Here is a 115,343-nt window from a genome sequence, read left to right as displayed (position 1 = left end):
AAAACATCATATCAGAAGGAAACACCATTACAATGACAGGCTATCCGACTCCGGTGGGTGGAGATAAGCGTGTGGGCGATCATTGGAAAAATGGATTGAGATATGCACAGCAAGTAATGGTCAGAAATGATGGAGGTAAGATTTCAGCAGTAGACGGTATGATTAAAGTAGCGGGAGCGAAAGAAATTGTTATCCTTATGTCGGCAGCCACTAACTATGTTCAATGTATGGATGATAGTTACAACTTCTTTTCTAAGGAAGATCCTTTGGATAAGGTGAAAGCTATTCTGAAGAAGGCGTCTGCAAAAAGCTATAAGAAACTGTTGATTGCCCATCAAAAAGACTATCGCAGTTTGTACGACCGTATGAAAATTAATCTGGGTAATGTGAAGGAAGCGCCTGTCATGACTACCGATAAGTTACTGAAAGGGATGGACGAACGTACTAATTCGCAAGCTGATAACCTCTATCTGGAAATGTTGTACTATCAGTTCGGGCGTTACCTGCTCATCTCCAGTTCGCGTGAAGGTTCATTGCCTGCCAACCTGCAAGGGGTTTGGGCTGACAGACTCCAAAATGCATGGAATTCAGATTATCATACTAACATCAATGTACAGATGAACTATTGGCCGGCACAGCCGACCAACTTGAGTCCGTGTCATTTGCCGATGGTGGAATATGTGAAAAGTCTTGTTCCTCGTGGCAGATATACTGCTCAGCATTATTATTGCCGTCCGGATGGAAAACCTGTACGGGGTTGGGTGACGCATCACGAGAATAATATCTGGGGCAATACTGCTCCCGCCAAAAAGGATACACCTCATCATTTTCCGGCAGGTGCTATTTGGATGTGTCAGGATATTTGGGAATATTATCAGTTCAATCAAGACAGGAAATTCCTGGAAGAATACTATGACACTATGTTGCAGGCTGCTCTCTTTTGGGTAGATAACTTATGGACAGACAAACGTGACGGAATGCTGGTTGCTAACCCTTCTCACTCTCCCGAACACGGTGAATATTCGTTGGGATGTTCTACCTCGCAGGCGATGATTTGGGAGATATTCAATATCATGATTAAAGCGAGCAAGGAGCTGGGCAGGGAAAATGATCCGGAGATTAAGGAAATCAGCGCATCACTAGCCAAGCTTTCCGGTCCGAAAATTGGATTGGGCGGGCAGTTCATGGAGTGGAAAGATGAAGTGACGAAAGATATCAATGGAGACGGTGGACATCGGCATACCAATCATTTATTCTGGCTGCATCCGGGATCTGCCATCGTTGCGGGCAGAAGTGAATGGGATAATAAATATGCGGAAGCCATGAAAGTGACATTGAATACGCGTGGAGATGCGGGTACCGGATGGAGCAAGGCATGGAAACTGAACTTCTGGGCACGTTTACATGACGGTAACCGTTCGCATAAGCTATTGGAAAGCGCCTTGAAACTAACAAAACCCGGTGCTAATTTTGGGGGAGTATATACTAACTTGTTCGATGCACATCCGCCTTTCCAGATTGACGGTAACTTCGGGGTGACGGCAGGTGTGGCGGAAATGCTGATGCAGAGTCACGGAGGTTACATAGAACTGCTCCCGTCATTGCCTGACGTATGGAAAGAAGGTTCTTTCAAAGGTATGAAAGCCAGAGGTAATTTTCAAGTGGATGCAGAATGGAGCAATGGAAAAATAACGTCTGTTATTATTACCTCTTATTCGGGTAAGGAATGTATTGTCAAGTGCCCGGATGCAAAGAATTTAAAAGTTTCCGGTACTTCTGCGAAGGTCATAGCAGATGATATGATCTCATTCCCTACTTCCTCAGGAAAGGCATATAGGATAATAGAATAGAAATGGAACCTCTTTGGTTGTTTGGTCTCTTATATTAACTTATGTTGTTTATAGCTTATTCTTGCTTATTCATATGGTAGCATTCATAATTTCTTCTGCATAGATTAATAACTTCTCCCCATCAGTTAATCAATTCTTCTATATGTATTCGTTGAATGCACTTGAGCAGCTTCCTTGTTGCACTTATGTAACAAGGAGGCTGCTCAAGTCTGTTCGGGAGAATGCACAAGTGCAAACAAAGATATAAATATGGGGAGCAATATGCCAGTAAATAACATATTGCAAAAAATGCAGTTTTCTCATGGAAAAAAGCAAAAACAACCTATTGTTTTCTGTAAACTTTTCTTAAAATAAGGGCCTTTTTAGGGTTAAGTAATTGATTATTAGTTCTGTGACATTTTTGTTTTTCCCCCTATAATACTTAAAATAAGAACAAAAATGTGGCGGATGGTTTATCCTCCTTGTTTCACATAACTTTTCTGTTCTTTATTTCACATCATCCCATGTATCTGTTCTGAATGGGAAAGCATTCAATCCGAAAGTATTCCGTAAGGTAATATTGCCTACATAATTGCGGAAAGCATATCGTACGGCTACCGGTTGAGGGACCTGTTCGCTTTGTACTTCTACCTTGTTGCTACGTCCTACAACCTTAGCTTTTGCCGGATAGAATTTTTTGTCAGCTTCTGCTATTTCGAATCCTTCCAGTTGTTCGAACGTGGGGAATAGTCCGGCACGAGCGTTGTCGAATGCTACTATTGCTTTGCCGTCAGTATATTCCACATTAGTCATCATAGGTCCGGTGGATGGCAGTTTGCGTACTCCGTAAGTTTGAGTTAATGCAAGAGTAGCAAGGCGGAGACCTACCGGTTCTTTAGGGGAAGGATGGATACAGAACTCATTGCCGATATGTTGTTTCCAGTGAAGATACTTTCCATTTTTTTCCTTCGAAATCTGTCCGCTTTTAAATGTCTTTAATTCTTGGTACGGTGATAAAGCGGATACGATCACGATAGTTACCATGTTATTATTTATTAGATAAGATTATTACTCTACAATTTCTTTCGCTCTGTCCAATGCTACATTGATATTCGGACAGATATTTTCCTCTCCCAATAGTTCATAGAATCCGGATTTCTCCAATACTTTATGAACTTTCTCGTTGACTCCGGAAAGGATAACGGTAATCTTCTCCTTCTGCGACATTTCACAAAGAGTGGTCAGGTTATGGATACCCGTAGAGTCGATAAACGGAACTTTACGCATACGGATGATACGTACTTTCGGACGGTCACCCAATTGCGCCATTGTCTCTTCGAACTTTGTGGCGATGCCAAAGAAGTAAGGACCGTTGATTTCATATACTTCCACTCCTTTGGGGATTATCAGATTCTCTTCGTGTACGGCGATATCGAGTTCCGAGTTCGGATCAATCTCGTCCGTGATAACAGAAATCTCGGTAGTCTCCATAACACGTTTCATAAAGAGTATACAAGCGATGATAAGTCCGATTTCGATGGCAACTGTCAAGTCGAAGATAACAGTGAGGAAGAATGTGATCAGAAGTACCGTTACATCCGATTTTGGATTTCTCAGTAAAGCCTTGAATACGCGCCATCCGCTCATATTATAGGAAACGATGACCAATACTCCGGCAAGGCATGCCATCGGGATATATTGAGCAAGCGGCATTAGGAAGAGAAGAATCAGCAACAGGACGACTGCATGGATGATTCCGGCTATCGGTGTCTTACCCCCGTTGTTGATATTTGTCATAGTACGGGCAATGGCTCCGGTAGCGGGGATACCGCCAAACAAAGGAGCTACGATATTTGCTGCACCTTGTGCAATCAGTTCTGTGTTGGAATCGTGGCGGTCGCCTATCACACCATCGGCAACGGTGGCGGACAACAGTGATTCGATAGCTCCCAACACGGCAATCGTGATGGCAACCGGGAATAAGTTTTTAATGGCTTCCCAGTTCAATGTGGGTACAACGGCATCGGGTAGCTCGGAATTGATTGTAAAGCGGTCGCCAATGGTTGGGATGCAGTCAATTCCGCCGTACATCTTCATCAGGTAAACGGCAACTGTCACCACGACAATAGCAATCAGTGAGCCGGGAATTTTCTTGGAAAATTTGGGTGAGATGGCGATGATAATGATACTGATAATGCTTACGATGGTATTCCACCAGTTCACCGTGTCGAAATGGCGGAAATAAATCAACCATTTTCCAATAAAGTCACCCGGAACTTTCTCGTCTCCAAACGACAGGCCGAAGATATCGGCTATCTGTGTGGTGAAGATGGTCACAGCGATACCACTGGTGAAACCTACGATAATCGGGTAAGGAATGAACTTGATAACGGCTCCTAGCTTGAATACTCCTAATAATATAAGGAGAACGCCTGCCATGAGCGTTGCTACAATCAGCCCGGCCTCTCCATATTGTTGGATGATTCCGTAGATGATGACGATAAAAGCACCTGTCGGTCCGCCGATCTGGACTTTGCTTCCGCCCAGCAATGAGACGATAAATCCGGCAATAATAGCGGTAATGATACCCTTTTCGGGTGATACGCCTGAAGCAATACCAAAGGCAATGGCTAACGGCAACGCAACGATACCAACGATGATACCTGCCATCAAGTCTGCCATGAATGTTTCTTTTGAATAATTTTTTAGGCAAGAAACCAATTTAGGTTTGAATTCAAATAGTTTCATTTTCTATGAGTTGTTACGTGATCGTTTGTCTTTTGTAAAGTAGAGGTTGCAAAATTATATAAAATAATCGAAAGAAGTATGTTTCTCGACATACAATTTGGATTCTGATAGGTTTTATCAATGAAGACATAGATTTTATTAATGAGGAAAATAGGATGTTTTATAAACAAATAGCTTATATTTGTGTTGTGAATGATACGACAAGTTACGTGTGGTAATCAACCAATTTAAAATATAATAAGAATTATGGCTAAGAGTATTAAAGGAACTCAGACAGAGAAAAATCTGCTGACTTCATTCGCAGGAGAATCACAGGCAAGAATGCGTTACACCTATTTTGCAAGTGTGGCTAAAAAAGAAGGTTACGAACAAATTTCGGCTATTTTTACTGAAACGGCCGATCAGGAAAAGGAACATGCGAAACGTATGTTTAAGTTCCTGGAAGGTGGTATGGTAGAAATCACTGCCAGCTATCCGGCAGGTGTAATCGGTACTACACTCGAAAATCTTCGCGCTGCCGCTGCCGGTGAACACGAAGAATGGTCGTTGGATTATCCTCATTTCGCAGATGTGGCAGAACAGGAGGGTTTCCCGATGATTGCCGCTATGTATCGTAATATTTCTATTGCTGAGAAAGGTCACGAAGAAAGATATCTTGCTTTCGTGAACAATATCGAGAATATGACTGTATTCGCTAAAGAAGGTGAAGTAGTATGGCAATGCCGTAACTGCGGTTACATCACTGTAGGTAAAGAAGCTCCGGAAGTTTGCCCGGCTTGTTTGCACCCGCAGGCTTACTTCGAAGTAAAGAAGGAAAACTATTAAAAGAGGATTTCTGATTAGAAGATAGTTGGTTCCACGTCGGGAAGTTTTTCGTTTCCGGACGTGGAACTTTTTTTATTGTGTGGATCTAGTACTTTATTCTACTTTGCTAAAGTGAATACGAAGAGGAGCATCTTCCATAGAGTTCATAAATTCATAAATCATGGCTCCAAAATCTTCTCCTTGCGGTTCATAATCATCCAATGTGCATTCCAATACTTCTTTGCTATCCACTGTGATTAGTCGGAAACCGACAAGAGCCGGGCGAATGTCTTTGTGGGTAGTAGAGAATTTGACGTTTATGTCAGGTATTTCCAGTATGGATACTTTTACGTTTGCGCCACTATTCTCTTGGAACGATTTATCTCCTTCTTCTTTAAAAGTGATTTTACGGGGAGATGTCCCGAAATAATTCTTCAGGTCTCCGGATAGATCGGGAGTGAATGTATATTCTAAGTAAGAGTCACCTTCAAATGTTATTCGGTCTGAAGGTGTCCCTTTGGGTGCTTTGCTGATATCTTCTCCATACATCTCGAACAAATCAAGATTTGTTATTTTATCAAATGCCCAAGTTCCGGTAAATATATCCGGTCCGCTTATAGTGACAGTAAGTGTGCCGTTGCTGCCTATGGCATACCCGTCTTTATTGGCCAGACGGAGGATAAGTTTATCTTTCCCTTCTTCTTTCTTCAGGTACTTGATAGAGAAACTCCCTTTATTTTTGTTGATAGGAACAACAACTTGGGCTCCATTTACGAATTCATAATGTACCCCTTCTATTGCGGTAGAACTTTCATCTACTTCAATATCGAAGGTTGTCGCTACTTTTACCTTATATACTCCTCCTTTCATATTAGTCAGTTTGATAGAGAAGTCAGCGCTGAATCCAACTTTTCCTGTACTGTTCTCAAAGGACATTATGATTCCATTATTATTTAATAAGTTTACAGAAGCATAATTCATCAATCCCAACGAGAAACCTTCCGGAGCTTTTTGTAAATTAACATATAATTCTTTATTTTCATCACCGATATTTTCTTCAATACGGGTTAATGTAAAAGTAGTTTCTGTCTCACCTGCTTTTAATAAGATGGATGGTTCTGATACGGTGAAATCTACGCCTTCCACAGCTGTTCCACCAAATAGAACGGGAATAAAGACATCCGTTAGAGGAGCTTGGTCAGCTTTTATTTTCAATTCTATACTTCCTTTTGCCAATGTATAGAATGGCTGGTCGATATAGATTTGAGGCAGGCGCTGGTTATCATCAGATGAACAGGAAGCAAGAATAAATGTCATGCTCATCAATATACATAGATAATGCCCTAATTTCTTCATAACATTTCTTGGATTTTATGTGGTTATTGCTGTTGATTTATACTGCTTTCATATTCTGCTTTTATCGCATTATATTCCGCTACTTCTTCAGTAGTCAACACAGTAGGATTGGGTAATTTATAAGTTTTATTTATGAAATTAGTATCTGATTGCGGTGGCAATTCATCTATATCTTCGCAAGCTGCGTAAATTGCTCCGGATAATGCGAGGGAGATCATAAATATCCCGCTATATATTTTCTTTTTCATATTTAAATCCTCCATTTTATTTATTTTGTATCTCTTTATATCCAGGATTTTGTATCAATCCGTTCTCTAAATCCAAATCGTGCAAAGGAATTGGAAAGGTATACATATATTTCTCTGTCACATACTTCAGGCCATTGAGTGCTGTCCAATATTCCGGTGAGCCATTTCGTTTTTGTTCAAAGAAACGGTCTCCTTCCAGAAATAACTCTTTTCTGCGTTCTTGCAGAATGAATCCCATTAATGGGGTTAGAGCATTACCCTCTACATCCGTTTTTATGACTTCTTTATCTGAAAGAGTTGGTAGTTTGTCAACTGTCAGGTCGGTATAATTACTGATACGATGTGCTCGTAATTCGTTAATAGATTTCAAGGCTTTGTCTTCTTGCTTCATGTGATAATAACATTCCGCTTCTATCAGTTTGAATTCGGCTGCTCTCATACCACAAAAGAAAATCTTTTTTGCTTGCCGTTGGGTGTTTACCCAAAGTGCATAGCGGATATCGCTTGTTTTTTCTTCTTCAGAGAAAGTACTTAAAAAACGCAGACTAACGGGACGGTATTGAAGGGTGGTATTTACTCCGGAGAGATCGTCACTACCGGTGGCTGTGACAGCAAGATATGATTTTAAAAGCTGGTTGCCCGTCAATTCGTATGCATTAGTCATCATAGCTTTGTATGCCTCACCTTCCAATAAGGGATATTTGTTCAATAAGTCTTGGGCTATCGGAAGTGCTTTGCTCCATTGCCGTGTCCAGAAATACATACGAGCCTGATATCCTTTTATGACATCTTCCGTGAAACGGTAGATATTATCATTGATATGATAGCTGGCAGCCTTTTGCAAATCAGACTCTATCTGATTGATAGTGGCCTGCATGGTACTGCGGAGTGGCTTTTCTTCCATGTCAAATGTTGTTACAAGCGGTAGGCCAAGCTGAGTGTCGAATTCTCTAGTGCGGGGTACTTCGCAGAATATTCGTAATAATTGATAATATGCCACACCTCGTATAGCATATGCTGTACCTCGAATATTATTAGCTCCTTCCGTATCGCTTTCTTCCATTTCGTTCAATACAATATTACAGTCACGGATAAATTCATAAAGAGATTGGTAGTAATTGGGATATTGATTTTGACGAATAATATCGCCTACGTATGTTGCCAAAGAACGTGCGCCTGAGCTTGTCAGACAGGTTTCAAAATCGTCACCACATACTGCATCCCACGTCATCCATTGGTTGGCGTTTCCAACTAAATAACTGTCTGACCCGGCATCAATACTGTTAAGTCGTGTATGAATAAGTGCAGAGAATTCTTCTGCTGTTTTAGGAATAGTACGTCCATAAGGCTTTATATCTAAATAATTGTTACACGATATGCATAATAATGCAATTAGTCCGATACTTATTATATTCTTTTTTTTCATAATGTTTTGTTTTTAAAATCCGATAGAAACTCCCATAGAAAAAGTACGTGGAGTAGGATAAACTGCTCCTGGGGTTTCGGGGTCAATACCGGAATAATTGGTTATTATGAATAAATTGCTGACACTGAATGATAGTGCCAATGAACTGATATGTGCCCTTTTGAGCCATTCATTTTCAAAGTTATAACCCAATAGTAATGATCCGAGTTTGAAGTAAGATACTTTTTCCAACATAGAGGCACGAGTGATCTGGCTGCTGGTTATCATATAATTATCCAATCCCAAATATTCTCCATACGCATCAATGATACGTGGGTATCCATTGGTTATCGGGTTATCTTTTGTCCAACGATTCACACGGTCTTTTGTTACGTTCAGGAAGTTAGTATACAGGTCATTTTCTTGCGTAGGAATGCTTTCGACTGCTGCAGATGATTCATTTAGCATGGTGTAAGATACCGGACAAGTGATATTGTTCAGTATTTTTCCTCCTAAAGAATAAGAACCTCCTAAACTCAGGTTTATTTTCTTGTATGATAAAGAGATGGAATATCCTCCGTTGGTAGGTGCGTTACTGGTTCCCAAATAGAAAGCATAGTTTTTAGCTTCACCACGATCTGCTTCCGTAGACATTGTAACGTCCGGACGGGTAGCATAAGCATAAATTCCTAATTTCTCATCAATGCCTATTACTTTTCCACTGACAATAGAACTTAATGGGTAGCCTACGTAGTTAGAATTGAAAATGCTTCCATTAGGTGAGGAATATTTTAGCAACTTATTACGGTTGTAGGCAATATTGGCAGTTAATGAAAGATTCCAGTCTTTAGTTTTCAATACATTGGCACTTATTGTTACTTCCGCTCCTTGATTCAGTAATTCTGAGGTATTATAACTTTGATATGAGAATCCTGTGGTGTAAACAACCGGAACACTGGTTACGGCATCTCGTGTGCGTCTGTCATAAAGTTCACCTTGTAAGCGTAGACGGTCATTCAGAAAACCTATATCCATTGAGATTTTCATATCGCGTGTTTTTTCCCAGCGTAATTTGGCGTTCGGGGCATTCCGTAATGTTCCCATGCGGTAATAATCATTGTCGGCTTTGCGGAATGAGTTTTCATAATCCATTACCAATTGTGGATAAACAGACTTATTAATGTTTCCTGTATATCCGAATGCAGCTCGTAAAGATAAAGTGCTGATAATAGGTTTTAAAGGTTTCATGAACTCTTCCTGATCAACATTCCAAGATAGACCGACAGAGCCGGTAGGGTTGAATTGTTCATTGCTACCGAAATTATTCGAGCCATCGGTACGTCCTGTCAAACTGAGAATATAACGTTGCTTGAATACATAGTCTAATGAAAGGTAAAAAGAAGCGAAGGCGTCTTCTACAATACTTTGACCGGATAGCTGATCGACGATGGCTGCATACGAAATCAGGTTGTTATAGCCTATATCCATACTTTCCGGATATATGGGGATAGAAGAATTACCGGATATGGGATCATATCCATATCGTTTTTCGTAGATGCTTTTGGAATATTGTCCTCGTATCTCCGAGCCTAACAATGCGCTTATATAATGGTCGCGACCGAAGGTGTTGAAATAATGGAGCTGGCCGCGTAAATTGTAATTGGTGTTATAAGCATTGGTCTGAGTAATGGAACCGTATGTACGTTTAGATATACTACTTGCACTACCTTCAAATGGGCGGTCCTGCCAAGCGGCGTATGTGTTTTTGCCATTGATATTATCGGAGGCATTTGTCACATATCCGTAAGAAGCCAATCCTTCGAAACTTAAATTGTCTAAGATGTTAACGCTTAGATTAGCGATTAATGATGCGGACATATTTTTGGTTTCGTTGGATGTTTCATTGATTTCTCGGAAAATATTGTATCCACCATCCGGTAATAATTTGTCATAAGCACCATTGGCATGAGTTATACTGTAATATGTATTGTCTGCTGCATATGATCCGTCTTCGTTGTATATTCTTTCGTATGGATTGGCAAAATAGGCATACTTGAAAGGGTCAACATTCAGTGATGGTGAAGTGGATTCCTGTATAGCCATATCAGCAGAGATGCCAAGTTTCACCCGTTTGTTGGGCTTCATATCAAGTTTGGCACTTACATTGTAGCGTTCATAATCGGTCTTTTTTACCAGTCCATTGTTTTTCGCATATCCTAAAGAAACGTAATAAGAGTTTTTTTCCGATCCTCCGGAGAGAGAAAGATAATGGCTGTTTGAAACTGAATTTTGAAATAATTCGTCAAACCAATCAGTTGTTTGTTCGCCAAGACGGGCTATTTCCGCATTTTGCTGTTCTAAGGTCATATTGGCGTATTTCCCGTATCCGGATCGAATCATGCCGACCGCGCCAATAACCGGATAGTGAGTACCATCGGCAAAACCTTTGGCAGAGAATTCATTCCACAGCTCTTGCTCCCAGGCCAGTTTCTCACTGGAGTTCATTAGATTAGCATTTCCCGGAGGTCTTGTGACGATGGAAACATTGGCTGAATAATTAATACTCATTTTCCCTTCTTTTCCTCGTTTGGTTGTTACCACGATAACGCCTCCTGCTGCACGCGAGCCATAAATGGCTGTTGCTGAAGCATCCTTCAATACTGTGATAGATTCAATGTCGTTTGGGTTAATTCCGGAGATACCATTTGCAAAGATATCATTGAAATCACCTGCACGGATTTGGCTGCTTGATATGCTTGGAATATCTTTCTGCAAAGGTACCCCGTCTACCACCCACAATGGTTCTGCATTACCTGTAATTGTGTTTGTGCCACGAATACGTATTTTGGCCGATTCTCCCGGGCGACCGGAAACAGCTTTCACGTCCATTCCGGCAACTTTTCCTTGCATCAACATATCCAAATTGGCTGTAGGGGCTCCTTTCAGGTCTTTGGCTGTCAGTGTTGTCAATGAACCGGTAGTACGGCGTTTGGTCGTACGTTGGTATCCGGTGACTACTACCTGATCCAGTTCGGAGGTTTCATCTTCTAATGTGATATAGCCGGACAGTGGCTTGGTTACCCGCATGAATAGCGGTTTCATACCCACGTACTTAAATTCAATCTGGGTGTTCCGATCTACCCACAGAGAAACTTCTCCTTGGTCGTTAGCCACTACTCCCTGTGCCTTACCGGTAACTTTTACTGTTGCACCGGGCAAGGGATTCTTGTCTACGTCTACAATGGCTACTTTCACTAGAATGGTCGCATCGCCTTGCGGCTTTTGAGCGAACAGGATTGTAGCCATGCAACAGAGACAGACAAACACGAATGCTTTGAATGTTTTCTGATACTTCATAAGCTTTTTGAGTTAGGGTTAATTATGATTGATGATATCAATATGTTGCTTTACCGGTTGAATGAGATTCTCCACAAAATAGTAGCGGATCAAATTCTGATAATAGGGACACATTACTCCATGATCTTTTCCCGGCAGGATAAACATATCGAAACGTTTGTTGGCTTTTATCAGAGCGTCTGCCAGACGATAGGTAGATGAAGGCGGGACATTCTTATCTACATCACCGGTGATAAGCATCAGATGGCCTTTTAAGTTCTTTGCCAGTTCCATATTGGTCGGAATCTTGGTGGAAAATACCGTTTTTCCAGTCTTTGGATCAGTCTTCTCGGTCAGTCCGTGAAATGCTTCTCCCCACCATTGGATATAGATATTGTTGTCATGGTTGCCCGAAGCAGCTACCGCTACTTTATAAAAGTCGGGATAAGTGAGGATGGCGGCTACTGTCTGGAATGCTCCTCCGGAGTGTCCATAAATACCCACACGGTTAAGATCGATGAACGGGTAGTTCTTTGCTAACTGCTCAATTACGCTTTTATCATCAGCCAACGGATAATCACGCAGATTACCGTAGCCGAAGTTATAGAAATCGTGTCCACGCAAAGGAGAACTTCCACGTGGAGCCACATTGATGACTATAAAGCCAAGCTCAGCCAGTGACTGGTTACCATTATCGTCAAGTGTGAATGATTGCGGAATCTGGTCGTCTTGGGGACCGGGATACACATTGCTGATAATAGGATATTTTTTGTTTTTATCCAGTTGAGACGGTAGATACATGAGTCCGTAAAGATCTGTTTTCCCATCGGCCGCTTTCAACTTTAACAGTAAAGGCGGTTGCCATCCTGCTTTTCGCAACAGGCTGTCGTCCATGCGATTTACCTCAAAATATTGTGTGGGACGGTCGATAGACAATACATTCATTACAGGCGCCAAGTCCATACGTGAATATGTATCGATGGCATATCGTTGGTCGTCGGATAGGGTTAATTCGTGGTTACCGTTTCCCGGAGTAAGCAGCGTTTGTTTTTTTCCGTCAAAATCGGCCTTATAATAAAAGGTATAATAAGGGTTAGTATCAGGTTCGTTACCATATCCGGCAAAAATGATATTTCTTCGTAAGGTATCTATATGTACGATACTGCCTGCTACGAGGTTATCACCATGTGTGATGCGGTTTAGTAATCGTCCGTCACTATTGTACAGATAATAGTTACCTTTTCCTGTACGTTCCGACCACCAAATGAAATATTTTCCTTTCTCTATAATGCGATAGCCCGATAGGGTCAAGTTGATGTGCGGAGCACATTCTTCCGAGATAAGCTCAGTGACTGTGCCATCTGTCACGTTGATACGGCAAAGGTCTATTTTATCACCCTTACGGCTTCTGCGCGTGAAAAAAAGAGCTTCGGGAGAACGGAAATAGTCTAAAGTTACTACTTGGTCAGGATATTTCCCAATCGGTAACATCTTCCCTTGTTCATGGTCGGCATCATACCAAAACATACGGTATTGCCGCACTCCGGCATCACCGGGCATAGGCATCTTGAAGGTATTTGTCGTCGGACGTTGCCGTGCAAGGGAGTTGATAAGGCTGATTTCTTTTACTTCACTCATATCCTGCATCAGGCAGACATAACGGTGTCCCAGCCAGAATCCTTTGGTATTAGACTCTATTGTGTCTTTAGAGCAACGGTAAGTATAGGACGCATCCTCTTTACCGTCTTTTGTCAGACGGTGTATGATTCCTGTACGGTTGTTACGTATATAGAGGTCATATCCGCATCCCAACATAGTGAAGAGTGAGTCAGAGCTATGGTACGATGGTTTGAGAACAGGACGTTCCTTCTTTTTGTTTTCTGCCTTTATCTGTGTCAGTATTCCGGTGCGCATATCATACACCATAGACTTTCCTTTCTTATCAAGATAAAAGCGGTTGAAGTCATTCTTCTTAAATCGATACCCGTAAAGCTGTATATTCCTTGCGTCGAGTGTGTCACCCGTGATTCTTGCATATTGTTGTACGAATTGCAGGTTATCCTTTATCATATTGCGTTTTTTACCATTCTTGGCATTAACCAGATAGTAAGAAACTCCATTATCTTCTTTTACATTGTAGTAAAAATAAGAACTACCTTCAATCCAGTTGGGATAAGGTCTTTTGCCTTTTATATATTGCTCCAGTGCATCAGAGGAAAATTTTTCAGCACGTGCCCAGTCCACATCGTTTACAGTACTGTTTACCGATGTGGATGTTCCTTGTGCTTGTATGCATAAGCAGAACAGCAGGCCTATAAAACTTATGACAGTATTTTTTCTCATCTCTTTTTATATTCGGTTGCTAATTTGACTGCTTGTAGTGCGTCAATGATTCCTCCGCTTGTACAACGATCTTTTAAATTGTCAGCCGGACGAACGCTCTTTATTAATATCTCTTTGATTTGTGTGGCCGTCAGCTTTGGGAAATGGGCACGTAACATTGCTGCTACACCACTTACTATGGGGGTGGCTATACTGGTTCCTTGTGATACCATGTATTTGTTGCCGACCGTTACCGAGGTAATTTCTTCTCCAGGGGCGAATACATCTACTTCTTTTGCTCCATAGTTGGAAAACTGACTTAGTTGCCCTTTTTTGTCAGAAGAACCGACTCTCAAGTAATTAGGGAATATTTTTCCTTGCGCATCCTTTGCTGAAGGAAAATAGGTGATGAGATCGATATTCCGTTTGTTATTGCCTGCCGCTTGGATGATAAGTACGTCTTTTTTGAGAGCATATTCAATAGCCTCATTTACCATGTCGGCATCGGGTGAGGTGTATTTTCCTAAACTCATGTTTATAACCTTAGCGCCATTATCCACTGCATAACGGATAGCGGTTGAAATGTCTTTGTCGTATTCGTCACCGTCAGGAACGGCACGTATGATCATCAACCGCGCTTGAGGCCAGACACCGGTGATGGCAGCATTATTGATTCCTTGTCCGGCAATCACTCCTGCAACGAAAGTACCATGGTCGCATCCTTTTGCTTGTAATAACGAATTTCCGTAAAAACGATCTGAAGGATTTTTTAAATCGTCGCCCATTAATAACCTTTTGTCAGCATCATGCTCGATACCATATAATCTTTTCTGCATCAAGGCAAATGTGTTGCGGTGTTGCTTATGAACATCTTTCCATAATGATTTTTTCCCACTCTTGAACATATCGACAAAAAGTGTTTGGTAGGCGTTGCCCCATGCCGGATCTTCAATAGGAAGATGAGTTAATCCATTGACTGTAAGTGTGTCTATATTTATTCCGGGAATAGTAGTCAGCACAGAATCTATCAGCTGATATGCTTGGTCTTTTGCGGCCGTATAACCCACATATTTTATATAACTCATGATACCCGCCTTCTTTTTCATCTTTTCGTAGTAGGCATATTCAGTAGTATCTTGTATATCTGCCGGATCGATATTTTTATATTTAGGATATAACCGTTTGAATTCGCGGTACTCTTCAGTTCCGGCACTGGTCATGTTGAATGTCCCGTCTTTAGTTCCGAGAAAGTTCCATCCGTGCAAATCGTCCGCGTATCCGTTTTTATCATTGTCTTTTCCATCGATTTTTTCTTTTGGATTACACCAAAGTGCGGGTGCTAGATCGATAGAGGTCGTATCTATACCCGAATCGATGATACCCACGATGATTTGCCGATGGGGTTTTAGCTTTTTTTCTTGTAGAAAGTGTAAGGCTTTTTCCATATTTATGCCCTGCAATGTATCATTATACACTTTGTACCAGTTTGAATACGCTGTTGTTTGTCCTTTGAGATTGTTTACGGATATCCCTAGAAGGATGAGCAAAAAGATTGGTAGTTTGAATTTTCCCATGCTTTCATGTTTTTATATTTGCCATATCTGTGGCAAATAGGATGATGGCACAAAAATACAATATAATAATTAAAAGACAATAAATCCAGTCTGTAATTTAATAAAAAGAATAAATATTCGGAAATAGCTGTGAAATCCTGTATTTATAGACTTGTATGTTAGGAATGTGATATAAGATAGGTATAGAAGACTAAAAACGCGTAAAAAGAACAAGGTAATCGTTCTTTTTACGCGTTTTTATAATATTCTACTTACACTTTGTAAGTTGTGGAATGTTCCTGTTAATCTTTCTTATGCGGATAATCAATCGTGTAATGCAAGCCTCGACTCTCTTTACGTTCCATAGCCTGTTTTGTGATGAGATAACCCACATTGATCATGTTGCGCAATTCGCACAGCTCGCGGGTAGCCTTGCTACTCTTGAACAACCGTTCGGCTTCTTCATAGAGGATGTCCAGCCGGTTCCATGCACGTATCAACCGGGTATTACTGCGGACAATGCCAACGTATGCTTCCATGATCTGGTTAACTTCCTTCATACTTTGGGTAATCAGTACACGTTCTTCATTGGAGATGGTTCCTTCGTCGTTCCATTCGGGGATATCTTCGTTAAAGTCATAACGTTCCAATACACTGAGCGCATGTTTGGCGGCAGCGTCGGCATAGACAATCGCTTCTATCAGCGAGTTGGAAGCCAGACGGTTGCCTCCGTGCAGACCTGTGCAGGAGCATTCTCCTAATGCATATAGGCGACGGATACTGGATTGTCCGTCCAGATCGACCGTGATACCGCCACAGAGATAGTGTGCTGCGGGTGCCACGGGGATGTAATCTTTGGTAATATCAATGCCGAGACTGAGGCATTTCTTATAGATATTGGGGAAGTGCTTTTTTGTCTCTTCCGGGTCTTTGTGTGTCACGTCGAGGAATACATGGTCTTCCCCACGTTGTTTCATTTCATTGTCAATGGCGCGGGCCACGATATCACGTGGAGCCAGTGAAAGCCGTGAGTCATATTTTTGCATGAACTCTTTGCCGTCTTGTGTACGCAGTACGGCACCATATCCACGCATCGCTTCCGTGATAAGAAAAGCGGGGCGGTCTCCCGGATTGAAGAGGGCTGTAGGATGGAATTGGATAAACTCCATGTCTTTCACTGCACCTTTGGCACGATAAACCATAGCAATCCCGTCTCCCGTAGCTACCAAAGGATTGGTCGTATTACGGTAAACAGCTTCACAACCACCTGTTGCCATCACGGTTACTTTGGAAAGGAAAGTATCCACTTCGCCTGTTGCTTCATTCAGCACGTATGCGCCGTAGCATTTGATACCCGGTGTATAACGGGTGACGATAATTCCCAAATGATGTTGCGTGATGATCTCTACGGCAAAGAAGTTCTCGAATACTGTGATATTAGGGTGCTTTTTTACTGTTTCTATCAGACTCTCCTGAATCTCGGCGCCCGTATTATCTTTGTGATGAAGGATACGGAATTCCGAGTGTCCGCCTTCTTTATGTAAATCAAACTCTCCGTCTTCTTTCTTATCGAAATTTACTCCCCAATGAATAAGTTCGTTGATCTGTTCGGGAGCATTGCGGACTACTTTCTCCACAGCATTTCGGTCGCTGATCCAATCTCCGGCAATCATTGTGTCTTCAATGTGCTTCTCGAAATTATCTACTGCAAGATTGGTTACGGAAGCTATACCGCCTTGTGCAAAAAAAGTGTTGGCCTCTTCCAATCCGGCTTTACAGATAAGCGCAACTTTACCTTTGTGCGCTACTTTCAGTGCAAAACTCATACCGGCAATTCCGGAGCCGATGACGAGGAAATCGAATTTTCTTACCATAGTTTTGTTATTTCTCACCGCAAAGCTACAAAATAAGTTACTTCGTTGTACTTTTCGTTGTCACTAATTCATAAAATTGCTACCTTGCGGGCAAAAATCTGACAAAATGAATCGAATTTTCCATGCACGTATTGCTTGGTACCAATATTTCTTGTTGGTAGTACTTACTGTGAACGTTGTCGGTGCATTGTGGTGTAAGTATATCTTGCCGGCAGTGTTGCTGATACTTATGCTGATTGTTGTGATCGAGCAGATTATCCATACTGTTTATACAGTTACTCCTGACGGGATTCTGGAGATATCTACCGGGCGTTTTATCCGTAAAAAAGTAATTCCGATCTCTGAGATTACTGCCATAAGGAAATGCCACTCTATGAAGTTCGGACGTTTTTCGGTGACGGAGTATGTGTTGATAGAATATGGAAAGGGTAAGTTCGTCTCTGTGATGCCTGTCAAGGAACGGGAATTTGTCGAATTGCTTGAAAAAAGATTAACTGATTATATACTATGAAGTATCAACTAATTATTATTGGTGGCGGTCCTGCCGGATATACAGCTGCCGAAGCTGCCGGTAAGGCCGGTTTGAGCGTATTGCTTATCGAGAAAAATAATCTGGGTGGTGTTTGTCTGAATGAAGGATGTATTCCGACCAAGACATTATTGTATTCGGCAAAGACGTATGATGGTGCCCGCCATGCGTCAAAGTATGCGGTGAATGTCTCCGAAGTATCTTTTGACTTGGCAAAAATCATTGCCCGTAAAAGTAAAGTAGTGCGTAAACTGGTATTGGGAGTAAAATCCAAACTGACTTCCAACAATGTTACGATAGTGGCGGGAGAAGCACAGATCATTGATAAAAATACGGTTCGTTGTGGTGAAGAAACCTATGAAGGGGATAATCTGATACTTTGTACAGGATCTGAAACCTTTATCCCTCCTATTCCGGGAGTCGATTCCGTAGATTATTGGACGCATAGGGAAGCATTGGACAATAAGGAGCTGCCCGCTTCACTTGTCATCGTTGGCGGTGGAGTGATCGGAATGGAATTTGCCTCGTTCTTCAACAGTCTTGGAGTACAGGTGACGGTTATAGAGATGATGGATGAGATTTTGGGCGGTATGGATAAAGAACTCTCCGCTTTGTTGCGTGCTGACTATATGAAACGGGGAATTAAGTTTTTACTTAGTACGAAGGTCGTTGCTTTGTCACAGACAGAGGAAGGCGTCGTTGTCTCATACGAGAATGCAGAGGAGAGCGGAACAGTTGTTGCGGAGAAATTACTGATGAGCGTCGGCCGTCGTCCTGTGACGAAAGGTTTCGGACTTGAAAACCTGACTCTGGAAAAGACAGAGCGTGGTGCCGTCAAAGTAAATGAGAGAATGCAGACATCCCTTTCTAATGTCTACGTTTGCGGTGATTTGACCGGATTCTCTTTGCTGGCGCATACGGCTGTCCGTGAAGCGGAAGTTGCCGTACATTCTATTTTGGGAAAAGAGGATACTATGAGCTACCGCGCTGTTCCGGGAGTTGTCTATACCAATCCGGAGATTGCCGGAGTGGGCGAAACGGAAGAATCGGCTTCTGCAAAAGGTATTCAGTATAAAGTAGTAAAACTTCCTATGGCCTATTCCGGTCGTTTTGTAGCAGAAAATGAAGGCGTGAACGGAGTTTGCAAAGTATTGTTGGATGAACAGCAGCGGGTGATTGGCGCTCACGTATTGGGAAATCCCGCTTCGGAGATTATCACTCTTGCGGGGACTGCCATTGAACTCGGACTGACGGCAGCGCAATGGAAAAAGATTGTTTTCCCACATCCCACGGTAGGAGAAATTTTCCGGGAAACGTTGTAGTACGAATTAATAAGATTGAGGTGCGTGACTGGACAGGTAAAGAATATGTGATAAATGTAAGATAGTATAAACAGTGTAGTATGAAGAATATTATTTTATCAGTTCTTTTTTCTTTCTGTTTTCTTCCCCTATGGGGACAAAAGGACTTCTCCCAAATAGATTCGCTTATCAAGCAACTGCTTCCTGAATCATCCGAAGTCGGCATATCCGTTTACGACTTGACGGCTAAGAAACCGCTTTATGACTATCATGCGGAGAAGCTGTCCCGTCCCGCCTCTACTATGAAACTGCTGACTGCCATTACCGCCCTCTCCCGTCCCGAAGCCGATGAGCCTTTCCGTACGGAAGTGTGGCACGATGGAGTGATAGAACATGATACATTGCAAGGAAACCTGTATGTGGTGGGTGGATTCGATCCGGAGTTTGACAGCCAGGCAATGGATTCGTTGGTTAAGAAAATAATCAGTTACCCGTTTTCTGTGATTAACGGGCAAGTGTATGGGGATATTTCGATGAAAGATTCCCTTTACTGGGGGCATGGATGGGCATGGGATGATACTCCGGCAGGTTATCAGCCCTATCTCTCCCCGTTGATGTTCTGCAAGGGAACGGTGCGGATATCGGTAGTTCCCTCTACCGTGCAGGGGGATACGGCAAGCGTCTCCTGCCAGCCCGTATCTTCTTATTATACTTTGACAAACCGGACGAGAACACGCGCTTCCTCCGCCGGAAAGTTCTCTTTTACCAGGGATTGGCTGACGAACGGGAATAATCTGACTGTTTCGGGCAATGTCACTTCGATCAGAAAAGATGATATCAATATTTATGACTCTCCCCGTTTCTTCATGCACACCTTTCTTGAACGTCTTCGGGGAGAAGGAATCGCCGTTCCTCCGTCGTATGATTTCGCCGAGTTGCCCCGTGACAGTGTGAAAGTGGAGCAGATGGCGTGCTGGAATACTTCCGTGCAGAAAGTGTTGAACCAGTTGATGAAAGAGAGTGATAACCTGAATGCGGAAGCCTTGCTTTGCCGTCTGGGCGCGCAGGCTACGGGAAAGAAACAGGTGGCGGCCGAAGACGGGATTGTCGAGATTATGAAGCTCATCCGTCGGCTGGGGCACGACCCGAAAGACTATAAGATTGCGGATGGCTGTGGACTGTCCAATTATAATTACCTCTCTCCCGCCCTATTGGTCGATTTCTTGAAATATGCCTATTCGCGGACGGATATTTTTCAGAAGTTATACAAGGCTCTTCCCGTTGGCGGGGTAGACGGTACGTTAAAAAACAGAATGAAGAGTGCGCCTGTATTTCGGAACGTTCATGCCAAGACAGGATCGTTTACAGCGATAAATACGCTTGCGGGTTATCTGCGTATGAAGAACGGGCACGAGGTGGCATTCGCCATCATGAACCAGAATGTACTTTCGGCTGCTAAGGCAAGAGCTTTTCAGGATAAAGTCTGCGCTTTCCTCTCTTTATAAGGTCTATGGTGATGTCATCCCTCCGTTAATACATTAATCCGAACAACCAAAATGGAATCTCGTTATTGAATCCAATTTCTATGTTGTCAAGAGCCAGATATCCGTTCTCCACTCCTGCTAATTGTTTTTGAATTTTGTTTTTACCGCCAATCTCGAAATTGTATGTCTCATTCAGTGTGAAATCTATTTGAGAGGAATAGGTAACTTTATGTTTTACGGCTGTTTGATTGAAGAAGAATGTTTCGCGGACATTTCCTATGTCTGTTTTTTCTCCTCCCAGTGCGTATGCATAGTTTGTATTACCTAAATAAATCTTTTCCGGTTTTGTCAGTTGTTTGATGCCGGAAGTTTCTTTGTCGAGCAGCAAGAGGGCTTGGGCCTTTTGGAGATAGGATAGATAATTCAACAGACTGATGCGACTGACTTCTATTTCTTTGCTGAGCATTGATATATTGGGAATATATGGCACAAGTCCTGCGAGGATGGAAAATAGCTTTTTTATTTTACCAATGGAATAATAATCTATTTTTTCAGTAGAAGGTAAGTCTACATCTAGAATTGTATTCAAGATGGCTAATAACCTCTCGTGGTACAATATTTTATCTTCTTTATAAAAAGGGAAATAACCGTAAGTTAAGTATTCGTTGAATGCTACAAGCGGTTTCAACTGTTTGCTTACGTTCATGGCCAGTTCTATATGCTTGGTCAATATATCGGAAAGCGGGAGCACTTCCATTTTATATCCATATTCAAATTGCAGGAACTCACGGAAAGAAAGTCCGTGCAAATGATAGGTAACGGCTCTTCTTGAAAGATCGGCTTCACCTTTATGTATTTCGAGCAAAGAAGAGCCGGTTATGCACTTCGTCCAAAAACAAAGCTTTCCCTCCCATTTTCTGAAACTCATCCGCCAACTCAAATAGAGAGTGGGTAGTAAACCAAATATTATCCAATGAAACATAAAGTGTATCATTGTCATAACCAGGGTAATGCTCTTTTATATATTGAAGCATGAGGGTTGTCTTCCCCGTTCCACGAGCGCCTGTTATGGCTATTAACCGGTTGTTTCAACGAATCTCATGATACAGATATCTTACGAAGTCTAATGAGACCCGTTCTCTTAGTTGATAGAATGTGGCAAATAGTTGTTTCATAGGAGTGGTTTATTAATTCCTCTATAAAAATACAATTGTATTCTCTAATAAACAAAAATAACCGGATTTTGTTTACCAGAGAATACAATTATATCTATTTGACCTGGAATACTGTAAATTCTATATTCTATTTATTTTGCGTATTCAGCCCAGTTCGTATTCTTCATATCACCGCTCTTAGCCAGTTCCGCGTGCATTCCGAGTGCAGCTTGGATGGCGTGTGGAGTCTGGGCTTTGCCGTCGGCCAGTTTGAGATAATCCCAAAGCAACTGTTTGTAGTCGGGATGCGCACAATTCTCGATGATAGCCTGCGCACGTTCTTTCGGACTCTTGCCACGAAGGTCGGCAACACCCTGTTCGGTGATGATGATATTTACAGAATGCTCGCTGTGGTCGAGGTGAGACACCATCGGAACGATAGCGCTGATCTTACCTTCCTTAGCCACAGACGGACAAGTGAAGATAGAGATATAAGCGTTGCGGGTGAAGTCGCCCGAGCCGCCGATACCGTTCATCATCTTCGTGCCACCGATGTGGGTAGAGTTCACGTTACCGTAAATATCCGCCTCGATAGCCGTATTGATGGAAATTACACCGAGACGGCGAACCACTTCGGGGCTGTTTGATATTTCCGACGGACGGAGCACCAGCTTGTCGCGGAAGAAATCCATATCGTTGTAAATACCTTCAAGGCAGTCGTTGGTGACAGTCAGTGAGCAGGCACTGCCGAACTTGATACGTCCTTCGCGGATCAGACCTATCACGGAGTTCTGAATCACTTCAGTGTACATTTCGAAAGGGGGAATTGTTTTGTCGCGTCCCAATGCACCGAGTACGGCGTTAGCGATGTTTCCCACGCCCGACTGCAACGGAAGGAATGTAGCCGGAATGATACCGCGTTTCATATCCGCGGCAAGGAAGTCGGCCACGTTCTGCCCGATTTTGTCGGTCAGCGGATCGGCAGCGGCGAAAGAACGGGCTTCGTCCGGCCAATTGGTTTCCACCACACCGACAATTTTTTTCGGATCTACCTGCACGTACGGCAGTCCGATGCGGTCACTCGGCTTGTAGATCGGAATCTCGCGACGATAAGGAGGATCCAGAGGTTCGTATACGTCGTGCAGTCCCATGCCGGATTTACTGTGCGCACTGTTCAGCTCGATAATAATCTGGTCTGCCAGGCGGCAGATGGTCGGGGCGATACCGCCGGCGGCAGTCAGGTAGATTTTTCCGTCCGGAGTCACCTCGCAAGCTTCGATGATGGCAACGTTCACTTTGCCCATGAATCCGTAGCGCACCTCCTGCGCCATCTGTGAAAGATGTATGTCGTTGTAGGCAATTTCTCCGTTGTTCACAGCTTTGCGGAAATCGGCGTTGGTAGTGTAAGGAGCGCGGTAACGGATGGCTTTGGCACGTGATAGTATGCCGTCACAAGATTCTCCGGTAGATGCACCTGTAAAAATTCCTACTTGAAACGGGTTTCCTTTCGCGTGTTCCGCTTCAGCGATTTTTGCGAGTTCGGCTGTGACAGCCTTGGCTGTTCCGGCGGGAGTAAATCCGCTAAGGCCGATGTTGTAGCCATGTTTGATCAGGCTTGCAGCTTCCGCTGCCGAGATACGATTTAGTGGCATAAATAGTACAATTTCGTGTTAAAATACAGTTGATATTTTAGGGTTAATTATCGCTTAATATTTTCGTTGAAGAATCTCTCCCCAGATAATGGCGCGTCGGGCTTCTTCCGCCGAGCGGATTGTGAAATCCTGTTCGTTGCCGGGCGACGACTCGTCGGGAGCGTTGTATTGGGAGTTTTGCCGGATATTGCGTTTGTCCTGTGCGGCGCTGTTCGCTATGGAGGCGGCTACGGATACTTCTTCCCGTTTCTTTTTCCGTTTGGGGTTACTCCACGCTTCGGGCATAGGAACTGCGTCCGGTTTTATTTCGTCGGACGATGGCATAGGGGAAACGGGGCGTTTGCCGGGCTTTTTATTCTTATTCACCTCTTTAAATATTCCCACAAGAATGACGCCTGCTATCAAGAGAAATTTTAAGAAATCTTCCATTGTGCTTCACTGCTATTTAGTTATCTGCCAAAGTTACGTATTAAATCTGATTCAGGATAACTTTTCAGTATGAAAAAAGGGCAGCTTCACAGCTCCCCTTAATTTTTTTAACCTAAACCTTAACTATGAAAAAATCTAATGTTTCTTTCATTGCACAAATGTGAAAAATAAAATTAAAATTGCCAAGAATACTGCCGGAAAATGTTTATTCCCTTAACATTAATTACAGGTTATGTGACTTAATCGCAAGTTTTGGTGTTATTTTCGCGCTAATTTGTATCTTATTAAAAGCGAAGCCGTATCTTTGCAGCCGAATTTTTAATTTAGATTTGAGTATGAACGAATTAACGGGAGCGGACTTTAAATCCGCAACTGCTGATGACAGCAAAAAGCTGTTTATCGAGACTTACGGCTGCCAGATGAATGTGGCCGACAGCGAGGTGATTGCCTCAGTGATGCAAATGGCGGGTTACTCTGTGGCGGAAACGCTTGAGGAGGCCGATGCCGTGTTTATGAACACTTGTTCTATCCGTGACAATGCGGAGCAGAAAATCCTGAACCGTCTGGAGTTCTTCCATTCGTTGAAGAAAAAGAAAAAACACTTGATTGTGGGCGTACTGGGATGTATGGCCGAGCGGGTGAAGGACGATCTGATAACGAATCATCACGTAGACCTCGTGGTGGGGCCGGATGCATACCTGACATTGCCCGATCTGATTGCCGCTGTAGAAGCCGGAGAGAAGGCGATCAATGTGGAACTTTCCACTACCGAAACTTATCGGGATGTGATTCCGTCGCGTATCTGCGGCAACCATATTTCCGGATTCGTGTCCATCATGCGCGGTTGCAACAACTTCTGTACCTACTGTATCGTGCCCTATACTCGCGGGCGCGAGCGTAGCCGTGATGTAGAGAGTATCCTGAACGAAGTGGCTGACCTGGTGGCGAAAGGTTATAAGGAGGTGACATTGCTGGGACAGAACGTCAACTCCTACCGTTTTGAGAAACCGACGGGCGAGACAGTCACTTTCCCGATGTTGCTGCGTACTGTGGCGGAGGCGGCTCCGGGTGTACGTATCCGTTTCACGACCTCCCATCCGAAGGATATGAGCGATGAAACGCTTGAAGTGATCGCGCAGGTTCCCAATGTGTGCAAGCATATCCACTTGCCCGTGCAGAGCGGTAGTTCCCGCATTCTGAAGCTGATGAACCGCAAGTATACCCGCGAATGGTATCTGGACCGGGTGGCGGCTATCAAACGTATCATCCCCGACTGCGGACTGACAACGGATATCTTCTCCGGTTTTCATTCCGAGACGGAGGAAGATCACGCCATGTCGCTCTCTTTGATGGAAGAGTGCGGATACGATGCGGCTTTCATGTTCAAATATTCCGAACGTCCGGGAACGTATGCCTCGAAACATCTTGAAGACAATGTGCCCGAAGAGGTGAAAGTGCGTCGCCTCAACGAGATTATCGCCTTGCAGAACCGTCTGTCCGCCGAGTCCAACCAGCGTTGTATCGGAAAGACGTACGAAGTCCTCGTGGAAGGAGTCTCCAAGCGCTCGCGTGACCAGCTGTTCGGCCGTACGGAACAGAACCGTGTCGTAGTGTTCGATCGGGGCATACATCGTGTCGGCGACTTCGTGAACGTACGTATCACGGAAGCCAGCTCGGCTACGCTGAAAGGCGAAGAAATCTGATTTTTCACCACAGAGGACACAGAGGACACGGAGGTTTAAAAAAAAGGAAAAAACCTCTGTGTCCTCTGTGGTGAAAACTGTGGTGAAACTTACATCATCATGTTTTTCCTGATCGAGAATTTTACGATAGCCATCGTGTGAATGCATTTCAGAGGCAGGTCCATGGGGTCGTGATGCGGGTTGTAGCTGACGAGTCGGATACAACCCTCTTTCTCTGATTTGCTGACGTACTTCACGGTCAGATATTGGTCTCCATCCAAATCGAAAGAGACGATATACATCTCTCCGTATATCACTTCTGTTGTGGATGTGGCGAAAGTGGCAGCAGGATTGTGTGATACCGTGGGTCTTGGCGGTTCGGGATATAGTGTGACGGGTCTCTCTTTGGTGTCTCCGACATTGTTGGCAATTAATTATTATGATGATTATTCCTTTCTTGATACATCACTCTTTTCTGCCCACAAGGTTTTCCTGTTAGGCGACTCTTGTGTTTCAGGATTTTCACCTATTTCCTCCTGTATTCCCCGTGGTTTGCCCACAGGAGCGGTGTATATGTGTTTGTATGGGGATAGTGCTGTGTCTATTAATTGTTCTGTGAGCTATTATGATTCCTTGGAGCGTATTGTACAGACTAAATCGCTCAATCATCGGGGAGGTTATGATATGTCGTATCTTTCTTGCAATCTTTCGGGTGAACTGTTAGCGGAAGAGCGGATTCATCATGCCTGCAATGGTGAAGAACCGTTAACGGAGCGGTTTGTTTATACCTACGACTTGATGGGCCGTTTGCTGACAACGTCCTGTCAGTTGAATGATTCCTCTCCTTTTCTTTTGGCGGATAATAAATATGATGAATTGGGACATTTGCAGAGGAATAAACGCAAGGGCCATCCGTCTTTGCAGACTGAATACAGTTATAATGTCCGTTCTTGGTTGGGTAAACTGTCCGGTCCTTTATTCGCTCAGAAACTGTATTATAACGATGGTATGGGAATCGCCCGTTATAATGGCAATATCAGTGCTATGACTTGTCAGTATGGGAGTGAGAGTTCGGAGTGTGGGTATAAGTTCGAATATGACGGACTGAATCGTTTGACTAATGCTTTTTATGGTGAGGATTCTGCTCTTTCGTTGAATTCCCATCGTTTTGATGAGCAGGTCACGGGGTATGACAAGCAAGGAAATATTTTGAGATTGCTCCGTTATGGTCGGACTTCATTATCCGGCTATGGTCTGATTGGCAATCTGAACCTAACATACCACGGTAACCAATTGCAGTCCGTTTATGATAATGCGACGAATTCCGCTTATGGTAATGGAATGGATTTTAAAGACGGTGCCAGTCAGTCTCAGGAGTATGTTTATGACGCTGAAGGTACTAAACTTCGTACCACGCACATCATAGGAAATGATACTATGTTGACGGATTATTGCGGCAATTTGATCTATGAAAACGGTGTCGCTGCATGGTTGCTGACCGAGTCCGGTTATATCACTTTGGCTGATGATAAGTACCATTACTATCTGAAAGATCATCAGGGCAATAATCGTGTAGTTGTTGATGAAACCGGCAATGTAGAAGAGGTGAATGATTATTATCCTTTCGGTGGCCTGATGTCTTCTTCTTCTTCGAATTCAGTTCAACCTTATAAGTATAATGGTAAGGAGCTTGATAGAAAAGGTGGTTTGGATTGGTATGATTATGGTGCGAGACATTATGATGCGGTGATAGGTAGATGGCATGCGGTGGATCCGTCAAGTGAGAAGTATTATGGCTGTAGTCCGTATACATATTGCAAGAATAGTCCTGTGTTGAGGATTGATTTAGATGGAAAGGATGATTATGTAGTGACCAAATCAGGAAGATTATTCAATGAAACCCCAAAGAATATGAGGATATAGAAGTTCTACGGATAACCTTGCTTCCTTTGACGACCGTTCGAAGTCGATTAGAGTAAAAGCGGGACTTCTTGGGAATATGTATAATTCACAAAAAGGAAATGCATACATAAAAGCTTATGGAAGTACACAAGATTTGGAAACAGCTGCTGCAGTATTTAAATTTGCTGCTGACAATACCTCGGTAGAGTGGCAATTAGATGTATATGATGATAACAGTATTAAAACAGTAGTAGTAACAGATAAGAGTGAATATTCTGTGAATGGGACCTGTGCTCAAAAGCAACTTCAGATAGAAGGTGAGAGAATAATAGATATTCATTCCCATTTTCGGGAGGTACCAAACGAGGAGCCGGGAATGATTTTAATCTGGCCAAACCTAAACGTAAAAATGCTGTTTACATTAGAGATAGCGGAAAGGAGGGAATGCTATATGAGTATAATAACAAAAAGTCGCAGATAAAATCTATACCTATATTTTCAAAAGAAGACCTATTATAATATATACGAAAATAGTAAACATATGAGAAAACTTATCAGAATTATTATGGTAGTGATATTTTGGGGATGTATGTCCCCCTACCCTTCCTGAGATACATCAACGTGTTGCCGATCAAGTAACGATCTTGATAGACAAGGGACATTTATCTGCCCCTTACATAGAAATTTACGAATCATTCTCTAATGATTCTATTTGCAGATTCAACCTTTTGTTTTTTGAATATAAATGGAAAACCGACAGGATTTAGAATACAACATGATGATAGATATTCAGGTATTATTTTGAAGTCAGATTCATTATCTAGAACGATCAATAACGAAAGTTTTTATGATAAAGAAGATAGGATACGTAGATTCTTTAAATGGGATCAGTAATTAATAACGTGTCTTACCTTGATATAAGTTGACTTAAATTTGTCTAATCCATATCAGGGTAATTTTTTCTATTAGCATGATTAGATACTCACTGGTATACTTCTTTCTCCCAACAGGCTGCTTTATCATTTTATCTCTCAAGATTTAGCAAAATCATGCAGGGTTTATATTTCTGTTTTCTATTAAAAGTCCTTAACGAAAGCCCAATCCATCACATTTTATTTGTTTCTTTGCACCAAATTAGGGTATAGTGTTGCTTCTTGCATTGAGGCAGCACTTAATTTTGTTTTAGGATTAATGGAGAAACTCAGTATAAATGCTTGTCCGGTGTGTGGTTGTACGCACTTGAAACGCGTCATGACTTGTACGGATTTTTATGCTTCGGGCGAACAGTTTGAGCTGTATTCGTGTGACGATTGCAGCTTTACGTTCACGCAAGGAGTTCCGGTGGAAGCAGAGATAGGCAAGTATTATGAGACTCCCGATTACATCTCCCACACTGATACGCGCAAGGGCGCGATGAATAATATCTATCATTACGTACGTTCCTATATGCTGGGCAGCAAAGCGCGTCTGGTAGCCAGAGAAGCGCATCGCAAGACGGGACGTTTGCTCGATATAGGTACGGGAACCGGTTACTTTGCCGATACGATGGTACGTCGTGGTTGGAAAGTGGAGGCGATAGAGAAAAGTCCGCAGGCACGTGAATTTGCAAAAGCGCATTTCAATCTGGACGTAAAGCCGGAGTCGGCACTGAAAGAGTTTGCTCCCGATAGCTTTGATGTCATTACCCTTTGGCACGTGATGGAGCATCTAGAACACCTCAATGAGGTGTGGGGACGACTCCGTGAGCTGCTGACGGAAAAAGGAGTATTGATTGTGGCAGTGCCCAACTGTTCTTCGTACGATGCCAAGCGTTATGGCGAATATTGGGCGGCATACGACGTTCCCCGCCACCTTTGGCATTTTACTCCGGGCACTATACAGCAGTTGGCTTCCCGTCACGGTTTTATTATGGCAGCACGCCATCCGATGCCGTTCGATGCGTTTTACGTATCTATGCTGAGCGAGAAACATCGTGGCAGTTCGTGCAGTTTCCTGAAAGGGATGTATGCAGGCACGCTGGCTTGGTTCAACGCTTTGGGACGAAAGGAACGGAGCAGTTCTATGATTTACGTATTCCGAAAAAAGAGATAACGCATGGGAAATAAAAACAAGTATAAGTCAGGTTCGATTTTCGACATGCAGTTCATTACGTCGAGTATCAGTACGACACTGGTGTTGCTGTTGCTGGGACTGGTCGTCTTTTTCGTGTTGACGGCACACAATCTTTCCGTCTATGTTCGTGAGAATATCAGTTTCTCTATTCTTATCAGTGACGATATGAAGGAGGCCGACATACTGAAACTTCAGAAGAAACTGAACGGTGAATCTTTCGTGAAAGAGTCCGAATACATCTCTAAGAAGCAGGCTTTGAAAGAGCAGACGGAGGCGATGGGCACTGACCCCAAAGAGTTTCTGGGTTATAATCCTTTCACCGCTTCTATCGAAATCAAGCTCCATTCCGAGTATGCGAATTCCGACAGTATCGCGAAGATAGAGAAGAAGATCAAGAGGAATACCAACATACAGGATGTGCTCTATCGGAAGGAGCTGATTGACGCGGTGAATGACAATATACGGAATATCAGCCTGGTGCTGCTTGCGTTGGCAGTAGTGCTTACCTTTATCTCTTTTGCATTGATAAACAATACGATAAGGCTGGCCATTTACTCCAAGCGATTCCTCATTCACACCATGAAACTAGTAGGTGCGAGTTGGGGATTTATTCGTGGCCCATTCCTCCGGAAGAATGTGTGGAGCGGAGTGTTGGCGGCGGTTGTGGCAGATACGGTGTTGATGGGAACTGCTTATTGGGCGGTGACATACGAGCCGGAGCTGCTCCAGGTCATCACGCCCGAGGTGATGTTGATTGTATGTGCAAGCGTATTGGTGTTTGGAATTGTGATTACATGGCTCTGCGCCTATGTGTCAATCAATAAATATCTGAGAATGAGGGCGAACAGCCTGTACTATATTTAGCGGATAATGAGTGATAAGTAATAAGTTGAGGTAGTGAGACACGTCGTTTGCGACTTTAATTTATAATTTTTAATTTATAATTTTTAATTGAAACTATGTCTGACAAGCAGAAATTTGCCTTTGATAAAGTGAACTTTATCTTGCTAGCAATAGGAATGGCGATTGTTATCATCGGGTTCCTGCTGATGGCGGGACCTTCGTCGTCCGAAACAGCCTTTGAACCGGATATCTTCAGTGTACGTAGAATAAAGATAGCGCCTGCTGTTTGCCTGTTTGGCTTCTTGTCTATGATATACGCTGTGTTGCGCAAACCTAAAACTCAAAAGACAGAGAAATAAAGATGGGGGATCTGACTACATTTGAAACAATTATCATCGCTATTGTAGAGGGATTGACGGAGTTTCTTCCGGTTTCTTCTACGGGACACATGATTATAACACAAAACATACTGGGAGTAGAGAGTACGGAATTCGTGAAGGCTTTTACAGTTATTATTCAGTTTGGCGCGATTCTTTCGGTTGTCTGCCTTTATTGGAAACGGTTCTTCCGGTTGAACAACACTCCGGTGCCTGCCGGTACTTTCTGGCTGAAGCGTTTGCTGCATCGGTTCGATTTTTATTGGAAACTGTTGGTCGCTTTTATCCCTGCGGCTATATTGGGTTTCTTATTCAGTGATAAGATAGATGAATTGTTGGAGAGTGTGACGGTGGTTGCCGTTATGCTGGTAATTGGCGGAGTGTTCATGTTGTTTTGCGACAGAATATTCACGAAAGGAAGTGAAGATACGGTGCTGACGGAAAAGAAAGCATTCAGTATCGGCTTGTTTCAGTGTATTGCCATGATACCGGGCGTTTCGCGTTCGATGGCTACTATTGTGGGCGGTATGGCGCAGAAACTGACACGTAAGGAAGCAGCCGAGTTTTCGTTTTTCCTGGCAGTGCCGACGATGTTTGCGGCAACCGGATATAAGGTGCTGAAACTCTTTCTGGATGGAGGGACTGAAATACTGATGAATAATATGCCGGCACTTATCATTGGTAATGTAGTGGCTTTTATCGTCGCTTTGCTTGCTATAAAGTTCTTTATAAGCTTCGTGACCAAATATGGTTTTAAGGCCTTCGGTTGGTATCGGATTATCGTGGGCGGAGCTATTCTGGTGATGTTGTTGATGGGATATAATCTGCAAATAGGCTGACGGGCTTTGGATGAGTTGTCGCAGAAGCGAATGAGTTATAAATAAAGGCTGATGAATTTTAAAAAAGGAGAAGTACTGTTTTTTAATAAACCTCTCGGGTGGACTTCATTTAAAGTAGTGGGACATGCCCGCTATCATATCTGTCGCCGGATAGGAGTGAAAAAACTGAAAGTCGGACACGCTGGTACGCTGGATCCTCTTGCAACGGGGGTGATGATAGTATGTACGGGTAAGGCCACGAAGCGGATAGAAGAGTTTCAATATCATACGAAGGAGTATATCGCCACGCTCCGGCTGGGGGCTACTACGCCGTCGTACGATTTGGAACACGAGATAGATGCTACCTACCCTACCGAACATATCACACGGGAGATGGTGGAAGAAGTGTTGACACATTTTATAGGTACGATAGAACAGGTTCCTCCTGCCTTCTCCGCCTGTATGGTGGATGGAAAACGTGCTTATGAGTTGGCACGGAAAGGCGAGGAAGTCGAACTAAAGGCGAAGCAGCTTGTTATCGACGAGATTGAATTGCTGGAATGCTGTCTGGAAACATCGGAACCGATGATTCGGATTCGTGTGGTATGCAGCAAGGGAACGTATATCCGTGCGTTGGCACGCGATATTGGCGAAGCACTCCACAGCGGAGCGCATCTGACGGGATTGATTCGTACACGTGTGGGCGATGTCCGTCTGGAAGACTGTCTGGACCCTGAACACTTTAAAGAGTGGATAGACCGGCAGGAAATAGAAAATGAGGAAGAAAATAATTAACGTAATAAGGAATAGATATGAAATTATCACAATTCAAATTTAAGTTACCCGAAGACAAGATCGCGTTGCACCCGACGAAGTATAGGGATGAATCGCGTTTGATGGTATTGCATCGTAATACTGGTAAGATTGAGCACAAGATGTTCAAGGAAGTTCTAGAGTATTTTGATGATAAGGATGTGTTTATATTCAACGATACAAAGGTATTTCCGGCTCGTTTGTATGGTAACAAGGAGAAGACTGGTGCCCGTATCGAAGTGTTCTTGTTGCGTGAGTTGAACGAAGAACTACGCCTGTGGGACGTGTTGGTGGATCCGGCCCGTAAGATCCGTATCGGTAATAAGCTGTATTTCGGACCGGACGATTCGATGGTGGCTGAGGTGATTGACAATACTACTTCGCGTGGCCGTACGCTCCGTTTCCTTTATGACGGACCTCATGACGAGTTCAAGAAAGCTTTATATGAATTGGGCGAGACTCCCCTGCCCCATACGATTATCAACCGTCCGGTAGAGCCGGAAGATGCGGAGCGTTTCCAGTCTATCTTTGCGAAGAACGAAGGTGCGGTGACTGCCCCGACTGCCAGCCTGCATTTCAGCCGTGAGCTGATGAAGCGCCTGGAGATCAAAGGAGTGGACTTTGCTTACATCACTCTGCACGCCGGTTTGGGCAACTTCCGCGATATCGATGTGGAAGACCTGACAAAGCATAAGATGGATTCGGAACAGATGTTTGTGGATGAAGCGGCTGTGAAGACTGTCAACCGTGCGAAAGATAACGGCAAGAATGTGTGTGCGGTAGGTACGACAGTGATACGTGCGATTGAAAGTGCGGTCAGCACGGACGGACATCTGAAGGAATTTGAGGGCTGGACTAATAAGTTTATCTTCCCCCCGTATGAATTCACCGTAGCCAATTCAATGATTTCCAACTTCCATATGCCGCTTTCTACCTTGCTGATGATTGTAGCTGCCTTTGGCGGTTATGAACAGGTGATGGATGCTTATCATGTAGCGCTGAAAGAAGGTTATCGCTTCGGTACGTATGGAGATGCAATGCTGATTCTGGATAAATAATGGCGAAAGTGTATGTAGGACTCGGCACTAACTTGGGAGATAAAGAACAGAATCTTAAGGTTGCCGTGCAAAAAATAGAAGAGCAGATAGGGAAAGTCGTTTCCCTGTCTGCTTTTTACATAACTGCCCCTTGGGGCTTTACCTCTGAGAATAGTTTCCTGAATGCGGCGGCTTGTGTGGAAACGGAACTGTCTCCTTTGGATGTGTTGCAGAAAACGCAGTCGATTGAACGTGAATTGGGGCGCACGAAGAAGTCGGTCAATGGCGCTTATAGCGACCGCCTGATTGATATTGACCTGTTGCTTTATGAGGATCTGATTCTCTCTGCAGTCACTCCGTCCGGAGCGGAATTGAATCTCCCCCACCCGCTGATGGCGGAACGTGACTTCGTGATGAAACCGTTGGCGGAAATAGCTCCGGAACTGGTACATCCGGTATTGGGGAAGACGATGCGGGAACTTATTTCTTCTTTTTCTCCGCAATAAATACCGGCAAATAGGCAATGCAGCCTATCAATATTGCATACAGCAGATGAATCTCCTGGAACGGTCTGTCAATGAAATGGCAGACAATGGCATAGATGGCAATCGTGAAGCCTATATAAAGCGCCAGGACTAAGAGCGTTTTTAATTTCTTATTTAGAATCATTTTAAATCTATTTATGTGTTAAATACGGACCAAAGATACTCATTATCTCCGAAATCTCTTTATCTTTGCACCCGAAATGAAGGTGTGGACAGATTTGAGTAGCTTGCAACCACGGAAAAAAATGCTAAAACACGTCTTACCGACGCTTTGCGGTTTAATCCTTGCAGCACTCACCTCTCCTGCTCTCTCTCATTTTTTAATTTTCAATTTTTAATTCTTAATTTAAAAAGATGGGATACTTATTTACATCCGAATCGGTGTCAGAAGGACACCCCGACAAGGTAGCCGATCAGATATCGGATGCCGTGCTTGACAAACTGTTGGCTTACGACCCCAGTTCGAAAGTAGCTTGCGAAACACTAGTGACTACCGGACAAGTGGTGCTAGCGGGTGAAGTGAAAACAAAAGCGTACGTTGATCTCCAGCTCATCGCACGTGAGGTAATTAAGAAAATCGGCTATACCAAAGGAGAGTACATGTTCGAAAGTAACTCTTGCGGTGTGCTTTCCGCCATTCATGAGCAGAGCCCCGATATCAACCGTGGTGTGGAACGTCAGGATCCGATGGAACAGGGTGCGGGCGACCAGGGTATGATGTTCGGTTATGCTACCAATGAAACGGAAAACTATATGCCGCTTTCTCTTGATCTGGCACACCGCATTCTGCAAGTGCTGGCTGATATCCGTCGTGAAGGAAAGGTAATGACTTACCTTCGTCCCGATGCAAAAAGCCAGGTAACTATCGAATATGACGACAACGGAACTCCTGTTCGTATTGATACAATTGTTGTTTCTACGCAGCACGATGACTTTATCCAGCCGGAAGATGATTCGCAGACTGCCCAGCTGAAGGCTGACGAAGAGATGTTGTCTATCATCCGTCGTGATGTGATCGAGATTCTGATGCCTCGTGTGATTGCTTCCATTCATCATGATAAGGTGTTGGCGCTGTTCAATGATAAAATTATCTATCATGTCAATCCTACCGGAAAGTTTGTAATCGGTGGTCCTCATGGAGATACCGGTCTGACAGGACGTAAGATTATCGTTGATACGTATGGCGGCAAGGGTGCTCACGGTGGTGGCGCTTTCTCCGGAAAAGATCCCAGCAAGGTAGACCGCAGCGCAGCTTATGCGGCACGTCATATCGCAAAGAATATGGTTGCGGCAGGCGTAGCGGACGAAATGCTTGTACAGGTGAGCTATGCTATCGGCGTGGCTCGTCCGATCAATATCTTTGTAGATACTTACGGCCGTTCTCACGTGAACATGACTGACGGTGAGATTGCCCGCGTTATCGACCAGTTGTTCGACCTTCGTCCGAAAGCTATCGAGGAGCGCCTGAAACTTCGTAATCCTATTTATCAGGAAACGGCTGCATACGGTCACATGGGGCGCGAACCGCAGGTGGTAACGAAGAAGTTCTTCTCCCGCTATGAAGGAGACAAGACGGTAGACGTTGAACTCTTTACATGGGAGAAACTCGACTATGTAGATAAAATTAAAGCCGCTTTCGGTCTGTAAATAGTCTGAAACCGAGCTTGACTTATTTGATAAGAGCCGCAATTTCATTTTCCTTTTCGGGGAAAGGAGGTTGCGGCCTTTGTTTTTTTTCGTAATTTTGCAGGGTGATACAATAAAATCGTAGCAATGAACCAGATACATTCCGTATGCGTATATAGCGCTTCCAGCACCAAGATAAATCCTGTATATTTTAAAGCAGCCGAAGAGCTGGGCAGCTTGCTTGCCGAACATCACATTCGTCTGATTAACGGGGCAGGCAGTATCGGCTTGATGTGTGCCGTTGCAGATGCGGTGTTGAAGAATGGCGGTGAAGTGACGGGAGTGATCCCCCGTTTTATGGTGGAACAGAATTGGCACCATACCGGATTGACAGAACTGATTGAAGTAGAATCCATGCATGAACGGAAACAGAAGATGGCAAATCTGAGTGACGGTATTGTTGCATTGCCCGGTGGCTGCGGTACGTTGGAAGAACTGCTGGAAATTATTACCTGGAAGCAATTGGGGCTGTATCTCAATCCTATTGTCATTTTGAATGTAAACGGTTTCTTTGATCCATTGCTGGAAATGCTTGGGAAGGCGATTGACGAGAATTTTATGCGTCAACAGCATGGAGATATATGGAAAGTGGCACAGACACCTGAAGAGGCGTTGAGATTGCTCTATGAGACTCCTGTATGGGATATTTCCATTCGTAAATTTGCGGCTATATGATTGTGGAGCTGTTTACTTCCGGTGTTGAAGGCATTCCTGTCTCCTATTCTCCCCGTACAGATGATACTATTGCTCTGACCTTGCTGGTTTGCTTTTTTCTTTCGTCTATTGCTTTGGCTAAAGGAAAGAAATTTCTGTCTCAGCAAGTGAAAGATTTTGTACTGCATCGCGAACGGACAAGTATTTTCGATAGCTCTACAGCGGCTGATGTGCGTTATCTGCTGGTGTTAGTATTGCAGACCTGCGTGTTGTCGGGTATCACTTTTTTCAATTATTTTCATGATACGTGCCCTACCCTTATGGATCATGTGTCCTCTCTCCTGCTAGTGGGAATCTATGTCGTCTTTTGCCTTACCTATCTCTTACTGAAATGGTTACTTTATATGTTTCTGGGGTGGACTTTCTTTGATAAAAACAGGACAAATATGTGGCTGGAATCTTATTCCGCACTCATATATTATATTGGATTTGCTCTTTTTCCGTTCGTGCTTTTTCTCGTTTATTTCGACTTGAGTTTTACCAATTTGATTATAATCGGCTCAATTATTCTGATTTTCACCAAAATGTTGATGTTTTATAAGTGGATAAAGCTTTTTTTTCATCAATTTGGCGACCTTTTCCTATTAATTTTGTACTTTTGCGCTCTTGAAATAGTACCTTGTCTGCTACTCTATCAAGGTATGGTTCGAATTAATGATATATTGCTAATAAAATTTTAGGACGTTGAAAATTAAAAAAGTACTAGTTTCGCAGCCTAAGCCTGCGTCAGAGAAATCTCCCTATTACGACATAGCAGAGAAGTATGGCGTAAAAATAGATTTCCGGCCGTTTATCAAGGTTGAAAGTCTTTCGGCGAAAGAATTCCGGCAACAGAAAATTTCGATTCTCGATCATACTGCCGTTATATTCACTTCTCGTCATGCTATTGACCATTTCTTTAACTTGTGCACCGAGTTACGTGTGACGATTCCTGAAACGATGAAGTATTTCTGTGTGACGGAAGCCGTTGCGTTGTACATCCAGAAATATGTGCAATACCGCAAGCGTAAAATTTTCTTTGGAGCTACAGGAAAGATTGAAGACCTGATTCCATCCATTGTGAAGCATAAAACGGAGAAATATTTCGTTCCGATGTCGGACGTGCATAATGACGATGTGAAGAATCTGCTCGACAAGAACGGTATACAGCATACGGAAGCTGTGATGTATCGTACGGTCAGCAATGATTTTACACCTGATGAAGACTTTGATTATGATATGCTGGTATTCTTCAGCCCTGCCGGAGTGACTTCATTGAAAAAGAACTTCCCTGATTTTAACCAGAAGGAGATAAAGATAGGTACTTTCGGTTCCACTACCGCACAGGCTGTACGCGACGCCGGGCTTCGTCTGGATCTTGAGGCTCCTACGGTGCAGGCTCCGTCAATGACTGCTGCGCTTGATATGTTTATCAAAGAAAACAATAAATAAACAAAGTGGGTATATATACTTTGTGCAAAGCCGAAAGGCTGAATAGTAAGATTTTGATCGGAAAGATGTTTGAGGGCGGTATTTCAAAGTCGTTTTCCATCTTTCCGATACGCGTTGTATATATGCCTGTCGAACAAGGCGAGGCTTCGGCTTCCATACTGATCAGCGTGTCGAAACGACGTTTTAAGCGGGCGGTAAAGCGCAATCGGGTGAAACGTCAGATACGCGAGGCTTACCGGAAGAATAAATCCATCCTGCTGGAATGTCTGCAAGGCCGGGAACAGCATTTGGCAATCGCCTTTATCTATCTGTCGGACGAGCTTACAGCGACTGCCGAATTGGAAGAGAAGATGAAAATAGCGCTTTCGCGCATCTCTGAAAAACTGTCCTCATGAAATTTCATGGTTCCCGAATATCTGTCAGCTGGATATTCGTAAAAGATATGCTGCGGAGAGTGTTTTCATTCTTGCTGCTTATTCCTATTTATTTTTATCGGGTTTGTATTTCACCGTTAACTCCTCCTTCTTGTCGGTTCACACCGTCCTGTTCGGCCTATGCAGTTGAGGCGATTAAGAAACATGGACCTGTAAAAGGCCTGTATCTGACTGTGCGACGTATTCTGAGATGTCATCCGTGGGGTGGCTCAGGTTATGATCCCGTACCTTAATCATATAAATAAAAAGTAATAATGGGAGAGAGTGATATAAACGCTGTTAATGCTATTTTGGATATTCATACCCATAAGGGAGAGGAACAGTCCGGTGGTAAGGCGATTATCAATTATCGTCAGTTGGCAGGAACGCCGTTGCAAGAGGGGTATTATTATTCTGTCGGCATTCATCCTTGGGAACTGACACCGGATAATTTGAAACAGCAATCGGATTTTATTATTGAGCATTTGCCCGACAAGCGCATTGTGGCCATAGGAGAGGGGGGACTGGATAAATTGAAGGGAGCTTCAATGGAAATTCAAACGGCAGCATTTATGGCGCAGATGACTCTGTCGATGGAATATGATTTGCCTCTGATTCTTCACAATGTGAGAATGACGGATAAAATATTGGCTGTGAAAAAGCAATTCCGGCCCGGACAGCCCTGGATATGGCATGGCTTTAGGGGAAAGCCCGAACAGGCGGAACAATTGCAGGATAAAGGATTGTATCTATCTTTCGGAGAGTTTTATTCGGATGAAGCAATGAGAGCGGTATCCGATGATCGTCTGTTTCTGGAGACAGACGAAAGTTCGCTTGATATCGAAGAGCTTCTGTATCGGGCAGCCCGAGTGCGTGGGGTAGGAGTGGAAACACTGCGAGAAACCATCCGCCGGAACATTCAAAATGTCTTTTTTAGGGCATAAGAGTTGTATCTTCCGAGAAAGAGTCGTACTTTTGCCCCCTACGGGATTGAAATAGAATAAAAACCTAATAATTAAAGAGTAATACGATGAATTTTGTAGAAGAATTGAGATGGCGTGGCATGTTGCAGGACATCATGCCGGGAACGGAAGAGTTGTTAAGCAAAGAGCAGGTGACTGCCTATTTGGGTATCGACCCGACTGCCGATTCGCTACACATTGGTCACCTTTGCGGAGTGATGATCCTTCGTCATTTCCAACGCTGCGGTCATAAACCGTTGGCATTGATTGGTGGCGCTACAGGTATGATTGGTGACCCTTCGGGAAAATCAGCGGAACGTAACCTGCTGGATGAAGAGACATTGCGTCACAATCAGGCATGCATTAAAAAACAGCTTGCCAAATTCCTCGACTTCGAGTCGGATGTGCCTAATCGTGCCGAGCTGGTGAACAACTATGACTGGATGAAAGATTTCAGTTTCCTTGATTTCGCTCGCAAAGTGGGTAAGCATATCACAGTGAACTATATGATGGCGAAGGATTCTGTAAAGCGTCGCCTGAATGGTGAAGCGCGTGACGGGTTATCATTTACCGAGTTCACTTATCAGCTGCTTCAGGGATATGATTTCCTTCATTTATATGAAACAAAGGGATGTAAATTGCAAATGGGCGGTTCTGACCAATGGGGTAACATTACGACTGGTGCCGAATTGATTCGTCGTACGAATGGAGGAGAGGTTTTTGCGCTGACTTGTCCGTTGATTACAAAAGCTGACGGCGGTAAGTTCGGTAAGACGGAATCCGGAAATATCTGGTTGGATTCCCGTTATACGTCTCCTTACAAGTTCTACCAATTCTGGCTGAATGTAAGCGACTCTGATGCAGAACGTTATATCAAGATTTTCACTTCCATCGAGAAGGAAGAAATAGAAGCTCTGATTGCAGAACATCGGGAAGCTCCGCACTTGCGTATCCTTCAGAAACGTCTGGCTAAGGAAGTTACCGTAATGGTTCATTCCGAAGAAGATTATAACGCAGCAGTGGATGCATCAAACATTTTGTTTGGTAATGCAACTTCGGAAGCGTTGCGTAAATTGGATGAGGATACGCTGCTTGCTGTATTCGAAGGCGTACCTCAGTTTGAGATTTCCCGTGATGCATTGGCGGAAGGTGTGAAAGCTGTTGACTTATTCGTTGATAATGCGGCTGTATTTGCTTCGAAAGGTGAAATGCGTAAGTTGGTTCAAGGCGGAGGTGTTTCGTTGAATAAAGAAAAGCTGGCGGCTTTTGACCAGGTAATTACGGCAGCTGACCTGCTTGATGAGAAATATCTGCTTGTTCAGCGCGGTAAAAAGAACTATTATTTGCTGATTGCAAAGTAATAGCTCATTATTTATTAGGTGGCAAAGTAAAAAAATGAATGAAATATTTGGAGGTTTGCTTGCAAACCTCTATCTTTGCACCGCTTTTTAACAGAAAGCGCATAAGTTTGGACTATGGTGTAATGGTAGCACAACAGGTTTTGGTTCTGTTTGTCCAAGTTCGAATCTTGGTAGTCCAACAATCTAACAGTTTAGAAGATACAAAACCCCGCAAAATATTTACTTTTGCGGGGTTTTTTGTAGCCTTTAGCGAGAAGGTGTTTTGATACACCTTTCATGAAGAGCGTCACTTAATAGTGAAGGATGCTTCCAGGTTTGCGTTGGAGTCTCCGCCTATCCATAGTTTGTACTCACCTTTTTCTTGTCCCCAAGTCATATCTTTGCGTGTGAAAGAGAGGTCTTCGGGAGAAAGGTTGAAAGTGACTTTCCGGCTTTCTCCGGCTTTAATCATGATTTTCTTAAAGCCTTTCAGTTCCTTGACCGGCCGTGTCACGCTACCCTTCATGTCACGTATGTAAAGCTGTACCACTTCTTCACCGTCTACATTTCCGGTATTGGTGACATTGACACTGAACTGAAGGGTATCGCCTTCTCCCGCAATGACGGACGAGGGCTGGATATCCGAATACTCAAATGTAGTGTAACTCAGACCATAGCCGAAAGGATAAAGCGGTTCGTTCGGACAGTCGATATACCGTGACTTATATTTCTCGCTCGATACCGATTTTAAGCCCATAGGACGGCCTGTATTCTTCATATTGTAATAAAGAGGCACTTGTCCTGTGACCAGCGGAAAGCTCAGTGTCAGTTTGCCGGAAGGGTTGTAGTCACCGCTGACAACTTCTCCCAATGCCGCTCCCGCCATTGTACCGGGATTCCATGTGAGTAGGAGAGAGGATACCTTTTCCGTCACCTCTTCCAACTCGATGGGACGTGCCACAACAAGCAGAACAACGATGGGCTTTCCTGTTGATTTCAGTTTCTCAAGCAGTTGCATCTGTACTTCCGGCAATTTGAGCGAAGTCATGCTGGCTGCCTCACCGCTTTCCTTTTGCGACAATCCCATTGTGTAGAAGATTACATCCGCCTTTTGTGCTTGTACCACCGCCTTTTTGAAGCCATCGGGAATCTCTTCATGTATCCGGCAACCGGGAGCAAAGTAGATATTCTGTTTTCCATATCTCTCTTCCAAACCTTCCAGGAACGTAACTGTACGTTTCGGTTCCGGGGCCAGTACCCATGAACCCAGCATTTCCCGTTTATGGTTGGCAAAAGGACCGATGAGCGCAATCTTCTTTCCTTCCTTTACGGGAAGTACGTTATTGTTGTTCTGCAATAATACCATTGACTTTTTTGCCAGTTCTTTGGCAGCCAATAGATTGCTCTCATTGAATATAGTGCTCTTTTCTTTCTCTTCACTGCCGTAGCGGTAAGGATCGTCGAATAGTCCCAGTTTATACTTCATCGTCAGAATCTCCGCACATAATTCGTTGACCGTTTCTTCACGTACAACCCCTTCCTTTACCAGCTTCTCACCATGGAAAAGATAAAGATTATCCACCATGCACATATTCACTCCGGCGTTCATGCCCAAAGAAGCAGCCTCTTCGTCATTGCCGGCAACACCGTGCGCAATCAATTCTTTCACAGCCGTATAATCTGAAACGACAAAACCTTTGAATCCCATCTCTTTTCTTAAAAGATCGCGCATCAGAAAGCTGTTGGCGGTGCAAGGCACTCCGTCGTATTCATTGAACGCGCTCATCACGGTAGCGGCTCCGGCGTCAATGGCGGCTTTGAAAGGTGGGAGATAAGTATCCCGCAATTCCCGTTCTGAGATGTCCACCGTGTGATAATCACGTCCTGCCTGCGCGGCACCATAGGCAATGAAATGCTTTGCGCAAGAGAGAATAGTGTTGTCTTTTGACAAATCGTCTCCTTGATATCCGCGTACCATCGCTGCTGCGATAAGACCTCCGAGATAAGGATCCTCACCCGAACCTTCGGACACCCGTCCCCAACGGGGATCACGGCTGATATCGCACATCGGGGAGAACGTCCAATGCAATCCTCCGGACGAAGCTTCCTCTGCAGATACTCGTGCAAAACGCTCTATCTCTTCCAAATCCCAAGAAGCGGAGATACCCAGATTGACGGGGAAGATGGTCTTATATCCGTGGATAACATCGCATCCCAGCAACAAAGGAATTTTCATACGGGTATTCTCCATAGCCAGTTTTTGCAGTCTGTGGGCTTCCGAAGCGTTGAGAGCACCGAACAGATTCCCGCATTTTCCTTCCTTTATCAGTTCCTCGATGTTGTCTATCGAGCCCGTAGGACCTGTAACATTACCCTTGGTGGGATAGATGATCATCTGTCCCAGCTTCTCTTCCAATGTCATTTTCTTTAAAAGAGAATCTACTTTGTGGGCGATTATCTGATCGGAGTTATCAGTCGTGCGCTGATTGCCGCACGACGATAACGTTAATAAGCTAAAAGCAGCTACATACAAAAAAAATCGTTTCATAAGTCTTATCTGTAATATTGGGTTTGTTTCACATTCAGCATATCTGATAACACAGTGGTAGGAATAGGCATGGTATAATTGCGCGGAAGTTCCAGTTTGTTGCAAAGAGGAATCATCGTTCTGAAATTCTCTTTGGTAATCGGGAAATTCGGTTTGTTGATGGCTCCCCACCCGTTTGTATCATTCAGATGTTTTTCTATTCCGTTGAACTCATCGTTTACTTTAGCATCCATAGCCGCCATCATATAGCCCGGATGCAACTTATCTATGCGTACCAGTTCATAGTAACGGTTGCTCCATTCAAGTGCTATCTCAAGACGCTTGTCTTTCCATATCTGTTCCAATAGAGCTGTACCCGATGTTGACGGAGAATCTTTCAGGTTTGCCCGGTGTCGTACCAGGTTCAGCCATTTTACGGCAAGCCCCTCCTCACCGGCATAATAAGCGGCTTCCGCTCCTATCAGTAGCACTTCTCCCATGCGGAGCAACTTCAGGTTGCATCCTCCTAAGTTCGTTTGCGGAGTATCACCTGTTCCTACCGGTTTCTCCTGTGCGGCTTTCCGTGAATAGCGGTTCGGCCATCCGGCAGCCAATAAGTTCTTGTTGTTGAAGGCTACCCCGTTTATCCGGTCACCGTTTATTTTTCGGAACGGACTGCTGTTCTCGGGATGTTCCATACCGCTGAGCGGGTTAGTGACCCCGAACAGGACGGTTCCGAAGTAACGGGTATCGATAATTTCTCCCGTGCTACCGTCCGTTTCATACTGATTGATGAGATTCAGCGTAGGGGCTACACGTCCGTATCCGTTGTATGATCGGGGTTGGGAAGGCCGCCATCCGGCGAAGCGGGTATCTCCGGTAGAGGTGGACTCCGTACCTATCTCGAACAAGGACTCCGAGCAGTAATTGCCTGCCCTGCGGAATATCTCTTCAAAGTTATTATGTAGCGGATAATCCTCTTCCATTGCTTTCACTATTTCCACAATCTCCTCATAGCACTTGTCCGCTTTCTCCTGATCATGATTGAAATAAATCTCGTTGGCCGCCTGATATAGCAAGGCCTTTGCCAGCAAGCCTTGTGCTGTCCCCAGATGAGCACGTCCTTGCCAGTCGGTAGTGTAAAGCTCCGTCCATTCCTGTTTGGTGGGAATATACTTCACGGCTTGGCGCAAGTCCTCCACAATATAGTCATAAAGCTGCGTCACAGACTTGTCATTGGTCAGCCGGGCATATTCGGCAGGAGTGATGTCTCCCTCTTCGGGCAGGATAACCACCTCTCCGAACGTATTGACAAGCATCATATAGAAGAAAGCGCGCACTACTCTGTTCTCGGCAATCAGCCCGTTCTTATATTTGTTCATGAACTCGTCAAAGTAGCTTTCCAGTGCGCGTATATTGATATTTGTGCGGTCTATTCCCTTGTAACTTGCCGTCCATATATCATTGATATAATTGGTGGAAGAAGGAGTGATTCCGTAGAAGTTCTGAAACTGATTATACAAGCGGTTGTGCGTGATTCCTCCGGCGTCGCTGAGTATGGAACCCCTCAATGCATTATCCGAAGCGATTTCTCCCATAGTACTGAAAGCATCGCCTTGCCCTTCCCCTAATGTGAGTATGGCACTGTAAACAGACGAACTGAGTTTGATAGGATCGTTCAGCGATACGGAGGGAGTCATATTATGTGCCGGTTTATCCAGAAAGTTATCCATACAGGAGGATAAGAATCCGGCAAGCAGACCGGTCATCACGGTGGTTATAATGATTCTTTTGTTCTTCATGATTCTTGTTTTTTATCGTTTAGAAAGAAAAGGAAGTACCTACTGTAAATGTACGGTTGTCAGGGTATAATCCGAAATTATCGATACCGCCCCTGTTGGCATTGCCCGTAGCGCCGATATGTGTCTTATATCCCGTTGCTTTGGTGAACGTATGTAAATTGGCTCCCGACAGGAAAATGCGGGCGTTCCTCATACGGATCTTTCTCAGCAGCTTGTGGGGGAAAGCATAGGAGAGCTGTACATTGGCAATGCTCAGGTAGTCTCCGTCCTCGATGAAATAGCTGCTGTCCATAGATGAGGCGTCTCCACGTACAAACACACGCGGGATATGATAAGATGTACCTTCACCGTGCCATGCACCGAGCATATCGGTTGTGAAGTTCTGTTCATTCTGGCGGTACTGGGTGCGTCGGTTATAAATCTTATGCCCCAGTCCGCTGGTGAGGTCTACTATAAGCGTGAACCCCTTGTAGGAGAATCTTGCATTGAACCCAAGCTGTACTTTCGGGATATAAGAACCCAGATAAACATAATCGTTGGTATCGATCACTTTGTCACCGTTCACATCCTCAAATATCAGTTCGCCCACACGTGTGCCGCTTATATGAGGCAGACTTGCCAATTGTTCGTCATTCTGGAAGACCCCGACAGCTTTGTATCCCCAGAAGCTGCCGATAGGATAGCCCTCCATTGTACGGTTGGGAGCATTGCTGATACCACCGATATTATCGTTGATTTTCTTCACATTGTTCTTGACGGTAGAACCGGTGAAAGTGAACATACTGTTTACCTTTCCCAATTTAGGAGAATAGGCTACATTCCACTCGAATCCTTTGTTGCTTACCGTTCCGATATTGCTTGTCACGTTAAACTTCGACGGCTGAATCAGTAACGGCATCATAACCTTCGATGTCTCTTTGTGGAACCAGTCTACCGATACGGAGAGAAGATTGCGGAAAGCGGCGAAGTCGATTCCCAGGTTGAAAGATTTCATCTCTTCCCACGACAGGGTAGTGTCGTACATCAATCGCAGTGCGTCCGTAGAATAAATGCTATTATTAGGTCCCGTTACGATATTCACGCTGTTGGCGTAGAGTGTCTGCGCATTGCTCACCCCTTTATCGTTGCCGACTACTCCGTAGCTCGCTCTGAGTTTCAGCTTGTCCAACCATCGCGTACCTTTCAGGAAATTCTCTTCGGACATCGTCCAGCCCAGTCCCAATGACGGGAAGAACCCGTAGCGATTGTCCTTAGGATAAGCGGACGAACCGTCCACACGTCCGGTAGCTATAACATTATAACGTCCTTTCAAGGTATAGGTGATACGTCCGAGATAAGACACATAACTCTTTTCCGAGCCACCGTCCTCACCGGTAACGGTTGTTCCCTGTCCTGCGTACCATAAGTTCTGGTTCTTCCAGGCTTCCCACGGAAGTCCGGTAGCAAACAGATTGGCATACTGTGTGCGGTAATATTGCATGGTGAATCCACCCATGACTGTCAGCCGATGGTCTTTCTTGTGCAGATTGTATGTCAGCGTGTTTTCCAACTGCCATGAATTGTTGTTGAAACTGTTGTGGGTCAGTCGTGATATTTTGTAAGGCGAATAGGAGTCTTCCACGTTCTCCATGAAAGCCGGAAGGAAAATCTTCTCTTCCCCGTTGGCATACGTTGTAGAGAAAGCAGTCCGGAACTTCAACGGCTTGATGATATCCCATTCCAGAAAATAATTACTGTTGAACCGGTTCGTTTTCCGGTAGCGGTCGTGCGTATAGTAGAGCAGGGCATACGGATTGTTGTCTCCTCCGTTGAAGTCGTTCTCACTATCACTGTCCCCTGTCAGATTGTACACGGGGGCATTCGGCAATCGTTTTCCTGTGAGTGAGAAGACGTTGTTGTCCACCCCTCCCTTATCGTCTGTGGTAAAGATCATATTCACTCCTATTTTCAGATTCTTGTAGAGCTGATAAGAAGCGTTGACTTTGGCATTCAGGCGTTTGTAATCAGTATATTCTATTACACCCTCCTGATGCAGATAACCCAATCCGGCATAGAAGTTGGCTTTCTTTGTGCTGCCCGATACACTAAACTGATAATTGCCCGTCAATGCTGTGCGGTTGGCGAGATCCTGCCAATCGGTACCTGCGCCTGCCGTCTCCCAATCCGGATAAGGAATGGAGTTGATAGCGTCCGCGTTCTGATAATTATCCGCCAGATATTCCAAGTTGCGTATCTGCTGGTATTGGCTTGTGTTGGCGAGTGGCAGCAAGCGTTCCATCTCTGCCAGAGAGAAGCTGGCTGATGCATTCACACGGGTGACACCCTGCTCACCGGAACCCTGCCGGGTAGTGGCGAGAATCACTCCGTTGGCTCCTCTCGAACCGTAGATAGCGGTAGCTGAAGCGTCTTTCAATACCGTGATAGATAAGATATCGTTCGTATTGATGGCATTCAGTTCGTCCAATGTCATGAACTGCCCGTCTACAACACAGATAGGTTCGGAATCATTGTACGAACCTACACCGCGTATACGGACAGAAGCCGTTGCACCCGGTTCGGAAGTGCCTAATACTTCCATTCCGGGAATCTTGCTTCCGATGGCGTCAAGCAGATTGACAGTCGGTATTTCGCTCAGTTCTTTGCCGGAAAGGGTGGAGATTGCTCCTGTCAGGTCCTCTTTCCGTTGCGAGCCGTAACCTACCACTACTTCCACCTGCTCCAGTTGGTTGACTGCCGGTTCCAGTTGTACACGGAGTTTTCTCCGGCCTTTCAGCTCTATTTCCCGTCTTTCATAACCGATGAAAGAGAAAACTAATGTAGCTCTTGGACCTGCTTTGATGGCGAAGTCTCCGTTTACTCCGGAGGAAGTGCCCCGTTGGGTTCCTTTCACTTGGATGGATACGCCGGGAAGCGGTTCTTCCGCTTCGTCGAGCACCACTCCACTGATTTGAATATTCTGCGCTTGCAACAGACTTGCCATTACAAGCAGGCAAATCGTAAACAGCGTTCTATGCATTGGACTGAAATACATATTGTTCTTCATATTTTTCTGAGTTTAAGACTACTAAGGTGATTATAATTACTCCATGCAACGCTGAGGAACCTTGTACTGCTGTTGCAGTCTGGTGAGTTCCTTTTTCAGCTCCGCCGTTATTTTCTCCGTTCCTTTCTGACCGTAGATATTGTGCATTTCCATCGGGTCATTTTTCAGATCGTAGAGTTCCCATTCCTTATCCTGATAGAAATACATCAGTTTATAGCGCTCTCCCTTTACTCCGTAATGCTTGTGAACACTGTGGAAACCGGGAAATTCATAGAAGTGATAGTACAGGTACTTTCTCCAGTCCGGAGTTTTCTTGCCCTCCAGCAACGGGAGGAATGATACGCCCTGCATCTCTTTCGGGACATCAATACCGCACATTTCCAGGAAAGTGGGAGCGAAGTCTATATTCTGTGTCAGTTTGGTGATATGCGTGCCCGCTTTGATTTTCGGAGGGAAGCGCATCATCATCGGCATTTTCATGGATTCCTCGTACATAAACCGCTTGTCAAACCAGCCATGTTCGCCGACGTAGAAGCCTTGATCGCTGCAATATACAATGATTGTATTGTCGAGCAATCCCTCTTTCTTCAGATAATCGAGCGTCTTGCCTATACTTTCGTCAAGGGAAGCGATGGTTGCCATATATTCGCGCGCATACCGTTGATACTTCCAGAGAGCGAGGTCTTTGCCTTGCAAATCGCGTTCCCATAGAGAGTTGTTCTTCTCACGATAGTTATCGTTGAAACGTTTCCATTGTTCGGGTGTCATACGACGGTTGAGGTGCTTCCACGGATCGAAGCGCAGCGAATCGCTACCTTTGGCTACGTTCATTTTCAGATCGTGCCCTTCGTACATATCACGGTAGATATTCATTTTCTGTTTCTGTGCCGCTTTACGTCCTTCGTAGTTGTCGAAGTAGTTGGCGGGCACGGGGAAGTCCACATTGTCATAAAGATGATAATGACGTTCGGCAGGCCACCAGTTGCGGTGCACGGCTTTGTGGTTCATCATCATAAAGAAAGGCTTGTTCCGGTCGCGGTGTTCCAGCCAGTCTATGGTCTTTTCGGTGATAATGTCCGTCACGTATCCGTCTATGCGTACCGTATCGTTCTCGGTGATGAAGTCGGGGTTGTAGTATTCTCCCTGATCGTTCAGGATAGTCCAATAATCAAATCCGGTAGGCTTCGTCACCAAATGCCATTTACCGATCAGAGCGGTCTGATAACCGTTCGCTCGGAATATCTTCTGTACCAATAGTTGCGAGCCGTCGAACTTGTTTCCGTTTCTCATAAATCCGTTGGCATGGCTATGCTTTCCGGACATTACCGCAGCGCGGCTGGGACCCGACAGGGAATTGCAACAATAATTGGCTTCGAAAAGCGCACCTTCGTTGGCTATCCGGTCAATGTTCGGAGTAGGTGCCAGGCGTGAGAATTCGGAGCCGTATGCACTGATGGCCTTCTCTGCATGGTCGTCCGACATAATAAAGAGAATGTTGGGAGCGGACTCCTTCGCTTTGTCTTGCGCATGAGTGCCGGCAAGTGGAAGTAGGGGAATCACTGCTCCTAATAATAGTTTGTTCTTGGCTACTGTTTTCATAAGTTCCATTAATTTTTCGTTGTGATGCAAAGGAAAGAATTGTTCGGCAAGGCATAAAAACAAGCAGTGCCATTTGGTTACGTCAGACCGATTTTTCTTAGGAAAACAGCTACTACATCACTACTTCACTTCTCTTTTTTTAATTGATAAACAGTTGATAATTAATGATATGTGATTACCCTATTTATAAAACATGAAAGTAGTCTGTATGCTTAGATATCAATGAGAAACTGTACCAGATCTACGCTTGAATCCAGTTCCATCTTTTTCCTGAGGCGGTATCTGGCTGTTTCCACCGCGCGCACTCCTATGTTCAGCATATCCGCCATGTCTTTGGTACTCATATTCAGGCGTAGCAAGGCGCATAATTTCAGGTCGTTCGGTGTCAGTTCGGGGAAACGTTGCCGTAGATTCCTGAAGAAGTGCTCATGAATCAGATCGAAATTGGAGAGAAACAGGTCCCATTCCTTGCCTTTTGTGGTGGCGTTGTCTATCATATCTATCAATTTCTGATAGTATTTATTGGGATATTGGCTGCCCAACATCCGTTTATGGTTCTCTATCTCCTCCTTGATGGTGAGCAGTATCTTGTTGTTCTCTATAATCGTCATGGTCGATTGCGTCAGTTCCTTGCCTTTGAACTGTATTTCGTCATTGAGCCGTTTGTTTTCAAGTTCAATGATTTGCTGTTCGCGCTCTTTGATGATATGTTGCTGTTGGCGCAGCGTTCTCCGGCGTACGCCTGCATAGACAGCAATGAAGATGATTGCCAGCAGACAGAAATAGCCGATATAGGCCCATGAACTCCGGTACCACGGCGGAAGGATACGGAATGCGAAAGAAGCGGTGGCTACAGCTATCCCTTTCTCGTTGATAGCCCTGCACTTCAGGCAATAGTCGCCTGCCGGAAGCCGTTGCATATTGATGGAAGGCGTGTTCTGCTTTTCCTGCCAATGCTTTTGGATACCGTTCTCTTCCAGTTTGAACTGAAAATAAATGTCTTCATTATAGGCAGGATAAGCTACCTGCACGTCCAGACTGTTAAAGTCGGAAGTCAGCAGGCACGGAGTGTCTCCGTTGCGCACGGGCAGGCTGTGTGTCTCGTCTTTCAGTATATTGTAAGAGGTGATATGGCTGAAAGTCATTTCCTGATTGAGGGACGGACGGCTGTCCTCCGGCTTGTTGGGGATAAGCACGAGTACATTCTCCGCACATAAGATGGAGTGCTCCGGTGTGATGGGGACGATACTCTCGAAATCCTTGTGCATCCGCAGATTATAACTGTCGAACAGCAATACTCTCTCTATGACCGGTGCTTCGGAAGCCGATATATTGACCAGTGCCACGCCCATATCGGTGATGAACCAGTAGTAAGTGTTATCCACCTTCACAATCTGTTTGGTGTGGGCTATGAACTCCAGGTGGGTATTCAGCCGGTCGTACGGAACGATGGAGTCCGACAGGTCATTATACGTGTAGAACTGTTTTTCATTGGTAAATACGATTCTTCCGCCGACATTGAAAACACCGATGTGCGTCCGGCTTGAGTCTCCGATACAGGAGATGAATTCGTTTCCGGTGAAGCCCGTATGGTTCCGGTTCATTTTCAGCTTGTATATTCCCTTGCGTGTATGCGCTACCCAAAGGTTTCCGTTATTATCGAACTCCATGTATCGCGGATAACCGTTGAAGTTGTTAAGGCGCTGGCGGAACAGGTAGCCGCCGTCCGGTTCTACATCATAAAGGTTGATGGAATTATAACTGCCCAACAGGAAGCCTTTTCGATGTTGCGGGTAATGAATCTCCGTTCCCGCCAATGCTCCTCCTGTGGGATACATCTCGGTCAGGCGGTTTTGCCTATCCAGCAGGTAGGTCGCTTTGCTATGCCCGATGATAAGTCCTTCTTCGGTTTTGAGCAGTTTCTGTACGTAGCCGCTTGGCAAGTTCATCTTTTCCGGTGAGAAATTCTGTTCCTGAGTCATGAATTCCCCTGCTTTTATTCGCCATAAACCTTGATTGGAGGCGATGTAGAGGTAATCATTCCATAGAGCGACATCAAAGATGGAACCGATACTTTGTTCTTTCAGGTAGTGGAAAGAGAAAGAATCATTGACAAAGGCGAGTGAAAGTCCCTTCTCCAGTCCGATCCAGATATTGTTGGCCTTGTCTTTAAAGAGTGACAAGACGGTATTGTGCTGTAACTTGTTCCGATGATCCAGTTTGTAAAGCAGGTTGCCTTGCGGGGTGAAACAGAGCAGGCCGTTACTGCGTGTTCCTGCCAGCAGATTGCCGTTCTCCGTATAAAGAGCTTCGTTATTGCCGATGATATCCGGTGTCTTGTTGATGGTCGATTGCGGGATGTATTTCCCTTGATCGTAAATCCAGAATCCTTGATTTTCTGTTTGGATGAGCAAACGGTTGCCTTCATAAGGCAATATACTGCGGACAGGGCTTTGGAAAGGGGCAGAGGAGGTGGGTAACTTGGTAAGGTTGTTCTTCTCCAGCAGATAAAGTTCGTCCTGAATCACCGCATAGATTTGGTTATTGACTTTATAAAGGCGTTGCATCATGTTTTTCATCGGATAGAAAGCAATCTTCTTCGATTGGGTATCGAAAGAGAAATAACCGGCAAAAGACTGGAAGTAAATCAGGTTTTCGTCCTGTTCGATACTCCATATATCCTTGTTCTTCAATTCCTTGTGTTGGAACAAGCTGGAGATAGAAGTGTAGACTAGTTTGCCATATTCGTTTCTTTCAAAGTAACCGAACTCTTCGTAGCTGCCGATATAGATACGGTCGTCCGGAGAGATATAAAGGGAACGGATGGTTCGGTTCTCGTTGGTGGTGTATGTCTGCCATGTTTTCCCGTCGTAACAGACCAGGCCGTTACGGTTGGCTACATAAATAACGCCTTTGCTGTCTTGTCCGATGTCCCAATTCTGGCACATCACTTCCTTATTCGTGAAGTTTCTGACGAATGGAATAGAGACTGCCAGAGCGTTGGCAGAGGTTAATAATACGATAATGAGCGCATAAATGTATTTCATAGTTCCAATATCATATAGGGGATTCCTCGACAAAAATACAAAACTTTGGGTAGGATGCAATGTAGAGTGTGAAAACATTTGTAATATATGTCGGCTTATTTTAGGCGGAATCTGTATATCTGTGGGAGTAAACATCCGTATATAAACTTCCGCTCTACTACTGCCAAACTTCCTTTCAATAGGAACTAAACTTCTTTCCTACCGCACATAATCTATAAACGAAGGCTTCGTTTTTAAAAATGAAAGTTCTGTTTTTATAAACAAAGCCTTTGTTTTTATAAACGCAACTTGCGTTTATAGATTACTAGTGCGGGATTCTAAGTTTATGTTCTATTGAAAGGAAGTTTGGCAGTAGTAAAACGGAAGTTAGTTACTAGTAGACGGGGAGCAATCTCCCCGTCTACTCAAACTAAACCTACTCTGTCTTACTGACTTCTTCCCCGTTCTTGTATGCCTTACCCTTTTCAGAGGTGACGGTAGAACCTTCCAAATTATAATTGTCGTTGTCTTTGAATGACTCGTTAAAGCCTTTGGTGGTAGCTGTATCTTTACTCCAGCCTATTGCGTAACAGATGATTGCATCTCCGTTGGCATTGGCTGATAATGTTCCTAACATTTTAGAGTCTTTGACGGGAAGCTTATCGGTCAATAATGCAGGGGCAGAGTTTCCTAAGAACCCTCCGAGCCATACTGTACCTGTTGTATTAGTGGATTTGGCGGTGATGTTAGATTCTGCTTCGACTGTACATTTAGCATTGGTCATTTTAGCCTCTGCCATCATTCCACCGATAATTCCTCCTACATGGGCATTCTTTGTACCTTGATTTTCTACTTTCAGCTCTCCTTTGTAAGATAAATCACAGTTGGCAACAGAAGAACTTTTTGTGAGTTCACCAATTACTCCTCCGTTTTTAACATCATTGTTTACTGTATTTGTTACGGTAATGTTAACTTCTGAACGGATATTTCCGGATAATACCGTATTATTGCTTTGTCCTATTAACCCTCCTGTTTGAGCAGCCCCTGTAGTTGTAATATTGATATTTCCTACGATAGTCAGATTCTTTATTTCGGCGTTATGGGTATAAGCGAAGAATCCGGTACCTCCTGATGCGGTTATTGTAGAAATCTTCATACCACTGATTGTTTTTCCGTTTCCATCAAATACACCCGAGAAAGTTTTGATAGGCTCCCAGTCTTCTTCATCGAGGGAAATATCATTATCCAATTTGAAATGTTTACCTGCAAAGACCGTACCTGCTTCACCTTCTTTTGAATCACGACTGATAGCCCGTAACTGTGCAGCATTCGTAATAATCCAGGGACTTGTTTCTGTTCCTTCCCCTGTCTTGGTATAATCTTCATCCGGTTCCGGCTCCGGTTCTTCCTCTTTGGCTACGGTCACTTCGAGCGTATACTGCTGTCCTTTTTCTAAAGCAACACCTTCGAGCGTACCATTATAGACTTCGCCACTTTCATCTGTAACCGCTATTGCTAACTGCTTGCCGCTTAAATCGACAGGAAAGAGGAGCACGTTTGCTTCCAATTGCTGCAAAGCCTTGAAGTCTTTCAGATTCAGTGTCACCTTATTAGTGCTCTCATTCGTAACAAACTTAAAATCTGCGGCAGAAGCCGGATAATTGTTACAATTAACCGATTTGATAAGATTCTTGCCATTGGTGCTGATATCCACAGTTGTCGGGATGACCTCTGCGGGCAATGTAATCTTTAATGTCAGGATAGCCATTTGCGGTTGGAATTCAATCGTATTGATAGCACCGTTCCCGAAGGCACTGACACCGTACATATAGTAGAATGCTGACAAATGGTCTTTCGTCGCATTCCCTTTCTGGGTAAGAACATTCTGGGTATCGGTCGGATCTGTACCGGGAGCGAGTAGGGGAGTACTTGCTGCGTTTGCTTTCTCTTTGGCTTTTCCTGCGGGATAGAAAGCGCGGATATAATCACCCTCTTCCGGTGTGGGGAACGCTTTTTTGACCGCTTCAAATGTTGCCTCGCTCACTTGGGAATCTTCGGTGTAGAAGAGATCCTTCTCGGAATCGGCTTTTTTTGCATATAAAGCGATGGTATTGTCGGTATTCCATAGCATAGGTTCAGGTATAATAGCCTCAACGGTGGTTATTCCTTGACTGCTGCTGCCGCCCTGTGCGGAATCATCATCGTCGGAACAGCTGCTGATAAACAGTGCGGTGCCCAATGCTATGGAACATTGGATAAAATTGATGGTTTTCATGATGGTAAATTGATAGCTTATTGATTATAGCTTGTCTCCGATTTCGTTTTGAGTCTTTCGGAGTGTTTCTTTTAATTCGTTTATCACTTTCTGATACTTCTTGTTGTTGTATTGGTCCGTCATCTCGTGAGGATCGTTCTGTAAGTCGTAGAACTCCCATACAGGCTGGAAATTGGGCTTGTCGATAGAACCTTTCGTTCCGCATGACTTTCCGTAGAAATAAATCAGTTTGTAGCGGTCGGTGCGCAGTCCGTAGTGGGCGGGGATGTTGTAACCTTTGAAATTCATCCAATAACGGTAATACGCTGTCTTTCTTGCGTCGGGAGCTTCCTTGCCGTTTAGAGAAGCGGAGAAACTTCTGCCGTCCATATAGTCGGGAGTCGATATGCCTGCATACTCGAGAAGCGTCGGAGCAAAGTCGATGTTCTGTACGAAAGTCTTACAAATAGTGTGCTTCGGTATTCTTTTCGGGTAGCGGATAACTAATGGCATACGCAATGCCTCTTCGTACATCAACCGTTTGTCTACGAGCCCGTGCTCACCCATATAGAAGCCTTGATCGGAAGTATAGACGATGATGGTGTTGTTCAGTTGTCCGTTCTTTTCCAGATAATCGAGCAGGCGGCCTACATTCTCGTCTATTCCGGCGATGCAGGAAAGATAGGTGCGGATGTATTCTTGATAAGCGTCCTTCACTCTGTCTTCTTTGGGAAGTTCCTTGTTGGCAAACCGCCCTCCGGAAATCTTATTGTGCACGGACTTCAGTATAGGACGGCTGTCGAGGTTCTCATACAGGTTATCCGGTTCGGGAAATACAACGCCTTTGTACAGGTCTTTGTGTCTCTCAGCCGGAGTGAATGGTGTATGAGGTGCTTTGAAGTGGCACATCAGGAAGAAAGGCTTGTTCTTGTCCGTTTGCTCCATCCAATCGATACATTTGTCCGTGATGACATCCGTACAGTAACCTTTGGTGCGTACGGCGTGTTTCACGTCGAAAGGAAGTCCGCTTTCCATAAAACCGGGATTCTCGTATTTGCCTTGTCCGGGCATGACACTGTAGAAGTCGAAGCCTTCGGGCTGTGTGCCGATGTGCCATTTGCCTACGATGGCAGTCTGATAACCGTTCTTTTGGAGTTCCTTTGCCATAGAAGGATGTCCGGCAGGGAGTTCATCGGCGAGGGTATATACTTGGTTATGATGACTGTATTGCCCCGTCAGGATAGCCGCCCGGCTGGGAGTGCTGATGGAATTGGTGACAAAGCAGTTCTCCATCTTGACGCCTTCGTTGGCTATACGGTCGATATTGGGAGTTTTCACATAGTCTTTCAGTACTGAGGCGTATACACCGATGGTCTGGAAAGAATGGTCGTCGGACATGATATAGAGTATGTTCGGCCTGCCGTCGGCGGCAAAGGCGGCTACGGCGCTCAAAGACAGGGCTGCCGTGCTTATACCCGTTTGAAGGAATGAAGTTTTCATCGTAAATTAATGTTTAAAGTATCTATTCGTTTATTGTCTTTGTACATATCCAGGCTATATGCGCGCTTACTCCATCGGTCGTAAGGGAGTTGCAACACATTGATTCCCTGCTTTATCTCGTCCGGAGTGACTTTGCGGGCTTTCTCTTCACAGTTGATTGTAAAATAGATGTCAGCTGAGGCTGCGTCAGACCAGTATCGTATGTTGTAATCCTCTGTATCCGGATGAGCGGTCAGATCGACGGCTCCGGTCTGGAGATTGACAGGGTTCTGGCAGAATCCTTCAGGATAAGTCACCGCCTTGAATCCGGCCGCTTCAAGCCCCTGTCGGATAGGTTCGCTTTGCAGGGCTAGTTTCCATATCAATCCGCTGCGGTAATTCTCGATGACGGATACGACGGGCATTACGGAAATGGATAAATATCGGGAGTCTGCCCAAGCCAAACTTCTGTTGTAGGCATCCGTAATGCCGTAAGTTCCTTGTAGATGGGGCGTTTCATAGAGCAAGCGAATGACTTGCAGGGCATAGAACGGAGTGACGGGAATTGTTCCCATAGCTCCTGTGGTGCAAATCGTACCGTCGTCGCGGCTCTCTCCGGGGGCGCGGCCTTTGTATCCTAAAGGCTCCGGTCCGTAGCAAGCACTCAATCCCCAGTTGTATTCGTCGTACAGATACTCTTTTGGAGCGTCGTTCAGACTATAATGGCGGTTTATCAGCGCATGGTTGGTGCAGAACTCCCAATAATCTGCATAGTTATCCTGATATAAAAAAGGGTTTATCCATAGGAACGGATGCTGCGTGGTGAAGAGCGGACCGCCTTTTTCTTCTCCGCCCAGCTCGAACGTATATCCGTAGGTGGTACGGCCTGCATTGAAGAACTTATTTCCCCGCCATCCGTTGGTGTACACATCTTCCGTAATAGCATATTCTTCGGGAGCGGAAAGCGCGAGCAAGTAAGCGGGCAAGGCTTCGCAAGGACCGGTTATCTTGAGTGGAGCAAAGCCTAAGTCCTTATCCCATGCCCAATACAGCGTCTTCTCTCCGTTGGTGTAGAAGTTCCAGTCTATTTCGTTGTGGAACTTGCTGACAAAAGCCCTTGCTTCGGTTTCCGTTGCATCTTCCGAGTTGAAGTATTCGGAGCAGATGAATAGTCCCATCATCATAAAAGAAGTCTCCACCAAATCGCCTGCCGACTGTTGTTTCTGATTGAAAGGCAGGCCTGTCCCCGTCTTTCCGTCCATCCAATGCGACCATGCTCCGTGATAGCGTTCGGCCTTATTGAGGAAAGTACACATATCCAGAAAACGCTGTGCTCCTTCCTTGCGGGTGATCCAGCCACGTTCTACGGCAACGGGAATGGCGGTTGCCGCATATGCCGACCCTGCCAATGCCACTGTGTTTGTGGAGCGTTCCGTTCCTATCAGCGCCATTTTGCTGTCTGCCTGACAGTTCTCGTAGAAGAAGCGGAAGTATCCCCGCTGTATATCGGTCAACGTCTGCCTTTGCTTCTCAGGAGTATATTCCAGCGAATCGGCAAAGTAGTTCCCTTCCGGAACGGTGGGGACAGACGGTGTCTCCGGTTGTTCCGGTGAATGGAAATCCTGCTCGTCCAAACAGCTGGACAAGACGGTGACGGCTGTCAGGAGAAGACAAAGTATCGGTTGATGGCTCATCATTCAATCAGAGGGAATTAATTCAGTTGGACTTTTACTTCTGCTTTCGGTTGGCCATTTTCCTGCAGACGGATGATGCAGCGTTGCGTATCTTTCAATCCGCTACGGTCGAACGAGAGTTGGTTGAGGCCTTTCGGGTACTTCTTTGCGGGAATCTCCGAAAGCACTTTTGTGCCTGCCTCATTGCAGATTTGGAATGACACTTGTCCGGCTTCCTCCAGATAGAAATCCAGTTCGTACATTTTGCGGTCGGGGTGACGGAGCATATCGTAGTAGCCCGTGCGTGTGTCCGCAATGGCATACGGAAAACCTGTGGGATGGACGGGCAGATGAATGCCTGCTTTTTCCATACCTTTCCTGATGTCGGGATGATTGGCGAGCAGCTTCCATAGGAAACCACTGCGGTAGTTTTCTATCATGATAACGATAGGGGCCTGGTCGATGGCGATTCTGCCTTTGAAATACCAGTCGTCTACAAGGCTGTAACCGTCTCCGAATCCTCCCGGAGTGTGCAGCTTCGGGCAGTTATAATGCAGGTTGAGCAACATCTGTATGGAATAGAAAGGCGTGTAAGGCATGGACGAGAGGGCGGCGGTAGGAGCTATCACGCCATCATCCCGTTTCGGAGTGCGTGGCTTGTACCCTTTCTTGACGGGCTGGTTCGGTCCGGAACCGGCACTTAGTCCCCAGTTGAACGCGTCATACCGGTATTCTTTGGGAGCTACTTCCATGCAATAATGCCTGTGTATCATGGCGTGGTACGTTCCATATTGCTGATAGTCTACGTATTCATCCTGCATCGTTTTGGGGTTTATTCCTAGAAATGAATAATGGGATAGGAACAGAGGGCCGCTCAATTGGGCTCCCATGACAAAAGGATAACCGTAATGCACACGGTTAGGTTTGCATATCTTTCCGTTCTGTTGCCATCCGTTCTTGTATATATCGGCACCGATGGCGTACTTGTCCGGTGCGCCCAAAGCAAGAATGTAGGTCACCAGCGCTTCATTGTATCCATGTAGCGGTAAGGTGTACGCTCCGTTCGTGCGTTCCCACAGCCAATATAACTCTCCGTTGTGCACGAAATCGCTCCATTGTATGGTCTTGCGGAAGCTGTCTACCGTTTTCCGTATCTCTTTTTCGACGGAATTGTTTTCTGTCAGGTAAGCTTGGGCGGCATACAACCCCATCATCATAAAGGAAGTTTCTACGAGATCTCCGGCTTCTATCTGTTTACCGAACTTCACGGGCTCACCTTCCGCGCTCATCCAATGCGACCATGCGCCTTTGATACGGTCTGCCTTGTTGAGATAGCGTACTAAGGACAGGATACGTTTGGCGCCCGCTTCGCGGCTAATCCATCCCCGCTCTATTCCCGTCAGTATCACCATGACGCCAAAACCGCTTCCTCCGGTAGTCAGATTCTTGTTGTTGACGTTGGCGCTGGCATGAATCATACCTGTCTGCTTGTTGGCAAACTGCCAGAAATGATTGAATGCGGCACGCTGTTCCTGCTCCAGCACTTTGCGTACGGAGTCGGGTTCGTATGAGAAAGTCGAAGTGGCCCGTGCGGGTGTTGCTGCATACCCTGATATATATAGGCTGCACATCAGAAGAAGACTGAATATTGTTTTTGTTAATAGGAAGTAATTCATAGTTTTTATTTTTTGAGCAAAGTAAAGCTTTTCTTGCTTTCTACTCAAATTCCGGACGTCGTATCGAATACGTCAGTATGAAAAAAGAGAATCTTTTTACTACTATTTCTATACTACATTGGTAGATAAGTGATTGTGTATTAGTTGTGTGTATCTGTTATTTGTCTTTTGTTTCCTGCTGTCCATTTCATCCGTTTTTATGCGCTGTTTAGTTATTTGATGATGATATGGCATGTATTCAGACCTGATTTTGTATCTTGTTTGTTTTTTGCCGGTAGTCTTAAAAAATACAATACTCTCCTCGCTTTAAGTAAAAATTTCCTCCGAAACGTATTATAGTTCGTTAAAAAAGTGTACATTGCAACGTTTCTGGACATTTTTGATGGATAATTGGAACAAAATTGTAATGTTAACCCGTTTTCTTTTGCTATTTTTGCATCGTGTACGTAAACGACGTGCATTTAGCAGAGAGGCTTATTCAATAACTATAAATAAATAAAGTATGAAAACGAACTATGAAATTCGCTATGCCGCGCATCCCGAAGATGCAAAAAGTTATGATACCGCAAGAATCCGTAGAGATTTTTTAATCGAAAAGATATTTGTCCCCAATGAAGTAAATATGGTGTATTCCATGTACGACCGTATGGTGGTAGGTGGCGCGCTTCCTGTTGGTGAGGTGCTGAAGCTTGAAGCGATTGATCCGTTGAAAGCTCCGTTCTTCCTGACCCGCCGTGAAATGGGTATCTTCAATGTGGGAGGTCCCGGTGTTGTAAAAGCAGGTGATGCGGTATTTGAACTTGATTATAAAGAAGCCCTTTATCTGGGTTCGGGTGATCGTGAGGTGACCTTTGAAAGTAAGGACGCTGCCCATCCGGCTAAGTTCTACTTCAACTCGCTGACTGCACACCGCAACTATCCTGACCGCAAAGTGACGAAAGCCGATGCAGTCGTTGCCGAGATGGGTTCTCTGGAAGGGTCCAATCATCGTAACATCAATAAAATGCTGGTGAATCAGGTGCTTCCTACCTGCCAATTGCAGATGGGTATGACGGAACTTGCTCCGGGAAGTGTATGGAATACCATGCCTGCTCACGTACACAGTCGTCGTATGGAGGCTTATTTCTACTTTGAAATTCCCGAAGACCATGCTATCTGTCACTTTATGGGTGAAGTGGACGAAACGCGCCACGTATGGATGAAAGGCGATCAGGCGGTTCTTTCACCCGAATGGTCTATCCACTCGGCTGCCGCTACCCACAATTATACCTTTATCTGGGGCATGGGCGGCGAGAACCTTGACTACGGAGATCAGGATTTCTCATTGATAACAGACTTGAAATAAACAACTACAATAATTTTCCTAATTTAATAACAAAAAATTATGAATCAGTTTTTGAATTTTTCTTTGGAAGGTAAAGTAGCTCTCGTTACAGGTGCTTCTTACGGTATCGGATTTGCAATTGCTTCTGCATTCGCAGAACAAGGTGCTACTATTTGTTTCAACGACATCAATCAGGAGTTGGTGGACAAAGGTATGGCTGCATACGCTGCAAAAGGTATCAAAGCTCACGGTTATGTATGTGATGTAACAGACGAACCGGCTGTACAGGCTATGGTTGCCACTATCGCGAAAGAAGTAGGTACAGTTGATATTCTTGTTAATAATGCAGGTATTATCCGTCGTGTGCCTATGCACGAAATGGAAGCCGCTGATTTCCGTAAGGTGATTGACATCGACTTGAACGCTCCGTTCATCGTTTCTAAGGCTGTTTTGCCCGCAATGATGGAGAAACGTGCAGGTAAGATCATCAACATCTGCTCTATGATGTCTGAATTGGGACGTGAGACTGTATCTGCATACGCTGCCGCTAAGGGTGGTCTGAAAATGCTGACTCGCAATATCTGCTCTGAATATGGTGAATACAACATTCAATGTAACGGTATCGGCCCGGGTTACATCGCTACTCCGCAAACTGCTCCTCTTCGTGAGCCGCAAGCAGACGGAAGCCGTCACCCGTTCGATTCATTCATCTGCGCTAAGACTCCGGCCGGTCGTTGGCTGAATCCGGAAGAACTGACTGGTCCTGCAGTATTCCTTGCTTCTGAAGCTTCTAACGCTGTCAACGGTCATATCCTTTACGTAGACGGTGGTATCCTTGCTTATATCGGAAAACAACCGAAATAATAGTGAGATAACGAGATATTCCGATAAGGTGATAGAATGGTAAAGAGCTTCCTCTTTTCGTCTGTCACCTTATCTTTTTATTATTCATTCAATGTAGATTAATCATGAAGAAGATATTAATTCTGGTTGCTGCAGTCTTGATGGGAGTTGCTTCCTGTGCTGACAGCAAACAGGCAATGACGGTTACAGTGACCAATCCTTTGGCTTTAGAGCGTACAGGGGAGATGGTGGAAGTACCGATGAGCGATGTGGTTGCGAAGTTGAAACTGGCGGACACGGCACAGATTGTAGTGCTTGATGCGGACGGACAGCAGGTTCCCTATCAGGTGACATACGATGAAAAGGTTATTTTCCCGGCTACGGTGAAAGCTAATGGTACGGCCACTTATACCATTCAGCCGGGTGCTCCGGAAGCCTTTAATGTGATTGCTTGCGGTAAATATTACCCCGAGCGTCTTGATGACCTTGCTTGGGAGAATGACTTGGTAGGTTTCCGTGCGTATGGTCCTGCTTTGCAGGCAAGAAACGAGCGTGGATTCGGTTATGACCTTTTCACGAAGTATAATACTACCGAACCGATCTTGGAAGCTCTTTATGCCGAAGAACTTAATCCGGAGAAGCGTGCGAAGATTGCCGAACTGAAGAAAACGGACCCCAAGGCGGCTGCCGAACTTCAACGTGCCATCTCTTATCACGTTGATCATGGCTACGGAATGGATTGCTATGCGGTAGGTCCTACGCTAGGCTGCGGTACGTCGGCTTTGATGGAGGGTGATACGATTGTCTATCCTTACTGCTATCGTACACAGGAAATCCTTGATAATGGTCCGTTGCGTTTCACTGTGAAGCTGGAATTTAATCCGCTGGTGGTTCGTGGAGATTCCGGTGTAGTGGAAACGCGTGTAATTTCGCTGGATGCAGGCTCGTATTTGAACAAAGCGGTGATTTCGTACACCAATCTGAAAGAAACAATGCCTGTGGCTACAGGATTGGTTTTGCGCGAACCGGATGGAGTAACGATGGCGGACGCTGCGAATGGCTATATCACTTATGTCGATCCTACAACCGACCGTAGTGGTGGAAACGGCAAAATCTTTGTTGGTGCTGCGTTCCCTGCACAGGTGAAGGATGCTAAAGTGGTTCTTTTCCAAGAGAAGGAAAAGAAAGAACGTGGTGGGGCCGATGGTCACGTGCTGGCTGTCAGCGAATATGAACCGGGTTCGGAATATACTTATTACTGGGGATCTGCGTGGGATAAAGCTGCTATCAAGACGGCAGAAGCCTGGAATGAATATATGTCCCAATATGCACAGAAAGTACGCACACCGTTGACTGTGGCTTATTAAACTGTTTTTGGTATAAAATACCTTGTTTGTAGGCTGTTAATACTTGTCGTCTCGGGTATTAACAGCCTATATATTAAGTGTTAATACCTGAGACGACAGGTGTTGATACTCTATGCGGCATATTTTAATAGCCTGCACTTGAATGCAGATAATCTAGATGAAATACTTCAGGCTTATCGGGAACTCTATCCGGCAATTCCTCTGAAGGATGTATATATGTTCTTTGATGAAGTACAGATGGCGGATGATTAGCAACCTTTTGTAAGGAGAGTATACGAGCAGGAATGCAGACATATCTTCCTTACCGGAAGTAACTCTCGAATGCTTTCCTCCGAATTGGCTACCTCTTTGCGTGGCCGGACATTGCAATACGAAGAATTCCCGTTATCATTCAATGAATTTTGTAACTTTACCGATATCAATACAAACTATTATGTGCCTGAGAATCGAGCCAAGCTTGTGAATGCGTTTAAGACGTATTTGCATGGAGGAGGTTTTCCGGAAGTTGTATTGGCGGCTCCACTGTATAAAGACAGGATTTTGCAGGAATATTTCTTTGTAATGCTTTACAAAGATCTTGTAGAGAGATATGAAATAAAGAATCCGGAACCGATACGTTATTTTATAAAGCGCGTGATGTCGAATCTGGCTAAGCCTACTTCTATCAATCGTATTTACAATGAATTGAAGTCGCAGGGAGTCAGCATTGGGAAGAATACGCTTTATGATGTGATTGTGCAGACAGAATCTGTCTACCTTTTCTTCTCCCTGACGAAATATGAGCCATCTCTGGTGAAAGAGAGCACAGGAGATAAGAAATATTATTGCATTGATAATGGTTTGCGCTCCGTCCTCTTAAATCCGCATAGTGAAGATAATGGAAAGCTTTTGGAGAATGCGGTCTTTCTTCATTTGCGGCGGAACCTGCGAATCCAAGAGGAGTTGCATTATTATAAGGGGAAGAAAGAGTGTGATTTTGTAGTTGTTGAATATGATAAAGTGACGCGATTGATTCAGGTAAGTTACCAAATTGGGGATGAGGAGACCCGTAAACGGGAAGTTGATGGTTTGTTGGAAGCAGCCCAAGCGACAGGTTGCCGGGAACTGACTATCGTTACGATGGAAGCAGAAGCCGAATGGAAAGAACAAGATATGTCTATTCATGTGGTACCCGCCTGGAAATGGATGCTTAGTTGAGGGTTCCGATTCATATCGGCGCCCTCAACTTATGTGAAATATATTTTGGGTACATTGCTTATTGAGCGATTTTCTTCAGAGTCTCTTTTTCGTATAATTCCCATCCGGTTTCTTTCCAATGATATTCCCATACAAGTTTGTCAGCGGATATCTCTACAATTTTCATAATATCCGGATCCTCATAATCGTATCCACCGTCATTCGGATAATAGAAGATAAGATGGACAGAGCCGTTTTTTAACTCCCATTTACCGGTTTCGCTAGGGTTACTGCTTCCTTTGGAGTAACTATTGAAGGTCATATCAGATTTCAGTTCATATCGTCTGCCGACATAGTATGATGGATTGTCCTCTTCGCGTTCGCCATCTTCTATTTCATATCCGCTATGTTCGACGACTTCCCACATTCCTACTAATTCATCTACTGATCCGATGGAGTCTTCGTCATCGTCGCCACAAGAATACATACTGAATGATAATAATACTACGGCTACGCAAGTAACCAGTTTCCATAATGTTTTCATATTAATTTGTTTTGAGTGATTTGAAAAAACAGCATTCAAGTCTCTTCTTACGGAGAGAGGAGAATATGAATGCTGGATAAAAATGATATTGAAAGGTTTGATTTTACTCTTCTTATAATCTTGTTGGCAGAGTTTAGAATGCTACACCTAACCGAATCAGTACATTGCTTGTATTTGATTCCCAAGTTTTGATAAATCCGCGTTGATAGGTAATGTCGAAATTGAAACGGTCGTACCATATGCCTACGCCGATATTCATTCCTGCGTCAAAACGTTTCCAGTCATCCCAATCTCCAATTTTCACGGTAGTTTCTTCTGTTTTACCATTATAGTCTTCTTTTTCGGTGATTTTTCCTAAATAGTCACAACTTACATAGGCTCCGAGATGTGCGTCCAGTGCAATATTATTTGTGATGTTGTACTTATATCCGAATGTAAACGGAGAAATTTGTACGTTGTGTGCTATTTGGCTGATTTCGTAATCATCTTCAGAGTATCCCCAACCACGAGAGCCAAGGCCGAATTCCATCCCCCAATAGGTTCCTATGCTTCCCATCGGTTTCTGAAAGCCATATATGAAGTTGTAACCAAGTTTGCTACCGCTTTCATCATCGTCTCCTGTCATTTTCATAACGTTTAAGCCACCGCGTAAGAACCACTGCTTGTTGGACTGTTGTTTTTCTGTTCTTACAATGGAACTTCTGGATGATACGATCTGTGCCTGTGTGCCTACACATAAGAGAAGTGCGGCTACGATTGATAATACTTTTTTCATTGTTTCTTATGTTTTAATAGTTAATTATTGGTTTTTACGACCGGTGCTATTACCCCTTTCTCATCGGTAGGAGCGAGTTTCTTTATCCTTATCCATTCATAATCGTCCTTAGTAGCGGTGTACCATTTACTAAAAACGGCAGGGAAGCCTACCACCGTTACTGTGTAGCCTCCTTCATCGTTAGTCTCCACTTTATAGGTGGCTGCCATGATAACGTCGCTACCGGCATCTTCGTTAGCCTTATAAGTAGCCCATGAACGGACATTGCCCAAGTCTCCTTTCAATCCGATTTCTACTTCTTCACGTGTGAATTTATAGGTGAATACTTGTCGTTTGGGAGTCTCTCCTCCCAGCAGCCTGACTTCCGCCACTACAGGTTTTACACATACTTCGCTTACTGCATCACCTGCACGCGATTGTGCGTCACGAAACTGAAATGTAGACTTTTGAGCATAGCTCTCCAATGTACAACCGAGAATCAATGCAATTAATAGAATTAGTTTTTTCATCTTCATCATTCTGTATTCTGTGAGTTTTGTTAATATGTCGCAAAGGTATGTGAAAGGAACATAAGAAAGGGGAAACAGGTAGTTCCTAAAGGGTGACAAATATGTCGCCTATTTGGAAACAGTATTCGTAGGAGGGATGAGGTTGATTGTATCGGACAAATCTCTGAAGAAGTCGTGATTGAGGATGCAGGATATACGCCAAAGCAGTTGGATATCAATATTCTCTTTGTGGAATATTTTATAGACATTGGGACGGGTACAACACAATTGGGCAGCGAACCAAGTGACGCTGCGTCCTTGGTCGTGAAGAATACGTTCGATAAGCTGTCCTGCATGAATCATATCCATACAACGCTGTGTGTTTCGCCCAGATTCCCGTAGGTGAACTAATTTTGGTAAATGTAACTTTGGAAGAATATATATAGAAAAGGCGCGGGAATCTTACCTTCGTCCGTTCCGTGTTCAAGGCCTTCGCAATGCCAGCTACCGGGAACGAACAACGCAGAAAGCCCACGCCGATATGTACAACACCCGCAGCCTCTCTTTGTTTCTCAAAGTGAGGCACGGATGTATATAAGCACACATCAGGAGGACGTCTTCGTTGCAGCTCGTCATTCCGGTAGAACGAAATTTGCGAAGTTTTGAACACCAATGACAAACGCTTGTAAACGTCTTCTCAATATAAAAACGGCTCCCCCTCACCACCCGAAGGCTTTCTGCGGAAGAGTCCGTTGCAAATGTAAATAAAAAAATGAGATTATGATAGGGTAGGAGGGAATATATGCTTTGAATTATACGATTTATGTAATTCAAAGCATATAATCAGAGTCATTTATGAGATATCCTAGAATACTTTAAACTCGTATCCTTCTGCCTTTAGGAATTCGATGGCACGGGGTAGGGCATATTGCAAATTCCCGTTGTTCCAAGATTTCAGTGAATCGTGGAAGGTAATGATAGAGCCGTTACGTACATAGCGTTTCACGTTGTCCAATACCTGTTCGGGACGCATACATTTACTGTAATCGCGGGTTACGAGATCCCACATGATGATGCGATAGTGGTGGCGAAGCGTATAGTACTGCCGGAAACCCATATGCCCGTGTGGCGGACGGAATAGGTCTGAATGGATAATCTCGTCTACTTTCTTGGCATTTGCCAGATAGTCCGGATTGGAATACTCAAATCCGCGAATATGGTTGAATGTGTGGTTGCCGATGCGGTGTCCGCGCTCTACTACCATTCGATATTCATCCGGGTGCTTGCGTATATTGTCGCCTACCATGAAAAAGGTAGCTTTGATGTGGTGTTTTTCCAATAAATCCAATATCCAAGGAGTAACCTCCGGGATGGGTCCGTCATCGAAAGTCAGATAGACTGCCCGTACGTTCGGATCCATCCGGAAGATTGCTTGTGGATACAACGCCCGGAAAAACCAAGGTGGTTGTTCTATAAACATTGTACTAAATTACTATTTCCCTTTCATTCTCGTCACATACTCGTTGTATAATTGGTCGAGTTGCTCGGAGTAATGTTTTGCGAGTTCTTCTGATTTGTATTTCTCCATTAAGCGAATTTCCGCGTCAAGCAAGCTTGCGTTATATACGAAATTCTCTCCGGCAATGGCAAGCTGGCTATCGTTCAGACTGAGATACCAGATCATATATTCGAGTGACTTGTTGGCAAGGTCGTCAATGATCTTGTTGGCCTTCTCGTTCTGACCTAATTGATAGTAAGATTCTGCCATTTGGAAAGCACCGTTTGCCCAGTCATACGGCACGTTGTAAGCCGGAATCACCTTCTCTGCATAGTCGAGCGCAGCGAGTGCCTTATCTTTCTTGCCCTCTTTGATGAGCTGCCCTACGAGTTGCGTGAAGATGCGACGATGTGTGTAGCACATACGCATCACGTTCTCGTCGATGTATATGCCCGGCTGGTCGATGCCACCGAACTTGAACTTTTTCATCAGGTTGTTGTACATCTTTTCGCTGTCAATCTTGCTGTCCAGCTTTTCCGTATCGAACGGAGTGAAGCGGTAAGCGAGACCTTCCTGCGTGAAGTGATTGCCCATGCCCAAATGGTTCTCTCCGCCTACGGTGATTGCCATATAGATAGGACGTTCCCAGTTGGCGTTAGCGAGCATTTCGAGCATCATCAGTTCACTCTTGTAGAGCGCACGTTTCGGGCTTCCGTTGGCGTCTCTGAGGGTGATCGTCATATATTCGGGGATAGAGTCGCCCAAAGCTTCCGGTATCTTCATGCCGGAGCGGCGTACAGCTTCTTCGTCTATCTTCATCACGATACTGTCTGTTGGAATCAGCGGGAGCTGTATATCCTTTCCGGTCTTTTTGAGAAGCTCCTTCAGCTGGTCGTTCTTGCCGAGCATCCAGCGGTTGATGATTTCCTTCAGTTCATAAGGGTTCTCACCGAAGATGGAGTGTACGAGCGATAATATGGTCGTATCTCCTTTGGCAGCCAATTCGTTAGCTTGCTTGAAGTAACTGTCGATGAAGGCTTTCATTTCCGGGCGTACCGGGATATATTCATTTTGTCCTTCCACATACTCCACACGGTCCCAAGTGATAGGGAGCGATGGAGAATCGTATGCCGGACGCTTCATCTGGTCGATGTACCAATCCGTTTGCAGGTAGCTTAGGTTGCAGGTACGGGCATCTGTGCGGAAGCCTTCTGTTTCCTGATTGTACCACAAGGGGAAGGTATCGTTATCACCGTTCGTGTAGATGATCGGGTTGCCTTTTTCCTGCAGAGTCATCAGGTAGTTCTGTCCGAAGTCACGTGCCACGAAACGGCCGCTACGGTCGTGATCATCCCACGTCTGGCTTGCCATTTGTATGGGGACAAGCAAACAGATGATGGAAAGGATGCACGCCATTGCCGCAGACGGTTTGTACGGGACGTAAGTTTCGTATAGCGAGTCGAGCTTATATTGCAGCTCGGCCTCTTCTTCTTCCGTGATAAACTTCGCTCTTTTCTCTTCCAGCGTTTTTCTAATCTTCTCGGCTTCTTCTTCCGTAGCTCCTGCGATGAGGCGTTGTTCGGGTTTCATTCTTGAGCACCACTGAATCAGTCCTGCCACTCCCATACCGACCCAGATGGCGAAAGCATAGAACGAACCGGCATACGCATAGTCGCGTTCACGAGGCTGTGCGGGTGTCTGGTTGAGGTAGAGCACGATGGCGATACCTGTCATGAAGAACAGGAAGAATACTACCCAGAATTGCTGGATACCACGCTGGTTGCGGTAAGCCTGCCAGAAGAGTCCGATCAATCCGAGAATCAACGGCAGACAGTAGAATACATTGTGCCCTTTGTTGTCCTTGAGATCTTGCGGAAGCAATTCCTGGTTGCCTACAAGTATGTTATCTATGAACGGGATACCGGTGATCCAGTTGCCGTGTTCTATCTCCCCGCTACCCTGTATGTCATTCTGCCGTCCGGCAAAGTTCCACATGAAATAACGCCAGTACATGAAGTTCAACTGGTAGGTGAAGAAGAATTTGATATTTTCCCACTGGGTAGGCATATTTACCATTACCATTTCCCCGCATTGGTCGTATGGCACATCGTGGCCTTTCACGTCCACCCATTGCTTGTAAAGCTGGGCGTGTGAGGAACTGTACATACGTGGGAAAAGCATATTCTGCGCATATTCGTACTCGATACGTCCCGGAAGTTCGATGTAAGAGTCTTTCTCGTCGGGAGAAGTCTTCTCTTTGCGGACATACTTGCTGCCCGTTTCTGACTGGCGAGGGATGCAATAGCCGTCTTTTACGTCAAGCGCTACTTTTGAAGAGAAAGCAGGACCGTAGAAAAGCGGACGTGTCCCGTATTGCTCACGGCCGAGATATTCGCCTAGCGTGAAGATGTCTTCCGGCGAGTTCTGATCCATCGGAGTGTTGGCGGTGGAACGGATGACAATCAGCGCGTATGAAGAATATCCGATTACGATCATCATGGTGCACAGCATGGCTGTATTCATGGTACGTGCGGAAATACGCCATTTCTCTTTGATTTTAGCCTGTACGTTCGGAGCAAGATAAATGCCCAAAGCGGCAATAACCAGAATACCGATAACGATACTGCTTGGACCATGACCGTAGAACGGGATACCCAGCAAGGCAATCGTCAAGATGAATGAAATAGCCATGCGTGTCTTGTTCTTTTCGGTGTAGCTTTCGTATACTCCCCAGATCAAGGCGGCTGCAAGCAGGACGATATAAACTACAACGCCGGAATTGAACGACATTCCGAGTCCGTTGACAAACAGCAGTTCGAACCAGCCGCCTACTTTCACAATACCCGGCACAATGCCGTAGAGCACGGCGGCTACCAATACGCCTGAACCGAGTAGGGCTATCAAAGAGCCTTTTGCAGTAGCGTTCGGAGTTTTCTTGTAGTAGTATACCAGTACGATGGCAGGCAGACAGAGCAGGTTCAGCAAGTGTACGCCGATACTTAAGCCGGTCAGATAAGCGATCAGGATAATCCAGCGGTCGCTGTGCGGTTGGTCGGCCACGTCTTCCCATTTCAAAATCAGCCAGAAAACGACTGCGGTGAACAGGGAGGAGAAAGCGTATACTTCACCTTCTACGGCGGAGAACCAGAATGTGTCGCTGAATGTATATACCAGTGCACCGACCAGCCCGCTGCCCATAATGGTGATAAGCTGCCCTTTGGTAATGTTGTTCTCGTCGGTGATGATAAGCTTGCGAACCAGATGGGTAATACTCCAGAAAAGGAACAGGATACAGGCACCGCTCATCAGGGCGCTCATGTAGTTCACCATTTTCGCAACTGTCGTTACGTCAGAAGCGAACTGTGTAAAAAGATTCGCCATCAGCATGAAGAAAGGTGCACCGGGCGGGTGTCCGACTTCCAATTTATAGCCGGTAGTTATAAACTCAGGGCAATCCCAGAAACTTGCGGTCGGTTCTATCGTCATGCAGTAGACTGTTGCCGCAATGATGAATGTAAGCCAACCCATGAGGTTGTTTACGGTTCTGTACTGTTTCATTAGCACTATGGTAGTTTATTCGTTAAAAACAGGTTATGCGGTCGCAAAGATAGTGATTTAACTGCATAATGCAGAAGAAAGTAAGATTTATTAAGTATAAGGGAAACTCTTTGATAGTTAATGATGGTGATGATGCTCTCCTAAAACCCGGTGAGGCAATGTGCCGTGTCCCAATAGCTCGATAGGGCAGTTGAAGTTTCTTTCCAGCCATTCCGTAGTAACGCCTGTATCCGGATGGTAATCCAATGTTTCGTTGACACAAGCGATGGATTTTACCTGTTGCAGCACGGTGCCGATGTCGTGGCTGACAAGGATGATGGCGCACTCTTTATTGATTTCGGCCAGTAGCTCATAAAGACGCGCTTCGAAACGTTTGTCGATATACGTGCTGGGTTCATCGAGAATCAATACCGCAGGGTCGGAGATAATAGCCCGTCCCAGCAAGGCACGTTGCAGTTGTCCGCCGCTTAATTGTCCGATAGAACGGTGTTCTAGCCCTTCCAGTCCCATACGGGAGATAATCTGTTTGCCTTTCTCTTTCTGTTCGGAAGTGAATCGGGAGGTGAGAGACTTTTGTATGCTCAATCCTGACAGGATCACTTCTTCCACCGAAATAGGAAATTTTTTGTCTATGGTGCTGTACTGGGGAAGATAGCCGAGTGAGGGCTGAATATCAGACCCTTTTGTGGCAGGGATGTGTAAAATAATCTCTCCCCCTGTCGGTTTCAGCAGACCGAGGATACACTTGATAAGTGTTGTCTTACCACCTCCGTTGGGACCGATAATACCTAAGAAATCACGTTCGTAGACGTTCAGATTGACGTCATGGAGAACAGTGCGGCCGTCATATCCGGCGGATAGGTTCTTTATTTCGATGATTGGTTTCATTGCTTGAAATGGCTAGGCGGGTTCTTGATTCTTCTATTTTGCTTCAGCTTGCGGAGCAAGTGCTTGGGCTACGTTCAGCATTTCTTCTTCCCAATCATAGCTTAACGGATTGATGGGGACAACTTTCGTTCCGGTTTGCTGCGCGATGGTTTCCGCATTGCGCTTGTCAAACTCCGGTTGTACAAAGATGACCTGTACGTTTTCTGCCCGACATAGATCTATTAATTCCTTCAAATGAGCAGGAGAGGGTTCTTTTCCTCCTTCTTCGATAGAAATCTGGTGCAGTCCGTAGTCGCGGGCGAAGTAGGAGAGAGCCGGATGATAGATCATAAAGGCTTTGGCTGCCTCCGGTGAAGAAAGTTGTTGGCGAATCAGGCTGTCGGTATGTTGTATACGTTGGCAGAGAGAGTCGTAGCGAGCCATATAATAGGCGTCATTGGCCTTATCCAATTGGCTGAGGGCTTTATAGGTATTTCCCGCAATAATTAATGCATTGGCGGTAGAATTCCATATATGCGGTTCTACAGCATGGATATGGCCGTCGTGGGGGCTATGTCCGTTTCCATGTCCGTGGTCGTTATTGTTCAAGATAAGGTCGATTCCTTTGGAAGTATCGAATACCTGAATATGGGGCGTATTGTTCATCAAGCGGTCCATCCAGGTTTGCTCGAAGCCGATATATCCGATGCGGAAGTAGGCTTTGCTATCCCCTAAAGAAACAAGTTGCTGGGGAACCGGATCGTATGTTTCCGGGCTGGAACCTTTGGGAACCATGCTGACTACTTTGAACTTATCTCCCGCAATGGCTTCGGTGAAGTAACGTTGAGGCTCCAACGTAACCGTAATTACAGGTTTCTCTTCATTACTGTTGGTTTGGGACGGGCGTCCGGCACAGGCTGCCAATAATAGGCAGACACTTCCCAAGAATAGGTTTCTTATATCTTTTAGTTGTTTCTTCATTGGTCTTTCTATTTCGTGATTTTCTATCTTATTTCTCGTTTCTTGTTTTTCGGGCGCGTAATATCTCCCGTTTTCCTCCCGGAGGTCCCGGAAGGCGTTCTACTGTGAATCCGGCTGTTTGTAACATTCTCCGGACAACCCCTTTGGCACAATAGGTAGTCAGGATTCCGCCTTCGTCTAATAAAACGTGAAGACAGTTGAATAGTTCTTGAGACCACATTTCCGGTTGCTTTTCGGGGGCGAAAGCGTCGAAGTAAACCAAATCGAATTGGAAGTTGAAAGTGCTTTCAACTTCCAATTGATTTGCGTCCTTTTCCATTTTCCGCAGGGTGAAATGGGGAGTGAGTTGTACGTCTTCTTGCCAGGGAGATGTGTGGAGTTGTTTGAATAGCTCGATGGATGGTTGCAGTTCACCGTTTACCAATAATTGTTCGTCATTGCGGACATATCCGAGCTCTTCCACTGTCTGCCATTCCAAAGGATATAATTCCAATCCGGTGTAATGTATATGCCGGCCGCTCTGTTCGGCCTCTTCGAGGGTGAGCCATGCGTTTAATCCGGTGCCGAAACCTACCTCAAGAATACGTGGGGCGGTGGAAGCAGAAGCCTTCAGTCCCATCTCAATAAAAATATGTTGAGATTCCGTGCGTGCTCCTTTCGTCGAATGATAATGTTCATTCAATTCCGGAACAAACAGGGTAGCGCTCCCATCATCGGTTTTCTCAATAATTCTTTTCATCACTCACTCTAATGTTTTGTTATCTAATATTCTTACATTCTTATGTTGCCACTGCATCCCATGCGCTTTCGAGCACATATAGGAGAAGGATATAACGTATTAGTTTGCCGAGAAACATAGAACCTACCGTAATCCATGTGTTGCTCCGCATAAATCCCAGTGCGATGGCAATCACTTCCCCTATGGCGGGGAGGAAGGCGAAGAATGCCATCATGGCTCCTTTCCCTTGCAGGAAGTTTACCATCTTGTCTACTTTTTCTTTCTTTACCTTGAAATATTTCTCAATCCAGGCGATTTTGCCTAAGCGTCCCATGTAATAACATGTCATTCCTCCGGCGGTATTCCCCAAAGTGGCGGAAAACAGACAGGCGATAGGAGGCAAGCCAAGCTTGATTAAGGCTACCAATACCAGTTCGGAACTGAAAGGCACGATGCTCCCCGCCAATAAAGCCGAGATAAATAATCCCGGAAGTCCCCATTCTATGAGGAGTTGTATCGCTGAGTCTATAAAAGCGTCCATATATTGAATGCGAATAAAAGGGTGAGACTGACTAAGGAAATGATGAAAAATACATTCGAACTTTTGCTGTTGGTCAGTACAAAAAAGTGTCCTATCAGAATACTGTTGCTAATCATAAGCAATGGCAACAGGTCATTGCAGTAATTCGGTTGGATGGCTATCAGCAGGAAGAGGAAGATGGTCAAGTCTATCAGGAATTGCAGATAGGCGCGTGTGCGTATCTTATCTTCAAATCCCGCAGCGATGCAATGAACCGCACTGACAATAAACAGCACAAGCAGATATCCCAATATCGCCAGTTCCCAAGACTGAAGGGTCTGTAGGTGGAAAGCTTCTCCGAAAGTTGACAGCTCGATAAAAGGACGGTAGAACAGGTCCATCTCATTGTAGAAGAATGCGTGTCCGAACAGAAACCAGTAAGGCAACATCCAGCCGAGCAGTGCCCCGCAGAAACTGCGTAGGGTGAGAGATTGGAAACGATAAGCCTCAAGTATCCAAAGTACCGAAAAAACAGTTAGTTGGGGAAAAATGATACTTCCCATTCCGATAAAGAGGAAGGAATAAAAAAGGTAACCCGCCGCGTGTGATTGCTGGTAGCTTCTGAACAGGAAATAGATGGATATCAGAGAAGCCAAAGCGGCAATATCTCCCGCATATAGCAGATGCATCTCCGGACAGACGGTGACAAACAGGAAGTAAATGGCTGTCTGCATGGAAGCCCTCATACGGATAATGCCGAACTGATTGTTCAGTTCTATTAAGAAATAGCCGATAATGGCGTAGATTAGAAAGCTGACGATCTGTTCCGCCCAGCCCGGAAGCAGGAAGCTCTGTATGGATTGCCAGAAGAAAGGCTGGTTGCCCTGTGTGGGGATGGATGCGAGTTGGGGAAATAAAAAGGAGGTCGACACCCAGCAAAGAGTGCAGATAAGGGTAACGGCAGGCAGGGTGAACCGTCCTGCCGTTACTTGATTCTGTAACCTTTTATTTCTCATTCGTCTGTTATAAATCGAATCCGATATCGCGGCGGAAGTACTTCTTGTCGAAGTTGATCATATCCGCCACCTTATAGCTCTGCGCCAATGCTTCTTCTTTGGTTGCACCGTAAGAGCAAACGGCGATGACACGTCCTCCGTTTGTCACTACCTGCCCGTCTTTCATTGCTGTTCCGGCATGGAAGATGATACTGTCCGTAGCGGCAGCTTGTTCCAGTCCGCTGATGGGAAATCCTTTTTCGTAGGCTTCCGGGTATCCGCCACTGACGAGAATGACACAACCGGCTGAACGTGGATCCATAACCAATGTCTTTTCGTTCAGATTGCCTGCGGCAGTGCCTTCAAGCAGTTCGACGAGATCACTTTGGATACGGAGCATGACGCTTTCTGTTTCCGGATCGCCCATACGGACGTTGTATTCGATAACCATCGGCTCGCCTTTTACGTTGATAAGTCCGAGGAAGATGAAACCTTTGTAGGTGATGTTTTCTTCTTTCAGTCCGTTGATTGTCGGTTCGATAATACGTGTGCGTACTTTTTCCATGAACACTTCATCGGCGAACGGAACGGGGGTTACACTGCCCATACCGCCTGTATTCAGTCCTTTATCGCCTTCGCCGATACGTTTGTAGTCTTTGGCAACGGGGAGGACCTTGTAGTTTTCTCCATCTGTCAGTACGAACACGGAGCACTCGATACCACTTAGGAATTCTTCGATGACAACAGTTGCAGATGCAGAACCGAACATACCACCGAGCATTTCTTTCAGTTCTTTCTTCGCTTCATCCAGAGTAGGAAGGATAAGAACACCTTTTCCGGCACAAAGTCCGTCGGCTTTCAGTACGTAAGGAGCTTCCAGTGTTTCGAGGAAGGCCAGACCTTCTTCGATGTTGGTGGAAGTAATGCTCTTATAACGGGCTGTCGGGATATGATGACGCATCATAAAGCCTTTTGCAAATTCCTTGCTTCCTTCCAGCTGTGCTCCCTGTGCGGAAGGACCGATAACGGCAATATGTTTTAACTCCGGCCGATTCTGGAAATAGTCATAGATTCCTTCTACCAACGGATCTTCTGGACCCACTACTACCATTTCGATGTTTTCTTTCAAGGCGAAAGTACTGATAGCGTCAAAATCAGTTGCTTTGATATTGACATTCTCACCTACGGCAGTTGTTCCGGCATTACCCGGTGCAATGTATAGTTTTTCAACTTTCGGACTTTGGGCTATTTTCCATGCAAGTGCATGTTCGCGGCCGCCCGAGCCTAGTAATAATATCTTCATAATGAGTTGGTATTATAGATGTTCTTCAAAATATCGGGTAATTTTCTCGTGCAGATGTACGCGGTCACGGCCCATTACGTTGTGTTTATGGCACGGATAAATGAACAGGTCGGGATAAGTGCGTGCATCTACGCAGGCTTTCATGAACGATAGGGTGTGCTGCGGCACACAGGTGTCATCATGATCGTCGTGGATAATCAACAGATGGCCTTTCAGCTGTCCGGCTAAGTTCTTCAAATTACACTCCTTGTAGCCTTCCGGATTCGTTTCGGGTGTATCCATATAGCGTTCGCCGTACATTATTTCGTAGTACCCCCAGTCTATCACAGGACCTCCGGCAACACCTACTTTGAATATTTCCGGATAGCGGAGAAGCAGGGCAGTAGTCATGTGTCCTCCGAAACTCCATCCATGTACACCGATACGCTCACTGTCCACGTAAGGCAGGGATTTCAGATATTCTATACCTTTTACTTGGTCTTTGCCTTCTTCCACACCGAGACGACGGAAAGTGGCGTTCTCAAATGCTAGTCCACGGTTACTGCTGCCACGATTGTCGATGGTGAACATGATATAACCTTTATTTGCCATATAAGTATCCCACCCGCGTGCACCGTTCTGCCATCCTCCGGTGACACATTGTGCATGAGGACCTCCGTAGACATAGACGATGACCGGGTATTTCTTGCTTGAATCGAAGTCTGCCGGTTTCATGATTCGGAAATGCAGGTCGGTAGTGCCATCGGCTGCTTTGATTGTTCCGGTTTCGATACTTGGCATTTGGTAACCTTCGTAAGGACTTTTGGCGGTTAGCAGATTGACGGTTTCTTTGAACTTCTTTGTGTCTACCAGATTGATAATGCGGGGTTGGTCTTTGGTCGAATAACGGTCGATAAGATATGTGCCGGATGCATTGAGCAGTCCGTTATGTTCGCTTTCTTGAGAGGTACTGAATGGCTGATTCATCTTTCCGTTGGCGGTGTTAACGGCGAAATGTCCGCTCTTCAACCCCTCTATGGCAGTGAAGATGATATCTTTGCGTTTGGCATTGAATCCCAGAATCTCACTTACCAACCAATCTCCTTTAGTTAGTTGTTTTACCTTACAGTATTGACGGTATGTGCCACCGTTGGCAGAAGTATGTGTTTCGGGATATATCTTGGTGCGTGTATCGAAGAGATAAAGGTGGTTGTAGCCATCCCGCTGACTTTGGTAGATGAACTTGGTGTCATCCCATGGCAAGAATACGATTGGATTTTGCGGTTCGACGTATTTGGGATGTGTCTCTTCATATAAAGTCTGCATCAGCTCACCTGTCTCTGCATTATATTGGCAGAGTTTGGCATGGTTCTGATCGCGGTTTACCTCTATGAGATAAAGACTTTTTTCGTCCGGTGCCCAACTGATATTGGTGAAATAACGATTGGTGGGATCGCCTGTATTCAAGTAAATGCTTTTATCGGTAGAAGGGTTATAAATACCGACTTGTACCTTGTGGCTGGTCATTCCGGCCATCGGATAACGTATGTTATTTACTTCTCCTACACGTGCTGTGATGTCTACAAGCGGATATTGAGTCACCATACTTTCGTCCATGCGGTAGAAAGCGAGCAAATTGCCTTTCGGACTCCAGAAGGTTCCTTTGTTGATACCGAATTCGTTGCGGTGCACAGATTGTCCGCAAACGATACCTTCGGGTTCGTTGGTGATTTGTCGTCCGTTGACATACAGATTGTTTTTTACGGTATAGGCGAGATTCTTATTGATAGCATAGTCATAGTTGGCAGATGGTTCTTTGGGCAGGTCATCTCTGCCGATAACTTCTCCCTTCTTCCAATTGTAAACAGCATAGCGGACGTTTCTAGGTAGCAATACTTCCGTTTTGTCATCCCAGAGGAACTGGAGGTCGTAAAGATGAGATAACTTTGGGTATCCGGCAGATGCCAGTGCTTTGTTTACTTGTTCACGGGTGAACAGGACTTCTTCTTTTCCTGTTTGGGGTTGAACCGAATAAAGAGTGTCGATGCCCGGTTTGATGCATTCGTCACCCCACCATTGCAGTCCGTACAGGTTTTCTGCATAAAGGTAACTCTCGCCGCCTGGAATCAGTTCTTCCAGCGTCGGCTTTTTGGTTTCTTGTGCCATAACATTGAATCCGATTGGTAGTGCCAACAATAACAGAATAGCTCTTTTTCCAATTTTACTCATTGCTCTTTTCTTTATTATTTGTTTTAAATCCTTCTATTTTTACTCTGTCCAAAGGAGTCTGCTTTGATTGGATAATTGCACTTATTTTTGCAAAGGCATTAAATAGGTCGTCAAATTGTTTTTTGTAGCTTTCTCTATCAGAAGTGATATCTTCTTCGAGGTATTCGATGCGTTGTTTTAATTCTTCCAATTCTTTTGGGGGAACACTAGATAGAAGATATTGGCGCATACGTACAAAAGCGCGAATAATATTGATATTCACTTCCACAGCGGTCTTGGATTTGAGGACGCTAGATAACATGACTATACCATACTCAGTAAATGCAAATGGAAGATATTTGATGTTATGTCCTTGTCCAGTTTTCAAGGTCGCAAATTGCGACCTTGAAAACTGGACTTCTTCTTTTGTTAGCTCGAACATAAATTCAACAGGAAAGCGCTCGATATTACGACGCACTTGTTCCTTGAGACGTTTAGTCTCAACTCCATACATTTCTGCTAAATCAAAGTCAAGCATAACCTTTTGCCCTCTGATTTCGTATATTTTGTTTTCTATAATGGCTATATCATCCATTTTTGACTGATTCCGATTTTCGGGTGAACATTAGAGCTATGATGTAAACTTGAAATTCCAATTTGGAACTTCAAGTTTTTAATTGATTATTAACTAGTGAATTACAGAGCGAATAAGTGCCCAAGGTTGAAACAGCCTATTCCTCTTCCTTCTTCGGAATCCTCGGCTCCCGGTTCCCCCTAAATTCTCGTGTCCCTCTCGAATCTCTTCCTTCGCGGAATTCTCCGCGTGGTTTTCTATCTCTGTCACCACTTTTGAAATCACTACCTTCTCTGCGTGGCTTGAATTCTTTTCTTTCTCTGAATCTTGGAGTCTGTTCAGTTGCACTTTCTTTCTTTTCTTCACCCTCTTCCTGGCTCTTGAACTCTTTGTATTTTCCGTCAAAAATCTCATATTTGCGGAACTCACACTCCAACGGTCCATTGAACAATGGAACCTTCTGACTTGCTTTCAAACCAATCTGGTCGAAGCACTCTTCCCGATAAGAAAGCACCCATGCTTCGTTTCCTACAAACGCATGTTTCAGACGTTCGCCGATCATTTGATAAAGGCCGAGCAAATCATTTGTAGAAATACGTTCTCCATAAGGAGGATTGGTAATGATGATTGATTTCTCTTTTGGCTGTTCAAACTGTTGGAACGGTTGCAGCTTCAGCACGACGTCTTTCGACACACCGGCAGCTTTTATATTGTGAGTCGCAATCTCATTCGCTTTCGGATTGTTATCATACCCATAAATCTTATGAGTAAACTCACGCTCCTGGCTGTCGTCATTGTAAATCTCATCGAACATATCCGCATCGAAATCCACCCATTTCTCGAAAGCAAATCCTTTACGGAATACTCCCGGTGCAATATTTTTTGCAATCAGTGCCGCTTCGATAGGAATAGTGCCCGAACCGCACATCGGGTCAATCAGGTCGCATTCTCCACGCCATCCGGTCATCAGAATCATGCCGGCAGCCAATACCTCATTCAACGGAGCCTCTACCGCTTCCTGGCGATAACCGCGACGGTGCAGTGATTCTCCTGAAGAGTCCAAAGACAAAGTGCAAGTAGTCTGTGCAATGTGAATATTCAGCAGTACGTCCGGATTGTTGATGCGGACAGACGGGCGTTTCCCGGTTTTCTCGCGGAAGTAATCCACAATCGCATCCTTTACCTTATATGAAACGAACTTTGAATGGCGGAATTCTTCGCTGAACACTACCGCATCAATGGCAAATGTCTTGTTTACATCAAGATATTCTTCCCATGGAATGGTTTGTATCTGATTATAAACCTCGTCTGCATCTTTAGCAGTGAAGTTTTTAATTGGTTTCAGAATGCGGATAGCAGTACGAAGGCAGAAATTGGCTTTATACATCATACGTTTATCTCCACTGAATGAAACCATTCGACGGCCTATTTGAATGTCGTTGGCTCCTAATGTTGTCAGTTCCTCTGCAAGTATCTCTTCCAGTCCTTGGAAGGTCTTGGCTATCATTTCGAATTGTTCGCTCATATATAGTTATTTGATATTATTTTTTTGCTTTGGTTTGTACGATTCTTGCTCCGGCAGGCACGTTCTCCGTTACCCAGATGTTACCTCCTACAGTTGCATCGTGCCCGATAGTGATTCTTCCCAAAATAGTGGCGTTGGAATAAACAATAACATTGTCCTCCAGAATAGGGTGGCGGGGAATCCCCTTGATAGGCTTTCCGTCAGCATCCAATGGGAAACTTTTGGCCCCCAAAGTAACACCTTGGTATAGTTTGACATTATTACCGATAATACTGGTTGCACCGATTACGACACCCGTACCGTGGTCGATAGTGAAGTAACTGCCTATTTTAGCTGCCGGATGGATATCAATCCCCGTTTCGCTATGCGCCATTTCTGTGATGATACGGGGAATTAAGGGCACTCCGAGTTCCAGCAATTCGTGTGCTATCCGATAATTGCTGATAGCTTTAATAGCTGGATAGCAGAAGATTACCTCTCCATAGCTTTCAGCGGCAGGGTCACCGTTATAGGCGGCTTCCACATCTGTTGCCAGTATTTTCCTCATGGTGGGCAGTTTGCTGATAAACTTAGCGGCAAGGCGGGCTGCTTCTTCCCGTTTGGAATCGGAGCAGACGTTGCATTTTCCCTCTATGGAAGTACTGAAACACAATCCGGCCAGAATTTGCTCTGCGAGCAGATCAAATAGTTTTTCAACGTTTACACCAATGTGATAATTGATAGTCCGGCTGTTAATGGTCGAATTTCCGTAATAACCGGGAAATAGAATAGAGCGTGAGAGCTCGATAATTTCATACAAGACTTTAGCAGAAGGCAGTGGTTCGCCATCTTTGTGTTGATGAAACAGTCCTTTGTAAGATTCGCTTTCCGATAGCTCATCGACTGCCTGTGTCAGAATGTGGGTGAAGTTCAGTGGACTCATTAGGTCAGTTACTCATATTTATATGGGTACAAAGGTATTAAAAAAATAATAAGATTGATTGGGATTCAGGATAAATAATGTATTTTCACGTGGAACATCCGATTATATAATGTGAAATGCCACTTCTTCACCAGAAGCGGCATTCCTTGCTATTAGAATATTAGAATGAGAGAGAGTTTTGTTACATATTTGTATTATCCATCGTAACGGTCATTTCGGGAACCAATACGTAGGCTTCCTTTTTAGTGTTCCATTTATAGTAATTGGTAGTGACGGTTTTACCTTCGTAAATATAGTTGATTCGTAAATCTTTTTGCCATTCATCCTTGTCACTGTCCCATCTCAAAGCTTCACTTTCAACCATCCGTTTGCTATCATCGTACTTATAATTGTACTTCATGTAGTTAGCAAGGGTACTTCCGTCCATTTTGTAAACAGTTTGTCCTATTGTCATACCATTTTCTTCTACCGGATTGTAGATCAGTTGGCCATCATTGCTGCGCGCAGAAGTGGCAATTGATGCAACCAGAAGAACTGCTGATACAACGAACATCTTTAAAAATACTTTGGCTTTCATGGCTATTTAAGTTTTTGAATTATTCTTTCATTTTTCTATAACTGCATCTGTTTTACGCTGCGAAATTACATATTAATTTGGTATTTATGCAATATTGAAGATGAAATATTATCAAAATGTCAGATTTGTGCGTTAGTATTGACTTGCTTTTTGGCAATATTGGTGACAAAAAAATATCCGGCAGTCAATCTGCCGGATATAGGATGAATCACTTCGTTGAAAAAGTGTTCCTTTTTCTTGCTTTCTGGTTGTCAGGTTAAATAATGTTATTACTTAATCCTTTTGAAATTTTGCCGGTATGCACTGTGGCGGTGCAAGATGCATTATCGGTTTTAATGTGCTTCGAGCCAGTTCTTTCCCCATCCGCAATCCGCTTTTAAGGGAACGTGCATACGGTATGCTTTTTCCATTTCTTCGATAACGATTTCTTCTACCCGTTCTTTCTCATCAATGGGGACACTGAAATTTAATTCGTCATGTACTTGCAGAATCATTTTGGCTTTTATTCCTTCTGCCCGGAACCGTTGGTAAATACGTGCCATAGCCACCTTGATAATATCGGCCGCGCTTCCCTGAATAGGAGCATTGATGGCGTTTCGTTCCGCATATCCGCGTACGACTGCATTCCGGGAGTTGATATCCGGCAAGAAACGTTTCCGGTGGAAAATCGTTTCCACGTATCCTTTCTCTTGAGCCACCCGGATACTCTGATCCATGTAGGCTTTCACTCCGGGATAGGTTTCAAAATAACCGTCGATTAATTCTTTAGCTTCTTTTCGTTCTACATTCATCCGTTCGGCAAGTCCGAAAACGGATATACCATATATAATACCGAAATTGGCGGTTTTTGCTTTGCGGCGCATATCAGAGTCTACCTCTTTCAGTCCGATCTTATAAATCTTTGCGGCTGTTGCAGCGTGGATATCATGATTGCTGAGGAAAGCGTCAATCATATTCTTATCTTCACTGAGATGTGCCATAATCCGTAATTCGATCTGTGAATAGTCGGCGGAAAAGAAAAGACAGCCTTCATCCGGAATAAATGCTTTACGGATTTCTTTCCCGTTTTCGTCGCGTATGGGGATATTCTGTAAGTTCGGATTGCTTGAGCTGAGACGTCCTGTAGCGGTGACAGTCTGATTGAAAGAGGTATGTACCCTTCCCGTACGTGGATTGATAAGTTGGGGGAGTGCGTCGATATACGTTCCCAGTAACTTCTTCAGTCCGCGGTGTTCCAGAATTTTCTCCACCACCGGATGTTTGTGGCGAAGACTTTCGAGAACCTCTTCCGAAGTGACATATTGCCCTGTCTTTGTCTTTTTGGCTTTTTCTACAATCTTCAGCTTATCGAACAGAACTTCACCGACCTGTTTCGGCGAAGCGATATTGAAAGTCTCGCCTGCCAGATCATAAATCTCTTTTTCGATGCGTTCCATCTGTTCTGTAAAATGAGCGGACGACTGTTTCAACGCTTCCGTATCCAATAACACTCCGTTTCTTTCTATATTGACCAATACCGGGACGAGAGGCATTTCGATATCATAGAACAAACGTTCGGCGCCATTCTCTTTCAATTCTTTCTCCAGTACGTTTTTCAGTTTCAGCGTTACGTCTGCATCTTCGCAAGCGTAGCGGTAAACATCCTTCGGAGCAAGGTCGCGCATATTCTTCTGGTTTTTACCTTTTGGCCCTATCAACTCATCGATATGAATCGTCTGATAATGCAAATAGATTTCTGCCAGATAATCCATCCCGTGGCGAAGTTCCGGTTGAAGAACATAGTGAGCAATCATTGTGTCGAAGAGCGGGCCTTTTACTTCCACTCCATAATTTTGGAGAACAATCATATCGTACTTGATATTTTGCCCCACTTTCAGCGAACTTTCGTTTTCGAATACCGGTCGAAACTCATTGACGATTTTTAACGCTTCTTCTTGGTTTGCGGGAACCGGGACATAAAATGCTTCATTTTCGGCAATGGAGAAACTCATTCCGACCAATTCTGCATCCATCGGTTCCGTTCCGGTGGTTTCCGTATCTAACGAGAGAATTTTAGATGTAAGTAACTTTTGAATAATTTCCTTTCTTTTCTCTTCTGTATCAATGAGTTGATAGTCACAACAGAGCGATTCTAACGTCTCTAGATTCGATTTTTTGGCTTCACTCGGCTCGTTGCCCGTGAAATTTGCAAATAAATCGCCTTGTATCCCTTCACTTTTTTCGGGAAAGAGTGAGAGAGGAGCGGAAGTCTCTTTTTTAAGTACCCGGTCGATAAGTGTTCTAAATTCCAGTTCCTCGAAGATGGAACGAAGCGCCTCTTCGTCCGGTTGCTCGCGAACGAGCGCATCCATCTCAAGTTGGATAGGTACATCGATTTTGATAGTTGCCAGGAATTTAGAGAATGTTATCATCTCCCGGTTCGTTTCCACTTTTGTCTTTAATGCTCCTTTCAGTTGGTCGGTATGCTCCAATAGGTTCTCGATACTTCCGAATTCGGCAATCAGTTTCTGAGCGGTCTTTTCGCCTATGCCGGGACAGCCGGGGATATTATCCGAAGAGTCGCCCATCAGACCGAGCATATCAATCACTTGTGCCGGAGACTTAATATCGAACTTGGCTTTCACTTCTTCCACTCCCATTACCTCAAAGCCTCCCGTATGTTTGGGACGGTACATGAATACCTTGTCACTTACCAATTGTCCGTAATCCTTATCAGGTGTCATCATATAAGTAGTGATGCCTTGACGACCGGCTTCGGTAGCAAGTGTTCCTATCACGTCATCGGCTTCGTAACCGGAAACCTCCAGAACAGGAATGCGATAAGCATGGATAATATCCTTTATAATAGGTACGGATAACCGGATTGCTTCCGGAGTTTCTTCGCGTTGTGCTTTATATTGTTCGAAAGCTTCGTGGCGGAAGGTAGGCCCCGAAGGGTCGAAAGCCACTCCTATATGCGTCGGGTTCTCTTTTTTCAGCACCTCTTCGAGGGTATTCACAAAGCCTAGTATGGCTGAAGTATTGAATCCTTTGGAGTTGATTCTGGGGTTTTTGATAAAGGCGTAGTATGCACGGTATATCAGTGCATAAGCGTCTAAAAGAAATAATTTATTATCTGAATCCATAGATTTAATTAATTTTTCATGGTAAAAGTACAAAAAAATACCGTATTAAGCGTTTTATTATTACTTTTGTGCTCAAATTGTGTAGTAAATGGACAGTATATCACTTATCAGAACTCCGATTGAAGCGGAACTGGAGGCTTTCAAGAAACTTTTTGATAGTTCTCTTTCCAGTTCGAATGCATTGCTCGACAGTGTCGTATCCCATATACGGCAGAGGAATGGTAAGATGATGCGTCCTATTCTTGTCTTGTTGGTGGCACGTCTTTACGATGCCGTCCGTCCTTCTACCCTTCATGCGGCTGTTTCGCTGGAACTGCTTCATACGGCCAGTTTGGTGCATGACGATGTAGTGGATGAGAGCACCGAACGTCGTGGTCAACTATCCGTAAATGCCATCTTTAATAATAAGGTAGCCGTGTTGACGGGAGATTATTTGCTTGCCACTAGTCTGGTTCACGCCGAGCAAACGAAAAGCCATCTTATCATTCGACTGGTTTCTTTGCTGGGGCAGGACCTTGCCGACGGTGAATTGCTTCAACTTTCGAATGTAAGTAATCATAGCTTCTCGGAATCCGTTTATTTTGACGTAATCCGTAAGAAAACCGCTGCTCTTTTCGCTGCCTGCACGAAGGCTGCGGCTCTCTCGGTAGATGCAAATGAGGAAGAAGCCGAATTCGCCCGTTTACTAGGGGAGTATATTGGTATTTGCTTCCAGATTAAAGATGATATTTTTGACTACTTTAATAGTAAGGAGATTGGTAAGCCGACAGGTAATGATATGCTCGAAGGCAAGTTGACCTTACCGGCTCTCTATGTGCTGAACAATACGAAGGACGATACTGCTCGGGAGATTGCGATCAAGGTGAAAGACGGTACGGCTACCCCTGACGAAATAGCCCGTTTGATCGCGTTTATCAAAGAAAACGGAGGTATCGAATATGCAATTCAAACCATGAACCTGTATAAAGAGAAAGCTCTTGGATTATTGGCCTCTTTGCCGGATTCGGATGTATGTACAGCTCTCCGGGCCTATCTGAATTACGTGGTGGACCGCGAAAAATGATTACTTTCGATATTTATCCAACCGGGAATAACAAGACAAGAATCGATCCCAATCTTCTATCTTTTCTGATTTCATAGCTTTGCCTATTAGGAAGCTTTTATCTATTTCTTCCGGCGTATGGAGTACATCAGCGCATAATGTATTGGCCTGTTCTATGTATCTCCAGGCTTCTTCTTTTGTAATATATCCGCTTCCTAAAGCACTGCGAACCAATCCTACGAGCAGCCCCATATCCCATCCGACAATACCTCTTTCCAAATCATTTATCCATATAATAGGGTCTCTTCTTTCCTCTGTATACTTCACGAAATTGTATAGATTCTTTCCTTGTCGGATGAAGCGTTCTATTCCGGAAAAGCGTTTGTGGATGATCTCTTCGAACTCATGTATGTTACTTGCTGAAAGCAGGTGAGGGAGCATGATTTGATAGGAGACCCTATCGCCTTCATTGATCAGAAATTGGAATAATCCGGTGACGGATTCGGTGTCGTTACAATAAAATTTCTCTAACAATAAATCGGATAATTTTTGCGGATGCATTCCGGTTTCTATGGAATTAAGATAAAATCCTTCCAATGCGGCTTCCATATAGCCGATGCGTAATCCTTTTTTCCTCTCGGTTTTGAGGAATAGATTTAGAGGGTTATGATTGAATCGTAAGGTTCTCGTGTATACGTCCATCCTATACTTTCATTCAGATTTAAGAAAAGCGTGAGAACTGTTGCAATGTATCCTCCTGAGGCTTCGGCAAGCCGTTATGATAATACAAGCAACAGTCCCACGCTCCATTCGATATATAACAAAAGTATATACATGAAGGTGCGTGAGACCCGTTTGCTTATTACCTTCATAACTTTGAATTTTGCCGAATTTCAGGAAGTTGGTAATAAATGAAACGTTCTCTAATATAACTGATTAGCTATATTTTCATCGCTAAATCGTTTACAAAGATAACGAATTTTCCGAATTGTAGGATAACGAACTTTAGTTTTTCTTAATATAAAAAATGCCGCGTCGGCTTCCGTAAAGACGGGAGCCAGCGCGGCAGGGCATATTTGATTGCTAATGTAGCCCTTGGGGTTTAGAAGAATTTGATTTCTTCGCCTTTGATATCCGAAAGGAGGAGATTGGCCAGACGGCTGGTACCCAAGCGGAACAGCTGGTTGTTGAGCCATTCCTCGCCCAGTACTTCCTTGACGATGGTGTAATAAACAACTGCATCGTTGACCGTATTGATGCCTCCTGCCGGTTTGAATCCGACTTTATTTCCTGTTTTCTGATAGTATTCCTTGATGGCTTCACACATCACATACGCAGCTTCCGGAGTGGCGGCAGGCTGTTGCTTGCCGGTGGACGTTTTGATGAAATCCGCACCCGAATACATGGATAGGATAGAGGCTCTTTTGATGTTGGAAGCACTCTTCAAGGCTCCTGTTTCGAGGATTACTTTCAGATGATGTTCTTTGCATACTTCCTTCAACTCCACTATTTCTTCGCACATTCCTTCGTAGTCTCCGCTCAAGAACTTGCCTATGGAGATTACGATGTCTATTTCATCGGCGCCGTCTGTGATTGCCAATGCAGTTTCTGCTACTTTTACTTCGATGAAAGTCTGAGATGAAGGGAAACCTCCTGATACACAGGCGATATTGACTCCGTCTACCTCCAACGTATTCTTGACGATAGCGGCAAAATTAGGATATACGCAGATTGCCGCTACATTCTTCAGATCAGGGTATTCATCGTCAAACTGATTGACTTTTTCGGTGAAATGCATTACGCTTTCATCGCTATCTGTGCTGTTCAGTGTAGTCAGGTCGATACAGTTGAACAGGAACTTCTTAACGTCTTCCGTATTGTTTTCCGGAACTTTCTTCTTGATCAGTTCGGCTACGCGAGCTTGGATGTCCGCATCGTTCAGATTGGTGTTATACTTTGCCAGTGCGGCATCATACTTGCTAGGCTGTGAGTTATTCTCTTCCATGATCTTTCAGTTTTGGGTTGTTGATATGTCTTTTATTATCTCGTTTCGTTTTCTTGTCTATACTCTTTTGTAGCGCATCGGTGATGTCTACACCCGTCTGGTTGGCAATGCAGAGAAGCACCCATAATACGTCTGCTATTTCTTCATCAAGGTTGTCTTTTTCTCCCTCTTTGAAGGATTGGTCGCCATATTTTCGAGCCATAACCCGTGCCAGTTCTCCGACTTCTTCGGTCAGAACTGCCATGTTGGTCAACTCGCTAAAGTAGCGGACACCGTATGTCTTCACCCATTGGTCTACTTGTTTTTGAGCTTCTTCCAGAGTCATTTCTTTAGTGCTTAGGGGTTAATAATTGTGATTAATAGGGTTGTTACTGATGGTTAGTCAGTCTGTTATTCTTTGTTCTTGGTATCTATACATATAGTAACAGGGCCGTCGTTTAAAAGTTCGACTTTCATATCCGCCCCGAAAGTACCTGTACCGATTGCCTTGCCCAGTGCGCTACTCAGATCTTTGCAGAACTGCTCGTAAAGCGGAATGGATACATCCGGCTTTGCGGCTTTGATGTAGGAGGGGCGGTTCCCTTTCTTGGTGGAAGCGTGCAGAGTGAACTGGCTGACGACCAGAATCTCGCCTCCGTCTTCCAGAATAGACTTATTCATTACTCCATTTTCATCATCGAAAATACGTAGATTTACTATCTTTTTGCAGAGCCAGTCAATGTCCTCCTGACCGTCGGCTTCCTCGATACCGACTAAAATCAGCATTCCTTTTCCGATGGCAGACTTGCAGTTTCCGTCAATAGTGACTGATGCATGGCTTACCCGTTGTATAACAATTCGCATTACTCTTCTTTTATTTCATGATTATGAAAGGCAAATTTACAAAATTAAGAAGAGAAAACGGTGTATTGGGAAGAAAATATTATAATCCTTCTTTGACTATTTTTGCTTTGGCTTCTCCGACAACGGCAGCAATATCCTCTAATGAGGCCTCTTTGATTCGTTTTACGCTCTTGAACTCTTTTAGAAGAGCCGTTTTGGTCTTTTCTCCAATCCCTTTGATGGTATCCAGTGCAGATGCCACTTGCCGTTTGCTGCGTTTATCGCGATGGAAACTGATTGCAAAGCGGTGTACTTCATCCTGAATCTGTGTCAGTATGCGGAAGAGTGGGCTATGCTGCTTGATACCGATTGTTTGCGGTGGAAAGCCGAATAGGAGTTCCGATGTACGGTGGCGGTTGTCTTTTGCCAGTCCGGCAATAGGAATATTGAGGTGCAACTCATCCTCAATAACTTCTCTGACGACCTCCATTTGTCCTTTTCCACCATCAGTGATAATCAGGTCGGGTAAAGGAGCGTTTTCTTCAATAGCGCGCTGATAACGCCTTCTGACGACTTCTTTCATCGAAGCGTAGTCATCCGGGCCTACGACGGTCTTTATATTATATTTCCGGTAATCCTTTTTCGATGGTTTGGCTTTTTTAAATACGACGCAGGCTGCCACTGCGTCAGAACCTTGTATGTTCGAGTTATCGAAACATTCAATCTGCAATGGAGGCCTTTCCAAATGCAATTCTTGTTGTATCTCTTTCATCAAACGCATGCTCCTCTGCTCCGGATTCAGCTTTTCCGCCTGCTTCAGGCGGTCGGCCTTGTATTGCTTCACGTTTAAGATGGAAAGTTCCAATAGCTTCTTCTTATCTCCCCGTTGGGGAACGGTGAAAACTACATTATTCAGCTCCATATCAAGCTCAAAAGGAACGATAACCTCTCTTGACTGACTTTTGTAACGCTCTCGCATCTCGATAATGCCCAGCGTCAGAAGTTCTTCTTTTGATTCATTCAGCTTCTTCTTATATTCGAAAGTGAAAGCCTGGTTGATAGCTCCGTTGGTGATATGGAGGTAATTGATGAAGGCTGAATTGGTTTCGTCTTCTTCGATAGAAAAGACATCTATATTATGAAGGACAGAGCTGACCACCTCCGACTTCGAACGATAGTTTTCTATTAAAAGATACTTCTCTTTTATTTTCTGTGCCTCCTCAAACTTCATCTCACCTGCCAATGTCTGCATTTTCTCCAACAGCATACGGCTTACTTCTTGCGTATTTCCCTTGAGAATCTCTTTGATCTCATCGATATTCTTGAGATAGTCTTCCTGTGATTGCAGCCCGATGCATGGTCCGGCGCATTTCTTGATATGATATTCCAGGCAGACATTGAATTTACCTGCCCGAATGTTCTCCGGGCTTAAGTTTAAATTGCAAGTCCGCAAAGGATATAGATGCTTTATTAAGTCCAATACCGCATACATCGAGGGGATGTGGCTATACGGACCATAATAGGAAGAACCGTTTCTTATTATCTTTCTCGTTTTGAAAACTCGGGGAAAATATTCGTTTTGTACGCAAATAGAAGGATAAGTCTTGTCATCCTTCAATAAAACGTTGTAACGGGGTTTGTATTTCTTTATCAGATTATTTTCCAGAAGGAGAGCGTCCTCTTCCGTGTTGACTACAATGTAGCGAATATCCACGATTTTGCTGACCAACACCCGTGTCTTTCCGGGTTCGTGTTCTTTACTGAAATAGGAGTAGACCCTTTTCTTTAAATTTTTAGCCTTTCCAACGTATATAATCGTTCCTTCCGAATTCAGGTATTGATAAATACCCGGCTTTTCGGGTAGATTGGCTACGATTCCTTTCAGATATTCATTGAACTTCGCTTCCATACGTATACTTATTCTCATTCTTTGGGTTTCATCACACAGAGGACGCGGAGTATTATAGCGTCAGTACGGATTCTACCTCTACATCATCGCCGAATACGGCTTTCCCGTTCAGGTCTTTCAACTCGATGATGAAGTTTACATATACTTTTTTAGGCTTTAGCATTTTCACAAGTTCACAAGCTGCTTTCATTGTTCCTCCTGTTGCCAGCAGGTCATCGTGTATCAGAACTACATCGTTCTCGTCCAGCGCATCTTTATGAATCTGCACGGTATCTTTTCCGTATTCCTTGTCATAACTTGCCTCAAGTGTTTCGGCCGGAAGCTTGCCTGGTTTGCGGATAGGAACAAAGCCGGCATTCAGGCGGGTTGCTAAAATAGGCCCCATGATGAAACCTCTTGATTCTATGCCTATAACTTTTGTGATACCTTTGTCCTTATACATATCGAACATGACATCCGACAATTCCTGCAAACACCACGGGTCTTTGAATAATGTCGTAACATCATAAAACAAGATTCCGGGAATGGGGAAATCTGGTATTTCCCGAATACTTTTGATTAGCGTTTCTTTGCTCATAATCATTGATTTATATCGTTTCTTTAAATGTTTTGTTTCACGTGAAACGTTGCACGATTATCATCGTCCCGAAAGCACCAGCAATACATTGATGTCGCTTGGAGATACTCCCGGTATTCTGCTTGCTTGGGCAATTGTTTCCGGATCTATCTTTACCAGCTTTTGGCGGGCTTCGGTAGACAGCGACTGAATGGAAGCATAATCAAACTTCCCTTTAATTTTTATACTTTCCAATCGTGCCAGTTTTTCTGCTATCATCCGTTCTCTGTCAATGTATCCTTGATACTTGATTAAGATTTCAGCAGCTTCGATAATTTCTTCTTTTCGGCCCTCATCGGAACTTGTCGCTTTTTCCAATTCCCGTTGGAATGCCGGAATATGCTCTGATATGTTTTCAATCGTCACTTGCGGACGATTCAGTATTTCTATCAACTTGCATCCTTGACGCAGGGGAGTGGTTCCTATCTTTTCGAGTGCATCATTGATTAATGCAGGTTTCATCGAATAGTTTTGTGCGAAGGAAACGATTTGCTCCACTGCTTCCTTTTTGCTTTTCATTAATTGATAACGATTTTCTTTGGCCAGGCCAAGCTGATAGGCTCTTTCGGTGAGTCGCATATCTGCGTCATCCATTCGGAGCAAGATACGGTATTCAGCCCTCGAGGTGAACATTCGATAGGGCTCATCTACACCTTTAGTTACCAGATCATCGATCAATACGCCTATATATGCTTCGTCACGTGCTAATGTGAATGCTTCGCCACCATGACAATTGATATGTGCGTTGATTCCGGCTATTAATCCTTGTCCTCCGGCTTCTTCATATCCGGTAGTACCATTCACCTGTCCGGCAAAGAATAGATTTTTGATAATCTTCGATTCCAACGTATGTTTCAATTGTGTCGGGTCGAAGTAGTCATATTCGATGGCATATCCCGGACGGTAGATCACCAAATCTTTGAATGCCGGAATTTGTTTTAGTGCTGCAATCTGTATGTCCATCGGAAGTGAAGAAGAGAAGCCGTTCAAGTACAACTCCTGAGTCGTCTCGCCTTCCGGTTCCAGAAATAGCTGATGCTGGCTCTTGTCAGGGAAAGTAACGATCTTGGTTTCGATACTCGGGCAATAGCGCGGGCCGATACTTTGAATCTGCCCGTTGAATAGAGGGGAATCCGGCAGACCTTCACGTAGGATACGGTGTACCTCCTCGTTTGTATAGCAAGTCCAGCATTGCAGTTGTTTTAAATGCCGCACACTTGTGTTCATAAATGAAAATTTATGGAAGTCACATTCTCCGTCTTGTGTTTCCATCCGGTCAAAGTGGACGCTACGTGCATCTATTCGTACCGGAGTTCCCGTTTTCATTCTGCCGTATGTGATTCCGTGACGGGCGATGGATTCAGTCAGCTGGTAAGAAGCCGGCTCGGCCATTCTTCCTCCCGGCAACTTATGACGTCCGATATGCATAAGCCCGTTGAGGAAAGTTCCTGCGGTCAGTACAATGCATTTTGCCTTGAAGGTAACTCCCCAAACTGTGACCAGGCCGGTCACTTCTCCGTTTTCTACCAAAAGTTCGCAGACGGTATCCTGCCAGATATGGAGATTGGGTGTATTTTCCAGTCTCTCCCGCCAAGACCAGATAAATTTGGCACGATCGCATTGCGCTCGCGGACTCCACATGGCAGGACCTTTTGAACGGTTCAAGATTCGGAATTGGATGGCCGTCTCGTCCGTAACCAATCCCATCTGTCCACCCAATGCATCTATTTCGCGTACAATTTGTCCTTTGGCGATTCCTCCTACTGCCGGATTACAGCTCATTTGCCCGATCTTGTTCATGTCCATGGTGATGAGGCAAGTCTTTGAACCTAAATTGGCGGCAGCGGCTGCCGCTTCGCAACCGGCATGTCCGGCACCGATTACAATTACGTCGTACTTAAAATCCATTCCTGTTTTATTTATTATCTAACGCTGCAAAGTTACAGAAAAGTTGTGAGAGTTGTATCCTCAAGCTGTTTTTGCTTCCGAAAAATCGGGGAGGGGGACGGGCGGATTGAAAAAAACGCCGTGATTTCGGGTTATGAACATACAGTTTGTTCAAAAAATAAAGTTGTTCTTGTTGATTTAGTGGTTTACTCTCTACTAAAAAGTAAGAATTTTGCCTCTATATGTTCTCGCATGCTTTCTTTTTGCTACTTCGAAAATTATCGGAATTTTGAAGAAACTAGGGTTTGCTAAGGAAGAATTAAAGAAAATAGTATAAGCAGTGAGGTTCAATGTGCCAATTAGCCTGTCTTTTTATCTGATCTCTTGATATAAGTCAAAAAAACAAGTCTGAATATATTTTTTAATAAAATGGCTCTTGTCATTTTACAAAACAGCTATACCTTTGCAGTGTGGTTGTGAAACTACTTAGATTTTTAGGTATTAGAAAGAGTAAAATTAAAAGGTGAAAATTAGAAGGTATTAGTTTATAAATTTTAGGTATTAGCATTTTAAGATTGTTTTTCAGGAAAAAAGATTGTTTTATTAGGTATTAAGTAAAAAGAGTAGTTTTTGGGTAACAAGTAAATGAAAGATGAAAAAAAGAAGAATCCCGTTTTATGGGGATTCTTTAAGGTAGAGCGGAAGGATTCGCTCTTTTTTTATGCCCGTTTGTGTCATTAGCAGTACTATTTCATAGATGAATACTTTGTAGTCTTATTCTAGATTGGCGCTCTTTTCAGATTATTAAAGCGACATTCCATTCGTTCCACGCTAGTGGATAGAATCATTCACTTGAGTAGACGGAATTGTTCACTATAGTGCAATGATCTGTTCACTGGAGTGCAACGGTTTGGATGCGCGATAGATAATACGGGAGCGCAGCTTGATAAAACGCTCTTGAATGCTTCCTTGCATATAAATGTCTGTTAGTTGTGAGGCAAAGTGCTGCTTGATAAAAAAGAAGAAAAATGTTGCATTTGTTATGAAAGGAAAGAAGCAGTATGAGAGATGCAGGCGGAAAATATGAGAGATACGAGATTTTAAATTATCTCTCATTATATAATCATTTGATGATATGATGTTTACATTAATTTATGAGAGGTATGAGAGATGGAAATGAAAAAAATCTCGAGGTGCAAGCCGGATATTTTGAACGAGAGGGGACTCGGTCGAGCTGGTTGAAAGTTACTTTTATTTTCTATTTTATAGTTTGGCGAAGCTTATGTTTTTGAAAAAAACAATATATTTGCATTTGTAAATATCGCAAAAGTAAGTAGTTGCGGCGATTTTAATGAATTTTGTTTGTTTTTCGCAGGTAGTGTGACAGTATGAACGATAAATTTGACACTATAGTAGCAGGAGTCAATCGAAAGGATGAAAAGATATGGGGCGATTTCTATGATCGTTTTTATGCTGCTTTATGTGTTTATGTTTCCAAAATATTGCCGGTTCCCGATGTGGTGGAAGATTTGGTCCAGGAGGTGTTTATTTCTATTTGGGAGGGTAAGCGTACTTTCTCTGATATCAGAGAACTCACCAATTATCTCTATCGTGCCTGTTATAACAACACCTTATTATATATACGCAACAATCAGATTCATGATACCATTTTAAGTTCCCTTGCTGAAGGAGAAAGCGTAGAAGATGAGGATATGATTTATGCTTTGACGGTGAAGGAAGAAATCATCCGTCAGTTGTATCACCATATTGAAGAGCTTCCGACCGAGCAACGCCGGATCATCTTACTGAGAATCGAAGGGTATACTTGGGAAGAGATTGCGGAACGTTTGGGAATCAGTATCAATACCGTCAAGACCCAAAAGGCGCGCAGCTATAGATTTCTCCGTGAAAAAATGGGAGATGCGATGAGTTTTATAATTCTTTGTTTATTTCTCTAAAAATAAGAAAAAACAATCTGATATGTATTTCTCTTTTTATAGATTGATTAAGTTTTATTTTTTTTGTTAAAAGCACTATCTTTCCTTTTATTATGTGACAAAATGATATATTTCTGTCGCTGAAATCTCGCTATTTATATTATTATTCCGAAAAAATATCATCTTTTTGTCACCCTTTTTTATGGGTTATGTATATCTATAATAAAGAGAAATTAAACAGTCGTTTAATTAAAAATGGTCAATAAGATGAATAAGTTCGAAAATGTATATCAAGATGCCGTTTTGATGAGAAGAGTTCTTCTTGGCGAAGCGGATGAAGCGGAGCAACAAGAGCTTGAAAAGCGATTGGAAGAGTGTCCGGAGTTGCGGAAGATATACACTCAATTGCAGGATGGCGGGACGTTGAGCGCAGCCTTTAAGGAACGTCAAAAATATTCATCGAGAAAAGCTTATCGGTCTTTCCTTCAAAAGATAGGACAAGTTGAGCCGAAAGGACAAAGACGCCGCTCTCTTCGCATCGGATGGTATATTGCTGCCGCTGTTGTCATTTTGGCAATAGGACTTTCTTTTTATGTGTCGAATTACACTTCACCGGAAAAAGAAAATAAGACTTTGATCCAGCCGGGTACACAACAGGCACAATTGACTTTGACCGATGGCAGTGTCATTGATGTGGATAAAAAAGAAGTAAATGTGGTAGTAGATGGCATTCAGGTAAAATATAAAGAAGGAGTACTGTCTTATCAAACAACCGCTGCAACACAACACGAAGAAAAAAACGTTGAAGAGCAACCGGAAAAATCAAATGAACTGGTCATACCGCGTGGAGGAGAGAACACGGTAATACTTGCGGATGGAACGACTGTTCATTTGAATGCAGGTTCCAAGTTGACCTATCCTGTGCGTTTCACCGGCAAACGTAGGATTGTAGCTTTGGAAGGTGAGGCTTATTTTGACGTTGTTGAAAATGAAGAACATCCTTTTGTCGTACAGACTCGTTTTGGCGAGGTGACTGTGCTCGGTACTGCATTCAATGTCAATGCTTATGTTAATGCTTCTGCCTGTTATACGACATTGGTCCGTGGTAAAGTACAATTCTCTGCACCGAATGCGGAAGTTATCACCCTCTTGCCGGGTGAACAGGCAATTGTTTCGGCTAATGGTTCGGAGAAACGTGCGGTGGATCTGGAGGAGTATGTAGGTTGGGTAGAAGGTTTGTATGTTTTTAATAATCGTTCTTTAGGAGAAATTATGGAGACATTCGAATGTTGGTACGACATACAAGTATATTATGAAACCGAAAATTTACGCAATATAACTTATAGTGGTAGTTTGAAGCGCTACGGAACAATCAACTCATTCCTTGAAGCATTGGAACTGACCGGTGATCTGACTTATAAGATCAGTGGCCGGAATATCTTGATTTATGGTAAAATGGGAGAATTAGGAGTAAAATAGAGTATTAGATAAGTTTAATTGTTAATTTATGAGAGAAAGACGATGGCTGCTATGTTTTTTAGTGGCGATGTGCTGCACGCTTAGCACATGGGCTTTACCGTCACAAGACAAGACGGTGACTTTGAATCTGCGTAATGTCTCAATCGAGACGGCTTTGAATGCAGTGAAGAAGCAGACAGGAGTGAATATGTTGTATAATTCGCAAATGTTTAAGGGAGTTTCTCCGGTATCTGTTAATGTGAAAAATGAGAGATGGGAAGTGACCCTTAAGCTGATTTTGAATCCGAAAGGATTTGATTATGCAATGAAAGATGGTATTGTTGTCATTCGTAGGATGCATACAGAGAAGCGGGTAAATCGTATCCGTGGTACGGTATTTGATGCAAATAAAGAACCTATACCGGGAGCCAGTATTATTGTGAAAGGAACCCGTACAGGGACTTCCACCAATATTGAAGGTGAATTTACACTGGATGTGAGAGATGATAAAGTAGCTTTGGAAATCTCTTTTATCGGTATGAAAAAGCAGACTCTCCAGGTAGATGCTTCTCGTAAGAAAATGCTCGAGATAACATTGGTGGATGATGTCAAGACATTGGATGATGTGGTAGTAACAGGATATAGTAATGTGCGTAAGACTAGTTTTACCGGTAGTTCTACGCAGATTTCGGGTGATGATTTACGCAAGGTGTCGCAGACCAACGTAATCGGTGCTTTGCAGACATTCGACCCTTCTTTCCGCTTGGTTAGCAATGCCCAGTTCGGTTCCGATCCGAACGCACTTCCGGAGATGTATATACGTGGCCGTTCCGGCTTTGGGGTAAAAGAACTGGATAAAGATCAACTTTCCAAATCAAATCTCGAAAATAATCCTAACCTTCCTACTTTCATTATGGATGGTTTTGAGGTGAGTATCGAGAAGATATATGACTTGGACCCTACCCGTATTGAGAGTATGACAATTTTAAAAGATGCAGCTGCTACGGCTATTTATGGTTCTCGTGCTGCAAACGGTGTGGTAGTTATCACTACAGTTGCTCCAAAGCCGGGAGAAGTCCGTGTTTCTTATAATTTTACCGGAACTTTGGAAATGCCGGATCTGAGAGACTATAATCTGGCTAATGCATCTGAAAAGCTAGAGATAGAACGTCGTGCAGGTTTGTATGACAAAGGTAATAATGGCAACAACACAACGGCAGATGGTTTGAATAAATATTATGAAAAATATGCATTGATTCAAAGTGGTATAGATACAGATTGGTTGTCTTTGCCTTTGCGTAATGCTTTTGACCATAAACATAGCCTTTATATAGAAGGTGGTACTCCTAATTTACGTTATGGGGTTGATGCATCATACAATGGTGGTAATGGGGTTATGAAAGGGTCAGGACGTGACCGTTATAGTATTGGTTTTTCATTGGATTATCGAGTAAAAAAACTACAAGTAAAAAATACGGTAAGTTTTGGACATACTAAGTCGAAGGAATCTCCTTATGGTGCTTTCAGTGATTATACAAGTTTATTGCCCTATGAGACTCCTTATAAAAATGGTACTTTGGTGAAGCAGTTGTACTATTCTAGGAAAGGTAGTAATTCTGTTAATAATCCTTTATATGAAGCCACACTGAGCAATTATGAGTGGAGTGCTTATGATGAAATTATAGATAATCTGAGTGTAAACTGGTATTTGAACGATTATTTAACTGTTAAGGGTCAGTTTAGCGTAACTAAACAATATACCAGTAGTGAGCGTTTTTATGATCCGTTATCTTCTAAAGTTTCAGTTTATGGTACTACGGATACCAAATTGCAGGGTGATTTGTTCACCGGTGAAGGTAGTAGCTTGAGTTGGAATTCTAATGCTTTCTTATATTATACCCGTAGCTTTGGAAACCATAACTTTAACTTTTCCGGTGGTTGGGAAGCCTCTGCTTATAATACCGAGAACACCTCTGCCCAATATCGTGGTTTTCCGTCCGGTCAGTTTAATTCGTTGAATTATGCTTCCGAAATTTACAAAAAGCCGACTCTTACAGAAAATACGACACGTCGTGTCAGTATATTGGCTACTCTGAATTATACTTGGAATGATATTTATTTGGCCGATGCTTCCGTTCGTTTTGACGGCTCTTCCGAATTTGGTGCAAATCAGAAATGGGCACCTTTCTTTTCCGGTGGTTTGGGTGTGAACATTCATAATTATGATTTCCTGAAAGGAAATGAGAAGATTAATAAATTGAAGGTACGTGCATCTTATGGTCGTACCGGTAAAGTGAATTTCCCGGCTTATGCAGCAACTACTATGTATGAAACTTTATTTGATGAATGGTATATTACAGGTTATGGAGCTGTTCTTAAGGCGTTGGGTAATAAAGATTTGTCATGGGAAAAGACTGACAAATTCAATTTTGGTATTGAGACCCAATTCTTTAATCAACGTTTAACAGTTGATTTGGACTATTATTATGAGAAAACAATTGATTTGATTAATGATGTGACACTGTCACAAACTTCAGGTTTCTCCACCTACAAGAATAATATGGGTGAGGTTGAGAACAAAGGTTTTGAAATGCAGATACGTGCCGATATTTACAGAGATCGTAACTGGTCAGTTGCTTTATGGGGAAATATGGCTCATAATAAGAACAAAATATTGAAGATTTCTGATTCTCAGAAAGCATATAATGAACGTGTTGCGGAATTTTATAAAAAAGAATTACAATATCAGGCAATTTATAATACTTCTTTAAAAGATGCCAATTATGCAGTTCCGATTTCGCAATATGCGGAAGGGGAATCATTGACTTCTATTTGGGCAGTCCGTTCTTTAGGTATTGATCCGACTACAGGAAAAGAGCTATTCTTGAACAGAGACGGTAGCATTACTGATACATGGGATGCAAGCCAAGAGGTGGTTGTGGGTAATACTGAACCAAAGCTAAACGGCTCAATAGGTCTGAATGCTACGTATAAGAACTGGAGTTTATTCGCTGCTTTTCAATATGAGTTTGGAGGTCAGGAGTATAATCAGACTTTGGTAGATCGGGTGGAAAACGCAGATATTGCTAATGGTAATGTAGACTTGCGTGTTCTAACCCAACGGTGGCAAAAACCCGGAGATGTTGCCGAATTTAAAAATATTGCAGATAGTAAATTAACGACTTTACCGACATCCCGTTTTGTGCAAGATAAAAAGTATATTCGACTGAGTGCTTTGACATTAAGTTATGACTTTAACAGGGAATGGATTAAGAAGCATTTACATATGAATATGTTACGGTTGGAAATGAGCTCCAGTGATTTTATTAATTGGAATTCTATTCGGCAGGAACGCGGTTTGAGTTATCCCAAATCTTGGAAGGTGGATTTCTCGTTAAAAGCACAATTCTGATAAAAGGAGAAAGAAATATGAAAAAGATATATAAAACGATTGTCTTACTAGGGACGATAGCAACTTTAGGAACATCATGTAATGATTGGTTAAATGTATATCCGTCCGATCAAATCAAAGAGGAGTTTCTTTTTGAAACAGGAGATGGATACCGTGCAGCATTGAATGGTATCTACCGTAAAATGACTTCATGGAGTATTTATGGCAGTAATCTGAAATGGGGGATTATAGATGCTTGGGGGCAGGTATATGATATGGAACTGTCTGCAATCGCCAATGGCGGGCAGCCTATGAAGAAAATTGAGATTCTGGATTTTAAAAATTTAGAGCTGACTCCAACTACAGACCAAATGTGGAGTGATGCATGGAATATAGTGGCAAATTGTAATGAGTTGGCGCAACAGGCGGAATTGGCTGATAGTACACTTTTTTATGAAGGAGAGTCGGAGCGCCGGATGATTCTGGGAGAAGCCATCGGTTTGCGTGCTTACCTTCAGTTTGATTTGTTACGTGTATATGCTCCTTCACCTGCTATGAATCCGGGAGAGCGTACATTTATTCCATATGTAAACACCTATCCGGCTTATGTTAATAATCGTGAGACGGTTTCCTATTGTTTGGAGCAAATTATTAAGGACTTGCGGAAAGCGCAGGATCTGCTGTTGAAAGTAGATCAGAATTCAAATTGGAGCGACCGTTTTGAAGAAGTAAAGAATGACGAAAACCTGTTTAAGGCCAGTCGTGGATTTCGGTTGAACTATTATGCCGTTACTGCCGAATTGGCTCGTGTGTATCTGTATGCAGGTATGCCTGACAAGGCATATGAACAAGCTGATATTATTATTCAGAAAAGTGATTTATTTGCTGCACTGACTGATAGAGAAGAGGCGCTGAAGAGAATAAAAGATGGTAATTTGAAAATGTATGATGACATTATATTTGCACTTTACTCTCCTACAGACCAGGTGGAGTGGGATCGCTTGATAAATCATTCTGATGATAAGGCTGAAGGTAGTACAGATAGAGAATATTTTTTAGGTATTTCTTCTGCTATTGCCAGAGAACGTTATGGTGATGATTTGGAAACGGACTGGCGAATTTGCAATCAAATGGAACAGAGAAAGAGTGGTGATTATCGTACATTAAAATATTACGAGCAGTTGAATAGTTATAAATATGCTGAAGTCAACAACATGATTGTACCTATGTTCCGTATGTCGGAGGTCTATTATATTGCTGCAGAAGCTATTTATAAAAAAGATCTGGACAAAGCGAAAGACTATTTGAAGCTTGTGAAAAAAGGCAGAGGAGTTGAAGATGATTTAGGCAATGTGACAGAAGCAGATTTTATGGATGTTCTTGTGAATGACGCTCAGAGAGAATTTCTGGGAGAAGGACAGACTTTTTTCATGTTCAAGCGTTTAATGAGGACAATGAAAGGAAGGGAAGAAGTACAAGCGACTGAAAAGAACATGGTGTTGCCGTTGCCCGAATCGGAGAGTGCTATTTAATTTAAAAAGAATAAAAACTTATGAGAACAAAAGATATATTGTTTGCAGGAGTAATGGTATGCATGGGCATGTCATTCTTTATTTCCTGTCAAGAAGAAGGACTGGTTGTTAATGGTAATGATGTATCTTATATCAACTTTAATAAAGACATAACAAAAGATACGACTAGAATTTGTTTTGAGTTTTATCCTATGGAAGAAGGTATGGATGTAAAAATAGCAGAAGTGCCGATAGAAGTGGCTATTTCCGGTAAAGTTCAGGATAAAGATCTGGAATTTACTATCGGGATAGATGAGAGTCTGTCTACTTATCCTGCATCCCAATGTATTTTGCCGGAAAAATGCATTTTTAAAAACGGACAACTATTGGATACGATTTATGTAAAGCTGAAAAATTCGGATGATTTAAAGACGGTTACCAAGTATGTTGCATTAAAAATAAATGCAGGTGGTGAAGTCAGTGAAGGCTTAGCCACCTATTCCAGGGCTATCATTGCTGTGACAGACCGTCTTGTAAAACCTGAATGGTGGGACTATAAAGACCTATATGACGGTGAGTACAGTTCGGTTGACTGGTATTATCTGGGAGATTATTCGGATACCAAGTACCGTCTGTTTTTAAAAGTGTTACAGGAGAATGATGATGTATTGTTCGATGGTAAGGATAAGGTGAAATTGCGCAAATATTCTTTGCAATTAAAGTATATGGTAGAAGAAATAAACGCTGGAAGAGATCCTGATGATCCGTTGAGGGATGAAACAGGTGTGATTATTGAAATACCGGTTGTAGGATAATTAAAGATTAATGATAGTATGAAAAGAATATTGATATATATATATGTTTTGGCTGGCATAATGAGTTTTTCAGGTTGCCTGGATGATGAAAACAACTATGATTATAGTGAATTTAACGAGTTGGAGGGGAGAGAGATTGGAGGAATGAAAGACGAATATTTTCTTTCGTATGCTCAAAAGTTGACTATTACTCCGACTTTTGAATTTACTATTGATAAAGAAAATCCGGATGTATCTTATGAATGGAGACTGGATGGTGTATTGTTGCCGGAAGAAACCGGACCTTCTTGCACTTTCAGTTTTGAGCGTGGGGGGGTACATGAAGTTACTTATACAGTAATCGATAATAAAAGCGGGGTTAAGTTTTCCAGGAGTTGTACGCTTAGGGTACGTTCACCATTCACTCGTGGTTGGTTGATATTGAGAGAAGGTGAATCTCAGGAGTCTGAACTTTCTTTTGTCGGTGCCAGTTCGGTTCTTCATAAGATGACGGTTACTGATGGTACAACAATAGCTGAGATTGACAGAGACTCGCTTGTGTATGATCAAGTAGTAGAGAAGGTTTCGGATGGATTGGGATCTAACCCGGTCGGGTTGTTTTTGAATGCAGGTTATTTAGGTCCGTATGGTGAAGTTTTTGAGACAAGTGATGAAGTGGGAGTGATGCAGGACCGCTGGGTGGAACTGAACGGTAGCACGTTAGAGCGCTCTGTTTATACAGAGGATGAGTTTAGAGGAGATTTGCCGGAAGCCGGTTTACATCCTCAGGCTGCTGCTATGACTTTTTCCGCTAAAGCTTTGTTAAATTCCGATGGATATATTTATTGGGCGGGTACGGCTTTTGCCAGTGATTTTCATTCTTGTGCTTATACCTCCTTTCCGTTGGGAAAGGATAAAAAGTTCAAGGGAGTTTATCCAAGCTTTAAGCTCAATAAGCATCATGGAGCTATTCCGGCTTATACAGCGGATAATGAAATTGTGGGGATCATTGATGATGCGGAAGTTGTTTCTTATGCTGAACCTAGTATAAAGGAATCGACTTATAGCAGTGGAGTGCATAGTGTACAAACAGGAGAGTATGAGGAAGATCCTGTAGATGATAGATATAAATTGGGGAATGGAGAATTGCTTACTATAATGCCGGCAACCTCAAATGATGAGGGGTATCAGGATGTTAAACCTAGTTGGGTCGCAATTGTACGTAACGGTTCTCAGTATGAACTGTTATATTTTCAATGGAAAGTGGGAAATTATAGCTATTCAAGCAGAGTTTCTACCAAAGTATTTGAAAAATTCTCACTTGATGGCTTGAGTGGATATACAGATATGGCAGTATTTAATATCAAGCAGTATGTGGTAATTGCTAATGGAAACGATTTGTGGTATTTTCAATATGGGGCAGGTGATAAAGCGGTGTTGAAAAAGTTGCATTCATTTGATTCTCCTGTTAAGGCATTGGCTGCTAATGATATTAATGTATGGTATTCTGGAGAACCGGCTAAATGGCAACCGGAACATAACGGGCAATTAGGAGTAGCATTAGAGGATGGCACGTTTGGCATTTATGAAGTTTGGGAAACGGAAGACAAACAGGCGTTGGCTACAGATGTGAAGATTAATCAGCTTTTCCCAGATCCAAAGGCTGAGACCCCGGTGAATAATAATTTTGGCAATATTGTAGATATTATTTACAAATATGGCTCTATCCGAGATTTTGTATCATTCAATTTTTAAAAAGAAAATCATCCAGACACGATATGGGATATAAATTTGGAATACTATTGGCTTTATTTGCCGGAGGTTTGGTTACTGTTGCCAAACCTCAGCAACAGGCTAATTATGAACTTGCAGAGAAGTTCAATGCTTTTGATTTAGGTGGAAAACTTTCCAGAAATAGCTTGGCCATTTATCCGCATGAGATTAATGGTACAGATAATTTCTGGTTTGATTTTCAGACAACAGACGGGAAATTCTATTATTATGTGACTCCGGCAAATGGCAAACGGGAACTGCTGTTTGACAATGATGAAATGGCAATGGCTCTTACGGAGTTGACGAGAGAAACAATTGATCCTAAGGACTTTTCATTCCATGAATTTAAATTTTCCAAAGACCAGAAATCATTTACTTTTGAACATAGAAGCAAAACTTATGAGTATAATCGCATAAATCGTAAGTTGAAAGAAATCAGAAAGACAGATGACGATAAAAGGACGGAGGGAGAAGTTATATATTCTTGGATGAATTTTTCTCCGGACAGAAAGTATATTCTATATGCAAAGAACCACAATCTTTATGTAAAGGGAAATAAGGCATTGGGAATGGATACTACCGAAGTGCAATTGACTTTCGACGGGATGCCTTATTATACGTATGCACGAGAGCGGGATGGATTCGAACCAGATAAAGAAATGGCTACCAATGCGCGTTGGTGTAAAGATAGCCGCCATGCTTACTTCGTTTTGGAAGATGAACGGAAATTACGTGATTCTTGGGTGATTAATTCTTTATCTAAAGTCCCCCAATTGGAAAAATATAAATATGAATTTCCGGGTGACAAGCATGTAACACAATATGAATTAGTGATTATTGATGCGGTGAATAAAACAGCCAGAAAAGCGAATGTTGATAAATGGCCTGATCAGTATGTAATGGTGTTTGAAACTTCTTCCAAAGGCGATTTGGTGTTCTTTGAACGCACTAAACGAACGTGGGATGAAGTGGATGTCTGTTCTGTAAATACAAATACGATGGAGGTAAAAGAAATTATTCATGAAGTGGATAAACCTTATCGTGATCCTCATGCTCGTAACGTTGTCATATTAAATGATGGAAAAGATATCTTGTTCCGTTCGGAACGTACCGGATGGGGGCATTATTATCATTATGACGGAGATGGAAATTTAAAGAATACTATTACATCCGGTAAATGGAACTGTGGTCATATTGTGGCTATTGATACATTGGGACGAGAAATTTATTTCTACGGTTATGGTAATGAGGACGTTAATCCTTTTTACTACAGGGTGTATAAAGCAAATATTGATAAGGAAGGGGCTACGCTTATCAGTAAAGAAGACGGGCAGCATAATGCTCATTTTTTGCAGTCGAGACGTTATTATGTTGATACTTATTCACGAGTAGATATGGAACCGAAAATTCTTTTGAAGAATGATCAGGGAAAGACTATCGTTGAGTTGGCAAAGCCGGATTTACGGGCTGTATATGATGCCGGATGGAAACAGCCGGAACGGTTTGTGGTAAAGGCTGCTGATAATGCTACTAATTTATATGGCGTGATGTGGAAACCTTCGGATTTTAATCCGAATAAAAAATATCCGATTATTTCTGTAGTTTACCCCGGACCTTATTTCGGATTTGTACCTACTGGATTTTCTTTATCCGACAGATACAGTTTGCGTATGGCACAATTGGGATTTATCGTAATCGCTGTAGGACATCGCGGTGATTCTCCTATGCGAGGAAAGACATATCATCGTTTTGGTTATGGTAATATGCGTGATTACCCCTTAGCAGATGATAAATATGCTATCGAGCAATTAGCCAGCCGCTATTCATTTATTGATATTAATAAGGTGGGCATTTATGGTCATTCGGGTGGTGGCTTTATGGCAGCATCAGCTATCTTGACTTATCCGGATTTTTATAAAGCTGCTGTTTCTTGTTCCGGTAATCATGATAATTATATCTATAATCGCGGATGGGGAGAATGTTATAATGGTGTGAGGGAGATAGAAAAGACTGTGAAAGATAGTTTAGGTAATGAGAGAAAAGAATACGAATATAAATTTAGCGTGAAAACAAATGCCGAGCTTGCGAAGAATTTGAAGGGGCATTTGATGCTTGTAACCGGTGATGAAGATAAAAATGTAAATCCGGCTCATACTTATCGTTTAGCACATGCTTTAATTGAATCCGGCAAGGATTTCGATATGCTTGTCATTCCGGGTGCCGGTCATGGATATGGCTCTGCTGATAAGTATTTTGAGAAAAAAATGTATCGTTTCTTTGCAAAGTATCTGCTGGGAGATGACCGGGCGGATTATTGGGGAGACATTAACCGCAACAAATAGGACAATAGATAAGATTTATGAAAAACTCCCTCTTCAAATATGCATGTCCGGTGGTTGCCTTGTTGGTATGCGGCTTTGTCAGCGCACAGCAGAAGGCGAATTATAAGCTGGCGGAAAAGTTTCGTTTGTTGGAGCAGAATCCTATAGTAAAGTATTCGACAGAAGTCAGGCCGACATTTATTAACGATACGGATTGTTTCTATTATTCTTTTACGACACGTGAAGGAAAGAAATATTATTATGTTAATCCGAAGAAGAAAGAAAAACGTTTGTTATTTGATACGGATGAACTATTAAGCAAAATTGCAGCATATACAAAGAAAGCTTATTCTTCGGCAGATCCATATTTGTCTTTCACCTTTATGAAAGATAACGAAACGATTCGCATTGATTTTGACCGTGGGCTTTATACGTATAATATTCATACGAAAGTGTTGGAGAAGCTTAATGAAAAGCCTTCTTATGGGAATGCTGACCCGTATTGGATGAAATATTCGCCGGACAGTCTTTTCTTTTTATATGCAAGCCGTCATAATTTGTATTTTGTAGGCAATCCTCAAAAGGGGCAGGATACCATACCTGTAAAATTAACCGCTGATGGGGAAAGGCATTATACTTTCAACCGTGAAGAAGAAGGAGAATCAGAAGGACGGTTTGGAGCCGAATCCGCTCATTGGATTCCGGGTACTCATCGTTTTTATGCCGTGCGTGAAGATAATCGGAAAGTTCGTGATTCATGGCTCATCAACTCGTTGGATACTCCTTATCCGACATTGAAGACATATAAAGCCGAGCTTGCAGGCGATAAATATGTTACCCAATATGAATTGTTAATTGGTGACGTGGATAGCCGTGAAGTGAAGAAGATTGATATTAACCGTTGGCCGGATCAATATATCGATGTCCTTTACGTCTCGGGAGATGGAAAGCGTTTGTATTTTCAACGTTATAACCGCACGTGGAATCAGGCGGATATTTGTGAAGTGGATGTGGAGACGGGAAAAGTCCGTGTCGTGATTCATGAGGAAAACAAGCCTTACCTTGACTACCAGATGCGTAATGTTTCCTTCCTGAATGACGGAAAAGAAATCCTTTTCCGCTCTGAACGAAATGGGTGGGGACATTATTATCTTTATGATACGGCTACCGGTAACCTGAAAAATCAAGTGACGGATGGTACATGGGTAGCCGGTCCGATAGCGAAGATTGATACTGTTAGACGTAAAATTTATTTTTATGGTTACGGTAGAGAGAAGGAAATCGACCCTTATTATTATATTCTTTATGAGGCACAGTTGGACCGTTCGAATACGCTTCGTCTGCTTACATCGGAGAATGCTTCACATGAGGTCAGTATTTCTCCGTCTTGCCGATATTTGGTAGATTCTTACTCTACTGTTTCGCAGGAACCGGTAAATGTGGTTCGTAACCGGAATGGAAAGATAATCATGACCTTGGAGAAACCGGATCTTCAGCCTGTCTATGAGATGGGATGGAAAGCACCGGAACGTTTTAAGGTAAAGGCTGCCGATGGGGTGACCGATTTGTATGGTGTGATGTGGAAACCTGCTGATTTTGACTCGACGAAAGTGTATCCTATTATTTCGAATGTTTATCCGGGGCCATTTTTTGAATATGTACCTACACGCTTTACGATTAACGATGTTTATAATACACGTTTGGCGCAATTGGGATTTATTGTAATCACTGTAGGGCATAGAGGTGGTACTCCGATGCGGGGGAAGGCTTATCACACTTACGGATACAACAATATGCGCGATTATCCGTTGGCGGATGACAAGTATGCTATTGAGCAACTGGCCGCCCGCTATCCGTTTATTGATATTACTAAAGTCGGTATTTACGGGCACTCAGGTGGTGGATTTATGTCGGCTGCTGCCATTTGCACTTATCCCGATTTTTATTCGGCTGCCGTTTCGTCGGCAGGTAATCATGACAATCGCATTTACAACAAAGGTTTTGTAGAGATTCATTTCGGTGTAGACGAAAGGGTGAAAACGACTAAAGATAGTTTGGGAGTGGAAAGTACAACTTATGATTACAGTGTTCGTGTGCGCCCGAATCAGGAGCTGGCGAAGAACTACAAACATGGCTTGTTACTGTTTACGGGTGCGATGGATAAAACTGTAAATCCGGCCCATACATTGCGTCTGGCGGATGCATTAATTAAGGCAGACAAGGATTTCGATTTGTTTGTATTACCGAAATGCACGCACGGATTCTTCGGTGAGTCTGAAGAATTTTTTGAACATAAGATGTGGCGTCATTTTGCCCGTTTGCTGCTATATGATAATTCGGCTGATTTTGATGTTGATTTGAATAAAGATATGATTAAAGATGACAGGAGAAGATAAGATGAATCGGATATTTATGTATATAGGGGTTATAGTGGGGTTGGCGTTAGGAGCTAATCTTCCGGTTGAGGCTCAGAAAAAGTCGTTGGATATAGAGGCATGTACATTATGGAAGCGTATTGATGCACCGGATATTTCACCGACAGGCAGATGGGTGACTTACCGTATATCGTTAATGGAATATAATCCGGATAACAGAGAAGAGAAGCCATTGCATCTATTTGATTCTCATACTCGAAAAGAGATATTGTTGGATGGTGATATAGAAAGATTGGAATTTTATAATAAGGACCAGGGAGCTTTTTATCAACAGACAGACTCTGGGGGAGTAATGAAAACAATCTTGTTATCGTTGCCTTCAGGAATGAAGACCGAATGGAAGCACCAAGAGGATTTTCACCCTGTAGAAGGGACCCCTTATTCAATTTCGGTTATTAATGTACCCAAAGATACTACAAATCATGTTCCGGCTTTTAACAGGCTGGTGATACGTCATCTGAAAACAGAGGTTGCTTTTCATATTGACAGTATCGGCTATCATACCTTGTATGACGGAGGACGTTCTATTCTTTTCATTCGTAAAAAGTCCGGCGGAAACGAGTTATGCTATGGTCCTTTAGCTGGTCCATATAAGACTCTTTATCAAAGCTCTATAAAGAAGGAGCCTTCTTCTTATAGTTTTAATGAGAAAGAGATGACTGGAGAGTTTAGCATAAATGATTCTTTGTGGTATGCTTTCTCATTAAAGAAGCCGGGTTGTAACCTGTTTTTTGACCGGAAAGAGATTGTTTTGCCTGATGGTATGTCTATCGGACGTATTGACTTGTCTAAAAGCCATAATTTTCTGAAACTTGAACTTCGGGGCTCACAGCAAATTTCACGTAGAAGGGAAGAACCGGAGAAGAAACCGGACAAGAGCTTTGAATTGGAGTTGTGGACATGGAATGAAATGGAGGTTCCGACTTTACAAAGAGGTGGACGTTATAGGCAAGATAAGTCGGTGACGTATATTTATGATATTTCTTCTAAAAAGCTTACTGAAGTAGCTTCATCTACTGTAGATTTACTCTTACCGTCGGGAGCGGAAAAATTGGATTATGTGCTTTACACGGATGAATCTCCGTATAAGATGCAACGTGAATGGTTGGACCAGTTGCCGTTTGATGTTTATTCAGTGAATGTGCATACAGGTGTAAAACAATTGATCGGACGTAGTTATCGTACTACTCCAAAATGGTCGGTGAATGGTAAGTGGGCGGTAATGTACGATCCTATTGCGCAGGTTTGGAATAAATTTGATGGTGCTACCGGTAAGGTTGTAAATATATCAGATGCTATCGGTTATCCGATGTTCGTGGAAAGTTATGATCAGCCAGCTCCTGCTCCTGCTTATGGAATAGCTGGGTGGACGGCTGACGGGAATCATGTATTTCTGTATGATGCATATGACTGGTGGAAAGTAGATTTGACCGGAGAGCGACAGCCGGAGTGTCTGACTAAAGGTTATGGTCGCAAACATGGCAAGTCTATTCGTAAAATGACGAGTAATATAGATAAAGACGTTTTTCAGAAGGATGAAACTGTCATTGTTAGTCTTTGGGATAAAAACACAATGGATGAGGGGGTTTATCAGCTTGATATGAAAGGGCGTCTGAAAAAACTGATGGAAGGCCCTTATACATATAATATATACCGTTTTTCCGATAATCATAAGTATTGCGTCTGGAATCGTCAGAATATAACAGAATTTAGAGATTTGTGGTGGAGTAAAGCAGACTTTTCAAATCCGGTCAGGGTGACGAATGTTAACCCTCAACAAGCGGATTATAAATGGGGTACAGTTAAATTGGTAAAGTGGACCAATTATGAGAATAAAGAAAATAAAGGGTTGCTTTATTTGCCTGAAGATTATGATCCTCAAAAAGAATATCCGGTGTTGGTACAGTTTTATGAGACTCATTCCGGTGAATTGAATATTTATCATGCCCCGTTGTTAAGCAGCGCGTTGGGAGATCCTGTATATTTTGCTAGCAACGGTTATATTGTGTTTATGCCGGATGTACATTTCACGGTTGGAACCCCCGGTCAGAGTTGTTATGATGCTGTAGTAAGCGGAACAAAATATCTGATAGAGCAGGGGATAGCACATCCCGGGAAAATAGGTTTGCAAGGACATAGTTGGTCTGGCTATCAAACATCATATTTGGTAACCAAGACAGATATTTTTACCTGTGCTAATATAGCGGCTCCTATCACGGATATGGTGACCGGCTATTTAGGAATACGTAATGGAAGCGGTCTGCCACGATATTTTATGTATGAGGAAACACAAAGTCGTATGGGAAAGACTTTGTGGGAGGCAAAAGATAAGTATCTGGCAAGTTCTGCAATTTTGGAAGCAGACAAGATACATACGCCTTTATTGATATTGCATAATGATCAGGATGAGGCTGTTGCGTATGAACAAGGTCGTGCCCTTTATCTGGCAATGCGTCGTCTGCAACGTCCGGCATGGTTGTTGAATTACAAAGGTGAGGGGCATTTTGTAATGGGTAGGGGTGCTCAGAAAGATTGGACTATCCGGATGATGCAGTTTTTCGACTATTACCTGAAAGGAACAAAAGAACCGCGTTGGATGAAAGAGGGTATTCATTTAAGAGAACGTGGGATTGATCAGAAATATGATTTACTAGAAAAATAAATAAAATGAAGAAATTATTAATTACAGCTATGGCTCTGTCTTGTTTTGCATTCAGTAGCTACGGACAGGACAAAGTGGAGAAACAAATTATTGGTAAATGGTGTAATCCTTATACTTATAAATCGACAGGTGAACTGAAAGGTTTTGAATTTAAAAAAGGTGGGAAGTGCTCTGCAATCAATATTCCCTCTTTGGATTTAAAAACTTGGAAGATTGATAAGGATGGTTATTTGATTATCGAAGGATTCAGCAAGGAAGATAATGGAAAGGTAGAAGTATATAAGACCCGTGAACGTATTGGGCTCTTGTCTCCAGACTCATTGCAACTGGTTACACAGGAAGCAAACCCGAGATTGGCTTTTTTGTATCTGAATACGAAATCGATAAAGAAGTTGGTTACTCCGGAAGTTGCACCAAAAGAAAAGTAATAAATCTCTCTCTTAATAATTTAGTGTTAATTTAGCATTATATTGCTAATAGAAGCACCTCATCGTAGGGATTACGATGGGGTGTCCTTTACTTTTTTATATCAAAATTGTAGCTCATTATGTAAATATTTATCAAGTTATTACGATATGTTCTGAACAATTTAATATTATATTTAGCATGGAATATCGCTATTTAATTGTATTTTTGGCACAAAATGCCCAAAATGGATAGCAGAGAGATTTCCAATTTATCGCATAAATAAAGCGGTAGAGATCAAATAATAAATTTCTCTCTCTTGAATAAATAGTGTTAGCAGGGATATTCCTGAAATAGGAAAATTTAAGGCAACTACTTCATTGCGAGTTAGTTGCCTTTTTTGTATCTTTAAGCATTCCGTGCGACAAGAAGTCGTATAAGTAATTGTTTAGCACTGCGTCTAAACCTATTGTTCCGTCAATAGTAGCCTAAAGAGGCGTGCTTTACTAGTAATGGTTTGGTGCGAAGCCCTCTTGACAATGCTGTCCTTTACAGAAATATCCAATGTATGGGCTGTTAGGCTGACTGATATGAGTAACATATGTGAATCGCTGCACCATCGTAATAAAGAAATAGCTTACGGATATTTACAAGCTATAGCCAAAAGGCGGGCAGTCAGGATAGTCTTTTTGGGATGTAAGGCTACACGGACAGCATACTGCCGGTGGAGAGGCGGACTCTAAGTCAATCGTCAGTTACTTGTATGGAACTTGGTAAGCCCGTAGTTTCTCCTAGCTGTATTCGGGTAGGTAAGCTAATCGCAAGAAAAGCCGAACGAGGTGCGGGTAAAGGATTGCGGAGAAAGCGAAAGCTTCCGTGTAATGCGGAGGATAGAGGTTTAAACGTCACCTCATGCGAAAGCAGGCAGACTTCCGCAGGGTAATTCTTTGTGAAACGATTGTAGAACTCGAAAGAAATGAAGAAACAGCAAAGGAGCAAGGCGAAAGCCGAGTGTGCATCTTCAGCCAAGCACAGCAATACATGGAAAGAAATAGATTTTTCCAAATGTGAGTGCAAGGTTAGAAAGCTGCAAATCCGAATAGCAAAGGCTCAGAAAAAGAAAAGGTACAACAAGGTCAGAGCCTTGCAACACCTTCTTGTCACTTCTTACGAAGCCAAGGCATTGGCTGTAAGGAAGGTGACCTCCAATAAAGGCAAACGTACGGCAGGGGTTGACCATGTATTATGGGACACTGATGCCAGGAAGGTAAACGCATTGTGTTCTTTGAAACGGAGAGGGTACAGAGCCCTCCCACTGAAAAGGGTCAACATACCCAAGAAGAACGGAAAGATGAGACCGCTCGGGATTCCAACCATGAGGGACAGGGCTATGCAGGCTCTTTATCTGATGGCATTGGAACCAGTTACGGAAACAACAGCGGATGCTAACTCTTATGGGTTTAGAAAGTTCAGGAGCACGGCAGACGCCATTGATGCCCTGCACAGATGGCTAAGCAGGGATTGTTCTCCCCAATGGATATTGGAGGGGGACATCAAAGGGTGCTTCGACCACATCAGCCACGAATGGCTTCTCGATAACGTACGAATCGACAAGCATATCTTAGGGAAATGGCTGAAAAGTGGAGTCGTATTCAACAAACTGCTCCAACCGGTCGTAGAAGGTACTCCGCAAGGCGGTATCATCTCACCGACACTTGCCAATGCCGCACTTGACGGCATGGAAAGAATACTGAAAGAGAAGTATAAGGTAAGTTATATCGATGGGAGGCTCTATCATCCGAAAGTGAATTGCGTGCGTTATGCGGACGACTTCATCGTTACAGCAGACAAACGGAAAACATTGGAGGATATAAAACACATGCTGACAAGGTTTCTTGAGAAGCGTGGTCTCATGCTATCCGAAGAAAAGACACTGATAACACACATCAGCGAGGGATTTGACTTTTTGGGGTTCAATGTCCGGAAGTATAACGGTACATTGATAATCAAACCATCTAAGAAAAGTCAAAAACGGTTCACCGTCAAACTGCATGAAATAATCCTAGCCAAAGGCAAAGCATTGTCGCAGCAGGAACTGATAGGGAAACTCAACCCTATAATACAGGGATGGGGGAACTATTATAGTCATGTGGTTTCAAAGGAAGTGTTCTGCCGATGTGATCAGGTCCTGATAAATCAGATAAAGAGATGGGCATATCGCAAGCATACCGACAAGTCAAGAGAATGGATACGGAACAAATACTTTATCCGTGATGGAAACAGAAGCTGGATATTCGGACTCGAATATGTATGTGGTGGTATAAAGGATAAGTTCATACTACGTAAACTGGCAGACATTCCAATCAGGCGACATGTCAAGGTGAAGTGCGAAGCCAATCCGTTTGACCCTTCATGGGATACCTACTTTGAAAGGCGGAAACGAAAGTATGCCTGGCAACGTGCATAATAAAACTTTATTGGAAACAAGTCATCGAAAGAGCCGGTTTAATTTCGTGAGAATTAAATTTAGAATTATCGGAGCTGTATGCGGTGAAAGTCGCACGTACAGTTCTTAATGGGGGAAGCGGCAGTAATGCCGCTGACCTACATACCCCCCAAAAAACGGTTTGACGACCAAAACGGGGGTAATCTAAAATAAAAACACATGGTAAAGATACAAAAAATCTCAGAAATCGAACCTCGTTTAGGTTTTACCGAGTTCGATATGCT

At 43.6% G+C, this 115,343-nt stretch carries 87 protein-coding genes, 1 tRNA gene and 5 pseudogenes (1 of these 93 running past the window's edge); 43 read left to right on the top strand and 50 right to left on the bottom strand.

Annotation, left to right across the window (positions count from 1 at the left end):
• A protein-coding gene (locus H8S63_RS12910) for a glycoside hydrolase N-terminal domain-containing protein (RefSeq protein ID WP_186927003.1) crosses the window boundary here: on the top strand, positions 1–1,850 show its 3' portion. It extends 736 nt beyond the left edge of the window; 1,850 of the gene's 2,586 nt are visible here — the last part of the coding sequence; its start codon lies beyond the left edge, outside the window; the stop codon is at positions 1,848–1,850.
• Positions 1,851–2,336: 486 nt separating this feature from the next.
• On the opposite strand, the pseudogene H8S63_RS12905 reads toward H8S63_RS12910, so the two are convergent.
• Both H8S63_RS12905 and H8S63_RS12900 read right to left on the bottom strand, forming a co-directional pair.
• Positions 2,337–2,759: pseudogene (locus H8S63_RS12905) on the bottom strand (sialate O-acetylesterase); the annotation flags it as partial.
• Between the two features lie 138 nt (positions 2,760–2,897).
• Positions 2,898–4,577, bottom strand: coding sequence for a SulP family inorganic anion transporter (locus H8S63_RS12900; RefSeq protein ID WP_186927002.1), 1,680 nt, complete (start codon positions 4,575–4,577; stop codon positions 2,898–2,900).
• A gap of 246 nt (positions 4,578–4,823) precedes the next feature.
• Between H8S63_RS12900 and rbr the strand changes: the two genes are divergently transcribed.
• Positions 4,824–5,402, top strand: coding sequence for a rubrerythrin (rbr, locus tag H8S63_RS12895; protein WP_005676804.1), 579 nt, complete (start codon positions 4,824–4,826; stop codon positions 5,400–5,402).
• 93 nt (positions 5,403–5,495) lie between these two features.
• On the opposite strand, the gene H8S63_RS12890 is transcribed toward rbr, so the two are convergent.
• From H8S63_RS12890 to nadB, 7 genes are all read right to left on the bottom strand, one after another.
• Positions 5,496–6,737 (bottom strand): Calx-beta domain-containing protein, encoded by a 1,242-nt coding sequence (locus H8S63_RS12890; RefSeq protein WP_186927001.1) that lies wholly within the window; start codon positions 6,735–6,737, stop codon positions 5,496–5,498.
• Positions 6,738–6,760: 23 nt separating this feature from the next.
• A complete protein-coding gene (locus tag H8S63_RS12885; protein WP_022275822.1) occupies positions 6,761–6,985 on the bottom strand; it encodes a hypothetical protein in 225 nt (74 codons plus the stop codon).
• 16 nt (positions 6,986–7,001) lie between these two features.
• Positions 7,002–8,411 carry a RagB/SusD family nutrient uptake outer membrane protein gene (locus H8S63_RS12880; protein ID WP_186927000.1) on the bottom strand — a complete coding sequence of 470 codons (1,410 nt, stop codon included), beginning with the start codon at positions 8,409–8,411 and terminating at the stop codon, positions 7,002–7,004.
• A 12-nt stretch (positions 8,412–8,423) separates the two neighbouring features.
• Positions 8,424–11,747, bottom strand: a complete 3,324-nt coding sequence (locus tag H8S63_RS12875; RefSeq protein ID WP_186926999.1) for a SusC/RagA family TonB-linked outer membrane protein — start codon at positions 11,745–11,747, stop codon at positions 8,424–8,426.
• Between the two features lie 18 nt (positions 11,748–11,765).
• Positions 11,766–14,069 (bottom strand): prolyl oligopeptidase family serine peptidase, encoded by a 2,304-nt coding sequence (locus tag H8S63_RS12870; RefSeq protein WP_186926998.1) that lies wholly within the window; start codon positions 14,067–14,069, stop codon positions 11,766–11,768.
• Positions 14,066–15,622 carry a S8 family serine peptidase gene (locus H8S63_RS12865; protein WP_186926997.1) on the bottom strand — a complete coding sequence of 519 codons (1,557 nt, stop codon included), beginning with the start codon at positions 15,620–15,622 and terminating at the stop codon, positions 14,066–14,068. The genes H8S63_RS12870 and H8S63_RS12865 overlap by 4 nt, the downstream gene beginning before the upstream one ends.
• Positions 15,623–15,903: 281 nt before the next feature.
• Entirely contained in the window at positions 15,904–17,475 is a 1,572-nt protein-coding gene (gene nadB / locus H8S63_RS12860) for an L-aspartate oxidase (protein ID WP_007757178.1), read from the bottom strand.
• 106 nt (positions 17,476–17,581) lie between these two features.
• Here nadB and H8S63_RS12855 point away from each other — a divergent pair, with 106 nt between their 5' ends.
• The 3 genes from H8S63_RS12855 (at position 17,582) to dacB (ending at position 20,810) form a co-directional block, all read left to right on the top strand.
• Positions 17,582–17,986, top strand: a complete 405-nt coding sequence (locus tag H8S63_RS12855) for a PH domain-containing protein (protein WP_022275818.1) — start codon at positions 17,582–17,584, stop codon at positions 17,984–17,986.
• Positions 17,983–19,326, top strand: coding sequence for a dihydrolipoyl dehydrogenase (gene lpdA, locus H8S63_RS12850; RefSeq protein WP_186926996.1), 1,344 nt, complete (start codon positions 17,983–17,985; stop codon positions 19,324–19,326). The genes H8S63_RS12855 and lpdA overlap by 4 nt, the downstream gene beginning before the upstream one ends.
• 80 nt (positions 19,327–19,406) lie before the next feature.
• A complete protein-coding gene (gene dacB / locus H8S63_RS12845) occupies positions 19,407–20,810 on the top strand; it encodes a D-alanyl-D-alanine carboxypeptidase/D-alanyl-D-alanine-endopeptidase (RefSeq protein WP_186926995.1) in 1,404 nt (467 codons plus the stop codon).
• Positions 20,811–20,835: 25 nt separating this feature from the next.
• On the opposite strand, the gene H8S63_RS12840 is transcribed toward dacB, so the two are convergent.
• The 4 genes from H8S63_RS12840 to H8S63_RS12830 all read right to left on the bottom strand — a co-directional run bounded on the left by H8S63_RS12840 (position 20,836) and on the right by H8S63_RS12830 (position 24,024).
• Complete coding sequence (locus H8S63_RS12840) at positions 20,836–21,654, bottom strand: hypothetical protein (protein WP_229102230.1); 819 nt, start codon at positions 21,652–21,654, stop codon at positions 20,836–20,838.
• Positions 21,638–21,823: a hypothetical protein gene (locus H8S63_RS20140; protein ID WP_229091115.1), complete on the bottom strand. Its 186-nt coding sequence runs from the start codon at positions 21,821–21,823 to the stop codon at positions 21,638–21,640. Before H8S63_RS20140 ends, H8S63_RS12840 begins: the two co-directional genes overlap by 17 nt.
• Before the next feature lie 272 nt (positions 21,824–22,095).
• A complete protein-coding gene (locus tag H8S63_RS12835) occupies positions 22,096–23,595 on the bottom strand; it encodes an acetyl-CoA hydrolase/transferase family protein (RefSeq protein ID WP_186926994.1) in 1,500 nt (499 codons plus the stop codon).
• A 54-nt stretch (positions 23,596–23,649) separates the two neighbouring features.
• Complete coding sequence (locus tag H8S63_RS12830) at positions 23,650–24,024, bottom strand: hypothetical protein (protein ID WP_007757184.1); 375 nt, start codon at positions 24,022–24,024, stop codon at positions 23,650–23,652.
• Positions 24,025–24,359: 335 nt separating this feature from the next.
• Here H8S63_RS12830 and miaB point away from each other — a divergent pair, with 335 nt between their 5' ends.
• Positions 24,360–25,727 (top strand): tRNA (N6-isopentenyl adenosine(37)-C2)-methylthiotransferase MiaB, encoded by a 1,368-nt coding sequence (gene miaB, locus H8S63_RS12825; protein ID WP_186926993.1) that lies wholly within the window; start codon positions 24,360–24,362, stop codon positions 25,725–25,727.
• Between the two features lie 89 nt (positions 25,728–25,816).
• Here miaB and H8S63_RS12820 read toward each other — a convergent pair.
• Positions 25,817–26,029: pseudogene (locus H8S63_RS12820) on the bottom strand (S24 family peptidase); the annotation flags it as partial.
• Position 26,030: 1 nt separating this feature from the next.
• On the opposite strand from H8S63_RS12820, the gene H8S63_RS20375 reads away from it, so the two are divergent.
• The 11 genes from H8S63_RS20375 (at position 26,031) to folK (ending at position 34,114) form a co-directional block, all read left to right on the top strand.
• On the top strand, positions 26,031–27,629 hold the full coding sequence (locus H8S63_RS20375; RefSeq protein ID WP_270565674.1) for an RHS repeat domain-containing protein: 1,599 nt from the start codon (positions 26,031–26,033) through the stop codon (positions 27,627–27,629).
• 76 nt (positions 27,630–27,705) lie between these two features.
• Positions 27,706–28,089: a JAB-like toxin 1 domain-containing protein gene (locus H8S63_RS12810; protein ID WP_186926992.1), complete on the top strand. Its 384-nt coding sequence runs from the start codon at positions 27,706–27,708 to the stop codon at positions 28,087–28,089.
• Between the two features lie 163 nt (positions 28,090–28,252).
• Positions 28,253–28,375, top strand: coding sequence for a hypothetical protein (locus H8S63_RS20370; RefSeq protein WP_349953291.1), 123 nt, complete (start codon positions 28,253–28,255; stop codon positions 28,373–28,375).
• The gene (locus H8S63_RS12805; protein WP_349953290.1) at positions 28,344–28,502 is read left to right on the top strand and encodes an Imm65 family immunity protein; all 159 of its coding nucleotides are present in this window, start codon (positions 28,344–28,346) and stop codon (positions 28,500–28,502) included. The genes H8S63_RS20370 and H8S63_RS12805 overlap by 32 nt, the downstream gene beginning before the upstream one ends.
• Before the next feature lie 297 nt (positions 28,503–28,799).
• A complete protein-coding gene (locus tag H8S63_RS12800) occupies positions 28,800–29,699 on the top strand; it encodes a class I SAM-dependent methyltransferase (RefSeq protein WP_022275811.1) in 900 nt (299 codons plus the stop codon).
• A 3-nt stretch (positions 29,700–29,702) separates the two neighbouring features.
• Positions 29,703–30,584, top strand: a complete 882-nt coding sequence (locus H8S63_RS12795; protein ID WP_007757193.1) for an ABC transporter permease — start codon at positions 29,703–29,705, stop codon at positions 30,582–30,584.
• 95 nt (positions 30,585–30,679) lie between these two features.
• A complete protein-coding gene (locus H8S63_RS12790; protein ID WP_007757194.1) occupies positions 30,680–30,922 on the top strand; it encodes a DUF3098 domain-containing protein in 243 nt (80 codons plus the stop codon).
• A gap of 2 nt (positions 30,923–30,924) precedes the next feature.
• Complete coding sequence (locus tag H8S63_RS12785; RefSeq protein WP_186926990.1) at positions 30,925–31,779, top strand: undecaprenyl-diphosphate phosphatase; 855 nt, start codon at positions 30,925–30,927, stop codon at positions 31,777–31,779.
• A gap of 51 nt (positions 31,780–31,830) precedes the next feature.
• Positions 31,831–32,553, top strand: a complete 723-nt coding sequence (gene truB / locus H8S63_RS12780; protein ID WP_186926989.1) for a tRNA pseudouridine(55) synthase TruB — start codon at positions 31,831–31,833, stop codon at positions 32,551–32,553.
• 17 nt (positions 32,554–32,570) lie between these two features.
• The gene (gene queA / locus H8S63_RS12775) at positions 32,571–33,629 is read left to right on the top strand and encodes a tRNA preQ1(34) S-adenosylmethionine ribosyltransferase-isomerase QueA (protein WP_022275809.1); all 1,059 of its coding nucleotides are present in this window, start codon (positions 32,571–32,573) and stop codon (positions 33,627–33,629) included.
• The gene (folK, locus tag H8S63_RS12770) at positions 33,629–34,114 is read left to right on the top strand and encodes a 2-amino-4-hydroxy-6-hydroxymethyldihydropteridine diphosphokinase (RefSeq protein ID WP_007757205.1); all 486 of its coding nucleotides are present in this window, start codon (positions 33,629–33,631) and stop codon (positions 34,112–34,114) included. Before queA ends, folK begins: the two co-directional genes overlap by 1 nt.
• Here folK and H8S63_RS12765 read toward each other — a convergent pair.
• Positions 34,089–34,277 carry a hypothetical protein gene (locus tag H8S63_RS12765; RefSeq protein WP_007757207.1) on the bottom strand — a complete coding sequence of 63 codons (189 nt, stop codon included), beginning with the start codon at positions 34,275–34,277 and terminating at the stop codon, positions 34,089–34,091. The two genes, folK and H8S63_RS12765, sit on opposite strands and share 26 nt — an antisense overlap.
• Before the next feature lie 230 nt (positions 34,278–34,507).
• On the opposite strand from H8S63_RS12765, the gene metK reads away from it, so the two are divergent.
• The 9 genes from metK to H8S63_RS12720 all read left to right on the top strand — a co-directional run bounded on the left by metK (position 34,508) and on the right by H8S63_RS12720 (position 40,899).
• Positions 34,508–35,800, top strand: coding sequence for a methionine adenosyltransferase (gene metK / locus H8S63_RS12760; protein ID WP_007757208.1), 1,293 nt, complete (start codon positions 34,508–34,510; stop codon positions 35,798–35,800).
• A gap of 126 nt (positions 35,801–35,926) precedes the next feature.
• Positions 35,927–36,514 carry a TIGR00730 family Rossman fold protein gene (locus H8S63_RS12755; RefSeq protein ID WP_007757209.1) on the top strand — a complete coding sequence of 196 codons (588 nt, stop codon included), beginning with the start codon at positions 35,927–35,929 and terminating at the stop codon, positions 36,512–36,514.
• A complete protein-coding gene (locus H8S63_RS12750) occupies positions 36,511–37,233 on the top strand; it encodes a DUF4271 domain-containing protein (protein ID WP_186926988.1) in 723 nt (240 codons plus the stop codon). The genes H8S63_RS12755 and H8S63_RS12750 overlap by 4 nt, the downstream gene beginning before the upstream one ends.
• Before the next feature lie 4 nt (positions 37,234–37,237).
• Complete coding sequence (locus H8S63_RS12745; protein ID WP_007757211.1) at positions 37,238–37,984, top strand: uroporphyrinogen-III synthase; 747 nt, start codon at positions 37,238–37,240, stop codon at positions 37,982–37,984.
• 5 nt (positions 37,985–37,989) lie between these two features.
• The gene (rnpA, locus tag H8S63_RS12740; protein ID WP_022275807.1) at positions 37,990–38,379 is read left to right on the top strand and encodes a ribonuclease P protein component; all 390 of its coding nucleotides are present in this window, start codon (positions 37,990–37,992) and stop codon (positions 38,377–38,379) included.
• A gap of 47 nt (positions 38,380–38,426) precedes the next feature.
• Entirely contained in the window at positions 38,427–38,651 is a 225-nt protein-coding gene (gene yidD, locus H8S63_RS12735; protein ID WP_370527609.1) for a membrane protein insertion efficiency factor YidD, read from the top strand.
• Positions 38,652–38,672: 21 nt separating this feature from the next.
• The gene (locus H8S63_RS12730) at positions 38,673–39,341 is read left to right on the top strand and encodes a TatD family hydrolase (RefSeq protein ID WP_186926987.1); all 669 of its coding nucleotides are present in this window, start codon (positions 38,673–38,675) and stop codon (positions 39,339–39,341) included.
• Between the two features lie 86 nt (positions 39,342–39,427).
• On the top strand, positions 39,428–40,720 hold the full coding sequence (gene tyrS / locus H8S63_RS12725; RefSeq protein WP_007757222.1) for a tyrosine--tRNA ligase: 1,293 nt from the start codon (positions 39,428–39,430) through the stop codon (positions 40,718–40,720).
• Positions 40,721–40,828: 108 nt separating this feature from the next.
• Positions 40,829–40,899 (top strand) — tRNA-Gln (locus tag H8S63_RS12720).
• Positions 40,900–41,006: 107 nt separating this feature from the next.
• Here H8S63_RS12720 and H8S63_RS12715 read toward each other — a convergent pair.
• The 9 genes from H8S63_RS12715 to H8S63_RS12675 form a co-directional block, all read right to left on the bottom strand.
• Positions 41,007–43,247 (bottom strand): glycoside hydrolase family 3 N-terminal domain-containing protein, encoded by a 2,241-nt coding sequence (locus H8S63_RS12715; protein ID WP_186926986.1) that lies wholly within the window; start codon positions 43,245–43,247, stop codon positions 41,007–41,009.
• A 5-nt stretch (positions 43,248–43,252) separates the two neighbouring features.
• The gene (locus tag H8S63_RS12710; RefSeq protein ID WP_186926985.1) at positions 43,253–45,028 is read right to left on the bottom strand and encodes a RagB/SusD family nutrient uptake outer membrane protein; all 1,776 of its coding nucleotides are present in this window, start codon (positions 45,026–45,028) and stop codon (positions 43,253–43,255) included.
• A 19-nt stretch (positions 45,029–45,047) separates the two neighbouring features.
• Entirely contained in the window at positions 45,048–48,071 is a 3,024-nt protein-coding gene (locus H8S63_RS12705; protein WP_186926984.1) for a TonB-dependent receptor, read from the bottom strand.
• A 36-nt stretch (positions 48,072–48,107) separates the two neighbouring features.
• Positions 48,108–49,679: a sulfatase gene (locus tag H8S63_RS12700; RefSeq protein WP_255467657.1), complete on the bottom strand. Its 1,572-nt coding sequence runs from the start codon at positions 49,677–49,679 to the stop codon at positions 48,108–48,110.
• A gap of 203 nt (positions 49,680–49,882) precedes the next feature.
• A complete protein-coding gene (locus H8S63_RS12695; RefSeq protein WP_186926982.1) occupies positions 49,883–52,717 on the bottom strand; it encodes a hypothetical protein in 2,835 nt (944 codons plus the stop codon).
• Between the two features lie 415 nt (positions 52,718–53,132).
• The gene (locus tag H8S63_RS12690) at positions 53,133–54,971 is read right to left on the bottom strand and encodes a hypothetical protein (RefSeq protein ID WP_186926981.1); all 1,839 of its coding nucleotides are present in this window, start codon (positions 54,969–54,971) and stop codon (positions 53,133–53,135) included.
• 24 nt (positions 54,972–54,995) lie between these two features.
• Positions 54,996–56,450 carry a sulfatase gene (locus H8S63_RS12685; RefSeq protein ID WP_186926980.1) on the bottom strand — a complete coding sequence of 485 codons (1,455 nt, stop codon included), beginning with the start codon at positions 56,448–56,450 and terminating at the stop codon, positions 54,996–54,998.
• Complete coding sequence (locus H8S63_RS12680) at positions 56,447–58,126, bottom strand: glucoamylase family protein (RefSeq protein WP_186926979.1); 1,680 nt, start codon at positions 58,124–58,126, stop codon at positions 56,447–56,449. The genes H8S63_RS12685 and H8S63_RS12680 overlap by 4 nt, the downstream gene beginning before the upstream one ends.
• A gap of 14 nt (positions 58,127–58,140) precedes the next feature.
• Positions 58,141–59,778, bottom strand: coding sequence for a glucoamylase family protein (locus H8S63_RS12675; protein WP_186926978.1), 1,638 nt, complete (start codon positions 59,776–59,778; stop codon positions 58,141–58,143).
• 502 nt (positions 59,779–60,280) lie between these two features.
• Between H8S63_RS12675 and kduI the strand changes: the two genes are divergently transcribed.
• The 5 genes and pseudogenes from kduI to H8S63_RS20125 all read left to right on the top strand — a co-directional run bounded on the left by kduI (position 60,281) and on the right by H8S63_RS20125 (position 64,509).
• Positions 60,281–61,123 carry a 5-dehydro-4-deoxy-D-glucuronate isomerase gene (gene kduI / locus H8S63_RS12670; protein WP_007757061.1) on the top strand — a complete coding sequence of 281 codons (843 nt, stop codon included), beginning with the start codon at positions 60,281–60,283 and terminating at the stop codon, positions 61,121–61,123.
• A gap of 39 nt (positions 61,124–61,162) precedes the next feature.
• The gene (locus H8S63_RS12665; protein WP_007757062.1) at positions 61,163–61,966 is read left to right on the top strand and encodes a gluconate 5-dehydrogenase; all 804 of its coding nucleotides are present in this window, start codon (positions 61,163–61,165) and stop codon (positions 61,964–61,966) included.
• Between the two features lie 104 nt (positions 61,967–62,070).
• Positions 62,071–63,312 carry a DUF4861 domain-containing protein gene (locus tag H8S63_RS12660; RefSeq protein ID WP_007757064.1) on the top strand — a complete coding sequence of 414 codons (1,242 nt, stop codon included), beginning with the start codon at positions 62,071–62,073 and terminating at the stop codon, positions 63,310–63,312.
• Positions 63,313–63,579: 267 nt separating this feature from the next.
• Positions 63,580–63,705, top strand: a pseudogene (locus H8S63_RS20130) (AAA family ATPase); the annotation flags it as partial.
• Between the two features lie 168 nt (positions 63,706–63,873).
• A complete protein-coding gene (locus H8S63_RS20125; protein ID WP_229102234.1) occupies positions 63,874–64,509 on the top strand; it encodes an ATP-binding protein in 636 nt (211 codons plus the stop codon).
• A 58-nt stretch (positions 64,510–64,567) separates the two neighbouring features.
• Here the strand turns inward: H8S63_RS20125 and H8S63_RS12650 are convergent, their stop codons facing one another.
• The 19 genes and pseudogenes from H8S63_RS12650 to polA all read right to left on the bottom strand — a co-directional run bounded on the left by H8S63_RS12650 (position 64,568) and on the right by polA (position 85,645).
• Complete coding sequence (locus H8S63_RS12650) at positions 64,568–65,032, bottom strand: lipocalin family protein (protein WP_186926977.1); 465 nt, start codon at positions 65,030–65,032, stop codon at positions 64,568–64,570.
• A 133-nt stretch (positions 65,033–65,165) separates the two neighbouring features.
• The gene (locus H8S63_RS12645; RefSeq protein WP_007757071.1) at positions 65,166–65,807 is read right to left on the bottom strand and encodes an outer membrane beta-barrel protein; all 642 of its coding nucleotides are present in this window, start codon (positions 65,805–65,807) and stop codon (positions 65,166–65,168) included.
• Positions 65,808–65,827: 20 nt separating this feature from the next.
• Positions 65,828–66,316 (bottom strand): hypothetical protein, encoded by a 489-nt coding sequence (locus tag H8S63_RS12640; protein ID WP_255467656.1) that lies wholly within the window; start codon positions 66,314–66,316, stop codon positions 65,828–65,830.
• A 108-nt stretch (positions 66,317–66,424) separates the two neighbouring features.
• On the bottom strand, positions 66,425–66,658 hold the full coding sequence (locus H8S63_RS12635; protein ID WP_032839901.1) for a hypothetical protein: 234 nt from the start codon (positions 66,656–66,658) through the stop codon (positions 66,425–66,427).
• A 502-nt stretch (positions 66,659–67,160) separates the two neighbouring features.
• The gene (locus H8S63_RS12630; protein ID WP_186926976.1) at positions 67,161–67,775 is read right to left on the bottom strand and encodes a polysaccharide deacetylase family protein; all 615 of its coding nucleotides are present in this window, start codon (positions 67,773–67,775) and stop codon (positions 67,161–67,163) included.
• A 12-nt stretch (positions 67,776–67,787) separates the two neighbouring features.
• Positions 67,788–69,194 (bottom strand): annotated as a pseudogene (locus tag H8S63_RS20365) (hypothetical protein); the annotation flags it as partial.
• A 201-nt stretch (positions 69,195–69,395) separates the two neighbouring features.
• Positions 69,396–71,351, bottom strand: a pseudogene (locus tag H8S63_RS20360) (DUF2723 domain-containing protein); the annotation flags it as partial.
• Positions 71,352–71,468: 117 nt separating this feature from the next.
• Positions 71,469–72,239: a metal ABC transporter ATP-binding protein gene (locus H8S63_RS12620; protein WP_186926974.1), complete on the bottom strand. Its 771-nt coding sequence runs from the start codon at positions 72,237–72,239 to the stop codon at positions 71,469–71,471.
• 33 nt (positions 72,240–72,272) lie between these two features.
• A complete protein-coding gene (locus tag H8S63_RS12615) occupies positions 72,273–73,199 on the bottom strand; it encodes a metal ABC transporter solute-binding protein, Zn/Mn family (RefSeq protein WP_007762762.1) in 927 nt (308 codons plus the stop codon).
• Positions 73,200–73,227: 28 nt separating this feature from the next.
• On the bottom strand, positions 73,228–73,938 hold the full coding sequence (mnmD, locus tag H8S63_RS12610) for a tRNA (5-methylaminomethyl-2-thiouridine)(34)-methyltransferase MnmD (RefSeq protein WP_186926973.1): 711 nt from the start codon (positions 73,936–73,938) through the stop codon (positions 73,228–73,230).
• Positions 73,939–73,978: 40 nt separating this feature from the next.
• Positions 73,979–74,458 carry a YqaA family protein gene (locus tag H8S63_RS12605; protein ID WP_186926972.1) on the bottom strand — a complete coding sequence of 160 codons (480 nt, stop codon included), beginning with the start codon at positions 74,456–74,458 and terminating at the stop codon, positions 73,979–73,981.
• Positions 74,443–75,453, bottom strand: coding sequence for a hypothetical protein (locus H8S63_RS12600; RefSeq protein WP_186926971.1), 1,011 nt, complete (start codon positions 75,451–75,453; stop codon positions 74,443–74,445). Before H8S63_RS12600 ends, H8S63_RS12605 begins: the two co-directional genes overlap by 16 nt.
• Positions 75,454–75,460: 7 nt before the next feature.
• Positions 75,461–76,735: a phosphoribosylamine--glycine ligase gene (purD, locus tag H8S63_RS12595; protein ID WP_186926970.1), complete on the bottom strand. Its 1,275-nt coding sequence runs from the start codon at positions 76,733–76,735 to the stop codon at positions 75,461–75,463.
• 12 nt (positions 76,736–76,747) lie between these two features.
• A complete protein-coding gene (locus H8S63_RS12590; RefSeq protein ID WP_186926969.1) occupies positions 76,748–78,943 on the bottom strand; it encodes a DPP IV N-terminal domain-containing protein in 2,196 nt (731 codons plus the stop codon).
• Positions 78,936–79,517, bottom strand: a complete 582-nt coding sequence (locus H8S63_RS12585) for an ORF6N domain-containing protein (RefSeq protein WP_186926968.1) — start codon at positions 79,515–79,517, stop codon at positions 78,936–78,938. Before H8S63_RS12585 ends, H8S63_RS12590 begins: the two co-directional genes overlap by 8 nt.
• A 136-nt stretch (positions 79,518–79,653) precedes the next feature.
• On the bottom strand, positions 79,654–81,021 hold the full coding sequence (locus H8S63_RS12580) for a class I SAM-dependent RNA methyltransferase (protein ID WP_186926967.1): 1,368 nt from the start codon (positions 81,019–81,021) through the stop codon (positions 79,654–79,656).
• Between the two features lie 16 nt (positions 81,022–81,037).
• Complete coding sequence (locus H8S63_RS12575) at positions 81,038–81,943, bottom strand: serine O-acetyltransferase (RefSeq protein WP_007757087.1); 906 nt, start codon at positions 81,941–81,943, stop codon at positions 81,038–81,040.
• A 181-nt stretch (positions 81,944–82,124) separates the two neighbouring features.
• Positions 82,125–82,520, bottom strand: coding sequence for a DUF3836 domain-containing protein (locus H8S63_RS12570; protein WP_186926966.1), 396 nt, complete (start codon positions 82,518–82,520; stop codon positions 82,125–82,127).
• Positions 82,521–82,852: 332 nt separating this feature from the next.
• A complete protein-coding gene (polA, locus tag H8S63_RS12565) occupies positions 82,853–85,645 on the bottom strand; it encodes a DNA polymerase I (protein ID WP_186926965.1) in 2,793 nt (930 codons plus the stop codon).
• 88 nt (positions 85,646–85,733) lie between these two features.
• On the opposite strand from polA, the gene H8S63_RS12560 reads away from it, so the two are divergent.
• A complete protein-coding gene (locus H8S63_RS12560; protein ID WP_186926964.1) occupies positions 85,734–86,708 on the top strand; it encodes a polyprenyl synthetase family protein in 975 nt (324 codons plus the stop codon).
• Here the strand turns inward: H8S63_RS12560 and H8S63_RS12555 are convergent, their stop codons facing one another.
• From H8S63_RS12555 to mnmG, 7 genes are all read right to left on the bottom strand, one after another.
• Positions 86,709–87,389 carry a DUF1266 domain-containing protein gene (locus H8S63_RS12555; RefSeq protein ID WP_186926963.1) on the bottom strand — a complete coding sequence of 227 codons (681 nt, stop codon included), beginning with the start codon at positions 87,387–87,389 and terminating at the stop codon, positions 86,709–86,711.
• 400 nt (positions 87,390–87,789) lie between these two features.
• Positions 87,790–88,692, bottom strand: coding sequence for a deoxyribose-phosphate aldolase (deoC, locus tag H8S63_RS12550; protein ID WP_186926962.1), 903 nt, complete (start codon positions 88,690–88,692; stop codon positions 87,790–87,792).
• Complete coding sequence (locus H8S63_RS12545; protein ID WP_007757101.1) at positions 88,679–89,017, bottom strand: nucleotide pyrophosphohydrolase; 339 nt, start codon at positions 89,015–89,017, stop codon at positions 88,679–88,681. Before H8S63_RS12545 ends, deoC begins: the two co-directional genes overlap by 14 nt.
• 65 nt (positions 89,018–89,082) lie before the next feature.
• Positions 89,083–89,535: a D-aminoacyl-tRNA deacylase gene (gene dtd, locus H8S63_RS12540; RefSeq protein ID WP_007757103.1), complete on the bottom strand. Its 453-nt coding sequence runs from the start codon at positions 89,533–89,535 to the stop codon at positions 89,083–89,085.
• A 79-nt stretch (positions 89,536–89,614) separates the two neighbouring features.
• Complete coding sequence (gene uvrC, locus H8S63_RS12535) at positions 89,615–91,423, bottom strand: excinuclease ABC subunit UvrC (protein ID WP_222619559.1); 1,809 nt, start codon at positions 91,421–91,423, stop codon at positions 89,615–89,617.
• Between the two features lie 52 nt (positions 91,424–91,475).
• The gene (locus tag H8S63_RS12530; protein ID WP_007757107.1) at positions 91,476–92,006 is read right to left on the bottom strand and encodes an adenine phosphoribosyltransferase; all 531 of its coding nucleotides are present in this window, start codon (positions 92,004–92,006) and stop codon (positions 91,476–91,478) included.
• A gap of 54 nt (positions 92,007–92,060) precedes the next feature.
• A complete protein-coding gene (gene mnmG, locus H8S63_RS12525) occupies positions 92,061–93,947 on the bottom strand; it encodes a tRNA uridine-5-carboxymethylaminomethyl(34) synthesis enzyme MnmG (protein WP_186926961.1) in 1,887 nt (628 codons plus the stop codon).
• A gap of 1,367 nt (positions 93,948–95,314) precedes the next feature.
• Between mnmG and H8S63_RS12520 the strand changes: the two genes are divergently transcribed.
• From H8S63_RS12520 to ltrA, 11 genes are all read left to right on the top strand, one after another.
• Positions 95,315–95,884: an RNA polymerase sigma-70 factor gene (locus H8S63_RS12520; RefSeq protein ID WP_007757114.1), complete on the top strand. Its 570-nt coding sequence runs from the start codon at positions 95,315–95,317 to the stop codon at positions 95,882–95,884.
• Between the two features lie 246 nt (positions 95,885–96,130).
• On the top strand, positions 96,131–97,342 hold the full coding sequence (locus H8S63_RS12515) for a FecR family protein (protein ID WP_186926960.1): 1,212 nt from the start codon (positions 96,131–96,133) through the stop codon (positions 97,340–97,342).
• A 28-nt stretch (positions 97,343–97,370) separates the two neighbouring features.
• Entirely contained in the window at positions 97,371–100,733 is a 3,363-nt protein-coding gene (locus H8S63_RS12510) for a SusC/RagA family TonB-linked outer membrane protein (RefSeq protein ID WP_007757116.1), read from the top strand.
• A 17-nt stretch (positions 100,734–100,750) separates the two neighbouring features.
• Positions 100,751–102,244, top strand: coding sequence for a RagB/SusD family nutrient uptake outer membrane protein (locus H8S63_RS12505; protein WP_032839895.1), 1,494 nt, complete (start codon positions 100,751–100,753; stop codon positions 102,242–102,244).
• Positions 102,245–102,264: 20 nt separating this feature from the next.
• Entirely contained in the window at positions 102,265–103,038 is a 774-nt protein-coding gene (locus tag H8S63_RS12500) for a DUF4843 domain-containing protein (protein ID WP_186926959.1), read from the top strand.
• Positions 103,039–103,056: 18 nt separating this feature from the next.
• Complete coding sequence (locus H8S63_RS12495) at positions 103,057–104,772, top strand: PKD-like family lipoprotein (RefSeq protein ID WP_186926958.1); 1,716 nt, start codon at positions 103,057–103,059, stop codon at positions 104,770–104,772.
• Between the two features lie 23 nt (positions 104,773–104,795).
• Positions 104,796–107,132, top strand: coding sequence for a prolyl oligopeptidase family serine peptidase (locus tag H8S63_RS12490; protein WP_186926957.1), 2,337 nt, complete (start codon positions 104,796–104,798; stop codon positions 107,130–107,132).
• Between the two features lie 17 nt (positions 107,133–107,149).
• The gene (locus H8S63_RS12485; RefSeq protein WP_022274746.1) at positions 107,150–109,507 is read left to right on the top strand and encodes a DPP IV N-terminal domain-containing protein; all 2,358 of its coding nucleotides are present in this window, start codon (positions 107,150–107,152) and stop codon (positions 109,505–109,507) included.
• On the top strand, positions 109,491–112,208 hold the full coding sequence (locus tag H8S63_RS12480) for a prolyl oligopeptidase family serine peptidase (protein WP_186926956.1): 2,718 nt from the start codon (positions 109,491–109,493) through the stop codon (positions 112,206–112,208). Before H8S63_RS12485 ends, H8S63_RS12480 begins: the two co-directional genes overlap by 17 nt.
• Before the next feature lie 5 nt (positions 112,209–112,213).
• Entirely contained in the window at positions 112,214–112,636 is a 423-nt protein-coding gene (locus H8S63_RS12475) for a lipocalin family protein (protein ID WP_186926955.1), read from the top strand.
• A 953-nt stretch (positions 112,637–113,589) separates the two neighbouring features.
• Positions 113,590–115,080 (top strand): group II intron reverse transcriptase/maturase, encoded by a 1,491-nt coding sequence (gene ltrA, locus H8S63_RS12470; protein WP_186926954.1) that lies wholly within the window; start codon positions 113,590–113,592, stop codon positions 115,078–115,080.
• Positions 115,081–115,343 lie beyond the last annotated feature (263 nt).

The organism is Bacteroides sp. NSJ-39, from assembly GCF_014287315.1.
GTDB classification, from domain to species: domain Bacteria; phylum Bacteroidota; class Bacteroidia; order Bacteroidales; family Bacteroidaceae; genus Bacteroides; species Bacteroides finegoldii.
Note: the sequence above shows the minus strand (reverse complement) of the source record. Positions and strands in the feature narration are given on the sequence as shown.

What these genes read in the sequence shown, in the direction of transcription:
- miaB (WP_186926993.1), top strand. Translation starts at nt 24,360, where the DNA reads ATGAACGAATTAACGGGAGCGGACTTTAAATCCGCAACTGCTGATGAC.
- H8S63_RS12495 (WP_186926958.1), top strand. Translation starts at nt 103,057, where the DNA reads ATGAAAAGAATATTGATATATATATATGTTTTGGCTGGCATAATGAGT.
- H8S63_RS12900 (WP_186927002.1), bottom strand. Translation starts at nt 4,577, where the DNA reads ATGAAACTATTTGAATTCAAACCTAAATTGGTTTCTTGCCTAAAAAAT.
- metK (WP_007757208.1), top strand. Translation starts at nt 34,508, where the DNA reads ATGGGATACTTATTTACATCCGAATCGGTGTCAGAAGGACACCCCGAC.
- H8S63_RS12475 (WP_186926955.1), top strand. Translation starts at nt 112,214, where the DNA reads ATGAAGAAATTATTAATTACAGCTATGGCTCTGTCTTGTTTTGCATTC.
- H8S63_RS12795 (WP_007757193.1), top strand. Translation starts at nt 29,703, where the DNA reads ATGGGAAATAAAAACAAGTATAAGTCAGGTTCGATTTTCGACATGCAG.
- H8S63_RS12885 (WP_022275822.1), bottom strand. Translation starts at nt 6,985, where the DNA reads ATGAAAAAGAAAATATATAGCGGGATATTTATGATCTCCCTCGCATTA.
- H8S63_RS12560 (WP_186926964.1), top strand. Translation starts at nt 85,734, where the DNA reads ATGGACAGTATATCACTTATCAGAACTCCGATTGAAGCGGAACTGGAG.
- H8S63_RS12750 (WP_186926988.1), top strand. Translation starts at nt 36,511, where the DNA reads ATGATTGTGGAGCTGTTTACTTCCGGTGTTGAAGGCATTCCTGTCTCC.
- H8S63_RS12605 (WP_186926972.1), bottom strand. Translation starts at nt 74,458, where the DNA reads ATGGACGCTTTTATAGACTCAGCGATACAACTCCTCATAGAATGGGGA.
- H8S63_RS12505 (WP_032839895.1), top strand. Translation starts at nt 100,751, where the DNA reads ATGAAAAAGATATATAAAACGATTGTCTTACTAGGGACGATAGCAACT.
- H8S63_RS12630 (WP_186926976.1), bottom strand. Translation starts at nt 67,775, where the DNA reads ATGTTTATAGAACAACCACCTTGGTTTTTCCGGGCGTTGTATCCACAA.
- H8S63_RS12705 (WP_186926984.1), bottom strand. Translation starts at nt 48,071, where the DNA reads ATGAAGAACAATATGTATTTCAGTCCAATGCATAGAACGCTGTTTACG.
- folK (WP_007757205.1), top strand. Translation starts at nt 33,629, where the DNA reads ATGGCGAAAGTGTATGTAGGACTCGGCACTAACTTGGGAGATAAAGAA.
- H8S63_RS12510 (WP_007757116.1), top strand. Translation starts at nt 97,371, where the DNA reads ATGAGAGAAAGACGATGGCTGCTATGTTTTTTAGTGGCGATGTGCTGC.
- H8S63_RS12870 (WP_186926998.1), bottom strand. Translation starts at nt 14,069, where the DNA reads ATGAGAAAAAATACTGTCATAAGTTTTATAGGCCTGCTGTTCTGCTTA.
- H8S63_RS12580 (WP_186926967.1), bottom strand. Translation starts at nt 81,021, where the DNA reads ATGAGCGAACAATTCGAAATGATAGCCAAGACCTTCCAAGGACTGGAA.
- lpdA (WP_186926996.1), top strand. Translation starts at nt 17,983, where the DNA reads ATGAAGTATCAACTAATTATTATTGGTGGCGGTCCTGCCGGATATACA.
- H8S63_RS12555 (WP_186926963.1), bottom strand. Translation starts at nt 87,389, where the DNA reads ATGGACGTATACACGAGAACCTTACGATTCAATCATAACCCTCTAAAT.
- H8S63_RS12765 (WP_007757207.1), bottom strand. Translation starts at nt 34,277, where the DNA reads ATGATTCTAAATAAGAAATTAAAAACGCTCTTAGTCCTGGCGCTTTAT.
- H8S63_RS12590 (WP_186926969.1), bottom strand. Translation starts at nt 78,943, where the DNA reads ATGAGTAAAATTGGAAAAAGAGCTATTCTGTTATTGTTGGCACTACCA.
- H8S63_RS12835 (WP_186926994.1), bottom strand. Translation starts at nt 23,595, where the DNA reads ATGCCACTAAATCGTATCTCGGCAGCGGAAGCTGCAAGCCTGATCAAA.
- H8S63_RS12520 (WP_007757114.1), top strand. Translation starts at nt 95,315, where the DNA reads ATGAACGATAAATTTGACACTATAGTAGCAGGAGTCAATCGAAAGGAT.
- H8S63_RS12715 (WP_186926986.1), bottom strand. Translation starts at nt 43,247, where the DNA reads ATGAAACGATTTTTTTTGTATGTAGCTGCTTTTAGCTTATTAACGTTA.
- purD (WP_186926970.1), bottom strand. Translation starts at nt 76,735, where the DNA reads ATGAAGATATTATTACTAGGCTCGGGCGGCCGCGAACATGCACTTGCA.
- H8S63_RS12575 (WP_007757087.1), bottom strand. Translation starts at nt 81,943, where the DNA reads ATGAGTCCACTGAACTTCACCCACATTCTGACACAGGCAGTCGATGAG.
- H8S63_RS12640 (WP_255467656.1), bottom strand. Translation starts at nt 66,316, where the DNA reads ATGAAAAAACTAATTCTATTAATTGCATTGATTCTCGGTTGTACATTG.
- H8S63_RS12620 (WP_186926974.1), bottom strand. Translation starts at nt 72,239, where the DNA reads ATGAAACCAATCATCGAAATAAAGAACCTATCCGCCGGATATGACGGC.
- H8S63_RS12690 (WP_186926981.1), bottom strand. Translation starts at nt 54,971, where the DNA reads ATGAAAACCATCAATTTTATCCAATGTTCCATAGCATTGGGCACCGCA.
- H8S63_RS12810 (WP_186926992.1), top strand. Translation starts at nt 27,706, where the DNA reads ATGTATAATTCACAAAAAGGAAATGCATACATAAAAGCTTATGGAAGT.
- H8S63_RS12865 (WP_186926997.1), bottom strand. Translation starts at nt 15,622, where the DNA reads ATGGGAAAATTCAAACTACCAATCTTTTTGCTCATCCTTCTAGGGATA.
- rbr (WP_005676804.1), top strand. Translation starts at nt 4,824, where the DNA reads ATGGCTAAGAGTATTAAAGGAACTCAGACAGAGAAAAATCTGCTGACT.
- polA (WP_186926965.1), bottom strand. Translation starts at nt 85,645, where the DNA reads ATGGATTCAGATAATAAATTATTTCTTTTAGACGCTTATGCACTGATA.
- H8S63_RS12680 (WP_186926979.1), bottom strand. Translation starts at nt 58,126, where the DNA reads ATGATGAGCCATCAACCGATACTTTGTCTTCTCCTGACAGCCGTCACC.
- H8S63_RS12685 (WP_186926980.1), bottom strand. Translation starts at nt 56,450, where the DNA reads ATGAAAACTTCATTCCTTCAAACGGGTATAAGCACGGCAGCCCTGTCT.
- H8S63_RS12645 (WP_007757071.1), bottom strand. Translation starts at nt 65,807, where the DNA reads ATGAAAAAAGTATTATCAATCGTAGCCGCACTTCTCTTATGTGTAGGC.
- H8S63_RS12600 (WP_186926971.1), bottom strand. Translation starts at nt 75,453, where the DNA reads ATGAGAAATAAAAGGTTACAGAATCAAGTAACGGCAGGACGGTTCACC.
- H8S63_RS12890 (WP_186927001.1), bottom strand. Translation starts at nt 6,737, where the DNA reads ATGAAGAAATTAGGGCATTATCTATGTATATTGATGAGCATGACATTT.
- H8S63_RS12730 (WP_186926987.1), top strand. Translation starts at nt 38,673, where the DNA reads ATGGGAGAGAGTGATATAAACGCTGTTAATGCTATTTTGGATATTCAT.
- H8S63_RS12880 (WP_186927000.1), bottom strand. Translation starts at nt 8,411, where the DNA reads ATGAAAAAAAAGAATATAATAAGTATCGGACTAATTGCATTATTATGC.
- H8S63_RS12790 (WP_007757194.1), top strand. Translation starts at nt 30,680, where the DNA reads ATGTCTGACAAGCAGAAATTTGCCTTTGATAAAGTGAACTTTATCTTG.
- H8S63_RS12675 (WP_186926978.1), bottom strand. Translation starts at nt 59,778, where the DNA reads ATGAATTACTTCCTATTAACAAAAACAATATTCAGTCTTCTTCTGATG.
- tyrS (WP_007757222.1), top strand. Translation starts at nt 39,428, where the DNA reads ATGAATTTTGTAGAAGAATTGAGATGGCGTGGCATGTTGCAGGACATC.
- mnmG (WP_186926961.1), bottom strand. Translation starts at nt 93,947, where the DNA reads ATGGATTTTAAGTACGACGTAATTGTAATCGGTGCCGGACATGCCGGT.
- H8S63_RS12650 (WP_186926977.1), bottom strand. Translation starts at nt 65,032, where the DNA reads ATGAAAACATTATGGAAACTGGTTACTTGCGTAGCCGTAGTATTATTA.
- uvrC (WP_222619559.1), bottom strand. Translation starts at nt 91,423, where the DNA reads ATGGAAGCGAAGTTCAATGAATATCTGAAAGGAATCGTAGCCAATCTA.
- H8S63_RS12665 (WP_007757062.1), top strand. Translation starts at nt 61,163, where the DNA reads ATGAATCAGTTTTTGAATTTTTCTTTGGAAGGTAAAGTAGCTCTCGTT.
- ltrA (WP_186926954.1), top strand. Translation starts at nt 113,590, where the DNA reads ATGAAGAAACAGCAAAGGAGCAAGGCGAAAGCCGAGTGTGCATCTTCA.
- dacB (WP_186926995.1), top strand. Translation starts at nt 19,407, where the DNA reads ATGAAGAATATTATTTTATCAGTTCTTTTTTCTTTCTGTTTTCTTCCC.
- mnmD (WP_186926973.1), bottom strand. Translation starts at nt 73,938, where the DNA reads ATGAAAAGAATTATTGAGAAAACCGATGATGGGAGCGCTACCCTGTTT.
- H8S63_RS12480 (WP_186926956.1), top strand. Translation starts at nt 109,491, where the DNA reads ATGACAGGAGAAGATAAGATGAATCGGATATTTATGTATATAGGGGTT.
- H8S63_RS12755 (WP_007757209.1), top strand. Translation starts at nt 35,927, where the DNA reads ATGAACCAGATACATTCCGTATGCGTATATAGCGCTTCCAGCACCAAG.
- deoC (WP_186926962.1), bottom strand. Translation starts at nt 88,692, where the DNA reads ATGGAAGAGAATAACTCACAGCCTAGCAAGTATGATGCCGCACTGGCA.
- H8S63_RS12710 (WP_186926985.1), bottom strand. Translation starts at nt 45,028, where the DNA reads ATGAAGAACAAAAGAATCATTATAACCACCGTGATGACCGGTCTGCTT.
- H8S63_RS12615 (WP_007762762.1), bottom strand. Translation starts at nt 73,199, where the DNA reads ATGAAGAAACAACTAAAAGATATAAGAAACCTATTCTTGGGAAGTGTC.
- H8S63_RS12830 (WP_007757184.1), bottom strand. Translation starts at nt 24,024, where the DNA reads ATGGAAGATTTCTTAAAATTTCTCTTGATAGCAGGCGTCATTCTTGTG.
- H8S63_RS12485 (WP_022274746.1), top strand. Translation starts at nt 107,150, where the DNA reads ATGAAAAACTCCCTCTTCAAATATGCATGTCCGGTGGTTGCCTTGTTG.
- H8S63_RS12545 (WP_007757101.1), bottom strand. Translation starts at nt 89,017, where the DNA reads ATGACTCTGGAAGAAGCTCAAAAACAAGTAGACCAATGGGTGAAGACA.
- H8S63_RS12515 (WP_186926960.1), top strand. Translation starts at nt 96,131, where the DNA reads ATGAATAAGTTCGAAAATGTATATCAAGATGCCGTTTTGATGAGAAGA.
- H8S63_RS12585 (WP_186926968.1), bottom strand. Translation starts at nt 79,517, where the DNA reads ATGGATGATATAGCCATTATAGAAAACAAAATATACGAAATCAGAGGG.
- H8S63_RS20140 (WP_229091115.1), bottom strand. Translation starts at nt 21,823, where the DNA reads ATGCTTCAATATATAAAAGAGCATTACCCTGGTTATGACAATGATACA.
- dtd (WP_007757103.1), bottom strand. Translation starts at nt 89,535, where the DNA reads ATGCGAATTGTTATACAACGGGTAAGCCATGCATCAGTCACTATTGAC.
- H8S63_RS12490 (WP_186926957.1), top strand. Translation starts at nt 104,796, where the DNA reads ATGGGATATAAATTTGGAATACTATTGGCTTTATTTGCCGGAGGTTTG.
- kduI (WP_007757061.1), top strand. Translation starts at nt 60,281, where the DNA reads ATGAAAACGAACTATGAAATTCGCTATGCCGCGCATCCCGAAGATGCA.
- truB (WP_186926989.1), top strand. Translation starts at nt 31,831, where the DNA reads ATGAATTTTAAAAAAGGAGAAGTACTGTTTTTTAATAAACCTCTCGGG.
- H8S63_RS12530 (WP_007757107.1), bottom strand. Translation starts at nt 92,006, where the DNA reads ATGATTATGAGCAAAGAAACGCTAATCAAAAGTATTCGGGAAATACCA.
- queA (WP_022275809.1), top strand. Translation starts at nt 32,571, where the DNA reads ATGAAATTATCACAATTCAAATTTAAGTTACCCGAAGACAAGATCGCG.
- H8S63_RS12785 (WP_186926990.1), top strand. Translation starts at nt 30,925, where the DNA reads ATGGGGGATCTGACTACATTTGAAACAATTATCATCGCTATTGTAGAG.
- nadB (WP_007757178.1), bottom strand. Translation starts at nt 17,475, where the DNA reads ATGGTAAGAAAATTCGATTTCCTCGTCATCGGCTCCGGAATTGCCGGT.
- H8S63_RS12875 (WP_186926999.1), bottom strand. Translation starts at nt 11,747, where the DNA reads ATGAAGTATCAGAAAACATTCAAAGCATTCGTGTTTGTCTGTCTCTGT.
- H8S63_RS20125 (WP_229102234.1), top strand. Translation starts at nt 63,874, where the DNA reads ATGCTTTACAAAGATCTTGTAGAGAGATATGAAATAAAGAATCCGGAA.
- H8S63_RS12660 (WP_007757064.1), top strand. Translation starts at nt 62,071, where the DNA reads ATGAAGAAGATATTAATTCTGGTTGCTGCAGTCTTGATGGGAGTTGCT.
- H8S63_RS12800 (WP_022275811.1), top strand. Translation starts at nt 28,800, where the DNA reads ATGGAGAAACTCAGTATAAATGCTTGTCCGGTGTGTGGTTGTACGCAC.
- H8S63_RS12695 (WP_186926982.1), bottom strand. Translation starts at nt 52,717, where the DNA reads ATGAAATACATTTATGCGCTCATTATCGTATTATTAACCTCTGCCAAC.
- yidD (WP_370527609.1), top strand. Translation starts at nt 38,427, where the DNA reads ATGCTGCGGAGAGTGTTTTCATTCTTGCTGCTTATTCCTATTTATTTT.
- H8S63_RS12855 (WP_022275818.1), top strand. Translation starts at nt 17,582, where the DNA reads ATGAATCGAATTTTCCATGCACGTATTGCTTGGTACCAATATTTCTTG.
- H8S63_RS12500 (WP_186926959.1), top strand. Translation starts at nt 102,265, where the DNA reads ATGAGAACAAAAGATATATTGTTTGCAGGAGTAATGGTATGCATGGGC.
- H8S63_RS12700 (WP_255467657.1), bottom strand. Translation starts at nt 49,679, where the DNA reads ATGGAACTTATGAAAACAGTAGCCAAGAACAAACTATTATTAGGAGCA.
- H8S63_RS12570 (WP_186926966.1), bottom strand. Translation starts at nt 82,520, where the DNA reads ATGAAAGCCAAAGTATTTTTAAAGATGTTCGTTGTATCAGCAGTTCTT.
- H8S63_RS12635 (WP_032839901.1), bottom strand. Translation starts at nt 66,658, where the DNA reads ATGATTCATGCAGGACAGCTTATCGAACGTATTCTTCACGACCAAGGA.